The organism is Nocardia salmonicida (assembly GCF_036142455.1).
Classification (GTDB): domain Bacteria; phylum Actinomycetota; class Actinomycetes; order Mycobacteriales; family Mycobacteriaceae; genus Nocardia; species Nocardia salmonicida.
The window spans coordinates 6,887,862-7,003,204 of the sequence record NZ_CP108014.1; the positions used below are offsets into that span (position 1 = coordinate 6,887,862).

87 protein-coding genes and 2 pseudogenes (1 of these 89 only partly in view) are annotated in these 115,343 nt (G+C 66.7%); 60 read left to right on the plus strand and 29 right to left on the minus strand.

The window, feature by feature from the left end; translation table 11 throughout:
* Positions 1-510, plus strand: partial view of an ABC transporter ATP-binding protein gene (locus tag OHS03_RS32210; RefSeq protein WP_328659203.1) — the 3' portion only. It extends 1,227 nt beyond the left edge of the window; the window shows 510 of its 1,737 coding nt (coding positions 1,228-1,737); the start codon falls outside the window, past its left edge; it ends in the stop codon at positions 508-510.
* 118 nt (positions 511-628) lie between these two features.
* Here the strand turns inward: OHS03_RS32210 and OHS03_RS32215 are convergent, their stop codons facing one another.
* The 3 genes from OHS03_RS32215 to OHS03_RS32225 form a co-directional block, all read right to left on the minus strand.
* Entirely contained in the window at positions 629-1,840 is a 1,212-nt protein-coding gene (locus tag OHS03_RS32215; protein ID WP_328659205.1) for a pyridoxal phosphate-dependent aminotransferase, read from the minus strand.
* 74 nt (positions 1,841-1,914) lie between these two features.
* The gene (locus OHS03_RS32220; RefSeq protein WP_328659207.1) at positions 1,915-2,334 is read right to left on the minus strand and encodes a TIGR03667 family PPOX class F420-dependent oxidoreductase; all 420 of its coding nucleotides are present in this window, start codon (positions 2,332-2,334) and stop codon (positions 1,915-1,917) included.
* An 81-nt stretch (positions 2,335-2,415) separates the two neighbouring features.
* Positions 2,416-3,123, minus strand: coding sequence for a siderophore-interacting protein (locus OHS03_RS32225; RefSeq protein WP_328659209.1), 708 nt, complete (start codon positions 3,121-3,123; stop codon positions 2,416-2,418).
* A gap of 104 nt (positions 3,124-3,227) precedes the next feature.
* Here OHS03_RS32225 and OHS03_RS32230 point away from each other — a divergent pair, with 104 nt between their 5' ends.
* The gene (locus OHS03_RS32230) at positions 3,228-4,499 is read left to right on the plus strand and encodes a SidA/IucD/PvdA family monooxygenase (RefSeq protein WP_328664507.1); all 1,272 of its coding nucleotides are present in this window, start codon (positions 3,228-3,230) and stop codon (positions 4,497-4,499) included.
* Positions 4,500-4,560: 61 nt separating this feature from the next.
* Here the strand turns inward: OHS03_RS32230 and OHS03_RS32235 are convergent, their stop codons facing one another.
* On the minus strand, positions 4,561-5,223 hold the full coding sequence (locus OHS03_RS32235) for a GNAT family N-acetyltransferase (protein WP_194825870.1): 663 nt from the start codon (positions 5,221-5,223) through the stop codon (positions 4,561-4,563).
* A gap of 254 nt (positions 5,224-5,477) precedes the next feature.
* Between OHS03_RS32235 and OHS03_RS32240 the strand changes: the two genes are divergently transcribed.
* Genes OHS03_RS32240 through OHS03_RS32260 form a run of 5 tightly spaced genes read left to right on the plus strand, consistent with a single transcriptional unit; the run spans position 5,478 to position 20,620 of the window.
* Positions 5,478-6,230 carry a thioesterase II family protein gene (locus tag OHS03_RS32240; RefSeq protein ID WP_328659211.1) on the plus strand — a complete coding sequence of 251 codons (753 nt, stop codon included), beginning with the start codon at positions 5,478-5,480 and terminating at the stop codon, positions 6,228-6,230.
* Positions 6,227-7,540, plus strand: coding sequence for a beta-ketoacyl [acyl carrier protein] synthase domain-containing protein (locus tag OHS03_RS32245; RefSeq protein ID WP_328659213.1), 1,314 nt, complete (start codon positions 6,227-6,229; stop codon positions 7,538-7,540). The genes OHS03_RS32240 and OHS03_RS32245 overlap by 4 nt, the downstream gene beginning before the upstream one ends.
* A complete protein-coding gene (nbtC, locus tag OHS03_RS32250; protein ID WP_328659215.1) occupies positions 7,533-10,697 on the plus strand; it encodes a nocobactin polyketide synthase NbtC in 3,165 nt (1,054 codons plus the stop codon). The genes OHS03_RS32245 and nbtC overlap by 8 nt, the downstream gene beginning before the upstream one ends.
* Before the next feature lie 13 nt (positions 10,698-10,710).
* Positions 10,711-15,777, plus strand: a complete 5,067-nt coding sequence (locus OHS03_RS32255; RefSeq protein ID WP_328659217.1) for a non-ribosomal peptide synthetase — start codon at positions 10,711-10,713, stop codon at positions 15,775-15,777.
* Positions 15,778-15,820: 43 nt separating this feature from the next.
* Positions 15,821-20,620 (plus strand): non-ribosomal peptide synthetase, encoded by a 4,800-nt coding sequence (locus tag OHS03_RS32260; RefSeq protein ID WP_328659218.1) that lies wholly within the window; start codon positions 15,821-15,823, stop codon positions 20,618-20,620.
* A gap of 43 nt (positions 20,621-20,663) precedes the next feature.
* Here the strand turns inward: OHS03_RS32260 and OHS03_RS32265 are convergent, their stop codons facing one another.
* On the minus strand, positions 20,664-21,173 hold the full coding sequence (locus OHS03_RS32265) for a hypothetical protein (protein WP_328659220.1): 510 nt from the start codon (positions 21,171-21,173) through the stop codon (positions 20,664-20,666).
* Between the two features lie 94 nt (positions 21,174-21,267).
* Here OHS03_RS32265 and OHS03_RS32270 point away from each other — a divergent pair, with 94 nt between their 5' ends.
* A complete protein-coding gene (locus OHS03_RS32270) occupies positions 21,268-21,891 on the plus strand; it encodes a TetR/AcrR family transcriptional regulator (protein WP_328659222.1) in 624 nt (207 codons plus the stop codon).
* Between the two features lie 17 nt (positions 21,892-21,908).
* Here the strand turns inward: OHS03_RS32270 and OHS03_RS32275 are convergent, their stop codons facing one another.
* Positions 21,909-22,787 carry an NAD(P)-dependent oxidoreductase gene (locus tag OHS03_RS32275; protein ID WP_328659224.1) on the minus strand — a complete coding sequence of 293 codons (879 nt, stop codon included), beginning with the start codon at positions 22,785-22,787 and terminating at the stop codon, positions 21,909-21,911.
* Positions 22,788-22,836: 49 nt separating this feature from the next.
* On the opposite strand from OHS03_RS32275, the gene OHS03_RS32280 reads away from it, so the two are divergent.
* Positions 22,837-23,238 (plus strand): MerR family transcriptional regulator, encoded by a 402-nt coding sequence (locus OHS03_RS32280; protein WP_328659226.1) that lies wholly within the window; start codon positions 22,837-22,839, stop codon positions 23,236-23,238.
* A gap of 12 nt (positions 23,239-23,250) precedes the next feature.
* Here the strand turns inward: OHS03_RS32280 and OHS03_RS32285 are convergent, their stop codons facing one another.
* From OHS03_RS32285 to OHS03_RS34760, 8 genes and pseudogenes are all read right to left on the minus strand, one after another.
* Positions 23,251-24,045, minus strand: coding sequence for an ESX secretion-associated protein EspG (locus tag OHS03_RS32285; protein WP_328659228.1), 795 nt, complete (start codon positions 24,043-24,045; stop codon positions 23,251-23,253).
* The gene (locus OHS03_RS32290; protein WP_328659231.1) at positions 24,042-25,370 is read right to left on the minus strand and encodes a hypothetical protein; all 1,329 of its coding nucleotides are present in this window, start codon (positions 25,368-25,370) and stop codon (positions 24,042-24,044) included. The genes OHS03_RS32285 and OHS03_RS32290 overlap by 4 nt, the downstream gene beginning before the upstream one ends.
* 32 nt (positions 25,371-25,402) lie before the next feature.
* On the minus strand, positions 25,403-25,795 hold the full coding sequence (locus OHS03_RS32295) for a hypothetical protein (RefSeq protein WP_328659233.1): 393 nt from the start codon (positions 25,793-25,795) through the stop codon (positions 25,403-25,405).
* 11 nt (positions 25,796-25,806) lie between these two features.
* Positions 25,807-26,355, minus strand: a complete 549-nt coding sequence (locus tag OHS03_RS32300; protein WP_328659235.1) for a DUF3558 domain-containing protein — start codon at positions 26,353-26,355, stop codon at positions 25,807-25,809.
* A gap of 221 nt (positions 26,356-26,576) precedes the next feature.
* Positions 26,577-27,680 (minus strand): IQM protein middle domain-containing protein, encoded by a 1,104-nt coding sequence (locus OHS03_RS32305; RefSeq protein WP_328659237.1) that lies wholly within the window; start codon positions 27,678-27,680, stop codon positions 26,577-26,579.
* Between the two features lie 10 nt (positions 27,681-27,690).
* On the minus strand, positions 27,691-30,246 hold the full coding sequence (locus OHS03_RS32310) for an IQM protein middle domain-containing protein (RefSeq protein WP_328659238.1): 2,556 nt from the start codon (positions 30,244-30,246) through the stop codon (positions 27,691-27,693).
* 281 nt (positions 30,247-30,527) lie between these two features.
* On the minus strand, positions 30,528-31,058 hold the full coding sequence (locus tag OHS03_RS32315; protein ID WP_328659240.1) for a hypothetical protein: 531 nt from the start codon (positions 31,056-31,058) through the stop codon (positions 30,528-30,530).
* Positions 31,059-31,155: 97 nt separating this feature from the next.
* Positions 31,156-32,043 (minus strand): annotated as a pseudogene (locus OHS03_RS34760) (toxin glutamine deamidase domain-containing protein); the annotation flags it as partial.
* Between OHS03_RS34760 and OHS03_RS32320 the strand changes: the two are divergent.
* From OHS03_RS32320 to OHS03_RS32330, 3 genes are all read left to right on the plus strand, one after another.
* Positions 31,975-32,127 (plus strand): hypothetical protein, encoded by a 153-nt coding sequence (locus OHS03_RS32320; RefSeq protein WP_328659242.1) that lies wholly within the window; start codon positions 31,975-31,977, stop codon positions 32,125-32,127. The pseudogene OHS03_RS34760 and the gene OHS03_RS32320 overlap by 69 nt on opposite strands.
* Positions 32,128-32,299: 172 nt before the next feature.
* Positions 32,300-32,713, plus strand: coding sequence for a hypothetical protein (locus tag OHS03_RS32325; protein WP_328659244.1), 414 nt, complete (start codon positions 32,300-32,302; stop codon positions 32,711-32,713).
* 204 nt (positions 32,714-32,917) lie between these two features.
* Positions 32,918-33,262, plus strand: coding sequence for a hypothetical protein (locus OHS03_RS32330; protein WP_328659246.1), 345 nt, complete (start codon positions 32,918-32,920; stop codon positions 33,260-33,262).
* 812 nt (positions 33,263-34,074) lie between these two features.
* On the opposite strand, the pseudogene OHS03_RS34785 reads toward OHS03_RS32330, so the two are convergent.
* From OHS03_RS34785 to OHS03_RS32360, 6 genes and pseudogenes are all read right to left on the minus strand, one after another.
* Positions 34,075-34,476: pseudogene (locus OHS03_RS34785) on the minus strand (WXG100-like domain-containing protein); the annotation flags it as partial.
* On the minus strand, positions 34,477-34,797 hold the full coding sequence (locus tag OHS03_RS32340) for a WXG100 family type VII secretion target (protein WP_328659251.1): 321 nt from the start codon (positions 34,795-34,797) through the stop codon (positions 34,477-34,479). It abuts the pseudogene before it with no gap.
* Positions 34,794-35,300: a YbaB/EbfC family DNA-binding protein gene (locus OHS03_RS32345; RefSeq protein WP_328659254.1), complete on the minus strand. Its 507-nt coding sequence runs from the start codon at positions 35,298-35,300 to the stop codon at positions 34,794-34,796. The genes OHS03_RS32340 and OHS03_RS32345 overlap by 4 nt, the downstream gene beginning before the upstream one ends.
* A 127-nt stretch (positions 35,301-35,427) precedes the next feature.
* Positions 35,428-36,390 (minus strand): hypothetical protein, encoded by a 963-nt coding sequence (locus OHS03_RS32350; RefSeq protein WP_328659255.1) that lies wholly within the window; start codon positions 36,388-36,390, stop codon positions 35,428-35,430.
* 51 nt (positions 36,391-36,441) lie between these two features.
* Complete coding sequence (locus OHS03_RS32355) at positions 36,442-37,791, minus strand: SagB family peptide dehydrogenase (RefSeq protein ID WP_328659257.1); 1,350 nt, start codon at positions 37,789-37,791, stop codon at positions 36,442-36,444.
* 39 nt (positions 37,792-37,830) lie between these two features.
* Entirely contained in the window at positions 37,831-38,808 is a 978-nt protein-coding gene (locus OHS03_RS32360; protein WP_328659258.1) for an ABC transporter substrate-binding protein, read from the minus strand.
* Between the two features lie 190 nt (positions 38,809-38,998).
* Between OHS03_RS32360 and OHS03_RS32365 the strand changes: the two genes are divergently transcribed.
* Positions 38,999-40,846 carry an ABC transporter ATP-binding protein/permease gene (locus OHS03_RS32365; protein ID WP_328659260.1) on the plus strand — a complete coding sequence of 616 codons (1,848 nt, stop codon included), beginning with the start codon at positions 38,999-39,001 and terminating at the stop codon, positions 40,844-40,846.
* A gap of 68 nt (positions 40,847-40,914) precedes the next feature.
* On the opposite strand, the gene OHS03_RS32370 is transcribed toward OHS03_RS32365, so the two are convergent.
* Positions 40,915-41,358, minus strand: coding sequence for a hypothetical protein (locus tag OHS03_RS32370; RefSeq protein ID WP_328659262.1), 444 nt, complete (start codon positions 41,356-41,358; stop codon positions 40,915-40,917).
* Between the two features lie 267 nt (positions 41,359-41,625).
* Here OHS03_RS32370 and rplN point away from each other — a divergent pair, with 267 nt between their 5' ends.
* The 5 genes from rplN (at position 41,626) to OHS03_RS32395 (ending at position 43,466) form a co-directional block, all read left to right on the plus strand.
* Positions 41,626-41,994, plus strand: a complete 369-nt coding sequence (rplN, locus tag OHS03_RS32375; protein WP_056818394.1) for a 50S ribosomal protein L14 — start codon at positions 41,626-41,628, stop codon at positions 41,992-41,994.
* A 2-nt stretch (positions 41,995-41,996) separates the two neighbouring features.
* Positions 41,997-42,314 carry a 50S ribosomal protein L24 gene (rplX, locus tag OHS03_RS32380; protein WP_056818391.1) on the plus strand — a complete coding sequence of 106 codons (318 nt, stop codon included), beginning with the start codon at positions 41,997-41,999 and terminating at the stop codon, positions 42,312-42,314.
* Between the two features lies 1 nt (position 42,315).
* Positions 42,316-42,879 carry a 50S ribosomal protein L5 gene (gene rplE / locus OHS03_RS32385; protein WP_056818389.1) on the plus strand — a complete coding sequence of 188 codons (564 nt, stop codon included), beginning with the start codon at positions 42,316-42,318 and terminating at the stop codon, positions 42,877-42,879.
* A 4-nt stretch (positions 42,880-42,883) separates the two neighbouring features.
* The gene (locus OHS03_RS32390) at positions 42,884-43,069 is read left to right on the plus strand and encodes a type Z 30S ribosomal protein S14 (RefSeq protein ID WP_056818387.1); all 186 of its coding nucleotides are present in this window, start codon (positions 42,884-42,886) and stop codon (positions 43,067-43,069) included.
* 184 nt (positions 43,070-43,253) lie between these two features.
* On the plus strand, positions 43,254-43,466 hold the full coding sequence (locus OHS03_RS32395; protein ID WP_062982405.1) for a hypothetical protein: 213 nt from the start codon (positions 43,254-43,256) through the stop codon (positions 43,464-43,466).
* Here the strand turns inward: OHS03_RS32395 and OHS03_RS32400 are convergent.
* Positions 43,459-45,018: an alpha/beta hydrolase gene (locus OHS03_RS32400; RefSeq protein ID WP_328659264.1), complete on the minus strand. Its 1,560-nt coding sequence runs from the start codon at positions 45,016-45,018 to the stop codon at positions 43,459-43,461. The two genes, OHS03_RS32395 and OHS03_RS32400, sit on opposite strands and share 8 nt — an antisense overlap.
* 442 nt (positions 45,019-45,460) lie before the next feature.
* On the opposite strand from OHS03_RS32400, the gene OHS03_RS32405 reads away from it, so the two are divergent.
* The 10 genes from OHS03_RS32405 (at position 45,461) to map (ending at position 51,905) form a co-directional block, all read left to right on the plus strand.
* On the plus strand, positions 45,461-46,111 hold the full coding sequence (locus tag OHS03_RS32405; protein ID WP_328664508.1) for a YoaK family protein: 651 nt from the start codon (positions 45,461-45,463) through the stop codon (positions 46,109-46,111).
* 269 nt (positions 46,112-46,380) lie between these two features.
* Entirely contained in the window at positions 46,381-46,779 is a 399-nt protein-coding gene (gene rpsH / locus OHS03_RS32410) for a 30S ribosomal protein S8 (protein WP_056818383.1), read from the plus strand.
* 15 nt (positions 46,780-46,794) lie between these two features.
* On the plus strand, positions 46,795-47,334 hold the full coding sequence (gene rplF, locus OHS03_RS32415; protein WP_062982403.1) for a 50S ribosomal protein L6: 540 nt from the start codon (positions 46,795-46,797) through the stop codon (positions 47,332-47,334).
* A gap of 2 nt (positions 47,335-47,336) precedes the next feature.
* The gene (gene rplR / locus OHS03_RS32420) at positions 47,337-47,744 is read left to right on the plus strand and encodes a 50S ribosomal protein L18 (RefSeq protein ID WP_056818379.1); all 408 of its coding nucleotides are present in this window, start codon (positions 47,337-47,339) and stop codon (positions 47,742-47,744) included.
* A 31-nt stretch (positions 47,745-47,775) separates the two neighbouring features.
* Positions 47,776-48,435 (plus strand): 30S ribosomal protein S5, encoded by a 660-nt coding sequence (gene rpsE / locus OHS03_RS32425; RefSeq protein WP_056818377.1) that lies wholly within the window; start codon positions 47,776-47,778, stop codon positions 48,433-48,435.
* 1 nt (position 48,436) lies between these two features.
* Positions 48,437-48,616, plus strand: a complete 180-nt coding sequence (gene rpmD / locus OHS03_RS32430) for a 50S ribosomal protein L30 (RefSeq protein ID WP_056819257.1) — start codon at positions 48,437-48,439, stop codon at positions 48,614-48,616.
* A gap of 2 nt (positions 48,617-48,618) precedes the next feature.
* Positions 48,619-49,062 (plus strand): 50S ribosomal protein L15, encoded by a 444-nt coding sequence (rplO, locus tag OHS03_RS32435; protein ID WP_056818375.1) that lies wholly within the window; start codon positions 48,619-48,621, stop codon positions 49,060-49,062.
* A gap of 154 nt (positions 49,063-49,216) precedes the next feature.
* The gene (gene secY, locus OHS03_RS32440; RefSeq protein ID WP_062982401.1) at positions 49,217-50,539 is read left to right on the plus strand and encodes a preprotein translocase subunit SecY; all 1,323 of its coding nucleotides are present in this window, start codon (positions 49,217-49,219) and stop codon (positions 50,537-50,539) included.
* Complete coding sequence (locus OHS03_RS32445) at positions 50,536-51,081, plus strand: adenylate kinase (RefSeq protein WP_056818371.1); 546 nt, start codon at positions 50,536-50,538, stop codon at positions 51,079-51,081. The genes secY and OHS03_RS32445 overlap by 4 nt, the downstream gene beginning before the upstream one ends.
* 26 nt (positions 51,082-51,107) lie before the next feature.
* The gene (gene map / locus OHS03_RS32450) at positions 51,108-51,905 is read left to right on the plus strand and encodes a type I methionyl aminopeptidase (protein ID WP_328659267.1); all 798 of its coding nucleotides are present in this window, start codon (positions 51,108-51,110) and stop codon (positions 51,903-51,905) included.
* Between the two features lie 12 nt (positions 51,906-51,917).
* Here map and dtd read toward each other — a convergent pair whose 3' ends face one another.
* On the minus strand, positions 51,918-52,361 hold the full coding sequence (gene dtd / locus OHS03_RS32455; protein WP_328664510.1) for a D-aminoacyl-tRNA deacylase: 444 nt from the start codon (positions 52,359-52,361) through the stop codon (positions 51,918-51,920).
* Positions 52,362-52,523: 162 nt separating this feature from the next.
* Positions 52,524-54,023, minus strand: a complete 1,500-nt coding sequence (locus OHS03_RS32460) for a hypothetical protein (protein WP_328659269.1) — start codon at positions 54,021-54,023, stop codon at positions 52,524-52,526.
* A 251-nt stretch (positions 54,024-54,274) separates the two neighbouring features.
* On the opposite strand from OHS03_RS32460, the gene OHS03_RS32465 reads away from it, so the two are divergent.
* From OHS03_RS32465 to OHS03_RS32550, 18 genes are all read left to right on the plus strand, one after another.
* On the plus strand, positions 54,275-54,598 hold the full coding sequence (locus OHS03_RS32465; RefSeq protein ID WP_063004719.1) for a hypothetical protein: 324 nt from the start codon (positions 54,275-54,277) through the stop codon (positions 54,596-54,598).
* 17 nt (positions 54,599-54,615) lie between these two features.
* On the plus strand, positions 54,616-55,116 hold the full coding sequence (locus tag OHS03_RS32470; protein ID WP_063004718.1) for a YbaB/EbfC family nucleoid-associated protein: 501 nt from the start codon (positions 54,616-54,618) through the stop codon (positions 55,114-55,116).
* Between the two features lie 77 nt (positions 55,117-55,193).
* Positions 55,194-80,423: a WXG100-like domain-containing protein gene (locus OHS03_RS32475; RefSeq protein WP_328659271.1), complete on the plus strand. Its 25,230-nt coding sequence runs from the start codon at positions 55,194-55,196 to the stop codon at positions 80,421-80,423.
* Positions 80,424-80,459: 36 nt separating this feature from the next.
* Positions 80,460-80,744 (plus strand): hypothetical protein, encoded by a 285-nt coding sequence (locus OHS03_RS32480; protein ID WP_082844308.1) that lies wholly within the window; start codon positions 80,460-80,462, stop codon positions 80,742-80,744.
* Between the two features lie 45 nt (positions 80,745-80,789).
* A complete protein-coding gene (locus OHS03_RS32485) occupies positions 80,790-81,287 on the plus strand; it encodes a DUF6301 family protein (protein ID WP_063915497.1) in 498 nt (165 codons plus the stop codon).
* On the plus strand, positions 81,284-81,727 hold the full coding sequence (locus OHS03_RS32490) for a TY-Chap domain-containing protein (protein ID WP_063915495.1): 444 nt from the start codon (positions 81,284-81,286) through the stop codon (positions 81,725-81,727). The genes OHS03_RS32485 and OHS03_RS32490 overlap by 4 nt, the downstream gene beginning before the upstream one ends.
* A gap of 43 nt (positions 81,728-81,770) precedes the next feature.
* Entirely contained in the window at positions 81,771-83,342 is a 1,572-nt protein-coding gene (locus OHS03_RS32495; protein ID WP_328659273.1) for an antitoxin YezG family protein, read from the plus strand.
* 131 nt (positions 83,343-83,473) lie between these two features.
* The gene (locus tag OHS03_RS32500) at positions 83,474-85,318 is read left to right on the plus strand and encodes a hypothetical protein (RefSeq protein ID WP_328659275.1); all 1,845 of its coding nucleotides are present in this window, start codon (positions 83,474-83,476) and stop codon (positions 85,316-85,318) included.
* Positions 85,315-86,109: an ESX secretion-associated protein EspG gene (locus OHS03_RS32505; protein ID WP_328659277.1), complete on the plus strand. Its 795-nt coding sequence runs from the start codon at positions 85,315-85,317 to the stop codon at positions 86,107-86,109. Before OHS03_RS32500 ends, OHS03_RS32505 begins: the two co-directional genes overlap by 4 nt.
* 1 nt (position 86,110) lies before the next feature.
* Positions 86,111-86,443, plus strand: a complete 333-nt coding sequence (locus OHS03_RS32510) for a hypothetical protein (protein WP_063005002.1) — start codon at positions 86,111-86,113, stop codon at positions 86,441-86,443.
* Between the two features lie 25 nt (positions 86,444-86,468).
* Positions 86,469-86,762, plus strand: a complete 294-nt coding sequence (locus OHS03_RS32515) for a YbaB/EbfC family nucleoid-associated protein (protein ID WP_063005001.1) — start codon at positions 86,469-86,471, stop codon at positions 86,760-86,762.
* A 5-nt stretch (positions 86,763-86,767) separates the two neighbouring features.
* On the plus strand, positions 86,768-87,085 hold the full coding sequence (locus tag OHS03_RS32520) for a type VII secretion target (protein ID WP_063005000.1): 318 nt from the start codon (positions 86,768-86,770) through the stop codon (positions 87,083-87,085).
* Positions 87,082-88,425, plus strand: coding sequence for a hypothetical protein (locus tag OHS03_RS32525; protein ID WP_328659279.1), 1,344 nt, complete (start codon positions 87,082-87,084; stop codon positions 88,423-88,425). Before OHS03_RS32520 ends, OHS03_RS32525 begins: the two co-directional genes overlap by 4 nt.
* A gap of 32 nt (positions 88,426-88,457) precedes the next feature.
* The gene (locus OHS03_RS32530) at positions 88,458-88,799 is read left to right on the plus strand and encodes a PE family protein (protein ID WP_245661634.1); all 342 of its coding nucleotides are present in this window, start codon (positions 88,458-88,460) and stop codon (positions 88,797-88,799) included.
* A 39-nt stretch (positions 88,800-88,838) separates the two neighbouring features.
* Entirely contained in the window at positions 88,839-89,828 is a 990-nt protein-coding gene (locus OHS03_RS32535) for a PPE domain-containing protein (RefSeq protein WP_328659281.1), read from the plus strand.
* Positions 89,825-90,616: an ESX secretion-associated protein EspG gene (locus OHS03_RS32540; protein WP_328659282.1), complete on the plus strand. Its 792-nt coding sequence runs from the start codon at positions 89,825-89,827 to the stop codon at positions 90,614-90,616. Before OHS03_RS32535 ends, OHS03_RS32540 begins: the two co-directional genes overlap by 4 nt.
* An 89-nt stretch (positions 90,617-90,705) precedes the next feature.
* Positions 90,706-91,011, plus strand: a complete 306-nt coding sequence (locus OHS03_RS32545; RefSeq protein ID WP_063004997.1) for a WXG100 family type VII secretion target — start codon at positions 90,706-90,708, stop codon at positions 91,009-91,011.
* 48 nt (positions 91,012-91,059) lie between these two features.
* Positions 91,060-91,353, plus strand: coding sequence for a WXG100 family type VII secretion target (locus OHS03_RS32550; RefSeq protein ID WP_063004996.1), 294 nt, complete (start codon positions 91,060-91,062; stop codon positions 91,351-91,353).
* A gap of 59 nt (positions 91,354-91,412) precedes the next feature.
* Here OHS03_RS32550 and eccE read toward each other — a convergent pair whose 3' ends face one another.
* Positions 91,413-93,170 (minus strand): type VII secretion protein EccE, encoded by a 1,758-nt coding sequence (gene eccE, locus OHS03_RS32555; RefSeq protein ID WP_328659285.1) that lies wholly within the window; start codon positions 93,168-93,170, stop codon positions 91,413-91,415.
* Positions 93,171-93,288: 118 nt separating this feature from the next.
* Between eccE and eccB the strand changes: the two genes are divergently transcribed.
* Positions 93,289-94,800, plus strand: coding sequence for a type VII secretion protein EccB (eccB, locus tag OHS03_RS32560; protein ID WP_328659287.1), 1,512 nt, complete (start codon positions 93,289-93,291; stop codon positions 94,798-94,800).
* 9 nt (positions 94,801-94,809) lie between these two features.
* Here eccB and eccA read toward each other — a convergent pair whose 3' ends face one another.
* Complete coding sequence (gene eccA / locus OHS03_RS32565) at positions 94,810-96,642, minus strand: type VII secretion AAA-ATPase EccA (RefSeq protein WP_328659289.1); 1,833 nt, start codon at positions 96,640-96,642, stop codon at positions 94,810-94,812.
* A gap of 250 nt (positions 96,643-96,892) precedes the next feature.
* On the opposite strand from eccA, the gene eccD reads away from it, so the two are divergent.
* The 3 genes from eccD to eccCa are packed head-to-tail and all read left to right on the plus strand — an operon-like array spanning position 96,893 to position 103,840.
* Positions 96,893-98,368, plus strand: a complete 1,476-nt coding sequence (eccD, locus tag OHS03_RS32570) for a type VII secretion integral membrane protein EccD (RefSeq protein WP_328659291.1) — start codon at positions 96,893-96,895, stop codon at positions 98,366-98,368.
* Positions 98,365-99,771, plus strand: coding sequence for a type VII secretion-associated serine protease mycosin (gene mycP / locus OHS03_RS32575; protein WP_328659292.1), 1,407 nt, complete (start codon positions 98,365-98,367; stop codon positions 99,769-99,771). Before eccD ends, mycP begins: the two co-directional genes overlap by 4 nt.
* Before the next feature lie 7 nt (positions 99,772-99,778).
* Positions 99,779-103,840, plus strand: coding sequence for a type VII secretion protein EccCa (gene eccCa, locus OHS03_RS32580; RefSeq protein ID WP_328659294.1), 4,062 nt, complete (start codon positions 99,779-99,781; stop codon positions 103,838-103,840).
* A gap of 1 nt (position 103,841) precedes the next feature.
* On the opposite strand, the gene OHS03_RS32585 is transcribed toward eccCa, so the two are convergent.
* A complete protein-coding gene (locus OHS03_RS32585) occupies positions 103,842-104,429 on the minus strand; it encodes a GNAT family N-acetyltransferase (protein WP_328659296.1) in 588 nt (195 codons plus the stop codon).
* Entirely contained in the window at positions 104,426-105,235 is an 810-nt protein-coding gene (locus OHS03_RS32590; protein ID WP_328659298.1) for a GntR family transcriptional regulator, read from the minus strand. The genes OHS03_RS32585 and OHS03_RS32590 overlap by 4 nt, the downstream gene beginning before the upstream one ends.
* Before the next feature lie 281 nt (positions 105,236-105,516).
* On the opposite strand from OHS03_RS32590, the gene OHS03_RS32595 reads away from it, so the two are divergent.
* The gene (locus tag OHS03_RS32595; RefSeq protein WP_084503665.1) at positions 105,517-105,909 is read left to right on the plus strand and encodes a DUF4254 domain-containing protein; all 393 of its coding nucleotides are present in this window, start codon (positions 105,517-105,519) and stop codon (positions 105,907-105,909) included.
* Positions 105,910-105,937: 28 nt separating this feature from the next.
* On the opposite strand, the gene OHS03_RS32600 is transcribed toward OHS03_RS32595, so the two are convergent.
* The gene (locus OHS03_RS32600) at positions 105,938-109,060 is read right to left on the minus strand and encodes a MinD/ParA family ATP-binding protein (protein WP_328659301.1); all 3,123 of its coding nucleotides are present in this window, start codon (positions 109,058-109,060) and stop codon (positions 105,938-105,940) included.
* Positions 109,061-109,380: 320 nt separating this feature from the next.
* Here OHS03_RS32600 and infA point away from each other — a divergent pair, with 320 nt between their 5' ends.
* The 9 genes from infA (at position 109,381) to OHS03_RS32645 (ending at position 115,338) form a co-directional block, all read left to right on the plus strand.
* Positions 109,381-109,602, plus strand: coding sequence for a translation initiation factor IF-1 (infA, locus tag OHS03_RS32605; protein ID WP_003418601.1), 222 nt, complete (start codon positions 109,381-109,383; stop codon positions 109,600-109,602).
* 145 nt (positions 109,603-109,747) lie between these two features.
* On the plus strand, positions 109,748-109,861 hold the full coding sequence (gene rpmJ / locus OHS03_RS32610; protein WP_056818299.1) for a 50S ribosomal protein L36: 114 nt from the start codon (positions 109,748-109,750) through the stop codon (positions 109,859-109,861).
* A 181-nt stretch (positions 109,862-110,042) separates the two neighbouring features.
* Positions 110,043-110,414, plus strand: a complete 372-nt coding sequence (rpsM, locus tag OHS03_RS32615) for a 30S ribosomal protein S13 (RefSeq protein WP_056818296.1) — start codon at positions 110,043-110,045, stop codon at positions 110,412-110,414.
* A 9-nt stretch (positions 110,415-110,423) separates the two neighbouring features.
* The gene (gene rpsK / locus OHS03_RS32620) at positions 110,424-110,837 is read left to right on the plus strand and encodes a 30S ribosomal protein S11 (protein ID WP_019045110.1); all 414 of its coding nucleotides are present in this window, start codon (positions 110,424-110,426) and stop codon (positions 110,835-110,837) included.
* 24 nt (positions 110,838-110,861) lie between these two features.
* Positions 110,862-111,467: a 30S ribosomal protein S4 gene (rpsD, locus tag OHS03_RS32625; RefSeq protein ID WP_056818294.1), complete on the plus strand. Its 606-nt coding sequence runs from the start codon at positions 110,862-110,864 to the stop codon at positions 111,465-111,467.
* A gap of 91 nt (positions 111,468-111,558) precedes the next feature.
* Complete coding sequence (locus tag OHS03_RS32630; protein WP_056818293.1) at positions 111,559-112,617, plus strand: DNA-directed RNA polymerase subunit alpha; 1,059 nt, start codon at positions 111,559-111,561, stop codon at positions 112,615-112,617.
* Positions 112,618-112,638: 21 nt separating this feature from the next.
* Positions 112,639-113,154 (plus strand): 50S ribosomal protein L17, encoded by a 516-nt coding sequence (gene rplQ, locus OHS03_RS32635; RefSeq protein WP_056818291.1) that lies wholly within the window; start codon positions 112,639-112,641, stop codon positions 113,152-113,154.
* 91 nt (positions 113,155-113,245) lie between these two features.
* Entirely contained in the window at positions 113,246-114,058 is an 813-nt protein-coding gene (truA, locus tag OHS03_RS32640) for a tRNA pseudouridine(38-40) synthase TruA (RefSeq protein WP_328664512.1), read from the plus strand.
* 305 nt (positions 114,059-114,363) lie between these two features.
* Entirely contained in the window at positions 114,364-115,338 is a 975-nt protein-coding gene (locus tag OHS03_RS32645) for an AraC-like ligand-binding domain-containing protein (RefSeq protein WP_328659303.1), read from the plus strand.
* The last annotated feature ends 5 nt before the right edge of the window (positions 115,339-115,343 follow it).

Genomic DNA, 115,343 nt, shown 5'->3' on the forward strand with positions numbered 1-115,343 from the left:
TTCCAGAACGTCTACCTGTTCAACCGCTCGGTCGCCGACAACATTCGCATCGGCAAGCCCGACGCCACCGACGACGACCTGCACCGCGCGGCGGTCGCCGCCAGGGTCGACGAGATCGTCGAACGGCTGCCGGACGGCTTCGACACCACCGTCGGCGAAGGCGGCACCTCGCTGTCCGGCGGTGAGCGTCAACGGGTCTCGATCGCCCGCGCCCTGCTCAAGGACGCCCCGATCGTGCTGCTCGACGAGGCCACCAGCGCGCTCGACCCGCACAGCGAGGCCGTCGTGGTCCGTGGCATCCACCAACTCACCAGGGACAAAACGGTTCTCGTCGTCGCGCACCGTCTCTCGACGATCGCCCACGCCGACCAGATCCTGTTCCTGGACAAGGGCCGCATCGCCGAACGCGGTACGCACGCCGAGCTTCTCGCACTGAACGGCCGCTACGCCGCGTTCTGGAACGAGCGCGAGCGGGCAACAGGCTGGCGCCTGGAACCCGTCTCGGCCTGACCAGGTGTTCTCGGCGCGCCTCCGCCGATGGACTGACCGAAGGGTGCGACGAAGGAGTGCCCGTAGGGAGGGAAGAGGTGGAGTCAAGCGCCGAGAACCGCGGCGCCAGCCGCCAATATTACTGCTGGTAGGTGGAGAGGAATTCGCCGATCCGGCCGATGATCTGGTCGAGTTCATCGGCGTGCGGCAGGGTGACGATGCGGAAGTGGTCGGGGGAGGGCCAGTTGAAGCCGGTGCCTTGGACGACGTGAATCTTGGTGGCCAGCAACAGGTCCAGCACGAACTTCTCGTCGTTGTCGATCCGGTAGGTCGCGCGGTCGAGCTTGGGGAAGGCGTACAGCGCGCCCTTGGGCTTCACACAGGACACACCGGGAATAGCGTTGAGGGCGCTCCACGCACGATCGCGCTGCTCGAGTAGTCGCCCGCCGGGCAGGGTGAGTTCATGGATGCTCTGATGCCCGCCCAATGCAGCCTGAACGGCCTGCTGCGCAGGCACATTCGCGCACAGCCGCAACCCGGACAGCATCGTCAGACCCTCGAGGTAACTTTCGGCATGACGCGTCGGCCCGGAGACGGTGAGCCAGCCGGACCGGAACCCGGCGAGCCGATAGGCCTTGGACAAGCCGTTGAACGTCAGACACAGCAGGTCGGGCGCGAGCGAGGCGGTGACGGTGTGGGCCACGTCGTCGTAGAGGATCTTGTCGTAGATCTCGTCGGAACAGACGATCAGATTGTGCTGGCGGGCGAGCTCGAGCATCTGCTCGAGCACCTCGGTCGGATACACCGCGCCGGTCGGGTTGTTCGGGTTGATGATCACGATGGCCCGCGTGCGGTCGGTGATCTTGGCCGCGATATCGGCGATGTCGGGGTACCAGTCGGCGCCCTCATCGCAGAGGTAGTGCACCGCTCTGCCGCCGTTGAGGTGCACCGCGGCGGTCCACAGCGGGAAATCCGGTGCGGGGACGAGGACTTCGTCGCCGTTCTCGATGAGCGCGGTCATCGCCATCATGATGAGTTCGGACGCGCCGTTGCCGAGGAAGACGTTCTCGATATCGAGGTCGTCCACGCCGCGATCCTCGTAGTACTGCACCACCGCGCGCCGGGCGGGCAGCAACCCCTTCGAGGTCGCGTAGCCCGCCGACGCAGGCAGGTTGGCGATGATGTCGCGCAGCAGCTCCGACGGTGCGTCGAACCCGAACTGCATCGGGTTACCGGTATTGAGCTTGACCACCCGGTGTCCCTCGACCTCTAGTCGAGCGGCGTGCTCGGCTATCGGGCCGCGGATTTCATAGGAAACGTTCGCGAGCTTGCTCGACTGTTTGAACTGCATGTCGGCTCCCCACCGTGATACGGACGGAGATCGCCACAGTACTCGCCAGGATCCCGCGCACGCACCGCGGCAGTTCAGAAGCCGCGCAGGCGGTCCGGGGCGATGCGGATCGGCACCGAGTAGGTCTCGAAGAATTCCGATCGGGTCATCTTGATGTCGACGAAACCCCTGGTGTATTTCCGTGCGTAGTGGGCGATTTCGTCCTCGGTGGGCGGTTCGTCGACTCGCGCCGTGCCGGTGAAGACAGCGACCTCGCCGCCGGACTCGGTGGCATTGAAATTCAGCGCGACCCGCGGATTGTGTGCGAGGTGGCGAAGCCTCTTCGCCGCGGGCATGGTGAAGATGAGGAACTCGTCGTTCTCCCAGTGGAACCACACCGGGTTCGGCTGCGGAGTGCTGTCCGCACCGACGGTGGTCAACCAGATCACGTGTTCCTCAGCCAGCCGCTTGCCGACTTCTTCGCCGAAGGGGGTGGCGGCGTCGAGAATGGACACGGTGCTCTCCTCGCAGGCAGGGGACAACTTTCGGCCCACCCTTGCCGAAATCCCGCCGCGTCGCTACCCGCCTCGCGGGGCTTACTTCCAGTAGGCCTGCGCCTTGATCGAGGTCTTGGGCAGGGCATGCTGGGTCTTGAGGGTCTTCACGATCGAGCGGGTGGTGTGCCCGTCGCAGGTGACCCATCCGTAAGTGCCTGGTACGCAAGTGATTTCCTGAGCGGCCTCGCGCAGCAGGCGGCCGTCGTCGATGCGCTGGACCCAGGTGAGGGTGTGGTGGGGCTTGTTGCTCACCGGGATGGTCTGGTCGGACTCGTACTGCCATTCCAGCCAGACTCGCGCCGGGGTGTCGCCGATGGCGTCGAGCAGCGAGTTGATGGCAGGCAGGGAGGCGGTGTCGCCGAAGATGACGTACTCGCTGGGTGTCTGCTCGGGCAGTTGGAAGTCCGAGCCGAGCACGGTGGCGTCGAGCGGGTCGCCCGGCTTCGCGCGGCGCGCCCAGTCGGCTGCCGGGCCGTCGTGCAGGGCGAAGTCGATGCTCATCGTGTCCGCGTCAGGGTTCTGGTCGACCAGGGTGTAGCCGCGGTGGTGCAGCTTGTCGCTGGTCGCGTCGGGAATCCACAGGCGGATCCACTGGGTCGGGTGCACCGGGTGGTCGGCCAGCAGGCCACCGGCGGTGAAGCCGATGCGGACGAACTTGTCGGTGATCTGTTCGTTGGACGTCACCGTCAGCCGGTAGTCGGCACCGCCCCAGGCCTTGGTTATCAGACCGTTCAATCCCTTACCCATGTCGTTAGGTTAGCCTAACGACACTTGTTTGTCCGCTTCGGTGGTTAAATAAGGTAAGCCTATGCAAATATGGGCTGGTGCGTGAGAGAGTGGAGAACGAACCGGTGGAAACCCTCCTGGTAGTCGGCGCAGGGCCGAAAGCCCTTGCGGTGGCGACTAAATCGCACGTTCTGCGCTCGCTCGGAATGCCCGCACCGCGCGTTGTCGTGGTCGAGGCGCACGCCGTCGGCGGTAACTGGCTGCCCACCGGCGGCTGGACCGACGGGCAGCACCGTCTCGGCACCAGTCCCGAGAAGGACATCGGCTTCCCGTACCACTCCACTTGGGCGCGCGGCCGCAACCGCGATATCGACCATGCGATGTCGGCTTTCAGCTGGACCACGTTCCTGATCGAACACGGCACCTACGCCGAGTGGATCGACCGCGGCAGGCCCAGTCCGCAGCACTATATGTGGGCCAAGTACCTGCAGTGGGTCGCGAAGTCCATCGACCTCGAGCTGGTGCTCGGTCGCGTGGAGCGCATCAGTCACGGCGACGGCGAGCAGTGGCAGGTCGACGTGGTCGACGCCGACGGCGCGCGCAGCGAACTGACCGCCGACGGCCTGATGATCACCGGCCCCGGCCGCAGCAGCCGCGCCCTCATCGACCACCCGCGCGTGCTCAGCATCGCCGAATTCTGGGACAGGGCGGGCAAACGCACGCTGCCCGCCGCCTCGCGCGCCGCGGTGATCGGCGGTGGCGAAACCGGCGGCTCGGCGCTGGACGAGCTGGTTCGGCACGAGATGCTCACCATCTCGGTGATCTCCCCGCTGGCCACCCTCTACACCCGTGGCGAGAGCTTCTTCGAGAACTCGCTGTTCAGCGATCCCGTGAAGTGGGCGGCGCTGAGCATTCAGGAACGCCGCGACGTGATCCGGCGCACCGACCGCGGGGTGTTCTCGGTGCGCGTGCAGGAAAGCCTGTTGGGCGACAACCGCGTTCATCACCTGCAGGGCCGGGTCACCAAGATCGCGCCGCAGGGGGAATCGCTGGCCTTGACGCTGAGCAACGAGTTGCGGGCCGATCAGGTGCACAACTTCGATCTGGTGGTGGATGCCACCGGCGGCCAGCCGCTGTGGTTCCTCGAGATGTTCGACCAGCGCACCGCGGACCTGCTCGAACTCGCCGTCGGCGGAGCGTTGACGCAGTCGCGGATCGAATCGTCGATCGGCTACGACTTGGCCGTCACCGGGCTCGGCGGAAAGCTCTATCTCCCCAACATGGCCGCGATGGCGCAGGGGCCGGGTTTCCCGAACCTCAGTTGCCTCGGCGAACTTTCGGACCGCGTGCTGCAGACGGTGCCCGCTCGCGCGCGAGCCGCCGCCATCTCTCGCTGAGCGCAGACAAGAGCCCCTTCTGGTCGAGAAGTCGACGAGAAGGGGCTGGTGGTGTTCGCGCTCAGCGCGGCGCGACTACGTCTTCCGGAGTGCGCGGCACGTACTGCAACGCGATTCGCCGATCGGGGCGGACATCGATTTCGCCGATCATCTGGAACCCGGCCTTGGCCAGGCTGCGGGCGATCGCCACGTTGCGGTGGTCGGGGTCGCCCAGCACGCGGCGGCAATCGGGATCGGCCGCGAAGACGGCGGTGGTCATGGAGGAAATCCAGGCGGACATGATGCCCTTGCCGATCACCGCGGTGTCGGCGGTGGCGATATGGAAGCCGATATCGCTGGGATCGCTGTCGTAGAAGCGGCCGATCTCGTCCTTGGCGGCGCGGTAGAACTCCAGGTAGGCGATATCGCGTACCCCGAGTTCGGGCTCGCCGAGCAGGGCGAAGTCCAGGCTGAGAATGCAAGGGCGGGAATAGGTTCCGGCCAGTTGCGCGCGGAAGTTATCGCGGCGGCGCTCGGCGTCCCAGTCCTGTTCCCACGATTCGAGCAGGTGCGGACGGGCCATCCATTCGGCGAGCAATTCGGGATCGGTGCCGTCGGGATCGGCCAGGCGCAGGCTGAACGGCGCCGCGAAAACGGGCAGCGCGGGCGCGGGCGCGGCGGCCACCTCGGCGGGCAGATCGGTTTGCTCGCGGGGCAGCGCGGTGGGGGTCCCGGCGGGGTTCATCTACTCGGTGCTCCGTTCAATCGTAACCTTGGTCACCTCGATGGGTAAGGCTAGCCTATACTAATGGCCGGGTGTTACTGTTGCCCGACCGATCGCCCGGTAATAGCGGGCCGTCCACGAGTCCGGTCGGATTCGGGTGCAACAGGATTCACCCCGGTCCCGGACGACTGCGCCGGGCGGGCCCGTGCGCGAGCACGGCGTTGGACAGTGCGAAACGGTAGCGCAGCGTTGTGCGGCCGGTGAGGGAGAGCGACATGGCAAGAGAACTCGGCTGGATCAGGCAATTTCAGGCCCCCAGGACCGATTCCCTACCGCCGCTGATCGTCTTCCCGCACGCGGGCGCGGGCGCCTCGGCCTACCGGGTGTTCGCCAAGCGTATGGCCGCCGACTTCGACACCGTAATCGTGCAATACCCCGGCCGTCAGGACCGCGCGCGCGAAGCCGCCGCCGACACGCTGCCCGAGCTGGCCGCCGGTGCCTTCGACGCCTTCCGCGAGTCCGCCCACAACACCGGCGCGCCGCTGACCGTGTTCGGCCACAGCATGGGCTCCATCGTCGCGTTCGAGTTCGTCCGTTCGGCGGAAGCCGCGGGGTTGCCCGTACGTTTGCTGGTGGTCTCCGCGGCCGCCGCGCCGCACCGAATCGCCGAGCTCCCAGGCCATCCCACCGAGGACGACGAATTGCTCGACCACATGGGCGCGCTCAACGGCACCGGCGCCGATGTGATGGCCAGCCGTGAGGTGATGAGGATGGCGCTGCCGGTGTTGAAGGCCGACTACCGTGCCTTCGACGCCTACTCGTGCGGCCCCGAGGTGACTGTCGCGACACCCCTGCTGGTCCTCGGCGGCGACGACGACCCGTTCGTCGGCCCGCGTGACCTCTACGGCTGGGACCAGAGCACCACCGCCGAGATCGAGGTCAACCTGTTCGCGGGCGGCCACTTCTACCTCGACGAGAACATCGACGGCATTGCCGAGGCGCTTGTCGGCAAGGCGCTCACGCGATGAACTCCGATCCCATCGTCATCGTCGGCATGGGCGTCGAAGCCCCCGGCGGCGTCGACACCCTGCCCGATTTCTGGTCCGCACTGGCCGCTGGGCGTGAGCTGATCGGCCCGTTCCCGCGTGACCGTGACTGGCCGCTCGACGAACTGTTCGCCCTCGGCAGGCTCGAGGGCTGGGCGCCGGTCCGCGACGCGGGCGGATTCCTCGACAGCGCCACCGAGTTCGACGCGCAGTTCTTCGGCATCACACCGCGCGAAGCGGTGGCGATGGATCCGCAGCAGCGGGTGGCCATGCGGGTGGCCTGGCGCGCGCTCGAGCACGCGGGCATCAATCCCGGCGCGCTCGACGGTGATTCGGCCGGTGTGTGGATGGGTGTCTCGACGGTCGAGTACGGGCCCCGGGTCGGCTCGGTGAACGAGTACAGCGGTTACCGCGCGACCGGCACCGCGCTCGGTGCGGTGGCCGGGCGGATCTCGCACGGGCTCGGTCTGGTCGGTCCCTCGATCAGCGTGGATACCGCGTGCGCGTCGTCGCTGACCGCCGTGCACCAGGCGGCCTCGGCGATCCGCGCCGGCGAGTGCGACTGGGCGCTGGCGGGCGGGGTGTGCGTGATGGGTTCACCCGGCGCGTTCTACGAGTTCTCCAAGAACAATGCCCTGGCCACGGACGGCCACTGCCGTTCCTACGCCGCCGACCCGACCGGCACCCTGTGGGCCGAAGGCGCGGGAGTCATCGTGCTGGAACGGCAATCGCGGGCGAAGGCGCTGGGCCACCGGATCTACGGGCAGCTGCTCGGTTCGCGGGTCAACCACAACGGTGCGGGCGCCCCGATCGCGGTACCCAGCGCGAGCGCGCAGCAGCGGCTGATCGAGGACACGGTCGCCGCGGCCGGAATCAGTGCCGACGACATCGGCCTGATCGAAGGCCACGGCACCGGCACCGCCGTGGGCGATCCACTGGAATTGACCGCGCTGGCAGCGACTTACGGCAATCCCGATCGCGCCGACGGCCCTTTGCTCGGTTCGGTGAAGTCCAACACCGGCCACGCCCAGGCGGCCTCGGGGATGCTCGGGCTGATCAAGGTGCTGCTGTGCGGTGCGCACGGCGCCATCGCACCGAGCCTGTGGGCCGACGCCCCGACCACCGGCATCGACTGGGACGCGACCAGTCTGCGGCTGGCGGCCGAACTCACCGACTGGGCGCCGCGCGCGGACGGCCTGCGCTACGCCGCGGTGTCCTCGTTCGGTGTCGCGGGAACCAATGCGCACGCCATCGTCGGCCTGCCGGTGCTGGAGGAGACCAACCATGGCTGAGTACCGCTTGCCGGACGGCAGCGTTCCCGTGCTGCTGTCCTCCGACAGCGTCGACGGCCTGCGCGCCGAGGCCGCCGCGCTGCGCGACTACGTCGCCGCGCACCCCGAGGTGACTCCGGAACGGTTGGCGGACATGCTGTTCCGCACCCGTACGGCCCGTCGCCGCCGGGTCCTGATCCTGGCCTCGCCGTCGCTCGCCGACCCGGACGCGGGCGCAGGCCGAGCCGCAGCGCCCTCGGCGGGGGCGACCGACGAGCTGCGATCCGCGCTCGACGCGATCGCGACCGGCTCCGAGCACGCGTTCGTCGTGCACGGCGACGTGCCGGCGAGTGCGCGTCGTGTGGGGTTCGTCTTCCCAGGTCAAGGCAGTCAGCGGCCCGGCATGGGCGCGACGTTCTATGAGCTGTCAGCCGACTACCGCGCGGTGGTCGACGAGTGCGCCGCCATCCACGCAGAACGCTTCGGGCACTCCCAGCCGCTGCACTATCTGCTCGGCCACGAGGGGCAGTACGAGGACACGGTGTGGGAAGTGCAGCCCGCGTTGATGTTCCACATGACGGGCCTGGCCGCGCTGTGGCGAGCGGCGGGTGTGGATCCGCACGCGACCGTCGGCCACAGCCAGGGCGAGCTCGCCGCGGGCGCGGTCTCCGGTGTGATGACGCTGCGTGATTCGGTGCTCGCGGTGACCCATCGCGCCCTGCTCGCGGACCGGCTTTCCCCGCGCGGCTATTCGATGGCGGTCTTCGGGATGGACCGCGAGAGTGTGGAAGCGCTGATGGCGCGGCACTCGGGGTGGGCCGAACTCGCCGTGGTCAACTCACCGCACATCATCGCCATCTCCGGTGAACGCGGCGCCGTGGTCGATCTGGTGGCCGCGGCCACCGCGCGCGGTCAGTTCGCCAGGGAGATCCGGGTCGCCTTCCCGGCGCACACCTCCATCGTGGCCGAGGTGCGGGCCGATTTCGAGGGCTTCCTCGGTGACGAGATGAGCACGCCGAACTTCACCGCCTCCGAGATCGCCTGCTACGGCGCGACCCTCGGCGAGAAGATCACCCCCGACCTCAAGCAGGAGGAGTACTGGTTCTGGAACCTGCGCAACCGGGTCCGGTTCGACCGGGCCGTGGTCAGCGCGGGCAGTGACGGCGTCGACCTGCTGATCGAGGTCGCCGAGCACCCCGTGCTGCAGCTGGCCATCCAGGAGAACCTCGGCCTCGTCCCGAACCGTCCCGGCCTGCCCGCGCGCGACTTCCGTGTCCTCGGTACCTCGCTGCGCACCGCGGACGGCCTGTCGGAGTTCACCCGCAATCTCGCCCAGGTCGCCGTGCTCGACATCGACTACCGCTGGGACGCGCTGCGAGTCGACGACGCCGTGACCCTGCCGCTGCGCGACTTCCCGCACACCGTGACCAACCCCAAGCGTCTCTGGGCGCCCCTCGGCACCAACGAGACTCCCGCCGAACTCGCCGTCACCACTCCGAAACCCCAACGGCTGGTGGAACAGTGGACGCCGCTGCAGCGTCGCGCCCTGACCGCGCCGCGCAGCTTGCTCATCGTCGACCACACGGGCGAATGCGCCGAGCTGGCCGCCGCGTTGGTCACCGCGGCGGACCGCCACGGCGCCGAGGCGCGCGTTGTCGCCGCGGGTGGACCCGCCGACGAACTGTCGACCGATACCGTGATCGTTCTGCTTCCGCCGAGCCCCGACGACGACAGTGCCGGTGCGATCGACGCGCTGGTCGACTTCTATGCCGAACGTGCCTGGGCCCCAGCAGTATCCGCGCTGCGACCCGGCGGCGAGTGCTGGCTGCTCACCACCGGCGGCGAGACCGTGCACGACGGTGACCCGATTCCCGGACTGTTCCAGTCGGGCGTCAGCGCTGGATTCCGCAGTGTCGGAATCGAACACCCCGGCATCCACTTCCGCCATCTCGATCTCGCCGCGAGCGAATCCGCGCCCGCGCAAGCCGCCAAGATCGTCGGCGCGGTGCACTCGAGCGGTGAGGCCGAGCTGGCGCTGCGGGCGGGCAAGCTGTTCGTGAAGCGGCTGGTCGTCGATACGACCGACGAAACCGGCTCGCTGGGCACCGATCTCGATCACGTGGTGATCGTGGGCGGCACCGGTCAGCTGGGTCTGCGGTTCGCCGATCACCTGGCGCGCACGGGTGCGGGCCGGGTCACGCTGCTGAGCCGCAGTGGCGAAACCGACGTGCTGGCACCGGAACTGGCTCGGCTGCGCGGTATCGGCACGACCGAGATCGTGGTGTGGTCCTGCGATGTGAGCGACATCGAGGCCGCGACCGCCTTCGGGGCCGAGATCGCCCACCGCCCCGTGGATCTGGTGATCCATGCCGCGGTGAACTACGTGGACGCCGAGCTCGAGCAGATCACCGACGACGCCGTGCGCACCGCCGCCGCCGCGAAGCTGCGCGGCCTGGACAACCTGATCGACGCGGTCGCGCTGACCGTGGACTGCCGGGTCCTGCTGTGCTCGTCGATGGCGGCGACGCTGGGCGGACGCGGGCAGGTGCTGTACGCGGTGACCAACCGCATGCTCGACGTGGCGGCCCGCCGGCTCCGCGCCCGCGGCATCGCCGCCGCGAGCCTGCAGTGGGGTCTGTGGAGTGTGGCCGGTCCGCTCGACGATGCCGGGTTCGCCCGGGTCGAAGAGGCAGGCGTATTCCCGATGGCGCCCGCCGACGCGATCGAGGCCGGACTGGCCGCGCCGGTTCGCGACGGCATGATCATCGCCGCCGACTGGGACTTCCTGCGCGAGGTCCTCGGGGCGTTCGGCCAGGCCAGCGTGCTCACCGGCCTCGAATCCGAGACGCGGGCACCGCAGGTGACCCAGGCATCCGCCGACGTGGTTCCGGCGGCAGCGCCCGCACCGGCTCCCGTCGCTGCCGCACCCATCGACAGCTTCCCGCTCGACCTGCGCATGCGCACCGAACTGCTCAAGGTGATCGGCGGTGACAGCGCCGAATCCATCGACGCCACCATGCCGTTGGTCGCACTCGGCCTCGACTCCTTGCAGGCCTTGGACTTCCGCAAGCGCGTGAAGGCGGAGCTGGATCGCGATCTGCCGGTCGCGGCGATTCTCGGCGGCGCATCGCTCGACGATGTCGTGCTGCTCATGGCACAGAACACCAACCAGGGCTGAGGGGCCGAAGAACATGTCTGACACCGAAGCCACCCTGTCCGTCGCGGAACGCCGCAAACTGCTGCTGCAGCAGAAGCTGCGCGAACGCGGCATGTCGGTCGTGCACGCCGAACCCGTGGCGGTACCGAGGATCCCGGCGGGGGAGCGGCGCCCCCTCACCCCCGGCCAGCGCCGCATGTGGTTCCTGCAGACCCGCGACGCCGACGACACCGCCCTCAATATCTGCGTCGCCTACCGCCTCACCGGCCCGCTCGACGCCGACCGCCTGCACGCCGCGTTCGACACGGTGGTGGCGCGCCACGACATCCTTCGCACGACCTACGGCGCGGATGTCGACGGCACTCCGTTCCAGGTGTTCACCGCGGATGCCCGCGCCGTCTGGTCGACCCACGACGTCACCGAGCTCGCGGAATCGGGTCGCGACCTGCGGGTGGAGGTGCTGGCCCAGCGTGACTTCGCCCGCCCCTTCGCCCTCGGCACCGAACTCCCGCTGCGTGCCACGCTGATCCGCACCGGGGTCGACGAGCATGTCGTGCTGTTCACCATCCACCACATCTGCTGGGACGACGACTCCTGGGCCATCTTCTTCGCCGAACTCAACGCCGCCTACCGGCTCGGCGCACCCGCTGTCGACGCGTCGAACGCCGACTCACAGCCCGACACGGTGCAGTTCGCCGCGATCGCGCCCACTGCCGAACCCGCCGAAGCCGACGTCGCCTACTGGCGTGAGGCCCTGCGCCCGCTGCCCGAGCCCCTCGAGCTCCCCGGCTCCGCCTCGGCCGACGCGGGCAGGCACGCCCGGCGCCGCACCCACCGGCTGCCCGCCGACCTCGTCACCCGCACCGAACAGTTCGCGCGCGAGCAGGCCGCGACCCCGTTCATGGTGCTGCTCGCCGGTTTCGACGCCCTCGTACACCGCTACACCGCCGCCGACGACTTTCTGGTCTCCATCCCGGTGACCGACCGTCCCGTCGGCACCGAACAGCTCATCGGCTACTTCGGCAACACCCTGCTGCTGCGCGCGGGAATCGGTGGCCGCGACGATTTCGCCACCTTGGTCGCCGGCGTGCGCAACACCTGCACCGGATCGTTCGCGCGCCGTGGGGTCGGCATCGATCGTGTTGTCCGTGAAGCGAATCCGGACCGTGTCGCCGGACGCGACGGCATGGATCAGCTGGTCCGCCTCGGCTTCAGCGTGCGCAAGAGCGCCGACGGCTTCGCCATCGACGGCGTGCGGTCCACCCAGCTCGAACTGGGCGCGGCGAGCGCGCAGGTGCCGCTGGCCTTCGCCGTGGTGCTCGAGGCCGACGGCAGCGCGGTGGTGGAAGCCGAGTACCAGACCGACGTGCTCGCCGATGCCATCGTCGACCAGCTGCTCGTCCATTTCGGTCGTCTCCTCGACAGTGCCCTGCGCGACCCGAAGCGCAGGCTCGCCGATCTCGACATGCTCGGCGACGCCGATCGCGCCGCGTTGCTCGACCGTTCGCACGGCGTGCTCGTCGACGAAGAGGCGACAACCCTTGTCGCCCTGCTGGAGTCGGCCGCGGCCGCCGACCCCGAGGCGCGGGCCCTGGTCTCCGATGATGTGGAGCTCACCTACGCCGCGCTGCACGCTCGCGCGAATCGGTTGGCGCACTGGCTGATCGAGCAGGGCATCGGCACCGAGGACATCGTCGGCCTTCGGCTCGGCACGTCGGTCGAGTTCATCGTCGCCGTGCTCGCGGTGCTGAAGGCCGGTGCCGCGTACCTGCCGATCGACCCGGCCTACCCGGAGGACCGCATCGAGTACCTGGTCGAGGACGCGAATCCTCGATTACTGCTCGGGGCGGTCGAATTGGCCGCCGCCGAGGAGGCTGCGTCCGAGCTGCCCGCGACGGCGCCCACCGATGCCGAGCGACTGCGCCCACTGCGCCCGTCGAACCTCGCCTACGTCATCTACACCTCCGGCTCCACCGGCAAGCCCAAGGGTGTTCCGGTGCCGCACAACGCGATCGCCGAACACATCGTCTGCTTCACCGCCGACTGGAACATGACCCCCGCCGACCGGCTGATGCAGTCGTCGTCGGTGAGCTTCGACGCGTCGCTGGTCGACATCGCGATCACGCTGACCGTCGGTGCGCAGCTGATCGTGCCCAAGCCCAACGCTTTCCGCGACATCCGCTATGTCGCCGACTTGATCAGCCGCCGCCAGGTGACCGTGCTGCACATGGTGCCGTCGATGCTGAGCACCTTCCTGCTGCTGCCCGAGATCAGTGAATGGCAGTCGCTGCGCCAGATCCCCGTCGGTGGCGAGGCATTGCCCGGCGAGGTCGCCGACCGCTTCGCCAACACCCTCGACGCCGAACTGCGCAACCACTACGGCCCCACCGAAGCCGTGGTCTGCTCCACCCACATGCCGGTCTCCGGTCCGCAGGGTACCGGCGTGGTGCCGATCGGCATCCCCAACCGCAACGTCTACACCTACGTCCTCGACGAGGCGCTCCAGTTGGTGCCCGACGGCGTCGTCGGTGAGCTCTACCTGGGCGGTGAGCAGCTCGCCCGCGGCTACCTCGACCGCCCGGCACTGAGCGCCCAGCGTTTCGTCGCCGACCCGTTCACCCCGGGCGCTCGGCTGTACCGCTCCGGCGACCTGGTGCGCCGCAACACCTTCGGTGAGCTGGAGTTCGTCGGTCGCGCCGACGAGCAGGTGAAGGTGCGCGGTTTCCGCATCGAACTCGGCGAGGTGGAAGCCGCGATCGCCGCGCATCCCGCCGTGGCCCACTGTGTTGTCGTGGTGATCGAGGACCCGGCCATCGGCGCGATGCTGGCCGCCTATGTGGTGCCCGCCGAGGGCACCGTCGACCTCGAACAGGTCCACGCCTTCGCGGCGAGCGGACTGCCCGAATACATGGTGCCCAGCGCGTTCGCGGTGATCCCCGAGATCCCGCTCACCGTCAACGGCAAGCTCGACAAGCGCGCCCTGCCCGCCGCGACCCCCGCCGTGGTGCGCACCCACCGCGCCCCGGCCACGGCCACCGAGCGCAAGGTCTGCGCCCTGTTCGGCGCCCTGTTCAGCCTCGACGAGGTCAGCGCGGAGGACTCCTTCTTCGAGCTCGGCGGCCACTCGCTGCTCGCGGCCCGGCTGGTAGCCCAGGTCCGCGCCGAATTCGGCGTGGAACTCGACGTCCGCGTCGTCTTCGACAGCCCGACCCCCGCGGCCCTCGCCGCCAACTTGGTCGCCCGCTTCCTGGCCGAATTCGACATCGACCTCGACGCCGTCGACAACGATTTCGACGACGCCGCGACCGAGAGCGAGACCACCGGCACCGGTCGCCCCGCGATCGGTGGGCGCGCGCGTGGCGAGCGTGTTCCGCTGTCGTACTCGCAGCTGGCGATGTGGTTCCAGTATCGGATGGAGGGTGCGGGTTCGGTCGGCAACCTGCCGCTGGCCATGCGCTTCGACGGCGCACTCGACATCGCGGCGCTGCGTGCCGCACTCGACGACGTGGTCGCTCGGCACGAGTCGCTGCGCACCACGTTCCCCGAACACGACGGCGTGCCCTACCAGGTGGTGCACCCCGCCGCTCCGGTCCCGCTGCCGGTGCGCGAGATCGCGTCCGACCAGCTCACCCAGGCACTCGCCGAGATCGCCGACTACCACTTCACGCTCGACGGTGAGCCGCTGATCCGCGCCGAACTGCTCGTACTCGAGGCCGACACCCACGTGCTCTCGCTGCTCGTGCACCACATCGTCGCCGACCACGCGTCCTTCGGCGTGCTGCTCGACGACCTCACCACCGCCTACCGTGCTCGATGCGAGCTGGGCGTCGCCCCGAACTGGGCGGCATTGCCGGTCCAGTTCGCCGACTACGCGCTGTGGCAGCGTGAACTGTTCGACCAGGCCGCGCCGAGCGCGTTCGCCACCGACCAGATCGACTACTGGCGCGCCGCGCTCGCCGACGTGCCCGAGGAGATCGCGGTCGCTCACGATCGGCAGCGTCCGCCGGTGCTCGGCAAGCGCGGTGAAGTAGTGAACTTCTCGCTGCCCGCCACCGTGCGCTCCGGGCTGGAATCGCTCGCGATCCGCAGCGGCGCCACCGAATTCATGGTGTGCCAGGCCGCGGTCGCCACCCTGTTGCACACCCTCGGCGGCGGCACCGACATCACCCTCGGCACTCCCGTCGCGGCGCGCACCGATCCGGCGACAACGGCCATGATCGGGTTGTTCGCCAACATGGTCGTGCTGCGCAACGACCTGTCGAACGCGCCGACCCTGCACGACACTGTGCTTCGGGCACGCAATGTGGTGCTCGACGCCAATGCACACCAGGAGCTCCCGATCGAGCGACTGGTCGAAGCGCTCAACCCGCGCCGCTCCCGCTCACGGAACCCGCTGTTCCAGAGCATGATCCACTTCCGTGGCGCCGACTGGGCCCCGACCACATTGCCGTTCGCCTCCTCGGGCGAGACCACCGTCACCGTGCTGCCCGCCGACTTCGACGTCTCGTTCCTGGATCTGAACCTGAGCCTGAACGTGACCGCCGACGGCGGCATGGATGTGCGCGTCGTCGTCAACGCCGATCTGTACGACCCGGCCACGGCCGCGCTGATCGCCGACGCGCTCGCCGCCACGCTGCGCGCTTTCGCCGAGACACCCGACCTGCCGGTCGCCGACCTGCGGGTGCTGCCCGCCGAGGATCTCGAGCGCCTGCTCGCCCCGGCTGCCCCGATAGCGGCGAGCGCCGTCGCCACCGGTGCCGCGACCGACTCCGATACCGAGCGCACCCTGATCGCCCTGATCGAGGAACTGCTGGAGATCGACGAGGTCGTCGGCGACGACAACTTCTTCGCCCTCGGTGGCGACAGCGTCATCTCCATCCAGTGGTCGGCCCGCGCCGACGCCCTCGGTCTGCCGCTGTCGCCGCAGATGGTCTTCGAGTGCGCCACGATCACCGAATTGGCCGCCGCCGTCGACGCCGCCGCCGGTGGCGCGACTCAAGCCGATGAGCCCGAACAGGTTTCGCACGCGCCGATGAGCGCGTCGGGCCTGGAATCCGACGCCCTGTCCGCGCTGACGGCCGCCTGGTCCGCACAGGGATGAGCACGAACGTCGGGATGAACGAGCAGTTAGGAAGGGACGCAGCATGAGTGCGCCGCAGATCGAAGACGTACTCGCGCTGAGCCCGCTGCAGGAGGGGCTGTTCTCCCTGTCCCGGCTGACGGGCACCGAGATCGACCTGTACACGATGCAATTCGTGGTCGATATCGACGGCCCGCTCGACACCGACCTGCTGCACCGCAGCGCGCAGGCCATGCTGGACCGTCATCCGAACCTGCGGGCCGCGTTCTGGGACACCGATGTGCCCAAGCCGGTGCAGATCATCCCGTCGCGTGCGGAGCTGCCGTGGGCCGAACGGGCCGCGCTGTCCACAGAATTCGACTCGATCGCCGAATCCGAGCGCCGCGTCCCGTTCGTGCTCAGTCGCGGTCCCGCGCTGCGAGTGCTGCTGCTCGACGTCACCGACGCGCCCGCGCCGCGCAAGCGGATGATCCTCACCGCCCACCACATCCTCATGGACGGCTGGGCGGTGGCGGTGTTCTTCACCGAACTGCTCGCCGTCTACCAGGCGGGCGGCGCTCCGGACGGTCTGCCCGCGCCCCGTCCCTACCGTGACTACATCGGTTGGCTCGGCGCCCAGGACCACGACGCCGCGGCCCGCCGCTGGGCCGAGTACCTGCAGCAGGTCAGCGCGCCGTTGGTGCTGGCCGACGGCACCGGCGAGCGCGGCTCCGCGGTTCCGCAGACCACGCGACTCCGGTTGTCCGCCACCGAAACCGAGCAGTTGCAGCAGTGGGCGCGCGGCAACGGGATGACGCTGAACACCGCGGTCCAGTTCGCCTGGACGCTGCTGCTCGGCCGCGTCACCGACCGTCGCGATGTCGTCTACGGCACCACGATCTCCGGCCGACCCGAGAAGCTCGCGGGCGTCGAAGGCATGGTCGGACTCTTCATCAACACCGTCCCGGTCGTGCACCGACTCGATCCCGCCGAGCCGGTTGTCGCGCAATGCGCACGCCTGCAACGTGATTCGGCCACCATGCGCGACATCGGCTACCTCAGCCTGTCGACCCTGCAGCGCGCGGCGGGCCACGGCGCCCTGTTCGACACCCTGTTCGTCTTCGAGAACGCCCCCATCGACGACGCCATCCAGACGGTCACCGCCCCCGACGGCGCGCAGTTCCGCCCGATTGAGATGGAAAGCCTCGCCCACTACCCGCTCACGGTGGTCTCCCACCTGAGCGACGGCGAACTCCTCGTCCTCGTCGAGGCGATCCCCGCCCTCCTCGGCCACCTCGACCCCGCCGACCTCGGTGCTCGCATGCTCACCGTCCTGCGCACCCTGTCAACCCTCGACGCAGGCGCGACCACCGAGTCGATCGACCTGCTCACCGCTAGTGAGCACGCCGAGCTCCTCAGCGCTGCAACGGATATTACCCCGGCCCCGACCGCCACTCCCTGGGAGCTTTTCGCCCAGCAGGCCGCCGCTACCCCGGATGCGATCGCCCTCACCACCACCGCCGGCGAGGTTTTCACCTACCGCGCACTGCACGACGAGGCCTGCCGGATGGCGGGGGAGTTCGTCACCCACGGCGTCGGCCCGGAAACTGTTGTCGCCCTGATGCTCCCGCGTGGACCTCGCTCGATCATCGCGATCCTGGCGACGTTCGCCGCGGGGGCAGGTTATGTCCCGGTCGACATCACGCTCCCCGTAGCCCGGATCGAATCGATTCTGCGCCAATCGGACCCGATACTCGCTGTCCTCCTCGACGCCGACCGTGCCCTGCTGGACAACACGACCCTCGACACGGTGTCTGTTGACAGTGGCCCCGGCAAGGCGACTTCCAGTGAGACACTCGTAGACATCGCCGTGGCTGCTCGGCACAATGCAGACGTACACGGCGCAATCGCCGCAAACTTCAGTGGTTCGGATACTGCCGGTGGTGTCTCGGCGTCGGCAGACCGGCATTCAGTCCAGGTATTGGCGCTCGACGAGCCTGCCGTCCTGGCGCGGATCGCGTCCCGGCCGGGGCAGGCTCCCGCAGTGCATCGCGAACTCGGCCACAGCGCCTACATCATCTTCACCTCCGGCTCCACCGGGGAACCCAAGGGCGTGGTCGGCACCAACGCGGCACTGGCGGGTTACTTCGCCGATCACCTGGAGCGTTTCTACCGTCCGGCCATGGAGAAGCTCAGCCGACCGCTACGGATCGCCCACGCCTGGTCGCTGGGCTTCGATGCCTCCTGGCAGCCGATGGTCGGCTTCTTCGCCGGGCAGGCGCTGCACCTGTTCGATGCCGAGGAGATGCGCGACGCGCACCGAATCGTCTCCGGCATGGCCGAATTCGACATCGACATGATCGACACGACCCCGTCGATGCTGGCGCAGTTGGCGGCAGCGGGCCTGCTGGACCGCGAACTGTCGGTGCTCGCCCTCGGCGGCGAGGCCATCGACACCGCCCTGTGGGCGCGACTGCGCGCACTCCCCGGGACGGCTGTGTACAACTGCTACGGCCCCACCGAGACGACCGTCGAAGCCGTGGTCGCACCCGTCGCCACCTCGGAGATCCCCACGATCGGCACCGCCAACGGCGGAATGGTCGGCTACGTGCTCGACTCCCGGCTACGACCGGTCCCGCAGGGCATCGTCGGCGAGCTCTACCTGTCGGGCGTGCAGCTGGCCCGCGGCTACCTCGGCAAACCCGCCATCACCTCGGACCGTTTCGTCGCCGACCCCACGCGCCCCGGCGAGCGCATGTACCGCACCGGTGACCTCGTGCGCAGGCTTCCTGGTGGTCGTTTCGGCTACCTCGGGCGCGCCGATGCCCAGGTGAAGGTGCGTGGCTATCGCATCGAGGTCGGCGAGATCGAGACCGCGCTGCGTCGCTCCGCCGATATCGACACCGCCGCGGTGACCGTGGTGCGCCGTGCCGGTGGTGCGTCGCTGGTCGGCTTCGTCGTCGGCAAGGCCGGTCGCGCCGTGATCGTCAGCCGGGTGCGCGCCGACCTGGCGCAACGCCTGCCCACGTACATGATTCCCGCGCGCATCGTTGTCATGGATCAGCTGCCGGTCAATGTCAACGGCAAGCTCGACAGCCACGCGCTGAATGAGCTCGCCGAGCAGTCGCTGGTGGTCGCCGACAGCAACGCGGCCGCCGAGACGGCAACGGAGATCGCGCTCAGCGAGCTCTTCGCCGAACTCTTCGACGGCCGCGCACCCGGCATCGACGCCGACTTCTACGAACTCGGCGTCGACAGCATCGTCGCGATCTCGCTGGTCAACAAGGCCCGCCGTCGCGGCCTCGCCCTCAATCCGCGAATGGTGCTGGCCTGCCGGACCATTCGTGAACTCGCCGCCGCCGTCGACGACGCACCGGCCGCCGCCGCGCAGTCCGGCGCCGACGCCTACGGCGTGGTGCCACCACTGCCGGTGGTCTCCTGGATGTACGAGTACGGCAACTACCGCCGTTTCACCCAGACCGCACTGCTGCGCCTGCCCGCCGGAATCGACCGTGCGGCACTGGAATCCACCCTCCAAGCGTTGCTCGACGCGCACGACACCCTGCGCGCGGTGCTCACCGACACCACCGACGGGCCGCGCTTGGTCACCCGGGCGCCCGGTGCGGTGCACGCGGGCGAGCTGGTGATCGAAGCGCCCCGAGATCTCACCGGCGCCGAACTCGACTCGGCTATCACCGAATTCGCGCGTATCGCGAACGACGCCATCGATCCCCGCACGGGCGACATGGTGCGTGCGGTGTGGTTCCCGGGTGCGGTGTCCGGTGCGGGCAACGCCGTGCACAGCGCGGATTCCAGCACCGCACGCCAGGACACCGACGGTGAATCCGGCGACATACTGCTACTGACAGTCCACCACCTCGCGGTCGACGTCGTGTCCTGGCACGTCATGCTCGACGCACTGGCCGCCGCGTGGCAGCAGATCCAAGCGGGCGTGACGCCGAAGATGTTGCCCGAGTTCACCTCGTACCGACAGTGGTCCGAGGCCATGTGGCAGCGCGCGACCGAGCCGGAAGTCCTCGCTCAGCGCGATTACTGGACCACACAGGTCCGCGAGCCCGATGCCGCACTCGGCTCCCGGCACCCCGCCCCGGCGACCGACACCTGGTCGAGCCTGCGGGTCAGCACGGTGGCGACTCCGGTCGCGGTCACCGAACGCCTGCTCAACCGCATCGGCAAGGACGAGGGCGTCCGCGAATTCCTCCTCACCGCCCTCGCCATGACCATGGCCTCACTCCACGCCGACAACGGAAACGACCCGGCCGCAGGTGCGTTGATCGCCATGGAAGGCCACGGCCGCGCCGACACCACCCTCGGCACCGACACGGCCAACACCCTCGGCTGGTTCACCAGCGTCTTCCCCGTACGCCTCGGCGTCGGCGACAACGCGGTGGATGTCGCACGCGCACAAGCGGACCCCGCCGCCGCTCGCACCCTGCTCGACTCGGTCTCCGCGCACCTGCGCGAAATCCCCAACCAGGGCCTCGATTACGGCCTCCTCCGCTACGTCAACCGTTCCGCGGAACTCCGCACCGCCGCCGAACCTCAGGTCGAGTTCAACTACCTCGGCCGAATCGACTTGAGCGGCAACGAAACCGACCCCTGGTCACTGCTCGTCGGCGAACACGACACCGCACTTCCGCTCGACCCGGAACCGGCTCTACCCCTGCGCTACGCGGTCGATGTCATCGCGGGCATCGGCGCCACGCCGGAAGGCTCCGCGCTGACCACCAACTTCCGCTGGAGCGCATCCCTGTTCACCGACACTGGAGCCGCCCGCTTGGCAGAATTGTGGGCTCAGGCGATCACAACTCTGGCCGACGCACTGGACCTCAGCGCAACCACGCCCGATGAGGTCGCTGGCTGACCTGGCTGTCGAGGTCGTCTCCGGTTGGATGAGCCCGGCGCGATCATGCGGTGGCCTCGCGGTTCGCGGTGGATGTGCGCCCGCCTCGGTCGGGTGGCGGTTGCCGCCACAGGAGTACGACTGCCAGCAGGCCTACCAGGGACGGGGTCATGAGGACCCAGCCGAGCAGCGGCGGGAGCCCGGTATCGCCGGAGGTGTCCCTGGTGAGGAGTTCGGTCAGCCCCACGGTGGCGCCGAGCGCCGCCAGCGCTGTCGCGGTCGGTCGGGCCCAGCGCTTTCCCGCCCGCACTGTCCAGATCGACCCGAGCCAGGCGATCGTTCCGAGCGCGCTGATGGTCGTCAGGATGAGCAGATATGTTCCGACTGCCGAGTCGACCTGGGTCTGGGTATAGCTGGGGTAACCGTCTCGGATGTGTTCGGCCAGTAGTTGTCGAGTGCCGTACGGGACGACCGTAGTGATCACGCTGAGCCCGAGACCCGTATACATCGCGGCGAGAGCCGAACTCCCGGATTCGGGTCGGTTCCCGATGGAACCGCCAGTCGCGTCGTTCATATCGCCTCCGTGTTTCGCTCGCAAACCTACGCCGTAGATTTGCGTTCGACGGTATATCCTACGACGTAGGTTTGACAAGAGAAGGGATGGAAAATTGGCCAGACGTACGCGGGGCACCTCGGCGGGGCTCACCCGCGAACGCATCGCGGCCGCCGCGGTCGCACTCGTCGACCGAGATGGTCTCGAACGCTTCGCTGTTCGGCGCCTTGCTGAGGAACTCGGGGTCGACCCGATGTCGATCTACAGCCACATCAAAGGCAAGGCCGCGCTGCTGGACGCGGTGTCGGAAGCGGTGCTCGCCGAGGTCACCGTCGATGAAGAGATGACCCGCGACTGGACACAGATCGCCCGCGCGACGGCGCACAGCTACCGGGCGACCGCCTATCGACACCCCCACGTCGTCGCGCTGCTGGCCACGCGCCCACAGACTTCGCCGACGGCCCTCGCGGCACTGGAACGACTGCTGACCGCGATGCGCGAAGCCGGTCTCCCCGAGCGAGCTATCGCGGACACGCCACTGCTGCTGTTCAGCTTTCTCAACGGCTATCTGCTGGCCGTCCTCAGTGTGTCGCCCGACCGCGCCGACATGGTGCCCGCCATCGACGCGACCCAGTTCCCGACCATGGCCGAGCTTGCTCCACGGCTGACCGATTTCGGGTCCGTCGCGGAGTTCGATCGGCTGCTGGACGGAGTTCTCAGCTCGATAGGTGGCCGATAGGCGAGTGGGCGGGGATGTCAACCGGTGTGAGGCTTGCTGAACTCCTCGATCAGCACCGGATACTGCTCGGCGCCGTGACCTGCGACGATCGAGCGATCAGCGATCGCCTTGATCAGCTTCGGGAGTTCGGCGTTGACACCGAGCGCCTCGCACTCCTCGATCAGGTGGGCCATCGTTCGCGCGTCGGTCTCCAGGGCCGCCACCTCGGCGGGATAGGAACCGTTGTCGATCTGCTCGGCGTACCCGGGCAGCCAGGTGGCCACCCCGGCCGCCATCATCTGCGCGAACGGGGCGAACGTCGCGGCGTCGACACCGGCCGTTCTGAGCATGGCGGTGCCTTGGAGCCAGGCGTTGAGGATGCTCCACATCATGGTCAGACCCGCCACGTCGTACAGGGAAGCGAGGCCGTGATCGGCGCCGAGGTAGCTGACGGTGCCCAGTGCCTCGAGCGTTGACTGATGAGTGTCGAAGTCGGCCTGTGGACCGCTGTGCAGAATCACCGCGTCGGGTGTTCCGATCGCCTGCGGGATGGCCATGATCGCGCCGTCCAGGTAGTGAGCGCCGCGCTGCGCGAACCAGCGGGCAGTCTCGCGGGCCTGGGCCGAGTCGCCCGAGGTCAGATTGAGCAAGGTGGTGCCGCCGACCTCTGTGGTGTCGAACAGTTCACGGACGGCGGGGTAGTCGGAGACGCAGATGATCGTGATCGAGCCCGCTCGCAGCGCGTCACCGATGGTCGGCGCGAGCCGCGCACCCTCGGCCACCAGCCGGTCGGCCTTGGCGGGCGTCCGATTCCATACGGTGGTGGGATGTCCGGCGGCGAGGAACGCGCCGGCGAGCGCCTGGCCCATGAGCCCGAGTCCGATGACGGTCACGGATGTTTCGGTTGCGTTGTTCATGGCAGCATCATCAACGTTCATACCGGTATGAAGGTCAAGTGAGGATGCCATGCGAATCGGCGAACTGAGTACCCGCACAGGCGTCAACACCCACCAACTGCGCTACTACGAGGCCCAGGGCCTGATGTCCGCGCACCGCAGCCCGAACGGCTACCGCGAATACGACGAAACCGCCCCACTGCGCGTCCAGCAGATTCGCCACCTACTCGGCGCTGGCCTGTCCTCCGAAGACATCGCCTACCTCCTACCCTGCGCAGAAGGCGAAACCCCCACCCTGCCCGCCTGCCCAGACCTACTGTCCGCCATGCGAACCCGTCTCCACCGCCTCGACGACCAAATCAACCGCCTCACCCGATCCCGCGAAGCCCTGGCCGTCTACATCGCCGCCGCCGAACGCACAACCAGCGACACCTACCCACCCTTCGACGGAACCGAACCTATCCCCGCCTGAGCAGTGGTCGCGCTACCCGCGCCGTCGCTCGGTGAATATCGCGGTGTGCCTGGCCAGCCGGTGCTGTAGTTCGGTGGGCGGGCCGGGGATGACGGTGAAGTTGTCGGCGTCGTGATGCTGGATGAGATAGCGGCCGTCGTTCGGATAGTCCAGCCAGAGAAAGGCTTTGCCGTCGGTGGTGGGGCGTGAGTCCACCTGGAATCCGGGGTAGACGGTGATCTCGCCGGTGCTGGTTCGGGGGCGGCGGAAGAACCGTTGCGTCTGTTCGACGGGGGACAGGCGTGTGGGGTGGCGGGCGTAGGTGGCCGCGTCGAGGTCGCTGCGTCGGCCTTCGAAGCGGGATGTCGAACCACCTTGTGCGCGAGGCAGGTTCGTGACGATCGCAGCGGCCAAGTCGGCCAGCGGAACAATGCTCAAGGTGATATCCCCGCCCTGCTCGCGGGTAGGTCCTGATGCTTGGACCGCCAAGGCCGCGTGGTCCTCGATGATTCCGGCGTACACGCGGACGACTTCGGACTGACCAGGGCCGTGTAGACCCTCGATCTCGACGCGCACCTCGGGTTCGAGCAGAGCGCGGAACACTTTGTGTAGGCCATCGTCGTAGACCTGCCGCAGCCTGGCGAAGGCGGCCTCGCGTCGTTCCTGGTGGATCTCGTAGGTTTCGGCGAGCTCGGGTCGGAAGGTCAACGGGTACGGAAGGCGGTCGCGGCCATGGCCTTCCACTCCGACGGCGAACGCGTGCGGGTCGAGCTGCCAGCTCGAGCGCCGATCTGCTGTGTCGTAGGTGGCTGCTTGGGACCAGCTCACGCGCCGATCACCCCGCCGGGCGGAAGGGTCGGCGGAAGCAGCCCGATGAGTTCGTCTTCTCGATCCTGGATGAGGTAGTCGGGAATGGCGTGCTCACTGTCGTCCTCGCCTTTACCGCCGCCGCGGCCGCCACCCATCATGCCGGGCATGCCGCTCATACCCCTGCCGCCTACGCCGCTGGTCGTTCCCGCGCGGTTACCTGAACCCGCGGCCGCAGCCGCACCGCCGGGAGTACCCGGCACGGCGGCACCTTGTGCGCCTCCGCTCGGCGCACCGGACCCGGGGGAACCCGAACCTGGCGAACCCGAACCAGGTGCCCCTCCGCCGCCGGGTGTGGTGGGCGTGCCGGTACCGGCCGGTGTCGTCGCCGCGGGTGTCGTCGCGGATGGGTCGGTGGAGCTCGGCTCGGTGGTGTCGTCGCCGGTTCCGTCGTCGTTCTGATCCTCGTCAGGATCGGTCGACTGCGGCTCCGTCGTCGCCAAATCCTCTTGTGTGCCAGCGGGGTCCGTGGACGAATCGCTGCCGTTGCTGCCGGTGCTGTTGTTGGAGCCGCCGTCGTTGCCGTTGCCTCCGGTGTCGGGAATGCCGCCTGGGTCGCCGATGTTGTTGATGGGGACGGGCAGAATCGGTGTCTGTCTGTCGACAGTGATCGACCCTGGCTGGTAGGTGCCGATCATGAAGAGTCGGGCGTCTTCCTCGGCTTCATTGGCGCGATGCTTCGCCGCTTTGACCACACCGTTGCCGGGGATGTGGCTGATCAACTCGTCGAAAGTTGATACTTTCTCTGGCTCAGGGATCGCGATTTTCGCCTGTCCGAGAACCCCTTCCATGTAGTCGATGCCGTTGGCGACCATCTGGAATGTGGTGTGTAGCTTCGCTGCTTCGGTGGTGTAGCTCTTCACACCGTTGATCGCCTCGGTTCCGGAGGCGCCCGACCACTTCTCGGACAGGACTCGCTCGAAGCTCGTTCGGTAGTTGTTGACCGCGGTCTCGGTTCCCGTTGTCAGGCGCCGCCAACCGTCCGCGGTGGCATTGATCTGCCCGGCGTCGACTCCGGGCTTGCCGTCCTTGCCGCGCAACGCATCCCAGATCTCCTGATGTGTCCACGTACTGAACGGCTCGGCCTTTACCTTCTCGCCCTCCATCGTCACATCACTGCCTGCCCGCAGCCTCGACCATTCGTCGCCGATGATGCTGCGATCGCCCTCCCACGCCTGCTTACCGTCGTTGTCGAGCTTGCTGCGGTCGTCGTCAGCGTTGCTGGACTGGTCGTGATTGTCCATGATCTTGAAGGCGCCGAGCGTTCCCACGTGGAAAACGGTCATGCCGATCGTTTCGAGAGGATCCCAGAACCCCATCAGATGTTCGCCCCCGTCGCGCCGATTTCGCCTGCGGACTGCTGGTCGACGGCCTGTAGTTTTCCGATGGCGGCGAGGAAAGTATCGCGCTGGTCGCGGGCGATGGCGATGTGCTGCTCCAGGCGTTTCACCGCGGAGTCGTTGGCGTCGCCGGCGCCTCCGGCGACTGCTTTTGCCTCGTACTTGGCGCGGATTACTTCGGCGGAAGGGAGACCGCCCCAACCGGTCAGGCGATTGAGAGCCTGGGCGTATGTCTTCTGTCGTTCCAGGTCAGTGATGTATTGGCTGACCACGCCAGCTAGCGCTTGCCCGAGGTCTTCTTCGAGCCTGAACTCACCGTTGACTGCCTGAGTCTTCATATTTTGCCAGTAGCTGGCATGATCCTGCGTCATCTTTCCCCCGGTTACTTCGGCAGGTGCGGTTCGATTGCCGCAGCGTATTTTTCCGTCATTCCGCAGAGGTCCCCGACCCGGGGGCCTTCGGTGCTCAACCACGAGGTACGAACTTCGAACATGCCCTGTTCGGCTTCGAACGACACATAACAGGCGTCCGGATCGGCCTTCTCCCTCGACACCAGGCCTGGTCGGGTGTTAACGGTGGTGTTCCGAATTACCTCGGCGCTCGCCTTTGCACGTGCCTCCTCGAGGGTGTGGCTCGTCGACATCACCATGACACTCCGGGACCCGGATCCGTATCGGTTGTCGAGCGGCATCCAGTCGCAGGCTCGCCACGCCGAGACGCCGGTCGGTGGATCGGTCAGAACACCTTTCGATGTCGGATCGAGCCCCACGCCTCGCAATACCTCATCCGACAACGCCCCCCGGCACGGGTTGAACACCTCGATACTGTCCGGATCCCGCACGGTAGTCGTGGGCCCGGCCGACCCCTCCTCGGTCCCTCCGCACCCCGCGAGGACACTTGCCCCGACCACGCCACAGACCACAGCCCGCATCACCACAACGCTTCGCACAGCACTCCTACTTGGCCGGACACGGCAGCAACCTGCCACTACTCGATTAGACGCACCCCGACCCCATCCGGTTCCACTGACTTGCAGACCGCGCCCTCCCCAACCCTACGCAACTGCCCGCGATCGCCAGGACCATCGGTCCTGCAGCCGAAGCGAGAACTGAGCCGAACGGCCGAACTCTGCGGACATCAACGAATCGTGCGTCACTGAACCGGGTCCGGCGGCTGGTGGTATTCGACTTGAATGTCATCGACACTTGCCCCCTGCCTTGCGAGGCTGTCGACAACCTGCTCGGTGAAGCGCCGTGCTGGGCGGTAATGGGTGCTGTGGTCGCTGATCAAAAGAACACGCCCCGCCCTGACCTCGATCTCACCGGCACCGGCAACCGGTTCTCCCGCGAGGAAACTGGAGTGATGGAACCGGCCGAGGACGTGGTGCGGAGATGAGTAGAGGTCGCCGCGACTGTCCATGGCGAAAATCGCCCGCCCACCATCCGGTGACCACAGGGTACGAGCGTCGCCAGTGTCGTAGAGCTGGCCCTGGGCGTTGTAGAGGAGTCCATCGTGGAGGGTGAGTCGATACGATTCCCGTTCGTCGGTGGTCAGGTATGCGACATACTTGTCGCCCCACACGGAATTTCCAGGAAAATTCTCGCCGCGGAAATTCGGTTGCATGGGGGTTGTCGCATATTCCTCGATGAATTCATCGAGGTCTTCTGCGGTCAGGCGAGTCACCGTGACCGGGTCGATCCTCGTAGCTGACAATAATTCATTGATGACCGAGTCTGGGTCGGCATCGTCGGTGGTATCGACGAGAACGATATCTTCGTTGTCATCCCAGAATGGGGTGAACATGCCGATAATTCTCCCGGAGCGCATTTTCAAAGGGATGTATGTTCCGTATTCGGTTCCCCAATAAAACCCGCGTGACATTCGTGCTTCGATATCGTTGACCCTCGCCGAGATACGGGCGATCGGTTGGGCGTCTCGGAAAGCGGTGATGCTTTCTTCGGGTAATCTCATATACGGCAATTCGGGCCATGGGCGCATCTCCTCCATGCGTGCCACTGTGCGGCTCAAGAAATCCCGCAATTCTGGCGACCCTTGGCGCATCGACACGACCGATGGGAGTGCCAATTCGGCCGCCAAGCCGTCTGATAGTATCTGGTACTCCTCCTGCGGTGTCAGCGTGGAGATCGGCTCGGTCACCAGTGCGTACGCGATCCTGTCGACCGTCTTGTTGTCGAGATCGTGCTCGAACTGAATCGAGTAGAATATCGAATTTACGACACCCTGCCAGTGATTCACATGGTTCCTTTCATTGCGGTGGAGCCTCGAACCGGACTTGTCCCGGAGTGATTACTATTCCCATACTTCTGAGTTGATGGATGGCCTGCATGGTATGTCCACGGGACGGCCGATAGTGTCCGCTAGAGTCGGTGATCATCTGGAGCTCTCCATCGATCGCCGCCATCTCTCCTGCGGCGGCGACATTCTCGCCGGCAAGGAAGCTGGAATGGTGGAACAGGCCCCGCTCATGGTAGTCCGAAGCGTACAGATTTCCGTGCTCGTCCATAACGAAAATCGCTCGGCCCGCACCGCCCCAGGCTGTGGAACTGGAACTGGTGTCGAAAAGCTTCCCGTCCGAAGTGTAAATTTTTCCATCGATGATGTAGAGCCTGAATCGTTGTCGATCAGCCTCGCTGAAATATGCGACGTGCAGCGGATATTCCCACACGGGGTTTCCCAACTCGTGCTCACCACGATAGGTAGGGTTCATTTCCTGTGTCGCATAAGGTGGCCTGTTGCTGTAAGGAAGATCGGAGAAGTCCTGCGGGGGTGCTGATTGCTGCTTACTGTTCGTGTCAGGAGGTCTCGGAGCAACGGACTGCTGCCTCTGTGTCGGCGGGATGGCCGGCTGCGTCGATGTGACGTTTCGACGCGGCTGCATTCCGAAGAGTCTGCGGATGATTCGCCTGACGGCGCCGACCGATCGAGACGATTGGGGTTCGTTCCGGCTACCGGCAGGATGATTCGTGGCAGGCGGACCGGCGGAGTGTGGCGGTGGCGGCAACGACTCTGGTGCACGGAAATTTCGCGGATCGAAGTGCCGATCGCTATCCGACTGCGGCGCGTTGGAACCGAGCCTCGCGGGCAATGTCGACTGTCTCCAGTCGGTTGTGTTCGCCTGCGATGTTGATTCCGGCACGCGACGATCCGGCGTGCGGGGAGGTACTCGGGACTGCTCCTGGTTCGGATTTGGTGTGCCCCAATGCTGATGCTCTCGAGGTATCTGCGAGGGCAGCGTGTTCGGGTTCGTCGATGCCGGCGCTCGAGGCGGGGAGTGCTTTGGAGGAGAATTCGATTCGGGAGCTCGGATGTCAGTCTGTCCGAAGTTGTTCGGCGGCGATGTCGCCGGGGGTGCGCCTTGCGGGTTCGTTGCCGAAACGGCGATTGCGGCAACTGAGTCAGCATGCCATGGCGGCGTTGTGGGGGTGGAGAAGGTGGCATTATCGATCTGGCTGCTGAGCTGCTGAAGGTCGTCTGAGGACAAGGTATTGTCGGTAGTCGGGTTCAGGCCGAGCTGGTCGCGTATCCGGTTGGTCAGGGCCGACAGATCGGTGTTCGGATGTGTGGTGCCGGGTGCCCCAGAGTCGTCTACCCGAACCCGCATGTCAGCCTCTGCCGCGGTGCCGACCGGGACGAGGTCCACCATGACCCATTCGCCGTTGACGAACTGGTGTCCGCCGTTGAACGCGAGGTCGGTTGCCAATTGCGCCAGTTCGCTCAATTCACTGACAGCGTCGGGGTGTACGGATGTACTACCGCTGAAATGAACAGCGATGCGGAGGAGCCTGACAGGTTGTCCGAAGAAGTCGGGTATCCGACGGGCCTGAAATGATGCGCCACTGCGCTGATTTCCGATTCGGGTCGATTCTCCCTGCGCGGTGCCGGTCGAACGCAACTGTTCGCGGGCAATCCTGGATTGTGCGGCGTTCTCGAGTGCCTGGGGCGAGCGTTTACCGGACGAGGGGTGTTTCGATCCGTCGGTCGCTGCGGCTTGTTGTGCGGGGGGTGTCGCCGTCTCTGGGCCATGCTGTGCAGGGGTAGCACCTGTGCTGTCAGTAGCAGGTGGAACCGCGGCTGGACGCTGATGTGGCACCGAATCCGGTGATGGTGCAGGGCCGCTCGACGGGGAATTCGGCGGTAGATTGCTCGCACTGTTGTGACCGCCGGATTGGCGCGGCGGGTTGTTCAGGCTTGGAAGTTGCCCGCCTTGATCCAGACTCCGTCCTGACGGTGACGAGTCATCGCTGTGCCTGCTGTTCTCACGGCCATCGCGTCCTCCTTCCCGTCCGCGACCTTCACCGAGTAATTCGCCTTGTTGATCGTCAGGGACCGATTGAGATTGTGATCCGCCCCGCCGAACCGGTAGGTCACTTCCTGGTCGGTCTCCGACTCCAGCCGGAACACCAGATACATTGCCATAGACTGAACTCCATTCATCGATGTTCTCGCCGGTATGAGAGTGCTGCATCGCTTCCCAGTTGAAGCGCTGATTGGCGAACTGGTGAGCTTCCTGATACGGCGCGCCGGGATGGCTTTCATAGTATTGTGCTTCGGCCAGCTCATGCTCCAGCAGGACGATATCGTCGGGGGTTGCTCGGCCGAGGGTCATCCGCATCCAGGCTTCGGCGATATCGGCGTACGCGTCGTATCGCCGATATTCGATCCCGATGTCATTACCGTTGTCGTCGGTAACGCTCAGCGGATGCTCTTCTCTGAAGAGATGATTTTTGATTCGCTCCAGCTCTGCCCGGTCGAATCCCACGGAGCCATCGTGCCGCGGCACATCGGCGAGTGCTGCGACCATTCCGTCGATGTCAGTGTCAGAACTGCGGATGTGGTCGTAAACGTTGTTGGCCCAGGCATCCTGTGCCTCGGTGTCGTAGGCATTGCGTGGCCGTCTGGCGCCACCTGCCTCGACATAAGGTGATCGCTCTGCGGGTGAAGTGGTATCTGATGCCGGGGTGATGTCGGCGGTCGGCGTCGAGGCAGACGGTGAAGCTGGGTTGTGATCGATCGACGTCGGCGTCGACGTCGACGGTGTGGTGGCCGGAGACGCGGCCGACAGGTTGGTATCCGGGACGCTCGTTACCGTTCGATGGTTTCCTCCATCGGCCAGGTTCCCGTTGTCCGGCTGAGCATCTCGGCCCATGCTGTCGCTTCCGAGAGCGGGCCCCCGCTCGGATGGAAGTACAGGGTTTCCTTGTTGATCGTGATCAGTTCGGTCGTTTCCGGACTGTTCGGTTGAGCCAGGTCGGTCACTTGGACTTGGTACTGAACTGTCTGCGGGTCCTCGAAGGTTTTCCGCAGATGGATTCGACGAAGTGGGGGATATACCTGGCCGCCCTGGATCGGCTGGCCCGTTTCGATCGCCTGGTCGAATTCCTCCCCGATCATGTCCGGCGGCAGACTCCGGTGAGCTGTCACGACTCCCGTTTGTTTGTTCAGTACGTAGTTCCCCAGGCCCAACCCCATGCCCTGATTCAACTCCTCCTGGGAGAGAATCGCTTGGGCTACCCAGCCGTGTCTGGTCTCCATCACCTGGAACTTCTGATTCGGCCCGAACACTTTGATCAGCAGCTGGTTGGCCTGTTCCACCGTGAGAATTGGCTCCGGCATTCTGAATACCTCCGTGTGCGTCGATGGGAATGAAGTCCAGCGCGGCCGACCGAGCGACCATATCTGGAGGTGGGACGTCGGAGGTCGTGCCCGACTGCGGATCCCACCATACGGGCCCGGCTGCACCGGGTGGGTAGACGATCACTGTGGCGTGCGAGGCACGGACTACTGGGGAACCGTCGGCGTTGAATTCAGGGTTTCCGTACTTGTCGTGTGCGTGCCAATAGTTGACAACTAGCGCCGCGGAGCCGGGACCGAGAGCGGCGATATGGTTGTGTAGTTCGCGGAACTGTTCCTGGATCGGCATCCCTGCGAAATTGCTGAATCCCCGCCCGAGCCAATTTGCCGCTCGTGTCGGACCGAGTCGTTCGCCACTGCGGTTGTCGCGGGAGCCATCGGGCAGCAGGTCTGGCCACCGAGGGGCCGAGACCTGGGGAATACCGTAGAACGACGACAAGGCCGACAGCGAACAATCGAGGCAGTTATTTCGGCGCCCGTCCCGCGTCGGGCCGCCGTCGTTGACAGACCGGCCATAGGGGTGTGTTCGCGGGTCAGCTCCGATCGTGAATCCGTTGCCATTGCGGAGTTGGTCTTCAACTCGACGCTGGTGCGCCGCCTGCTCGACGGGCTCCAGACGACCCGGGGCCATGACCCGACTGTCGGAAGGGTTGGCGAATCGAGCGGGCGTGTTGGCTCGGGCGATGTCGTTGCTGATCGTTCGGAGGTCGTCGGGGCTCAGTGGGGTGTCCGGGGTGCTTCGTGGCAAGCCCATGTGCGCGCGGAGGTCGTTGGCCAGATCGAATTGATGTTGCTGGGTGTTCAGTCGTAGATCGGCTACGTTCGGGTCGGTGGTGAGCTCGAGGTCGACCAGGAACTGGTCGCCGGTGGGCTGGGTGCCGCTGAGGAGATCCTGACCGTGATTGAAGGCGGCATCAACCGCGCGCTGGGCGTATTCGATCTCCAGGTTCAGTTCGGCTGGTGTCATCAGATGCGCGTTCGGGATGTGGGCGCGAATGGTGGCTACCGTGACCCAGCGGTCGCCGACCTGGAAGCGGCGAACTCGGTATGAGGGGCGTGGCTGGGCCTGGTTCTGGTTCGTGTCGACGGTGGTTGTGCGTCCGTCGTGCGGCGGTTGGTTACGCAATGCATCGCGCAGGGGACGGGCATCTGGGCTGTAACCGGGATCGGGTAGCTGGTTTGTCGGAGTTGCCGAGGGGGTGGGGGTCGGCGGTGTTGTCTGAGTGGGGTTGGTGATCGGGGTAGAACCCGGTCGGCTGTTGGGGCTGGTTGCTGTGTGCGTTTCTGGCACCGCTGACGGGGTTGTCGGCCTAGACGGGGTCTGGTCGATGGGGGGCGCAGTCTGGGGGGTCGAGGTGGTCGCCGGTGCCGGAGTTGCAGAGGTGGGTGTTGTGGGGGTCGACGTGGGTGCGTTCGATCTGGGCGATGATGGCGCTGACATTGGGATCGGGCTGATCGCGGGTGTCGGTGTGGCAGTGGGCGGTGGGGTTGATGTGGGAGTTGTTGTAGGCGTCGGGTTTGCGGTTTGGCTTGGGGGAGCAGTCGCGGTTGCGGCCGTGGCTGTTGATGTGTCTGAAGTGCTCGGGCGGCTGGTGTCGGACGTGTGGGTGGGGCTGTTCGTCGGGGTTGCTGGTTGAGGGGTGGTGGACGCGGCAGGAGTGGAGATTGGGGATTGCTGTGGGGCCGACTCCGGCGTGGTGGGCTGTGCTGGGGGTGTAGCATTTTCGGCCGCCAGTGGAGCCGGATGCTGCTGTGTTGGAGGTGAATTCGTCGGAGTGCTCTCGGTGGGAGTGTTCGACGAGTTTGGGACATCCTGGGAAGGGAGGTCCAGTGATGATCCGGTGGAGCTCGGGGGATTGGTCGAGGATGTGTCGCTGATGGGTGGGGTAGGGGTTTCGGTGGGCGCGTCGGTGTTCGGGTTCGGCTGGGTTGTCGACGGAGTTTCGGTAGGGCTGTGGCTGTTGCTGTTGCTGTTGCTGTTGGGGCTGGATGGCTCGGTGTCGTTGGGCGAGCTCTCCGGGGCTGTGGGGCTGTCCGGAGTCGAAGGCGGTTCGGAATCGGTGGCCCCACCGCCGTCGGTATTCGACGGTGCGGAGTCGCCAGCGGGTGGAGTTCCGTTCGTGCCGTTGTTGTTCGGCGTCGCGGAAGGATCTCCCGTTGTCGGTGCGTCGGGCGTGCTGTTCTGAGGCGAAGGCGCCTCGTTGCCCGCTGCGCCCTGATCGCCTGTGGACGCCGGTGCGGTCGGGGAGTCGCTGTCGGTTCCGGATGGCGTAGTGGACGCGCCGTTCGTCGGGTTGTCGCTGTCGGTACCGGCTGGAGTGGTGGGGGAGGCATCGTGGGCAGGGCTTGCAGTGTCAGTTCCGGCGGGAGCCTGATCCGCAGGTTCGGTCGGTGTGTCGGTCGCCGCGGCTGTTGTCGCACCGGGGGTTTCGGTACCGAGTTCGGGAACTGTCGGGGCGGTGGCGTTTCCACCGTGCCCGCCCGACTCCAGTGCCGTCTGGACACCCCCTGCTCCCGCACTGGTGAACGTCTCGACACCGATATCGAGCTGGAATTCCCGATTGAGGAACACCGCTCCCGCTCCGGCGGCGGCGACCTGGGCCGACAGGTCGGCACCGAGTTCGGTGACGGTGCCACCGACTACCTTGCCTGCGACTTTGCCCGCCGTCGAAGACGCGACATCGCCGAGCGCGCCGGTCCCCCCGCCCAACACACCACCGACTGCGCCACCGACCGCACCACCGAAAGTCGCCAAAAGGAAATCGGCCACCCCGAACTTCTCGCCCGTGCGGTCACCGTTGGAGACCTGGATCATCCGGGCCGCGAGATCGACACCGCCTTCTTCCAAAGCTTCGAAAGCCGCGCCGCGCAACGCGAGTCTGGCCGCGGCCTTGGCAGCGCCTCGGGTGAGCATGCGGGCGATGAGTTGTTTGATCGCTATCCGAATCGCAACCTGCGCGGCGACCCGGGCCGCGACACCGGCGACCGCACCGACACCGGTCCACGAGGTGGCCAGCGCGACAGCGAGCTCGACCGCGGTCACGATCATCGTGCCGATGATCACGAGTTTGGTGTGCTCGATGTCGTTGGCGCCGTCGTCCAGGAGCTCGGCTTGCTTCTCACACCACGTGCGAACCGCGGCGAAGGTGGCCTGATCACCGGACAAGAGCTTGTCGCGGAAGGTCGCGATCGAGGTGTGGGTTTCACCTTCGGAGATTGCGGCTAGGGCGATGTTGAGGGCTTTGCTGGCATCGTCGTCGACGGTGTTGAGAGTGTTCGCCATAGCGGTCCAGCCGTCGGCGACTCGACGCATCGCTGTTTCATCGCCATCGGGCCAATCACCTGCGCCGAGAACGTACTTCGCGACCCATTGCAGCTCGTCGGGTATCTCGATGCCCATTTACAGCGAGCTCGCTACCTCGCCGATTTCGTCGGCTCTGGTGGTGTCCTGGGTTTGGAAGGCGTTGGCGACGGTGACCATGTTCTCGCCGAGTTGAGTCATCGTGGTCGCCAATCCGGTTACTGCCTTCTGGCCAGGGTCGACACCGGGTGTGTAGTTCTGGGCGAACGCGGCACCGATCTCGTCGCCGCCCCAACATTCGCCCTCGGCCGAGATGACCGCTGCCAACTGCTGGGCGGCGGTGGTGATCGTGGACGCGACCGACGCGAACGCGGGTTGGGTGTTGCGGAGGCCGTCGGGGTCGACTTTCACCGAACTCATCGCAGGTAGCTCCGGTTGCGGAAGTAGTCGCCTTCTTCGTCGTCGGTGTCATCGACGAGGGTGTTAGGCGCCTCGACCACTGGTTCTGGCATCGGTGGCGGAGGTGGGGTGAGCCCGGCGATCAGGTCTTTCATACTCGGGGCGCCGGGGATCAGATCGGACAGGTCCGGCATCGACGCGGAGAGCGGGGCCAACGCTTGTTGCTGCGTTTGCGTGGTTTGCCGCTTCAGTTCCGCGATGGCTTCGGTGATCGAACGGCCAAGCGATTCCGGGGTTGTTCGTTTGAACGCGTCGGCGGCGACATGGACTTCCGATACGCCCGCGATGGTGCCCGATGCCCGAACCAGCCCGTCCTCGGACCACACACTCACCAAAGCCACAGCCTGGGACTGCGTGTCGAGCAGGGTCGACTTCTCGGCGTTGAAGGTATCCAGCATCGAATCGATCTGCGCGCGCAACGCATCGTTGGATGCCCGCGTCGGCGCCGACCAGTCGTCGTTCATGAGACCCTCGATCTGTTAGGAAGCACGTCATAAGTTTGGACGCGCGAGAGTCGTCGGAGGTTGCATGATGTGATGTACGTCTCACGCGAGAAGAGCGATCTTCATAGCGTCGAAGTATTCGACGAAGCTAGTAGTCGAACGTTCCCTTCGCGGGCCACGTGCCGGTTGTGTTGTGGCGCATCTGCGCCCACGAGGTCACGACCCCGGAAGTTCGGTCGGTTGGCTGGTGTCCGATCGGGTTCTTGGTGATCTCGACGTGTTGGGTGGTCGTATCGCTCTGTCTATCCAGTCGGGAGACATCGATGCGGTAGCTGATGGTTCGGGCGTTCTCGGAGGTCCGGTGTAGGTCGATTCGACACAGCGGTGGATAGACCTGGTATCCGGCGACCCGCTCGCCGGACTCGATCGCCGCATCGAACTGCTCGCCGATCAGGTGGGGCGGCAGACTCGCGTGTGCCGTGATCGCACCTGTCCTCTTGTTGAGTACGTAATTTCCGAGACCGAGTCCAGCCCCGCCTGCGACCTCGTCGTCGGTCAGGACTGCCCGGCCGACCCATCCGTGGGTGCACTCGAACACACGGAACTCTCGACCGGTTTCGAACACGTTCTCGAACAGCTCACGCGCTTCCTCTCTCGAGGTCACAGGATCTCGCTGCAGGCGGGGATCCGATGCCGCCGATATCGAAGCGTTCACCTCGGCTAGCCAAGGCGGCGGAGGAGGACCCTGGTGGGCGTCGCGGCCTTCCACGACGCGAGGGCCGTCGGTGTCGGTGTATCCCGTTAACCAGCGCACGGACTCTCGCGGGATTCCGGTCGCCTCCACCAGGATGTCTACCTGGGGTTCCCCGCCTCCGTATCCACGCACCGCCACATAGGCGCAGCTGTGATCGGGCGGCGCGAACAGGCCGAGCGGTACGCCTGTTCGCATCGTGAGCAGTAGAAAGGCACCGCCCGCTGGAGAACGGCTGAACGAGCGTGACAATCGAACTTCCAGGTCACCAACCGGAATATCGATCACCGCGCAGAGCGACACGCACCCGTAATAGGGCAGTTCACTGTCGGGCGACGCCGTGTACGCGAGTTCCCTCATTCGAGGGAACGTACCCGAGGGGGTAAATCAGAACTCGATGCGATGACCGGATCAGTGCGCCGGTGAGCCGACGATGATGCTGCCGACATTGCACTCTTCGAGTTCGTCGAGCCCGGTGGCGGCGGCGAAAGCGGAGGTGTCGCTGAAGCCTTGGGCGACGACGCCGAGGTTCATGGCGGTGGCGGCCAGGTAGACGGTCTGCATGAGGACGCCGACGTGCTTGAGGATGTTGGCGTAGGCGACCTGTTCGTAGCTCCACATGACGCGGCCCGCGCGGGCCGAAACCAGCAGCAGGACTTGGGGTTGCGCGCCGCCTGCCAGGGTGGCCGAGGTGGATTTGAGGAGCTTCTGGACGGCGGGGGCGTCGGCGAGGGCGACCGGGCGCAGGGCGTGGTCGGTCGAGTCGTAGTGGTACATGCCGTTTTCCAGGCCGGCGACATTGCGCACCACGGGATAGATCTCGAGTTCGTAGGCGCCGCCGCCGGAGGGGTAGGGGCGGGAGCCGTCTTCGCGGGTGCGGGCGGTGCGAAACAGCAACTCGCCCAGTTGAACCGAGGTGATGGGGGCGGCGTCGTCGAAGGCGCGGGTGGAGACGCGGTCCTCGATGGCGGCGGCCAGGCTCGGGTCGGAGACGCGCAGCGACACCAGATCCGGCTTCGCAAGAGCGATCGGATCACCGGCGAATGACGCACGGCGCAGCGGCAACTCGGGGAACTGGCCGTCGGCCCAGCGGGTGGGACCGAAGTCGTCCCAGGTCACCGTGCGGGCGCCGAGGGTGCTGCGGCGGTGGAACCACAGGTCGGGGGTGTTCCAGGAGCGGGTGGTGAACTCACGCTCCTCCTCGTCGCCGTCGACCAGGAAACCGCACCATTGCAGGTCCGCCATGAACTGGGTTTTCACGGCGGCGGGCACCGGCGAATCGGCGGCGAGGGGACCGTCGAGCAGGGCGAGCAGGCGCGGGTCGTGGATGCGCAGGTCGCACCACCCCTGCGGGTGTTCGAGCACGAAGCCCTGGTTGTCACGGTGCAGGACAGCGAATTTCGACAGCGTCGCCGACCAGGTGGGCAGGGCCACCGCGAGGCGAGGGGCGGGGTCGGCGAAGGGGCGGATGCTGTAGAGGTCGCGGCCGCCGTCGCGGACTGTCACCGAGAGCCAGCCGCCGTCGGTGAGCTTGCGCATCAGCGCGGTGATGTCGTCGCCCGCCGCGGCGGTCGCCATTTCGGCGGCGGTCGCCGGGCCCTGGTTGAGGGTTTTCAGCGCCTGCAGTGCCCCCGCGCCCAGACCGGTCAGCTTCTCGTTGCGCGGCGGGTTCAGCAGCACCGCGCCTGCGGGTGTCGTGAGGCAGGTGACGCCCGCGCGCAGGGCGAAGCGGGTCTGGGCGGGGTAAGCGGAGGCGAGCACGGTGAAATCCTCGGGGGTAGAACCGGTCTGGGGCAGAACCTATTTCGCGGCGGCGGCGAACGCGGGTTCGAGCTTGTCCAGCATGTACGGCACCGACAGCGCGCTCGGCTGGTTGATCGCGCTGATCTCCTGCGTTGTCAGGAACACGACCGAACCCTTGCGCACCGACGGCAGATCGGCGTAACCCGGCAGCTGCCGGTACTTCTCGTCGAGGCCGGGGGAGTAGCCGGCCAGCAGCAGGTCGGCGGTGAGCTCGTCGACCTTCTCCGGCGACAGCGCCAGGCGGCCCTGGTTGGCCGGCATCGCGGCGAGGTTGGCCGGGATGCCCATGCCGAGTGCGGTGAACACCTTGGCCGAACCGTCATTGGCGTCGGTCAGCACCATCAGCTGCGCGGGGCTCGCGAGCCAGGTGCTGGCGAAGGTCTTGCCCTTCAGGCCGGGGTTGGCGGTCGCGATGGCGGCGACCTTGTCGTCGACCTTCTTGATCACCGCGCTCGCGTCGGACTCCTTGTGCAGCACCTTGCCCAGCGCGGTGACCTGGTCCTGCCACGGGGTGACGGCGTCCTTGGTCAGCGCGGGCAGGGTAGGGGCGACCTTGGACAGGTCGTCGTAGGTCTTCTGGTCGGCGATGAACGGGTCGGCCAGGATCAGGTCCGGCTCCAGCGCCGCGACCTGCTCGGCGAGATTGCCGGTGGTGTTGAGGGCGGTGGCCGACTTCAGCGACTCCGGCGTCCACGGCGGGGTGCTCTTGGAGACGGCGGAGACGTTGTCGATGTAGCCGACGGGGACCACGCCGAGGGCCAGCGAGGTGTCGAGCCACTGGTTGCCCAAGGCGACGATCTTCTTCGGGGTACCGGGGACGCTGGTCTCGCCGCGGGCGTGGGTGATGGTCACCGCTTCACCGCCGGTCGACGACTCATCGGATGAGCTACAGGCCGTGACACCGCCGAAGGCGAGGGTGCCTGCCAGCACGGCCACCGCCGTGCGGCGCCACCCGCGTGAAGTCCGAGCAGTCATCGTTGCGTCCCTTCTATCTCGAGGAGTGCTCCTCGAGCGGCCCTGAAGAGCCTGTTCCAGCATAAGCCAGCTAAGGCTAACCTACGTCGGTTTTGGGTGGTCAATCGATGGGCCGAGCTGCGGCCCGGCGAAGACCGGTTCGGCGGGTTAGACTGCGCCGAATTTCGGCCGTCAGGGATGGGATGCGTGCGTGGAGACGTCTAGAGACTGGAGCGTCGAGTGGTTCGAGAGTCTGAAATGGCTCGGGATCGCCTTCCTCATCACCGCGGTGGCGTTCGTGGTCATCGCCGCACTGCTGCTCAGGGTGACGAAGTGGGGTCGCCAGTTCTGGTCCGTCAGCGGTAACTACTTCCGTGGCGCCGGAGCCTGGCGCGTCTGGCTGTTCGTCGCTGCCCTGCTGCTGATGGCCCTGCTGACGGTGCGATTGAGCGTGCTGCTCAGTTACTGGGGCAACGACATGTTCGCCTCGTTCCAGCTCGCCGCGTCCGCGTTGAAATCTGGCGACGACGCGGCACTCTCGGAAGCTAAAACCGGGTTCTGGGACTCGGCGAAGCTGTTCACCCTGTTGATCACCATCTGGACGGTCAAAGAGCTGGTGTACCTCTACGCCAAACTGGCTTTCGACATCCGCTGGCGGGTGTGGTTGACCGATCATGTCACCACGGACTGGATGGCAGGCAGCGCCTTCTATCGGGCTCGGTTCATCGACAGCACGATCGACAACCCTGACCAGCGAATCCAGGCCGACACCATCACGTTCACCGAGCAGTCCCGCACGCTGGCGCTCGGCGCGGTGACGGCCATTGTCTCTGTCGTGTCGTTCACCAAGGTGCTGTGGGATCTGTCGGGGCCGATGACGGTCCTCGGTGTCACGATTCCGCGGGCGGCGCTGGTCATCGTCATGGCCTATGTCCTGGTGTCGACCGTGATCGCTTTCTGGATCGGTCACCCACTGATCCGGATCAACTTCCTGCGAGAGCGTACGAACGCCGATTTCCGCTACGCGCTCGTCCGAGTGCGTGACGCGGCGGAAAGCGTCGCGTTCTATCGCGGCGAGAACGTCGAACGGGCCGGCTTGCTCAGCCGATTCGCCGAAGTGATCCGGGTGCAGTGGGCCTATGTCTACCGGATGCTCAAGTTCGTCGGCTGGAACTTCGTCGTCACCCAGTCCGCCTACCTGTTCCCCTATCTCATCCAGGCGCCACGCTTCTTCAGCGGCGCGATAACCCTGGGCGGGATGAACCAGACGGCTACGGCATTCAGTCAGATCCAGGACTCCCTGTCCTTCTTCCGTGATTCCTACGACGACTTCGCCGAGTATCGAGCCTCGCTTATCCGTCTCGACGGCCTGCTGGTCGCCAGTGGTGAATCCCGGAACCTCCCCAAGCTGGCCGCCGTGGATCTGGACGACGCCGTGAACCTGGACAAGGTCGATGTCCGCAAGCCCGACGGGGAAGTGCTCATCGACGACCTGACCCTGCGGCTCGTCCCCACTGACGCGTTGGTCATCAAGGGCGCCTCCGGTAGCGGGAAGACCACACTGCTGCGCGCGCTCGCGCAGATGTGGCCGTACAGCGACGGTGAGATCAGCCGTCCGGCGGGCACGGAGACTTTGTTCCTGTCCCAACTTCCCTATCTCCCGCTCGGCGATCTGCGGACCGCGGTCGAATACCCGGCCGAGTCCAACGACTCGACCGACGACACGATTCGCGAGGTTCTCACCAAGGTCCACCTGGGCCATCTCGCCGACCGCCTCGACGAAGAGGCCGACTGGGCGAAGATTCTGTCCCCGGGCGAGCAGCAGCGCCTGGCCTTTGCCCGCATTCTGTTGACCCGCCCCAAGGTGGTCTTCCTCGACGAGGCGACCTCCGCCGTCGACGAGGGTCTGGAGTACTCCCTCTACAGCCTGCTCCGCGCCGAAGTGCCGGACACCATCATCGTTTCGGTGGCCCACCGCAGCACGGTCGACCAGCACCACACCCAAGTCCTCACCCTCGCGGGTGACGGTCCGTGGGAACTGGCGCCAGTAGCGGGCTGACACGACCTCGACCTGGTCGACCAGCGGCCGAGCGAAGCCCTTGATCGGGCCTCGCTCGGCCGCTGTCGTCAGGAGGCGCTGCCCGAGCTACCCGTCGCCAGGTCGCAGGCCAGTCCGCTGCCCGCGTTCAGGATCTTCATGACGGTGGGTACTCGTTTGGTCACCAGCGGTGTGCCGGTGGCGTGCAGCAGCAGCGACAGCTGGACCTCCACCTCGGTCTCGACGTGATAGAACGCCGTGGCCTTGGCGACGGTGACGCCCGCGACGTTCACCTCGAGCTCCACGGTGTCGCTGGCGAAGAACTTGCCGTTGGCGAGGAAGTCGACCTGCGCGCCGACATAGTTGTCGAGACCGACCACATCGATCTTCGACGTGCAGCCGACGGTCAGCGTGTCGGTGAGCATGTCGATGACGGGACCCGCGCTCGCGTGTGGTGCCACCATGGTGACGACGGCGGCGAACGCGGTGGCCGTGGTCGCGAGACGGCGCTTCATCGGCAGGGTGATGTTCATGGCGGGACGTTAGCAACGGGCCGTGTGCGACGAAGCCGGTTTGAAACATATCTACTTCAGATTGGTCGACGCACCCCGGTTCGTTTCGCCCTGGGGGTTCACCTACACTAGAACGGTTGCCTGCGGGAGCTATGCCCTCGCAATCCGGCAGTGAACCCCCAGTGGAAGGTATTTCCGCTGGCAGGCGCGCGTCCGGAGGGTGACTGACCATGTGCGTCGGGTCGGCAATCCGGCGTACGTATACATCCAGGTCCAGGAGGTGCTGAAGTGATTCAGCAGGAGTCGCGACTGCGCGTCGCCGACAACACCGGGGCGAAGGAAATCCTTTGCATCCGCGTGCTCGGTGGCTCGTCGCGTCGCTATGCCGGTATCGGTGACATCATCGTCGCCACCGTGAAGGACGCCATCCCCGGCGCCAACGTGAAGAAGGGCGACGTCGTCAAGGCTGTCGTCGTTCGCACGACCAAGGAGCGTCGTCGTCCGGACGGTTCCTACATCAAGTTCGACGAGAACGCTGCCGTGCTGATCAAGCCGGACAACGATCCTCGTGGCACCCGCATCTTCGGCCCGGTCGGCCGCGAGCTGCGTGACAAGCGCTTCATGAAGATCGTTTCGCTGGCCCCGGAGGTGCTCTGACTATGAAGGTGCACAAGGGTGACACCGTGCTCGTCATTTCGGGCAAGGACAAGGGCGCCAAGGGCAAGGTCATTCAGGCTTTCCCGGCGACCGGCAAGGTTCTCGTCGAAGGCGTGAACCGCATCAAGAAGCACGTCGCGGATTCCGCGAACCAGCGTGGCGCGTCCTCGGGTGGCATCGTCACCCAGGAAGCCCCCATCCAGGTTTCCAACGTGATGGTCGTCGACTCCGACGGTAACCCGACTCGCGTCGGCTACCGCACCGACGAAGAGTCCGGCAAGCGCGTCCGGATCTCCCGTAAAAACGGGAAGGACATCTGACATGACCACCTCTGAGCAGACTCAGCCCCGGCTGAAGGCGCGCTACCGCGCCGAGATCAAGGACGCGCTGAACGGCGAGTTCGAATACGCCAACGTGATGCAGATCCCTGGCGTCGTCAAGGTCGTCGTGAACATGGGTGTCGGCGACGCCGCCCGTGACGCGAAGCTCATCAACGGTGCCGTCAAGGACCTCGAGCTGATCACCGGCCAGAAGCCCGAAATCCGTAAGGCCACCAAGTCGATCGCGCAGTTCAAGCTGCGTGAGGGCATGCCGATCGGCGCGAAGGTCACCCTTCGTGGCGACCGTATGTGGGAGTTCCTGGACCGTCTCGTGTCCATCGCGCTGCCCCGTATCCGCGACTTCCGCGGCCTGTCGCCGAAGCAGTTCGACGGCAACGGCAACTACACGTTCGGCCTCAGCGAGCAGTCGATGTTCCACGAGATCGACGTGGATTCCATCGACCGCCCGCGCGGTATGGACATCACCGTGGTCACCACCGCGACCAACAACGAAGAAGGCCGCGCGCTGCTGAAGCACCTCGGCTTCCCGTTCAAGGAGAACTGAGCACATGGCTAAGAAAGCACTGCGCATCAAGGCGGAGGCCAAGCCTAAGTTCGCCGTCCGCGCCTACACCCGCTGCCAGCGTTGCGGTCGCCCGCACGCGGTCTACCGCAAGTTCGGCCTGTGCCGTATCTGCGTCCGCGAAATGGCGCACCGCGGTGAGCTCCCGGGCGTGCACAAGAGCTCCTGGTGAGCTTGCGCTCCTCGTGAGCGCACCCGCCGCCTAGGCGAAATATCGACGAAGGCACGGACTTCCGACGGGAGTCCGTGCCTTCGTGCGTCTGTCCGGCGCGATTCGGGATTGTGGAGTGTCATCAAATTGGATGAAATGTTTGCATTTCACTCCAAGGGCGGCGGTCGGTGTGTTCTCTGAGCGCATGAAGAAGTTCGCCACAGTCGCTGTTCTTTCCGTCGCGCTCCTCGGGGCGCCTGGTGTTGCCTCCGCCGCCCCCAGCGCCGGTTCCGGGTCCGGGGGTGGATCGGGGTCCTCGGAGACGCAGTTGATCTGCTCACCGATCGCGCAGTTGTTGTTCTCCACGGGCAGCGTGGAGAAGCCGCCGCTCTACGACCTGCTCTGCCTGTTCAGCTGAACGGTGAGCGGTCGATTCCGCAGCTGACGCCGGCGGGCGGGAGTTGGGCGGTGAACAGGTAGTCGCGTTTGAGGTGTTCGGCGCAGGTGCTCTGGACGTACATGGAGCTGTGGCCCGCGCCTTCGATGACGACTACCTGGGCCCGGTTCAATTGGGCCGCACCGGCTTTGGCGCCCTGTAGCGGGGTGGCCGGGTCGTATCGGCTGTTGAGGACGAGGATCGGGGCGGCGGTTTCGCGGTTCCACGGGCCGGTGTAGCGGTCTCGGTCCTCGGCCTGCCAGAAGGCGCAGGGGGTGGCGTTGAAGACGGCGGTTCGGCCGAAGTAGCGCGACTGCAGGTCTTCGGTGGCGGCCACTCTGCTGTAGACGGCGGGATCGGTGGGGACGGTGCTGTCGGAGCATTGGATCGTATAGAAGGCCTCGACGCGGTTGGCGGGGTGGTTCTCGGCGAAGAGGGCGTCGGGGACCCGGGCGGGTAGCACCGTTGCCGCGTCGAACAGGCTTTGGAGGAAAGTCGCCAGGTCGGGGTAGGTGTCGGGGCGGGAGAGGCTGCCCGCGGCGCTCACTATCCGAGAGAAGGTCCACGGGGTGCCGTCGACCGTGATCGGGGCGAGGCGTGCTCGTTCGGCCAGCGCTACCCACTTGAGTTTCGGGTCGCCCTCGGCGAACGCGCAGCGTGGGCCCGCGGCGGAGCAGTCACGCAGGAAGGTGTCGAAGGTTTCGGCGATGCCCGCGGCCACGCCCTGGCGGGTATCGAGGGGCAGGTTCACACCGTCGGTGCCGTGGCCGTTGACATTCCCCTCGAAGTCGAGGGAACCGTCGAGCGCCATCGCGCGGACCCGGCCGGGGAACATGTTGGCGTAGACCGCGCCGACCTGGGTGCCGTAGGAGATGCCGTGGTAGGTCAGGGATTCGTCACCGACCGCCCGGCGTAACAGATCCAGGTCGCGGGCGGTGTTCGCGGTCGAGGCGTGGTGCAGGATCGGACCCGCGTTCTCGGCGCAGCGGGCGGCGATATCGGCGGAGGCGGCGAAGAACGCGGGCTCGTCGCGCGGATCGGTGGGGGTGCCGGGGAAGGAACCCAGGTACGCGTCCTGCTCGGCGGCGTTGGGGAAGCACTGTGTGCCCGCGCTGCGCGAGACCGAGCGTGGATCCCAGGAAACCAGGTCGAACCGGGCGCGCAGTTCGTCGGAGAACAGCCACGGCCAGCGAGCCCGCTCGCGGAGACGGTCGACGCCGGACGGCCCCGGCCCACCGAAGTTGACGAACAGTGTTCCGATGCGCCGAGCGGGATCGGATGCGGGCAACTTGATGACAGCCAGGTCGATCTGGGCGGCCTGCGGGCTGTTGTAGTCCAGCGGCACCTGAGCCAGCGCGCACTCGAATCCGTCCGCGCAACCCTCCCACCCGAGCGTCGGGGTGGCCGCCGCGTCGGCGAGCTGGTCGACGTAGGGATCGGCCGAAGCGCGCACGGGTGTGACGAGCGCGCCGATCCCGAGCAGTACGGCGAGCAGATAGGCCGAGCCCCGGCGGCGCGCACAATGAGAAGACAACGGCAGAGCCTCCTGCGCAGATCCGACGAACCTCGCGAAGCTACCACACTCGTGAGCAGCGCTCACGAACGCAAAGTGGTTGGTATCGAACACAATTCGATCCATGGCGGGAATCGGCCGCCCACCTTGCGGCAGCATCGTCGCAGGTCCCGCGTGCGCGTAGGCGGAATTGATTTCGAATTCTCGGTTACTTCGGTATTGCCGGCACCTCGCAATCCTGTGTCTTTCCCGAGAATGTGATCTCCGAGCTGGTCGGAATTTTATTTCGTGGCTACTGTCGATGGCGTTGCGCGACAATGCAGCGTGCAGATGGGCGTCAGTGTCGATCCCTTGCCGGAGTAAACGCAGAGGATGTGAAATTGTGACTCTGACCACAGAAAACAAGCCTCGTGACGTGGCCCACCGGGCGCCGCTACGCGGGATTCCCGCGGGCGCTATGCCGATGGTGGCATTTCTTTCGATATTGGCCGGATTTATCGGCGCCGCCGCATACACGCATTCCGCCGGATATTTCGTGACATTCATGACCGGTAATACCGAGCGCGCCGTTCTCGGCTGGTTCGACAATGATCAACTGCTGGCCACCGGTGCTATTACGCTGCTTTTCTCGTTCGGACTCGGCGTGTTCGTGGCCTCGATGCTCCGGCGGCGGCTGTGGCGCAGTGGCCACTACGGCGCGTCCGTGGTGACCACCGTGGCGCTTGCCGTGGCCGCGGTCGTCGACTACGCCCTCGACCGCACCGGCGGGCAGGACGTGGGGTTCATCCCGATCGCGTTCGTCGCCTTCGCGGTGGGTGCGCTCAACACCGCGTTCGTCAAGAACGGCGAGACCAGCGTTCCGCTCAGCTACGCCACCGGAACGGTCGTGAAGCTGAGTCAGGGCATCGAAAGCCACGTCAGCGGCGGTAGCTCGCGCGATTGGCTCGGCTACGGCCTGCAGTACGCGGCCTTCGCCGTCGGCGCCCTGCTCGGTGGCTTGATGAGCATGGTGGTGGGCGGTGAGATGATGTTGATCGTCGCCGCCGGTGTCTCGGCCTCGGCGATCCTGATCACCTACAAGACGGGCGCGAAGGCCGATCACACGGCCGCGTGACGGATATCGCCCCGGTTCGTCGGCCCCCGAGTTTGGTCCTGACCACGGCATTGCCTACACTAGAGCGGTTGCCTGGGCAGATCTGTGTCCGCTGCGCGCTCCGGCGCGAGTGGGACCGTGCCAGGCGCCGAGAGCTCGCAAGAGAACTCATCCGGTCGGCAAGTGCCGACCGGACCAGCCGAATTGTTGTAGGCCCACGATCACCTGCGCGCGAGCGTGCGGGAGATGTTGTATGGGAACCGCAGCGAGAAAGGTGTCGAGGTCTAACCATGACCATGACTGATCCGATCGCAGACTTCTTGACGCGTCTGCGCAACGCCAACTCGGCGTACCACGATCAGGTGAAGGCGCCCCACTCGAAGATCAAGGTGAACATCGCCGAGATCCTCAAGCGTGAGGGCTACATCGCCGATTACCGCACCGAAGACGCGACCGTTGGCAAGGCCATCGTCGTCGATCTGAAGTACGGCCCCAGCCGTGAGCGCAGCCTGCAGGGCCTGCGTCGCGTCTCGAAGCCGGGTCTGCGTGTGTACGCGAAGTCCACCAACCTGCCCAAGGTCCTCGGCGGCCTCGGCGTGGCGATCATTTCCACGTCGACCGGTCTGCTCACCGACCGTCAGGCGGCCAAGCAGGGCGTCGGGGGCGAAGTCCTCGCCTACGTCTGGTAAGGGAGGTCAGGACTAATGTCGCGTATTGGTAAGAAGCCCATCGAGATTCCGGCCGGCGTCGACGTCAACATCGACGGCCAGGTTGTCACGGTCAAGGGGCCCAAGGGCACCCTGTCGCACACCGTGGCCGAGCCCATCATCGTCACCAAGGGTGAAGGTAATGAGCTCGAGGTTGCTCGTCCCAACGACGAGCGCGCGAACCGTTCGCTGCACGGCCTTTCCCGCACCCTGATCGCCAACATGATCGAGGGTGTCACCAAGGGCTACGAGAAGAAGATGGAAATCTTCGGCGTCGGTTACCGCGTTCAGGCCAAGGGTTCGAACCTCGAGTTCGCCCTCGGTTACAGCCACCCGGTGCCGATCGAGGCCCCGGCAGGCATCACCTTCGCGGTGGAATCGCCCACCAAATTCTCGGTGTCCGGAATCGACAAGCAGGCGGTCGGTCAGATCTCCGCTGTGATCCACGGACTGCGTAAGCCCGACCCGTACAAGGGCAAGGGCATCCGCTACGCCGGCGAGGTCGTTCGCCGCAAGGTCGGAAAGACGGGTAAGTGATCATGGCGCAAACTGCTAACCAGAAGGCCAAGCGGATTCCGCTCGGCAAGGATGCTTCGACGAAGCGTCGTCTGTCGAAGACTCGCCGTCACTTCCGTCTTCGTAAGAAGGTCGAAGGCACCACCGAGCGTCCGCGCCTGGTGGTCAACCGCTCCGCGCGCCACCTGCACGCTCAGCTGATCGACGACTCGGTGGGCAAGACCATTGCCGCCGCTTCCTCGATCGAGGCCGACGTGCGTGCGTTCGAAGGTGACAAGTCCGCCAAGGGCGCGAAGGTCGGTCAGCTGATCGCCGAGCGTGCCAAGGCTGCCGGTGTCGAGGCGGTCGTGTTCGACCGTGGTGGTCACGACTACCACGGCCGTATCGCGGCGCTGGCCGATGCCGCTCGCGAAGGCGGGCTGAAGTTCTGATGACCATTATTTCCAACGGAAGGAACGTCTGATGCCGGGACGTCAGCGGCGCGACGGCGGCGGCGGACCCGCCGGACCGAACAGCAACAACAACAGCAACGCCGGTGGCCCCGAGGGCAACCGTCGTGGCGGTGGCGATCGTCGCGGTGGTAACGACCGCGGCGGTAACGCGGCCGAGAAGAACCAGCTCGAGCGCGTCGTCGCGATCAACCGTGTCTCCAAGGTCGTGAAGGGTGGTCGTCGCTTCAGCTTCACCGCCCTCGTGATCGTCGGTGACGGCAACGGTCTGGTCGGCGTCGGCTACGGCAAGGCCAAGGAAGTTCCCGCGGCCATCCAGAAGGGTGTCGAGGAGGCTCGTAAGAGCTTCTTCCGCGTCCCGATGATCGGCTCGACCATCGTCCACCCGGTTCAGGGTGAGGCGGCGGCCGGTGTGGTCATGCTGCGTCCGGCTTCGCCCGGTACCGGTGTGATCGCCGGTGGTGCGTGCCGTGCCGTGCTCGAATGTGCCGGTATCCACGACATTCTGTCGAAGTCGCTCGGTAGCGACAATGCGATCAACGTCGTTCACGCGACAGTTGCCGCGCTCAAGATGCTCCAGCGTCCCGAAGAGGTTGCCGCGCGTCGCGGTCTGCCGATCGAGGATGTCGCTCCGGCGGGCATGCTGCGTGCGCGTGCAGGACAGGGAGCCTGACATGGCTGATCTCAAGGTGACTCAGATCAAGAGCACGATCGGTGCCAAGTCGAACCAGCGCGACAGCCTGCGGACGCTTGGTCTGCGGAAGATCCGCCAGTCGGTGGTTCGTGAGGACAACGCTCAGAACCGCGGTCTGATCAACGTCGTGCGCCACCTCGTAACAGTTGAGGAGGTCTAGACATGACCATCAAATTGCACCACCTGCGTCCCGCCCCTGGCTCTAAGACCGAGAAGACCCGTGTGGGTCGCGGTGAAGGTTCCAAGGGTAAGACCGCCGGTCGCGGTACCAAGGGCACCAAGGCACGCAAGAACGTCCCCGCGGCGTTCGAGGGTGGCCAGATGCCGCTGCACATGCGTCTGCCGAAGCTTCGCGGCTTCACCAACCGCTTCCGGGTCGAGTACCAGGTTGTCAACGTTGGCCGCATCGCTGAGCTGTTCCCGCAGGGCGGCACCATCGGTAAGGCCGAGCTTGTCGAGGCCGGCGCCGTTCGCAAGAACGAGCTGGTCAAGGTTCTCGGCGACGGCGAGATCGGTGTCGCCATCCAGGTGACCGCCGACAAGGTGACCGGCTCCGCCAAGGAGAAGATCACCGCAGCCGGTGGCACTGTCACCGAACTGGCCTGACGGTACTCTGAAGAGCAGTCGACACCGGACGAGTGGCAAACTCGTCCGGTGTCACTGTTAGAGTTCAGTCGTTGGCTGCCAACACTTGTCATGGGCTGACGTTTCCGTAAACCGATGTCGCATGGCATGACCATGTCGTTCGCCAGGAGGATTTGTGCTTTCCGCCTTCGTATCGGCCTTCCGGACTCCGGACTTACGGCGGAAGATTCTCTTCACGCTGGGGTTGATCGCGCTGTACCGGTTGGGTGCCGCGCTGCCGTCCCCCGGCGTCGACTACCAGAACGTCCAGGAATGCGTGAAGGTGGTCTCCGGCGGTGAATCCGCCGGCATCTACCAGCTCATCAACCTGTTCTCCGGTGGCGCGCTCCTGCAGCTGTCGGTGTTCGCGATCGGCATCATGCCGTACATCACCGCGAGCATCATCATCCAGCTGCTGACCGTCGTCATCCCGCGGTTCGAGGAACTGCGCAAGGAAGGCCAATCGGGCCAGACCAAGATGACGCAGTACACCAGGTATCTGTCGGTCGCCTTGGCGGTCCTGCAGGCTACCGGCCTGGTCGCGCTCGCCTCTCGTGGTCAGCTACTGCAGGGCTGCAACGAGCCGATCCTCGCCGACACCAGCATCTTCGGCATGATCATCATCGTCCTCGTGATGACCGCAGGCGCCTCGCTGGTCATGTGGTTCGGCGAGCAGATCACCGAGCGCGGTGTCGGTAACGGCATGTCGCTGCTCATCTTCGCCGGTATCGCGGCCCGGCTGCCCCTCGACGGCAAGCGGATTCTCGACTCCGATGGTGGCCTGATCTTCGGCGCGGTGTGCGTCGCCGTGCTGGTGATCCTGGTGGCCGTGATCTTCGTCGAACAGGGTCAGCGCCGGATTCCGGTGCAGTACGCCAAGCGCGTCGTCGGTCGCAAAATGTACGGCGGTTCATCGACGTACCTGCCGTTGAAGGTCAACCAGGCCGGTGTCATCCCGGTGATCTTCGCGTCCTCGCTGCTCTACCTCCCGAACCTGATCGCTCAGCTGACCGGGTCGAGCACGGCCCAGGATCCGAGCTGGTGGCAGGAGATCATCCAGAAGTACCTCGTGAATCCGGGCAACCCGGTCTACATCGCGATCTACTTCGGTCTGATCGTGTTCTTCACCTACTTCTACGTCGCGATCACCTTCAACCCGGAGGAACGCGCGGATGAGATGAAGAAGTTCGGCGGCTTCATTCCCGGTTACCGTCCGGGCAAGCCGACCGCCGACTATCTGAACTACGTACTGAGCCGCATCACCCTGCCTGGCTCGATCTACCTCGGTATGGTCGCCGTTCTCCCGAATCTGTTCCTTGACATGGGTGCCAATGGCGGAGCGGCGAACCTGCCGTTCGGCGGTACCGCGGTGCTCATCATGGTCAGCGTGGGTCTCGACACGGTCAAGCAGATCGAGAGCCAGCTGATGAATCGAAATTACGAAGGGTTCCTCAAGTGAGAGTTGTTCTGCTCGGTCCGCCGGGTGCCGGCAAAGGTACTCAGGCCGTCCTGCTGTCAGAGAAGCTGGGCGTTCCGCACATCTCCACCGGAGACCTCTTCCGCGCGAATATCAGCCAGCAGACCGCCCTCGGGCGTGAGGCACAGAAGTACATGGACGCGGGCGACCTGGTCCCCAGCGACGTCACCAACCGTATGGTCGAGGCCCGCGTCGGCGAGCCCGATGCCGCGAACGGTTTCGTGCTCGACGGTTACCCCCGCACGGTCGACCAGGCCGACGCGTTGAAGAAGATCCTCGAGCACAACGGCACCACGCTCGACGCCGTGCTGTGCTTCGTGGTCGCCGAGGACACCGTGGTCGAGCGCATGCTCGCCCGTGGGCGCGCCGACGACACCGAGGACGTCATCCGCAACCGGCTGCGGGTCTACCGTGAGGAGACCGAGCCGCTGCTCGAGCACTACGACGGTCTGGTCGTGACCGTCGACGGCATCGGCGAAGTCGATGAGGTCAACGGCCGGGCGCTCGCGGCGCTCGGTCAGTAATCAGCGGATCGGAGTACTGAGGCCGGATGGTCTTCACCCGTAAGAAGAAGGTCGTGCCGTTCCGTTCGGCGGGCGAGCTGGATGCCATGCAGGCAGCCGGCGCGATCGTCGGCGCGACGTTGGTCGCCGTTCGCGCGGCGGCCAAGCCCGGCGTTTCGACGCTGGAGCTCGACGAGGTCGCCGAGGCCACTATCCGTGACGCGGGCGCAGTCCCGTCGTTCAAGGGTTATCACGGCTTCCCCGGCTCGATCTGTTCTTCGGTCAACGACCGTGTGGTCCACGGGATCCCCTCGGCGAGTGAGATTCTCACCGAGGGTGATCTAGTGTCCATCGACTGCGGCGCCATCCTCGACGGCTGGCACGGCGACTCGGCGTGGACGTTCGGCATCGGCAACATCATCGAGGCCGATCAGCTGCTGAGCGAGGCCACCAAGCTCTCGATGGAGGCGGGCATCGCGGCGATGCTGCCGGGCAACCGGCTCACCGATGTCTCCCACGCCATCGAGTTGGGTACGCGCGCGGCCGAGCAGACACACGGTCGTCAGTACGGCATCGTCGACGGTTACGGTGGCCACGCCATCGGGCGCGAGATGCACATGGATCCGTTCCTGCCCAACGAAGGCGCGCCCGGTAAGGGCCCGCGCCTGGTGGTCGGTTCGGTGTTGGCGATCGAGCCGATGCTGACTCTGGGCACCACCGACACCAAGACTCTCGATGACGACTGGACCGTGGTCACCACCGACGGTTCGCGCGCCGCGCACTGGGAGCACAGCGTCGCGGTGACCGAGGACGGGCCGCGCATTCTCACCCTGCGTCCGGAGTAGTCGCCGACGAAGTCAGCCTTCGAGCAGAACGGTGATCGGGCCGTCATTGGTGAGCTCGATCTGCATGTGCGCGCCGAATTTTCCGGTGGCCACGGTGGCGCCCAGTTCACGAAGTGTTTCAGCGAAGGTGTCGACGAGGGGTTCGGCGAGCGAGCCGGGGGCGGCGGCGTTCCAGGAGGGGCGCCGGCCCTTGGCGGTGTTGGCGTAGAGGGTGAACTGGCTGACCACCAGGATGGGGGCGTCCAGGTCGGCGGCGGAGCGTTCACCGTCGAGGATTCGCAGGCGATATGTCTTGTCGGCCAAGGCTTTCGCGTTGGCCACCGTGTCGGTGTGGGTAGCGCCGACGAGGGCGAGGAGGCCGTGGGGGACACCCGCCGCCGCCGGGTCGATGCGTCCGACGACCTGATCGTCGACGCTCACCTGGGCGCTGGTCACACGCTGCAGCAGTACTCGCACGACTCCGATCATGCCGGGTGGTCGTCCTCCACGGCGTTCCGGGGCGACATATCCGTTCCAGCGGTGTGAAGTACCGCTGCCAGGATCAAGCGGGACGCGACTCCTGACACGGCGAAGCCGCTGCCTCCAGGTGGGGAGGCAGCGGCTTTTCGCTGCGACGGGTCAGTCCTTGCCGAAGAAGAGAATATTCGGGCCGTAGTCGGTGAGCGGGGCCTTCTCCGCGGCCTGGCGGATGCCTGCGCCGGGGAGCTCGGTGACCTTGGCGAACATTTCGGCATTACCGAAGGCCGCTCTGACCTGGGTTTCTGAGGCGTAGTCGGCGCCGTAGTCGGCCAGGGTCGCGAAATCCAGTGGGGCCAGCGGGGCGTCGAGAGGCGCCTGACCGGAGGGCCTGCCGAGGGCCGCGTACTGGGTGGCGATGCCGTTGTCGTAGAGGCACAGTTCGTAGGAGATCTTCTCGATGGTGGCGACGGTGAGGACCGGCCATTTCTTCGAGAGAGCAACGGCGAGTGGGTGTTTGCCGAGTGCGCCGATCTCCCAGTTGAGGCTCTTCACCGAAATCCAGCTGCCGGAAGACTTCTCGACGAGCACCACATCGGCACCGAGCTCCGTGTCGAGGTTGGTCTTGGGTTCCTTGACGCCCCAATGCTTGTCGTGCACGCCGGCGAATCGCCCGGCGTCGACAGGTTCCGCTTTGTCCTGGGCGTACGCGGCGACGATGGCGGCGCGGACCTGGTCGAGCGCGTCGGGTGCCGAGCACCGCACGGCGATCGCACCGTAGGTCGCCGAGATCTCCACCGGCCGCGAGGGCGGCTCCGGCATCGCCCCTGCCGCGAGGGGCTTGAGGCCCACGAGCGCCAGCCGCCAGTTGATCTCGTCGATCGTGGCCAGGTCGCCGCCCGACTGGTACAGAATCTGCTGCTGGGTCAGCCGCCCCGCGCGTTCCAGGGTCGGCGCGCCCAGCTTGATCAACGCCTGGGTGGTCTTGACCGTGAGATCCAGTTCCTCGACCCGGGTTTCCCGCAATTTCGCGGTACTCGCTGTCGTGGTCACCTCGGAATACAACGCGCGATAGCTCGCGATGGCCTGCTTGCGCGAGCGCCCCACCATCAGCGTGCGCAGCAGCGTGCTCAGGCTCGCCAGATACTTCCCTGGCTGCTCGGACGCGCGCGCGTACATCCCCGCCCGAATCCGCACCGCCGACTCACTCGCCGCCACCGCCGCATCGTGATCGAGTCGCATCAACCACACGCCACACTTGGACAGCCCATCGGCGCACATGGCCGAAACATCGGGATAGTCCTGCGCGACCTGCCGATATGCCGAACAGGCGCTGCGAATGGTGTTGGTCGCGAGCTGCCGATGCCCGACCAACCGCGTCGCCTGCTCGAACAACCGCAACGCGTCCTGCAACGCACCCGCGTATTCGTAGGAGACGTACCCGCCGACCAGCCAGTGCAGCCGGATCGCCACCGCTTCCTGCGCGGGCTCCAGCGCCTCGGCCGTGCGATCGCGCCCCGACGGATCATCGCGGGTGGCGAGCAGGCCCTGGGCGAGTTCGGTGAGTGAACCGGCCAGCTTCAGGTAGTCGTCGGCGTGCTGGCTGCGGGTGTTGGCGCGATTGGCTGCGACGCGCCGTTCGAGGCCGCTCAGGTCGGTCATGAGCAGTTCCATCGCGACGTCAATCCTGGCCTCATCATCATCGTTCGTGCGTGGTCGTTGTCAGTGACCCTGTCGGTGATCCTGCGAGTCTGCCACAGTTGGCGCCAAGGCGCGGTCGGGCTGTGAATGTGGTTGTCCGCGTACGTGAACAGGTGGTGAAGAAGCACCGGGAATGATCCTCCTTGCCCATGCGAACGACTTGCCGTCGTGGCATACTCGGGTCGTACACCCGATGGCGGAGGAGGGTCGCGATGGCTGCGGACAAGGTCGAGTTCGACGAACACCTATTTCGCGGTGCGGCCGCCAAGACTGTCCACGTGCACGACCGGGTCAAGGGGATCATCGACAACCTGCAGGGCTCCATGGCCAGCAATCACGGTGCCTGGGGTAGCGACACGATCGGCACCACCTTCGCGAAAGGCGAGGACGGCAAGGGCGGTTACACCGATTCGAGCAAGGCGCTGACCGAGAACGGGGACGCTGTCGCCGCGTCGTTCTCGAACATGTCCGACTCGCAGACCAAGACCGCCGAGTTCCTCCACAATATGGACCTCGACAACCGCGACGGTATCTGACCAGGGCTTTCGGGTACATGACGAACGAGCGGGCCAGGGCCGATATGGCCGAAATCCTCGAAGGTGTGCAAGAACAGATGCGCACCATCGCGCGGTTGCAGCAGGAACGTGCCGAGATGATGGCCAGCGCCACGGTGCGCAGGCAGGTCACGGTCACCGTGAACGCGGACAACGTGGTGATCGAGACGAAGTTCGGCCCCGATATCTCCGATCTCACCCACGCCGAGATCGCCAAGGCGGTCACCGAGGCGGCGCAGCAGGCCTCGGCGGAGATGGCCCGTAAGACCAGCCAGTTGCTGGAACCGCTGAACGAGCAGCGCGCGCGGATGCCGAAGCTCTCGGATCTAGTGGAGGATATTCCCGATATCCGTGCGCCCGAACCGGTGATGGCGCCGACCTCGGCACCGAATTCTGCGGATCGCCACGGGGATTCGGACGAAGATCAGCCGATGGAGTTTTCCGGGACCGTCGATGTGCAGCCCGACCGAGGCGGTTCGGTAACCGACTCGAGTTGGTGAACTCGAGGGTCTCGGGGTAACCGAATATGGCAATCGATATCCCGGGGTGGCTACAACACCTCGAACTTATCGCTGGCATGGAATGGCCAGAAGGCAATGAAGACAAGATGTGGGACCTCGGTGAGGATTGGCGCACCGCGGCTCGCGAGCTGGAATCCGTCATCAGTGATATCGAGGCCGCGAAAAGTGCTTCGATCAAGGCGTATCCGGCGGGCGAGGGCTTCACCGAGATGGTCAATGCCTTCGACAGCCTGCTGATACCCGGCAAAGAAGACCGGACGCTGAAGACGCTGGCCAAGTATTTCAAGGACACCGGTGACGGCACCTACAAGGTCGGCACCGAGATCGAATACGCCAAGCTCATGTACATTTCGTCGCTGGCACTGCTGGCGGCGGAAATGGCGGCTTCCCTGCTCGCCGGGCCGTTCAAGCTCGGATTGGACGCGGCGGCTATCGCCGCGACGCGTATCGCCTGCCGATTCATCGCATCGCGGCTGATGTCGGCTGTTATTCGTGCGGTCGGCAAGATTGCCGCCAATGCGGTCGTGAAGTTCATTTTCAAGCACATCATGATCGATACCGCTATCGGCACGATGCAGGAATTCGCGATCCAGCAACACCAGGTGAACAAGGGTCACCGCGAGAACGTCGATATGAAGCAGGTCGGGCTGGCCGCGCTCAGCTCCGCGGCCGGTGGTGCCGCGGCAGGCCCGCTCGCCGAGGCGCTCGGCAAGCGGCTGATGAAGGGCTTCGGCCCGGACAACCCGATGGGTTTCGGGCGCCAGTTCTTGAACAACCAGATCACCGGTACCGCAGCTGGTTTGACCGGTGCGCTGGCCGGTTACGCGGTGACGATTCCCTTCGGAGCGGGCCCGTTCGACTACCGGATGTTGACCGCGGGAGCCTCGAACGGCGCCTTGACGGCCGGGTCGAGAACGCTCGGCGGTAAGGCGTGGCAGTCGGCGGCGCCGAGTGTGGCTGGTCGCCCTGATCTGGGGACCCGCCTCAACAACCTCTTCGGTGACGTCGATGGTCCACGGGTCGGTGCGGAGCCCGGTGGCACGCCTGGCTCCGGGGCAGGTTCGGGCGCAGGTGCAGGCGGGTCGAATTCGCCGAGCCGTGCGGGTGCGGCAGGTGACGGCTCCAGCGGCGCCGGTTCGCGGACGCAGCCCGCCGCGGCGGCCGGTGGAAACCAGGGTGGCTCGCAAGCGACCCAGGGCTCGACATCTGAGGCAGGACAAGGGGAGTCGCGCAGTAGCTCCGATGATGGTGGCTCCACCTCGGAAAGCCGCTCCGACCCCACCTCGTCGGCGGAAGGCGACGACGGCGGCACGCATTCGCAGGACGGCGAGCACTCCTCCTCCAGCGACAATTCCGCATCGAACGACAATTCCGCCGCAGGCGACCGTTCCACGGACGAGCAGACCAGCTCCGACCGTGGGGCCGGTTTGGCGGATGGTGCGGGCACTCACACGGACGGGAACGGACCCCACCTGGGTGGAGATCCCAATGTCATTGCCGCACAGAACAATGGCGCGCTCGGTGGAGCGCCGCTCGCCGGTGCGGACGGTGTGCACTCGGCATCGGAGGCACCGCAGACCGCTGCTGCCCAAGCGCCTACCACGGTCGCGGCACCGGCGGCGGCAGGTGCACCGGCGGCTGCGAGTGCGCCGATCGCGGCGGCGGCACCGGCGGCGGGCACCGCGGGTTCGCCGACTCCGGCGCAGTCCGCGCCCACTGCCGGCGAGGCCCGACCGGCAGTCGGGGCAGACCCCCGTGCGCAGGCGCCGAAGCCTGAAGTGGTCGACGGCGCTACGAGTCGCGCCGGCGTCGCGGATCCGGGGACAGCCCCGGTGGGCGGTGAGCCCACGGTGCGTGCCGGTGCTTCGGATTCCGAAGCACCGCAACCGAAGTCGACCGGTGAGTCCGAGGAAACCCGACAGGTGGCAGGCGAGGAGGACGGTGTCGCCGAGGTCGACAACGCACCACGCGCTGGCACGCCGGACGACCCCGCCAACACCCCTCGGCCGGCCACCGATCCACTACTCGTAGTCCCGCTGGCCGGAATCGGCGACGGCGGCGGCGAGCCGCGCCCGTCGCGTCGCGCCGATCTCGCCGGCGACGACTCTGCGCGCCGCGATCCCGACAACGACCCGTCCTCCGATCCCGATCCTGATGCGCCGTTGAATGATTCGGATGACCCACCGCCGAAGAACCCCGCGCAGCAGGGGCTGGAGGAGATCAAGGAAGCAACCGGAAACAGGGGCATCAAGCCGCCGAAGGGGCCGGTCGGCGAAGCCGGAATGTCGCTGCGCGATATCGAGCGTGCCGCGGGCGGCCGGATGCACGAGTTTCCCGCCGGTGACGCGAACCAGCCGAGGCATCAGGGCGTCGCCGACGAGTTGGTGCGCATCGCCGAAGGGATGGCCCCGCGCGACATCGACTCGGGGAAGCTGCCACGCGCGTTGGTCGTCGCCGAGCACTCGGTCAACGGCCGTGGTGTCGGCGCGGACTCCTACGTCCTGACCGCACGCCCGAACGGCGACGGCGGATTCGATGTCGTGGTCACCGGTGGCGACCCCGCTGCCCGACCCGGCCGGTTGCCGGACGGCCAGGGCGAGGTGCGCAACGTCAATGCCGTTCTCTTCGACGGCAGCGGAAAGACGGTGCGACCCAGCGGACCCGATACCCGGGTTCGCCCGTCCCACGAGCGGACGATCTACACCCGTGAGGGCACGATCGAGGGCCGACGCGATGGCGAGACCCCGAAACAACACAAGTGGCGGGTGCGTGCCGAACGCGCCGATCAACTCGCCGCCAGGGAGGCCGCGCGAGGCCAGGCGCTCCGTGATCTCATCGCTGCCGGTGGCGATCAGCTCGACAAGAAGACCAGGGAAGGGCTGATTCGGGACGCGAAGCTCGCCGAATGGCACGCCAAGGAATATCAGAAGAACGCTGATGCTCTGTGGCGGCCCGGCGGTGGTCGCCCCGACGGTGACAACGCACCACCGCGCGTGGTCGGCAGCGACGAAGCGCCCGTGCGCCGTAATGGGGAAGCGCCTGCCGAAACGAACGGCGCTCGGCCCCCGCGGGGCGAAAATGCCCCGACACGCACCGACGATCCCACGGACCGTCGCGACCAAGACGGTTCGATACCGCCGGAAGACGTTCGCGATCTCGCTCGCCGACCGGCATTGGACGAGACTCCCGACTTCCTCGCCGAAACCGACGACATCGAAGAAGGCCTGGAGAACAACACCTACCAGACCTCCGACGGCAAATGGCACCACGTCGGTGACCCGCCGGGGACCTACCGGAATGTCAATTTCCGGCTGTGCGACTCCACCGGCTTCATCAAGGACTGGCTTAACGCCGACTACCGGCATCTGGCGCAGGAAGGCGCCAAACGGCCGTATCCGCAGGTCGACACCGATATCGCCAACGATATCGCCGATGTCGTCGTCGAGCGTATCGATCCCAAGATCGCCGACAAGATCGCCGATGTCGTGGCCCAGCGTAAAGTGGTGCAGACCAAGAGCGATGCCGCCCTCGATGTGGTCAACCAGCACAAGGCGGAATTCGGCGTGGCCAAGCTGGGCGAGATCGCCAGCGCCGACAAGTTGCGTGCGGTGACCAACCAGCAACGCCAGCAGATCAGGGATGCGCTGGCCGATGTGGACGAGCGCTTGCAGAACTCGCCCGATGATCCAGCCCTGCAGCGTCAGATGTCCGATCTGTTCCAGAAAATGCAGCGGCTCAAGGACTTCGAGCTCAACGGAAACAGATTCAACGGCCTCCGCCACGATCTTGTCGAGCACTCGAAGTCACTGGGTGAGCTCGGCGCCAGGGCGTTCGGCCTCGATCCGGCGCGGTTCCCTGGCGCGGTGTTGCTGTCGCCGTTCGACGGCAATATCGACGGCCGCGCCGTGATCGACGGCGCCAACACCCTCGATGTCGTCGTGTACGTTCCCGGCGTCGACGGCGCGCCGCCGACCCTGGTCTCGCACGAGGCGAAAGGTGTGGGATCGCGGCTCGGTGGCTCCAAAATTGCCAGCGCCGAACAAGGTTCGCCGGAATACTATCGGCGGACGCTCAAGATCGACAACAATCTGCAGCGGATCCTCAGCGAGACGCCGGAACAGATGCAGCAGCGCGGTATCGATCCGGAAAGCCCGGAGGGCAAGGCGCTGATCAAGGCCCGCGACGATATTCTGCAGGCCCACCGCGACGGCACGCTGCAATTCGAGTACCACCTCGTCCACGCCGACAAGGCAGGCAAGATAACCGTGAGCCAGTTCGATCTGGTTCGCGACGGCGCACTGGTCCGCATGGACAATATCGGCGGATTCGATTCGCCCGCACTGCAATCGAACCAGGTCGACACGTCGGTACCACAGACCGACGACACCCCGTCCATGCGACCGGACGACCCGGACGACGCCGCGCGTTTCGATGCCGACCAACTCGGCGTCCCTGACACGGACGACTGGTCGGCGCTCACCCCGGAACAGGTCGGCGAACGCCTCCAGCAGCACCTGCGCGATGTGCTCGGCAACCCCGATTTCGAGGTGTTCGGGTTCGATTCGGCCGAGGTCAATCCCGAGGTGGCGCGCGAATACGCCCGTGCCATGGTGGATCTGGTCGATCGCGCGCCGAGCGTGGATCTGCGCCGGATCGGCATCGGCGAATTGCCCACCGGGGTGATCGGTATGTCGCAGCCGCGGATCGACCATGCCACCGGCAGGCTGTACACCGATTCGATCGTGTTGAGCCAGGACCATGCTCGCGACGCCGAGCATTTCCGCAGGCGGATGCAGATCGGCGTCGACAACAACCGGTTCGCGGCCGAGGTGATGAACCGTCCGGTGTTCGCGGTGATCGCCCACGAGTACGGGCACGCGCTCGACTACGCGGGCCAGCAGAGCGCCCGTCACCATGCCGACGATGTCCTCGCGCGCAGCTATGCCGACGACACGACCCGCGACCCCAGCCAGTCCTATGACGACTGGCTGCGCCAGCTCAGCGGGTACAGCTTCGACGGGGACGGCAGGTTGCGACCCGGTGAGGCGCTGCCGGAGGCCTTCGCCGCCGACTTCCTGCGTAGCCTCGGCGGCAGCGACGATCCGGGACCGGTGCCGGTCCGTGCCCTGCGCGACCTGTTGACCGACAATGCGCTGCGGCCACCGGATTCCATCGACTGGACGCTGTCGGAAGACCCCGATCGAGTGGCCGGACCCGACGAAGTCAGGGATTCGGCACCCGACCGCCCGGAGCCCGACATCCTTGTCGATTCGGCCGACGACGAATGGTCGCGACGCTCACCCGCCGAGGTCGGCGAGCACCTGCAGAATCGGATTCGCGAAATCACCGGGTCGACCACTTTCCGCACCTTCGGCTTCGACGAGAGCGTCCATCCGGCGATGGCTCGCGAACTGGCACGCGCGATGGTCGACATGCACAACTTGCATCCGCAGGCGGATGTGCGCAGCATCGGAATCGGCGAGACCCCGGCCGGGCATGTGGCGCTGGCCTCGTCGGACCGCAACCCGGACGGCTCGCTGCACACTCGCTCGATCACCTTCAGTGCGCAGTACTTCGCTGCTCGCCCTGACCTTTTCGAAAACCTGGTTCGCCGCGGGAGCGGGAACGGCTTCTATACGCCGAGCTTGCGGGACCGCGCCGTATACGGATTCGCCGTGCACGAATTCGGGCACGCTCTCGATTACGCGGGAAACTACAAGAAGACCCGACTGCGCGCCGATACCGACCTGTTCAACCACTACTTCCGCAACGATCTCGGAGAACCGAATCGCGACGGCTACCACCGTTGGCTGGCCGGTGAACTCAGCGGCTACAGCTTGAACCGGGAGACCGGCGCGCTCAACGCCCCCGAAGCGCTCGCCGAGGCCTTCCGGGAAATGGAAGCCACCCGAGATGCCGACGGTGTGCTCGATCGGGACGCGGTCAGTCCCGCGGTGCGGATCCTGTACGACACCTTGTTCGCACCGTTGGAGGCGGGCTCGACCTCGCCCACTCGGCGGAACGGCGCCATGGCGGACAATCCCGACAGGTGGCACTCGGAAGCATCGGACGAGGACGGCCGGGCCGATGTGGTCGGCGAGTCGGACGCGACCCGTCTCGGCGCACCGACCGACGAATGGTCGAACCTGACACCGAGGGAGACCGGCGAGCAGCTGCGTGACCGTGTTCGGGAGCTCACCGGCAACGATCGCTTCGAGGTATCGGGCTTCGACCGCGCCGAGGTGAATCCGGAGATGGCCCGTGAATACGCGCGCGGCATCGTGGATATGTTCGAGCGGTTCCCGACGGCCGACGTGCGCCGGGTGTCCATCGGTGATCTGCCCGACGGCATGTACGCACAGACGTTGTCGGAGTTCGGGATTCGTGGCTGGCACGCCAAGGAGATCATCTTCAACGCGACCATGAGCGCGGATCCGGATCTGTTCCAGCGGTTGCACAGTGCGAATGTGCGCATCGGATGGTTCGCCGACGGGGTCGACCGGCCCGCCTACGCGGTGGCGGTGCACGAGTTCGGGCACGTGCTCGACAGCACCGGAAACGGTTATGCCCGACGCAATCTCGACAGTGTGTTGCAGGCGCACTATATGGCGAACGATCTGGGGGAGCGCAACGTCACCGCCTACCGGATGTGGCTGCGCGAGAACCTGAGTGGCTACAGCCTCGATGCCAACGGGCTGCTGAATGTCGGCGAGGCATTGCCCGAGGCTTTCGCCGCGGTGCAGACACTCGGTCGCGACAATGTCACCGAACCGGTGCGGGTGATCTACGACCTGCTCGAACAGGCGGTTGTGCGGCAGGCCAACCGCGGACCGATCGGGCGGTTCATCGATAGCGTCCGCTTCGTCGCCGACAACGCCGTGTCCGATAGCGCCGCGATGGATTCCGGGCACACCCACGATCTGGTTCGGCCCGATGACGGTCAACCCGATGGCTGGATGTACCGGCCCACCGATCCGATTGCGGCTGGGGTGCGGGAAATCTTGTCCCACACCACTTCCGGGCGGGATGTGCTGGCGACATTCCGGGATGCCGGTGCGATTGTGCGGTTCACCGACTCCGGCGACACGGGAGTATCGGCGGACTCGTTCAACGGTCGCACGATGGAGATCGGCATCGACACCCGCGACCGCGATCAGTTGACGCAGGCCTCGGAGCTCGTTCGGGCGGCGGAGTTGGTCCGCGCGGTGCTCGACGGCCGGATCGAGGTCTCCCCGTCCCGGATCAGGGAAGTCGGCCAAGACGAGTACGTCGCCGCGCGTGCACGGGTGGAGGCAGACGCGTTCGGCCGGCGAGCCGAATTCCATCGGGAGGCAGCGGCACTCGGCTACGACCCGCTCGGTGGCGCACTGCATGACCCGGTGGACTCGGTGCAGCGTCGCATGCTGGAAGACACCTACCTGCGCGCAGTCGACGAAGCGCTGCGCGGTGATCCTGCTGATCTCGCGAGCGCGCGCGAGGCGGGTACGCGTGCGCTGCTGGGGGACGCGCGATTCGGTGCCGACGACGCCCTGACCTTCCGGCCCGCCGCAGAAGTGGAATGGGCTGCGGCGCGGGACATCAGGACGCCCGGGGGGATGTCGGAGTACCGGCCGAACTCGCCGGCAGCCGCGCGGGAGGCCGAGCGGTTGATGCGCGAGCAAGCCGCCGTCGCCCGCGAGATGGCGCGGGTGGAAGCCGACTTCGACCGGATCGCCGATCGTCTGATCTCGGGCTTCAATCTGCCTGCCGACGAATTGCCGACGACCCGACCGGAGATGCACGCGCTACTGGCTGAACGCGTCGATCGGATCCAGATCTGGAACGGCGAGAGCAACATTCGGGTACTCGGTGAGCTGGCGGCACAGCACACGAGGGCCGCGGATGAGCGGGCCAGGATCATCACCGAGCTCGAGGTCGTGGTGGCGCGGGACAGCGCCGACGTCCGAGCCGGTGTCGCGGACCCGGGCCGCATTCGGATCCACGGCGACGAATCCGGTGTGCTGCATGTCTTCCCGGGGGCGGATGACGCGCCGGCTGCGCGCCCCGACGCCGATCGACCACCGCCGCGATTCGAGCAGGGCGATAACCCGCTGACGCTCACCGAGCATGCCGAGCTGACCCATCGGCAGACCGTGCGCGCCTTGGGCAACAACGACCACGGCACCTGGGCGGCGCACACGCTGGAGCGGCTCGGCGTGGAGGTGCGCTACAGCACCGAGCCCAGCGTTCGGACCGTGCGCATGTCGGATGGGCGGTATCAGCTCGGGGTAGACGGCGGCTACGACCCGACCACCAATTCCGTTGTCCTGCGCAGCGACAGCGATCCGAGTGTGCGGGCAAGGGAGCTGATCAGAGCGGCGCGTCTGGCCGAACAGTTCGCCGAAGACGGTGCAGTCCTTCGGCTTACGCTGCCGCGCGACGAGTTCGTCGACGTGATGATGAACCGGATGGCCGAGGCGTATGCGCTGATGTACTCGAGCGACGCCGACCACAGCGGGGTTCCCGATCTGTCGGCACCGGACGTCGACGATCTGAAGCGCGCCTATGCGGAGGCTTACGATCATGCGTTGAAGTACGCCGAGAAGACGTACTGGAAGTCGGGGGTCGTCAAGTCCTTCCCGCTTTATCACCGCGCGGCGTTCCGGGCCGGTGTGCGAGCTGTGAGCCTGCACCTCAACGACACCGGACCCTTGATCGACGGGCAGCGCCCGGCCGACCATTTCCGGTCGACCTGGGATCGGGCGAACGGTCTGCGGCCCGAGGCACCGCCCACCGGCGACATCATTGCCGATTCGGCGCATGCGGACTCGCTGCGCAGGCATCTCGACTATGCCGGACTGCTCGCCGACGAGATCGTCGGGTTGCGCACGATGCGCGATCTGGGCGGGTACGTACCCCTGAGCCCCGCGGAAACGGTGTACACCGAGGCGTTCGACAAGGCGCACGCGAAAGCTGAACGTGCACAACGGCGTAACCCGGATGAGCCGCCGCCGGACGAGGTCGCTCATGAGGCAGGTCGTAAGGCGGTACACCGCTACCTCGACCGGATCGGGCTCGAGAACGCCGAAGTCGCCCTGGACGTGGTGCGCGCCGCAGGCAGCGACGATTCCCGCTGGGGCTATCCGAAGGCGCCCAGTGACTCCGTCGCACGGCCCGAGCTGTCGAACGCCGACGATTCGCACCAGAATCGAACCGGCGACGAGGAATTGGCACGTAAGGCTCTCGATACCGAGTTCGACGACCACCCGCACCCGCAGCGGCTCAGTGACCGTGTCGCGCTGTATCCGGCCGATATGGAACCGGATATGCGTCCGCGGCTGGTCATCGTCGCCGAGCCGGGGGAGCACGTGGACGCGCTCCACGAGCTGGCGATGAACCATCCCGAATTCACCGATGTGCTGTGGGATCGTTCCCACACGCTCGACTACCGGGCAGCCGCGCTGGCACCCGGCGGTGTGCCGACTACGAACTACCTCTCCAGAAGTGCGGCCGAGGGTTCGTATCGGCATCCGAACCAGGCCCAGGCCGTCACCGAGATGCTGTCGCAGTACTTGCGCTACCGCGCCGAAGGGCAGACGAGCCTCGGCTTCGAGGAATGGCTGCGCCAGCTCGGCCCCGACGCGTTCTACACGCCGGAGGACGTTCGGAAGGCACGCGGTACCCACACGCAGAATTGGTACGCCGACGGCAGGCTGCGGGAAGGTTTCATCGCCGAAGGACATCATCGGGTGCTCGCGGCCGATGGGCCGTTGGATCCGACGCATCCCGCCGAGGTCGCGCACCGACTGATGACTCGCCAGGTCCCGTTGCCGACCGGAGACCTGCCCGCCCGTCCGAGCCACCACATGCTCGAGGTCTTCGGGCTGGGTGCCGCGGCGCATATCGGCGTGATGCTGGAACCCGATGGCCGCGGAAACTGGCGCGTACCGGCACCCACCGGCTTCGGGGACGATTCCGATGTGCTGGCACGGCATTTCGAAGGACTGTCGGCGCCGACTCGCAAGCAGTTGGTCGACCGGATCGAGAGCATGCTCAACGACGGATCGGCCGACCTCGCCGACCGGAGCAAACCACGCGGCCGCTTCGGCCGGTTCGTCGACCGGATGCCGTTCACCTCGGCGCAGCAGAGCACGCCGGCGCGCGGTGAGACCGATTTCCTGCGTGCGGATGAACCGGCGGTCGATGCGGCTCGGGTGCAGCGCGATGAGATGCGGTTGCGTCCGCCGTCGGAGGACATCACCGCCGATGTCGTGGACGGGCGACTGCTGGGTGCGCCCACTGGTGATGAGTGGTCGCAGCTGACGCCTGCGGAAGTGGGTGCTCGCCTGCAGGATTATCTGCGTGTGGCGATGGACAATCCGGGCTTCGAGGTGTTCGGGTTCGATCTGCCCGGGCTCAATCATGAGATCGTGCGTGATTACGCGCGGTCGATTGTGGAGCTCTATAACGGGTTTCCGCAGGCAGATCTGCGTGGGGTCGGTATCGGTGGTCTGTCGGACGGGGTGCTCGGGCAGACCGAGCGGTTCCATGACGGTGCTACGGATCTGGCGTTCACGACGATCACTCTTGGCTATGACTACGCCACGAGCGCCGAGCGGCTCCACGCCGCGATGCAGCGTGGTGTGGACAGCGGCAGGTTCCATCCCGAGGTGCTGGGCAGGCCGGTTTTCGCTGTGGCCGCGCACGAATACGGGCATGCGCTCGATGCGGCGGGGCGGTTGGCGGCTCGGGCAGACGCCGAGGACGCGCTCGAGGAGGCTTTCCGCAACGACGAGACCGATCTCGACGCGGACGCGTGGCGGCGCCGGCTCAGTGGTTACAGCTTCGATGAGCAGGGCCTGCTGCGGCCGCACGAGGCGGTCGCGGAAGCGTTCGCCGAGGTCAGGTTGGTTGGACGGGATCAGGCCAGTGCGCCTGCTCGTGCGTTGTATGACTTGCTGACCCGGACTGCGGAGAACCCGCCGACGGAATCGGTACGCCCGCACGAGGATACGGGCACCGATCATCTCGATCTGCCGGGCGAGGGCGATCCGGATCGGCGATCCGGGCGCGACGACGGCGCCGAACCCGACCCGCACGCGTCGAACCCGCCACCCGCCGATCCGCCTCGTTCGGGCTCGCTGCCCGACGAACCGGCACCGCGTCGCCGGTGGTGGCGCCCGAACCTGCCCGCCGTCGCGGCCGAACCCGAGGTGCTGATCACTGTCGACATCGATGGTGAGCAGGTGCCGATGCGGCTACGGGCCGACGACGACGGCGACTGGGTGCTCGTGCCCGTCGACGAGACGTTGCCCTCGGCCCAGGCGACGCCCTTCTTGAAACGCGTGCTCGAACAGTTGAGCGGGCACGCGCCGATTCTCGCTCACCCCTCCGGTGCGCCGAACATCGGTGGCAGTGCGGGTGTGGCTGCTGCTCGTGACGGCGTGCTCGGCATCGGCCACATGATCTCGAATCCGGTTCCGCCGGTAGCTCCGCCGCCGATCCCTACACCGCACCATCCGGTGATCGGACCGAGCCCGGAAGCCGCGCCTGCGGATCCGACGTTCCTGGGGATCGCCCAGCAGACAGCGGTCTGGATCCAGAACCGCGAGCACATTCCGATCTTCGGACAGTTCTCCGGTCGGGTGCAGGCGGCGGCCGGCGACCATCTGCCGATGCGTAATCCGGATGGCTCGGAGTACAAGCCGTGGCTCAGTGATGTCGACGCCGATCTGGTCCGCCGCCAGGTACTGAGCGATCTCGAGGTCGGACGTACGACGCCGGAGGACGCACGAGCAGACCTGCTCGATGCCTTCGACGACGCGCTGCGCGGACAGCGTGGTCGGATCATCCGCGATCTTCTCGCGCATGATCTGATCTCCGACACCGAGGCGGCCGAGTTGGGTGATAGACCTGACGCCGATCTGCTGCCCGCGCCGCCCGATGACATCCCCCCACCTCCCGAGGACGGTGAGTCGCTCACCGATATGGCCAAGCGGCTACTCGGGATCGATCTGGTCGATGAGAGCCCGGAGGCGCTGCGCGACCTGGTGAACCAGCAGCAATACATGGCAATGCGGGCGACCACCGGCATCGTCGGCCTTGCGGACGCGTTCCTGCGGGCCCACGCCGAGCAGACCGTGCCGTATACGTTGGCTCCCGATGCCGACCAGTCGCCCGCACGACCAGGGTTGGCGCATCAGGATCCTGATGCGGTCACCGACGGATCGTCGCGCCGGGATGATCCCGATGAACTGGACGGCGAGCCCGACGACGAGGGCAGCAAACGGCCTGCGCGATACGGTCTTCCGGATACCGGCGGTCGTGCGGTGCCGATGGGCGGCCGGGTCAGCATCATCGACCAGAACCCGATGGGCCGATTCCTCACGGAATTCATGGCGGCCTTCGGGCAAGAGCCCGGACTGCTCGACACGACCCCACTGCAGAACGGCGCCGATCCGCTGCCGATGTTCGGCGACGCCGAACTGCTCGGCCGTGATCAAGGCCTACGTGACTTCTTCGTGCACGCGCTACGGCGTGATCAGCTCGCCCACGAATTGGACACCTGGGCGGCGATGTTCGACCTGTCACCGCATCAGCTCACGCCACGCACTATCGACAATTTCGTCCAGCGGCTGTTCGAGATCAACCAGAACCGCGCCGACCGGGTATCCGAATTCGTCGCGGCGGTACAGGATCGGCTCCCGCAGGTAGACGCCGACGGGCCACTGGCCGGTGACTCGGTGCGCGACCAGGTGGCGAGGATCCCGGTCGGCGACGGACGCCCCGATCTGCTGGTCGTCACCGACGGCGCGCGCAACCGTGACGAAGTCCTCGCCGACGTGCTGGCGACCGATCCCGACCTGGTCGCGCAGATCCGCGACGGCCGACTGCGGGTGGACTACCGGGCTGTGCAGACCGATTTCGCAGGTCACACCCACTTGGCTCCGGTCGAAACCCCGCGGGTGCACCACCACACCGAAACCGTGAACGGCCGCGAAGTCCGGATCACGTTGCTGCATGACGGCGAAGGACCGTGGCGGCCGATCATCGGCTCGGCGACGATCCCCGGCGACGGCGCCTCGGTGCCTCGCACCCCGGAACAGATCCTGACCGACATGGTGAAGCTGGCCCGCGAGCTCGATCTCGGCCCCGCGGATCTGCTCCCTGCCGATATCGGTACCAGGATCGCGGAACTGAAGCTCGACAACGTGGTTCGGGCCGGTCAGATCGAGGCGCTCGCCGACTTCCTGCGCACCGGGAACCGCATCGAGGACTTCCACACGATCAACGACGCGCGCACCAAACTGGCCGATGCGCTCGGACTCACCCAGGCGGAGATGACCGGCGACGCCGCCGGCGCGCTGCTGGCCGACAGCTCGCGCGACCGCGCACTACGCCGCCAGAATTTCGACGATCTGGCGGCGTACATGAAGACGCTGCGTGACATCGATGAGGCCGCCGTGGACGCGGCCCGCCAGCGGCTGGCGGATCGGATCGTGCCCGATGATCATGTCCACCCCGACCACCGCCACGACTCGCTGCCCCCGGACGAGCGGCCGACGACCACGGACAAGCCGACTCGCAGACAGCGGCGGCTGGCGAAGTTCGCCGACCTTTCCGAGGTCGACCACCGCGTCGCGGCGCTGCTGCCACCCGGGCGGGTGCAGCGTCCAGGAGGTGAGGAGGGCGACACGGTCTTCGCGCTCGATCCGGGCGAACTCAGCGCGCGCAATCTGAACCGTCTCGTTCGGATGCACGAGAAGCAGGGCAACGCCGATCTGGTGCACGAGGCACTCACCGAGTTCGTCAACGCGCTGCAGGACATCGACCCGTACTCCGAGGTCGCCCGCGGCGCCGACCACAGCGACCCGCGCATCGTCGATGGGATCATGCCGATCGACGGTCCTGACGGAGTCAACGCGATGCGCGGCATCGTCGTCGACGCACTGGGCAGCACCGACGTCGCGAGTTTCGCGCGGGCTGTCGCTGAGGCGGCCGGACATGTTGACCTGACGGCGCCCGACGACGTCGACAACCGGCGGCGCCCGACGGCGAGCCGGGACTGGGCACGGTTGGTCGGCGTGGATCTCGCCGGCGCTGATGATGCCACCTTCGTGAAGATCTACGAGGCGTTCCGGGACGGCAAGCTCGAGAAGGACGAAGGACTGACCGCCGAGGAATTGGCGGCCGAGCTCACCGCGTTGCGCAACGAGATTCGCGCGCGTGCGGACAAGCTCACCGTGCTGGAGCAGCTCGTCCGGGACTACTTCGGTACGGCCAGGGACGAGATCGGCTCGGGCGGCGACGATTCCACGACCGGTCGTGGGACGAAACCCACGCCGCCGCCGAGTGATCCGTCCGGTCCTGCGCACGCGGGCCTTCCCGACAACGGTGGAGCGGGCAAACCGCCTGCTGATCCGCCGATCCTTCCGTCGTCGCCGGATAGTCCGGAAGGTTCAGGGCGCGAACGAGATTCGCGCAACGAGGTGAATCCGTTCGACGAGGCAGCTCGGCGCGAGTCGGCGAAGGTGGAAGCGGCGTTCGACCGTGCCGCCGAGGCCGCCGCCGATGCCCGACTCGACGCGGCCATGGACCGGTTGGCACAGCTCGAGCAGGAGTTGGCGGATTCGCTGCCGCCGCCCGATGAACAGGCTGTGCCCGAGGGCGACGAGTCCGCCACGCCGGGTAAGCCTCTGCCAACGCCGGATGGCCGGATCCGGGAGGTACTGGACGAGGTCCAGCGACTGTGGCAAGAGCTCGCCGATCCGCCCGAGGATGCCGAGATGGCCCGTGAGCAGGTCGTGGCCGATCTGCTGGCCAGGGCCGAGTTGCTGCAGATCGAGCAGCGGCTCGAGGCGAGTCGGCAGGAGATCGCCGCCGAGTTCGATGCACTCGAGAGCCGCGACGACGACCCCGACGAGAACGGACCGACCGGCGCCGATCCCACCTCGGCGCAGCAGAGCACGCCGGCGCGCGGTGAGACCGATTTCCTGCGTGTGGATGAACCGGCGGTCGATGCGGCTCGGGTGCAGCGCGATGAGATGCGGTTGCGTCCGCCGTCGGAGGACATCACCGCCGATGTCGTGGACGGGCGACTGCTGGGTGCGCCCACTGGTGATGAGTGGTCGCAGCTGACGCCTGCGGAAGTGGGTGCTCGCCTTCAGGATTATCTGCGTGTGGCGATGGACAATCCGGGCTTCGAGGTGTTCGGGTTCGATCTGCCCGGGCTCAATCATGAGATCGTGCGGGATTACGCGCGGTCGATTGTGGAGCTCTATAACGGGTTTCCGCAGGCAGATCTGCGTGGGGTCGGTATCGGTGGTCTGTCGGACGGGGTGCTCGGGCAGACCGAGCGGTTCCATGACGGTGCTACGGATCTGGCGTTCACGACGATCACTCTTGGCTATGACTACGCTACGAGCGCCGAGCGGCTCCACGCCGCGATGCAGCGTGGTGTGGACAGCGGTAGGTTCCATCCCGAGGTGCTGGGCAGGCCGGTTTTCGCTGTGGCCGCGCACGAATACGGGCATGCGCTCGATGCGGCGGGGCGGTTGGCGGCTCGGGCAGACGCCGAGGACGCGCTCGAGGAGGCTTTCCGCAACGACGAGACCGATCTCGACGCGGACGCGTGGCGGCGCCGGCTCAGTGGTTACAGCTTCGATGAGCAGGGCCTGCTGCGGCCGCACGAGGCGGTCGCGGAAGCGTTCGCCGAGGTCAGGTTGGTTGGACGGGATCAGGCCAGTGCGCCTGCTCGTGCGTTGTATGACTTGCTGACCCGGACTGCGGAGAACCCGCCAGCGCAATCGGTACGCCCGCACGAGGATACGGGCACCGATCATCTCGATCTGCCGGGCGAGGGCGATCCGGATCGGCGATCCGGGCGCGACGACGGCGCCGAACCCGACCCGCGGGCAGCGAACCCGCCACCCGCCGATCCGCCTCGTTCGGGCTCGCTGCCCGACGAACCGGCGCCGCGTCGCCGGTGGTGGCGCCCGGTCCGGCCGGTCATCGCGGCCGAGCCCGAGGTGCGCATCACCGTCGAGGTCGATGGTGAGCAGGTGCCGGTGCGGCTACGGCCCGATGACGACGGTGTCCTGCGCTTGGTGCCCGAGGACGAGCAGCTGCGTTCTGCCCAGCCGACGCCCTTCTTGAAACGCGTATACGAGCAGCTGCGGGCGCACGCGCCGATTCTCAAGCAACCCTCCGGTGCGCCGAACATCGGCGACAGTGCGGGACAGGCCGCCATTCGTGACGGGGTGACCGGAATCGGCGACATGATCGCGAATCCGGTTCCACCACAACATGGTCCGCCCGCGCCGATCCCGACACCGCAGCATCCGGTGGTCGGCCCAGGACCCGAGGCGTCGGCCGCCGATCCGACGTTCCTGCGGATCGCCCAGCAGACGCCGATCTGGATCCAGAACCGCGAGTACATTCCGATCTTCGGCCAGTTCTCCAGTCGGGTGCAGGCGGCGCCGGGTGAGCATCTGCCGATGCTGAATACCGATGGCTCGGAGTACAAGCCGTGGCTCAGTGATGTCGACGCCGATCTGGTGCGGCGCCAGATTCTGAGCGAACTCGAGGTCGGACGTACCACCCCCGAAGACGCGCGCGCTGACCTACTCGAGACGTTCGACGGCGCACTGCCGGGGCAGCGGGACCGGATCATCCGCGATCTGCTCGCACGTGATCTCATCTCCGACACCGAGGCAGCTGAACTCGCTGATCGACCCGATGCCGATCCGCTGCCGGCCCCGCCCGATGACATCGCCCCACCGCCCGAGGACGGTGAGTCGCTCACGGACATGGCCAAGCGACTGCTCGGGATCGACCTCGTCGACGAGAGCCCGGAGACGCTGCGCCGAGTGGTGAACCGGCAGCAGTACTTCGCGATGCGGGCGACCACCGGTATCGCTGGTCTCGCGGACGCGTTCCTGCGGGCCCACGCCGAGCAGACCATTCCGTACACCTTGGCTCCGGATGCCGAAGGGGCACCGGCCCGACCGGGGCCGGCGCGTCGCGATCCCGACGCTGTCACCGATGGCTCATCGCGTCGGGAAGATCCCGATGAACTCGACGCCGAGTCAGATGGCCCTGTCACCGAACGGCCCGCGCGATTCGGGCCGCCGGATGCCGTCGGGCGCGCGGTGCCGATGGGCGGCCGGGTCAGCTTCATCGACCAGAACCCGATGGTCCGATTCCTCACGGAATTCATGGCGGCCTTCGGGCAAGAGCCAGGGCTGCTCGGGACGACGCCGCTCGAGAACGGCGCGGAGCCGCTGCCGATGTTCGGCGACGCCGAACAGCTCGGCCGTGATCAAGGCCTACGTGACTTCTTCGTGCACGCGCTACGGCGTGATCAGCTCGCCCACGAATTGGACACCTGGGCGGCGATGTTCGACCTGTCACCGCATCAGCTCACGCCACGGACCATCGACAATTTCGTCCAGCGGCTGTTCGAGATCAACCAGAACCGCGCCGACCGGGTATCCGAATTCGTCGCGGCGGTACAGGATCGGCTGCTGACGGTGGCTACCGACGGGCCACTGACCGGCGACTCGGTGCGCGACCAGGTGGCGCGGATTCCGGTCGGCGACGGGCGCCCGGATCTGCTGGTCGTCACCGACGGTGCGCGCAATCGCGATGATGTCCTGGCCGATGTGCTGGCGTCAGATCAGGACTTGGTGACGCAGATCCGCGACGGCCGACTGCGGGTGGACTACCGGGCGGTGCAGACCGATTTCGCGGGCAACACCCACTTGGCGCCGGTCGATACCCCGCAGGTACGCCACCACACTGAAACCGTGAACGGCCGCGAAGTCCGAATCACGCTGCTCAGCGACGGTGAAGGGCTGTGGCGGCCGATCATCGGCTCGGAGACGATTCCCGGCGACGGCGCTACGATGCCGCGCACCCCGGAACAGATCCTGACCGACATGGTGAAGCTGGCCCGCGAGCTCGATCTCGGGCCGGCGGATCTGCTCCCTGCCGATATCGGCACCAGGATCGCGGAACTGAAGCTCGACAACGCGGTTCGGGCCGGTCAGATCGAAGGACTCGCCGACTTCCTGCGCACCGGGAACCGCATCGAGGACTTCCACACGATCAACGACGCGCGCACCAAGCTGGCCGATGCGCTCGGACTCACCCAGGCGGAGATGACCGGCGACGCCGCCGGCGCGCTGCTGGCCGACAGCTCGCGCGACCGCGCGCTGCGCCGCCAGAATTTCGACGATCTGGCGGCGTACATGAAGACGCTGCGTGGCATCGACCCCGCCGCGGTGGACGCGGCCCGCCAGCAGCTGGCGGATCGGATCGTGCCCGATGACCACCTCCACCCCGACCACCGCCACGACTCGTTGCCCCCGGACGAGCGGCCGGCGGCAACGGACAAGCCGACCCGCGGACAGCGACGGCTGGCGAAGTACGCCGACCTGGCCCAGGTCGACCACCGCGTGGCGGCACTGTTGCCACCCGGGCGGGTGCAGCGTCCTGGCGGCGTGAAGGGCGACACAGTCTTCGCGCTCGATCCGGGCGAACTGAGCGCGCGCAAACTGCACCAACTCGTTCGGATGCACGAGAAGCAGGGCAACGCCGATCTGGTGCACGACGCGCTCACCGAATTCGTCAACGCGCTGCAGGACATCGACCCTTACTCAGAGGTGTCCCGGGGCGAGAGCCGCCGCGACCCCCGCGTTGTGCGCGGGTTCATACCGATGGCGGGCCCCGACGGCATCAACGCGATGCGCGGCATCGTCGCCGACGCACTCGGCAGCACCGACGTCGCGAATTTCGCGCGCGCTGTCGGCGAGGCGGCCGGACACCTGGATCTGACGGCGCCCGACGGCATCGACAACCAGCGGCGCCCGACGGCGAGCCGGGACTGGGCGCGATTGGTCGGCGTGGATCTCGCCGGCGCCGATGGTGCCACCTTCGTCAAGATCTACGAGGCGTTCCGGGACGGCAAGCTCGAGAAGCACGAAGGACTGACCGCCGCGAAATTGGCGGCCGAGCTCACCGCGTTGCGCAACGAGATTCGCGCGCGCGCGGACAAACTCACCGCGCTGGAACAGCTCGCCCGGGACTACTTCGGCACGGCTGAGGGCGAGATCAACGCGGGCGGCGACGATTCCACAACCGGTCGTGGGCCGAAACCCACGCCGCCGAGTGATCCGTCCGGTCCTGCGCGCGGGGGCCTGCCCGACAACGGTGGAGCGGGCAAACCACCCGCTGATCCGCCGATCCTTCCGTCGTCGCCGGATGATCCGGAAGGCTCGGGGCGACTCGACGCGGTGATGGACCGGTTGGCGCAGATCGAGCAGGAACTGGCGGATCTGCTGACACCGCCCGATGAACTGCCGGTGCTCGAGGGCGACGAGTCCGCCACGCCGCGTAAGCCGCTGCCCACGCCGGATGGCCGCATCCGGGATGTACTGGACGAGATCGAGCAGCTGCGGCAAGAGCTGGCCGATCCCACCGAGGATGCCGAGATGGCCCGTGAGCAGGTCGTGGCCGATCTGCTGGCCAGGGCCGAGTTGCTGCAGATCGAGCACCGACTCGAGGCGAACCGCCAGGAGATCGCCGCCGAGTTCGACGCACTCGAACGCCGCGACGATGATGACGACGACCCCGACGGGAACGGACCCACTGGCGCCGATCCCACACCGGGACCGTCGAATTCGCCATCGACGCCGGGTACGGCCCACCCGAACAACAGTGCGCCCGTCGCGCCCGTGATTCCGCCGATGCCGCCTGCTCCGCCGATGCCGCCGACACCGCCGCAAGGTCCGTCGAGTCCGGACGGGGGTCAACCCGGTGGTCGTTCAGGGCGTGACGGTGATCCGTTGCGTGATCTCGCGGAATTCTTTCGGGAGCAGCGGGATCAGCCGTCGCAGCGCACCGCCGAACCACTGTCGGGCGACGCTGCCGAGCATGCGCGCGTGCTCGCCGACGCACTCGATCTCGGCGCGCCGTTCACCACGTTGCGGGAGCCACTGGCGGCGCTGACCGAGCTCGCCGAGCTGGCGGGCGCCCGCGGGTTCCTCGACAGTGCGGATGGGCCGCGCATGCGGTTCCCGGATGACTTCGGTCCGCTGTCGGACACCCAGCGCTACGGCGATGAGCAGTACTGGTTGAGCGAAGCCGAGGACTCGACGCTGCGAGAGATCCAGCAGGATCTGCGCCGCGCGGGACTGCCGGTGGACGAACCGGCGCCACCTGCTCCCGCGCTCCCGCGCTCGCCCGATGGTGCGGCGATCCTCGCCTCGTCAACGGATCCCGACGCCGCGCCCTCGTCCACCGATCGAGCACCGGTGCCCGAATCGGTCGAACAGACTCGCGATCGACTGGTCCGGCAGTTCGATCTCACCGACACCGACCTGCGTCAGCTCGGCGATACGGTCGCGAACCTGCGGTACCGAAACCTGTTGCGCGCCGGCATGGTCGAAGCGATGGCGGCGGCGACCGACCGGGCAGCAGGAATCGCCGACCCCGCACTCCGTACCCAAGCGGAGGCGACCCGGGACGACTGGGCGCGTCGGCTCCGGATCGATCCGGGCGCGCTCGCCCTCGACCCGGCTCGAGTGGTTGCCGACGCACGGGCAGCGGTCCGCCGCGAAGCGCTCGACATCCGCGACCTCGCCGACGCGGTCCGCTGCGTCGAGATCCGTCCGGACGGTGCCGTCGACGAAGCAGCAACCCGGCGCTACAACTTCGACATCGACGGCGATCACGTTCCCGCGCGCCTCGTCGCCGACGGTGAATCAGGTTGGCGGGTCGAGGAGGCCGAACGCCTCGATGCGCCTGCGGCCACCCCGCGTCAGACCGCCGCCGATCCGACACCGCGCAAGTCACTGCTGCGTCGCATCGGGGACGCGGTGTTCTTCCAATACGTCGGCCACACGCCCAAGTACCCGTCCGGCTCCAGCCTCGACAGCGCGGGACAGTCGATGCTCGGTCACGGCGCAGGCCTTCCGCTGACCAGTGTGAAAGACCCCAGCCCCGCTCCCGGTGACGAATATGACCTGCTGACAACCAAATTCAACCCGGCCAGGATCATCAAAGAAGCCGTCACCATGTGGCGCAGCCGCGAGCTGGTGCCGTTCTTCAAGCACCTCACCTCGCGGATCGCCGATCGTGCGGCGCCGGACAACCGGCCACCGACGACCCGCGACGGTGACGAATACCGCTACGCGCTCGACGAAGCCGATCCGGATCTGGTGCGCCGCGAGCTCGGCGTCGAACTGGACGACCTGAAACGGCAGGCCGACGAGGAGGCTCGAGCGCACGAACTCGATGCGCGACAAGCGAACCCGGAGCTGGCCGCTGGGCCGCCCGCGGAACCACCGTTGCCCGCAGGTGCCGAGATCGCCCGCACCACCACCGAGATCGTCGGCTGGTCGAACGAACTCGCCGATGCGGTGACGGTCCGCGACGACCTCGCCGACACCCTGATCGACGCGGCCGACGACCTGGAGGTCACCCTCGGTGATCCGACGCCGGAGAACGTCCGCCGTGCGCTGGACCAGATCCGCTATCAGCAGGCCCGGCGGATCGGTGCGCTGACCGGACTTGCCGAGGCGAGCCGTCGATTCAACGCCGAACACCAGCGCATCCCGTTCAGCGGCGAGGTCAACTTCTTCGACGCCGACCCGATGACGCGCTTCCTGAACGAGGTCGTCCGCGCCAATGACGGCAGCACCACCCTCCTGAACTGGCAAGGAGTGAACAACGGTGGCGAGCCCGGCCGCGCGTGGGGCGACATGTACTACACCGATCAGCCCGGGCTCGACCAGGGCATCCGCGAGTACTTCGAGAACGCGTTGCGCCGCGACCAGATTCGCGACGAGCGTGCCGTGTGGGCGCAGCTGCTGCAGGTCGACCTGGATGCTCTCGACTCGGCCCAGTTGCGTGACCTGCTCGTCGACGAGATGGCTCGGATCCGTGAGCACGACCGGCTCGCGTCGGATTTCGCCCGCGACGCCGAGGCCTTCCTGCGCGCGCACGGCGACGGCGAGGAACTCACCGGTCTGATCGGTGACATGGCCTGCCGCGACTGGGTGTTGTCCCGGGGCGGGGCGATGCTCGACGACGGCACCGGAATCGGTCTCATCCCAGGCGAATCCGAGGGCTCCATGCGGTTGGTGGTGCTCGAAGGTGACCTCGGCAACGACCGGGTGATCGCCGATGCGCTCCGTCGCTACCCCGATCTCGCCGAGTCCGTCAACGACGGTCTGGTGGACGTGCAATACGTGGGCGCCGACGTGCGGCCCGGGCGAACCCTGCCGGACGGCCAGGGCCGGCCATCGCGAATCCTCGTGCTCGACGGCGGTAAGCCCCAGGTGCGCCACTACAGCGGCGTGCTCGAAGGCAGATCTGTCGACGTGACCGCGGTGAACGACGGCAGCGGCTGGCGAGTGGTGCCCGACGAGCCCGCGGACGCGGTGCTCGCAGTGGATTCGGCCGATGCGGCTCCGAAACACTTGTCGCGCAGCGAGATCGACACGGCCATCGGTGCACTCGTCGATCGCCTCGGCGTCACCGACGCCGACCGGGCATCGGCGGCGACACTGGCCGACAAACTCGCGACGCTGCGCGCCGAGAACGCGGTGCGCGCCTGCCGGATCGAAGCGATCATCGACTACGCCCGCACCGCGTGGGATATCGATACCTTCCACCAGGTCGAGAGCGCGCGGCACCTGGTAGCGCACCGGCTCGGTGTGGACGCCACGGAGATGACACCGCGACGGCTGGCCGAGGAATTCGCCGACCAGCGGGTTCGTAACCCACGCAGGCAGCAGCAGGCCGAAGCCCTCACCGATTACGTGAAACTGTTGCGTGGCATCGACGCCGAGGCGATCGACGCAGCGAACGATCGACTCGTCCGTCGCCTCGACGCGCTGTGGCGCACACCTGGCTCCGACCTACCCGCGGTGACCGGTATCGGACAGTTGGGTGATGTGGTCGCGGCGCTGGTGCACCGCGAGGGCATCCGGGGTGAGCTCGTCGACGCGCTGACCGACTACGCGGCCGCACTCGCCGAGGTCGATCGCTTCGATCCACGCGCCCACGGTGATCGTGCCGTCGACCCGCGCGTCGCGGATACGGAATTCCCGGTACACGACAAGGCTGTTCGGCATCTGCTCGATCTCGTCGGTGACCTGTCCGAGCTGCTCGACCAGCCCGCGAATCTCGGACTTCTCGACGGCCACACCGATATCGCCCCCGGCCCGGATCGCGGACCGAGTCGCGACTTCGCCCGCACGCTCGGTGTGGATCTGACGGACGCGGACGCGCAGCGGTGGGCCGATGTCTACGAGATCTATCGCGACGGCAAGGTCGATCAGGACGAGCGATTGACCCCGCAGCAGCTCGCCGAGGTGCAGGCAGTACTGCGTGACGAAGTCGTCCAGCGCGCCGCCGACATCACCGAACTCGCCGACCTGTTGCGCCGCGCGGCCGACGCGGATATGACCAGGCTGGCAGAGGAACGAGGCACTGCCACAAGGGAACTCACCGACGCCGAAACCGTGCGCACGCAGGCACGCCACGGCCTGCCGATCAACGAGCCCGATCTCCTCGAGCCGCGTGCACGGGCTGCTGCCATCGAAGAGCTGCGCACCAGGACGATGTCAGTCGACGAACAACAGGCGTGGCAGAACCGAGTGTCGGAACTGGAACGTGCGGCACAGCGGGTCGACGACGCGCGCGCGGAACTGGACCGCATCGACGTCGAGGTAGATCGGCTGAACCAGTTCACGCAGCCATCCGCACTGGAAGCCGGCGGCCTCACCCGATCGACACCCCCGCCCGCCGAACCGCTGTCGAACGAGACCGCCCCCAACGGCGTCGATCTGGGTCGAGACAACGAAGCCGGTCGCCGCACGTCGGATGGTCTGACGCGCAGCCCGAGCCCGGTGCCGCCCGTACACGCATCCGATCCGTCGAATCCGCCGCTGTCGAACGGGACCGACCTCGACGGTGCCGATCCGAGTCGAGACAACGGAAGCGACCGCCGCGCGCCGGATGATTCGACCGGAACCCCAGGTGCGGTGCCGCCCGTGCGCACACCTGATCCGTCGAATCCGCCACCGCTCCCCAGCGGTTCGCAGGTCCGATCCCATATCCCGCATCCCCCCAAGGACTACGAGTTCGACCTCCCGGTCCCCCCGCTCTACCCACCCTTGCCGCCCCTCGACTTCGACGTGCGGCCACCCGCCCCCACCGAGCCCCCGCAACCCCCGACCCCGCCGACGCCTTCGACCCCGCCGACGCCTTCGACCCCGCCGACGCCTTCGACCCCGCCGACGCCTTCGACCACGCCGACGCCTTCGACCACGCCGGAGCAGCCGCCTGCTCCACCCGTGCCGACACCTACGCCGACCCCGCCGGTGCCGCCCGTGCCGACACCGACACCGACGCCGCCGCCCGTGCCGACACCGACACCGACGCCGACCCCGCCAGTGCCGCCCGTGCCGCCCGTGCCGACACCCACGCCGACGCCGACCCCGCCGGTGCCGCCCGCACCCACGGTCCCGACCCCGTCGCTGCCATCGAACTTCCCGGCGCCGTCACTGCCCCCGGGTGCACCGGTGCCGTCCGCGCCGCCGTTCCCTCTACCACCGCAACCCGCGACCCCACCGGAGTTTCCACAGCCACCCGGCCCGCCGAACCAGCTCGCGCAGCATCCCCCTGGCCAGTACCCGACGGGGCAGTATCCGCCGAACTCGTACCCGACGTACCCGAGTCCGGCGGGCCCGTACCCGACGAACGGCAACTACCCGCCGGCGCCTGGCAACTGGCAGGACTCCGGTGCCGCCGGTGTGCCTGCGATGCCGATCCCGCCCGTCCCGCCGGCACCCGCACCTGGTGGTGCCGGGAACGGGTATGCCGGCAGGAACTACGGACGGACGACCGCGCGCGAACCGGGGCTGATCGTGCGCCCCTTCGCGGGCTCGGGGGTACGCACCGAGTTCGATCCGGTCACCGGAGCGCTACAGGCATCGTCTACCACCGGTCAGGACCGCGGCGTCTACGGTGAGCTGAACGGCGTCAGAGTGGTCTTCTATCGGTCCGCCGACGGTCTCGCCGTGCGGATCGGCAGTCGTACGTTCGCCTTGGACGCGGGCACGAGAGTCGACTGGGGATCGGTCGCGTGGCGGACGAATCGGTTCGCACTCGTGATCGGCGATACGGTCGTCTGTGAGCTGGTGTATCGGGCGCTGCCGCCGGAGATGGACCTCGGTGCTTTCATCCGATCGGTGGTGTACGACGACCAGCGACGGGAGACGATTTTCGCCCGATGATCGATAGCCGAAACGAAGTGAGGAGTGTGACATACGGTGCGAGAGAGTGATCCGACCGAAGCAGAGCTTCGGCAGAACTTCGAAGAGATGCTTCGCTCGGTGCTCACCGGTGGTGGCATCCACTCGGAGACCGGGCTGGACATGAAGACCGAGGACGCGCTGTGGAATGTGGCACGTGCGTACCCGAATGTGCCGGACGCGCTGGTCGACGCGGCCCGTGCGGCGTTCGCCGGACAGCTCGACGGTTCCAACGGGCGTGAGCGTGAACAGGAGCTCCAGCGACGGTTCGCCGAGTTCGAGCGGAAGCGACCAGGCCGGTGAGCTACAGGCTGCTGACATCGGGCGAGGTGTTCTAGGGTGGGCGGCGTGGATCGCAAACGTGCCTTGACCGACGACGAGATCACCGATATCGCCACTCGCCTGCGCGCGCTCGACGGTGCGCGGCCGGTGGACACCTTGCCGGAACTGGCAGCGGAATTCGGTTGGCGAGTACACACCGCGGATGCCGATGGTGGCCTGATCGACGTCGGTTTCGGTCTCGGTCCGGCCAGCGGCCGGGTGTTCGCCGACGAGGGTCAGATCGTCGACATCACCATGTCGATCACCAAGGGTGCCACCGACGATGCCGAAGGCTTGGCCTGGTCGCGTGACGTGTTCACCCGGATGGCGGCGGCGCTGAGCACGGCTTTCGGCGATCCGACCGAGCGGATCCCCGGCAAGATCGCCTCGCTGCGCTGGGCAGGTGCGGCGAACACCTTGGTCTTGCGCAATGTGGAGGGTTCGCTCGAACTGTCGTTGATGGACAACACCTGGTTGGCCACCGAAGACAAGGTCGCCGCGCTCGACGCGGAGGATTCGCATTGACCGGGTGGGCAACGCTGGCGGACGCTTTGGCCGCCGAACTGGCCGACCTACCCGCGGGTGCGATTGTCAAGATCATCGAGGCGCGACCCGGCAGGACGGCGCGGTTCGCGCAGTTCCTCCAATTGGATACCGTCCTTTCCGCGGAGTTGGTCGACGACGACATCCTCGAAGCTCCCCTGCGGGCAGGTGACGCGGGCCAGGCGGCGATCCGCGCACTCGGCTGGCACGAACGCGATCGCCTCCATGAGCACTGGTGGGCCGAGTTGCCTTGGCCCGCAACATCTGCCGACTATCACCGGCTCGCCGACATGGTCGTCCGTGGGTTCGGCGATGGATTCGGACTGCCAGGACCTGAGTCGTTCGTCTACGACGCGTGGAATGAGCGTGCGGGCAACAGGCCTATCGAACTCCCATTGCTCGGCCTGCGGCAAAAGGGCTGAGACGAGAAGATGAGAATTACCAGATGAGGGGATTTTCGGCGATATGACCAGCGGAGGCGACCAGCTCCATGAGGAAGCTTCGGCGCCGGAAAATGTTCCCCCGGTAGATTCTGATCTCGAAGCCGCACCTGCGGATTCGGCCGAACCTGTCGAGCCGGAGTCCGAAGAACCCGACGTCGGTTTCACCCTGGCGGCCCAGCCTCAGGAACCGGCCGATCCCGCCGAACGGGCCAGGAAGCTCATGCATCAGGTCGCGCGGGATCTGGCGTCGTTGGCGCCGGAGGGCTGGCAGCGTGTGGATGCCGTTTTCGCCTTGACGGTGCTCGCGCAGAGCTCCATCGCCGTATTCTCCGCAGACCAGCAGCAACCAGTGGAGGTGACGCCGCCGCCGGAGGTCGTCGAACTGGTCTGGGAGCATCGGAATATATCGGCTCAGCTCGGCGACGGACCCTGGTGGCGACTGGTCCTCACTCTGACGCGTGCCGGCGAGATCGACGTCGACTACGACTACGGTGACGAGCCGTTCCCCGATGAGCAGCTGTTCGCGCCCGAGGTATACCGCGCCGACCTGGAAGCTTTCCCCCGGCGATCGGTGCCGGTGTGGTTGTCGGCCTACGTCGCCCACGACGACAAGCAGATCCGCGCCCCGCGCACAGCGGCCGAGCAGGCGCGGGCGGATCGCCGAAACGGGGTGCGCGCCACCACGTCCGAATCCGGTCTGCCCCCGCTGCCGCTGATGACCGCGCGCTGGGCGGTACTGGCCGCGGCGTTCGTCGCTGTCGGGTCGGAGATCGGGCCGCGGTCGCTGCCCGCGTTGAGCTGGTTCGAAGGCACACGCCGCAGCGGCAGTTCGCTGTACTTGCTGCCGGGCGGGCGCGCGGTGCTGTCCGGCGGTGTCTGGGACGCGCCGGAACTCGCTGCCGCGTACGCGAAGGGCGGGCCACCCACGGCCCTGTACTCAGGTGCTCCGTCCTGGGTCGCGGCGCAGGTGCTGAATCACCGCGCGGCAGGTGGCATGCTGTCGTTCTGCTATTGGTGGGCCGAAGGCCGCTGGTATCAGGGTGATTCGCCGACGGCGGACCGGATCGCCGAGGCCGTCCCGGGTATCTGGAGCGCCGATACCGTGGTGGACATCGTGACGAACCTGCTCGGCGAGCAGGCAACCGAACATCAGCGCGCGGGTGTCGAAGTGCTGGTAGCAGCGGCCGAAGAGGGGGTTGTCACCCGGGACAACGTGGTCGAAGTCTTCGCCGACGGTGACGCTTTCGATGCCGATGGCGCCTATTTCCTGCTCACCATGGCCGGAGTGATCGCACGCGCGCCGGACCCGATGCCACGCGAAGAGGCGATCGCCGCGGTCCGCGCGCACCTGATCGACTCGGCAGCCGATATCGCCGAGTACCCACCGGACCGGCTGCACGCCGATCGGATCAGCGTCGGCTGGATGGTCTTCGTCCCGGTGGAACCCGGTGAGCTGGCGATCGGCCGTGCCATCTACTACGTCGCCGATGACGGTGTGCTGCAACGATCTTCGTCGGCGGTGGCGCCGTCGGTCTTCGTCGAGGAGTTCGCCGAGAGCTTCTATGAGCGGCATCGGTCGGTCATCACATCCTGATGCGCGGACGCGCCGGTAACCCTATAATCGTTAGCGGGATTTAAGAAAAACGTTGGCGTGCTGTAAGACCTGGCTGCCATGGTTGCGTGAGCGACCGTCGAAGTACCAGCGATGAGGAGGGGCGTGGCCGCATGGGTACCCCGATGGACGACTGGAAAGGGCTCAAGCAGCCCGGCTCTATGGAGCTCCAGGACGGTGTCGCCACCAAGGCCGCGGAGTACTGCGCGGACGTGCTGGACATCATCGCTGTGGTCGAGCCCAAGGCGGGCGAGGTCAGCTCGATGCCGGGTGCGGGCGAGGGAGCCGAACTCTTCGGTCATCTCGAGTCCGGGCGGGCGCTCGCGCGCGAATTCTTCAAGGTCGGTAGAGAATTCAAGGATGAGATTCTCGAGGACCACAAACAGGTACTCAACGACATGGCGCTGTCGTTCCTGATCGCGGGCAACAAGTACAAGAACACCGACGCTGATTCGAAAGCCGAGTTGTCGACAATTCTCGCCAACCGGAAGCCCGACGACAGTGTCGTGCACGCCGAGCAGTTCTGGGGCGACGTCTCGCGCACTCAGCGCGGGTGGGCGGACAGCACCAGAAAACCCCCGCAGAACCGGTACGACAAAGCGGAGCGGGACAAAGGTGGCAAGTACGCGGGGTTGCCTGCGAATTTGAGCGGCCTGCCCGCGGAAAGGCGTCAGCCGGTTGTCGTCTCGGCTGAACCGGGATCGTCGATGGCCTATCCCGATTTTCACAAGCTTTACCTCTCGTTGGGTCATGCGGAGTGGATTCTGTACCAGTCGTCGGACTGGCATCGCATGGCTGTGCAGTTGGAGCGGGGCTTCAGCGACTTCGACAACCGGATCAAAGGCCTCGTCGACGACAAGAAGCAGTGGACCGGGCAGGGCGCCGACGCGGCACGAGAGGCGGTGTATCGCTACTCGGGTCGTGGGCTGGAGCTGGTGCGGGCCATGTACGCGATGAGCGACAATCTGCTCGACGCCTACAACTGGGCATCGACCACCAAAGCGAATATGCCGACGCAACCGGCGGGCGAAGTCAAAGCCGAGGACCAGAAATCCTGGGAGACCCATTCCAGGGACATCTTCAACAACTGGTATCGCCCCGGTATCGAGGCGTCGGGTAGCGCGATCCCGGTGCTGCCCGGCCCGGCCGGAATCAAGAAGGTCACCGACGACAAGGGCCCTGGCAACAACACCACCACGTCGCCGGGCGGCGGTGGCGGTGGCGGCAACAACAGCAACGGCGGCTCGAAGGCAGCCAGCGATGCCGCGATGGCTTCGCAGCTGAAGGCACAGCAGGACGCGGCGCACAAACAGCAGCTGGCGGCTCTCCAGCAGGCCGAGGAACAGCGCAAGGCACAGGAAGCGGCGCAGAAGCAGGCCGAGCAGAAAGCCTTGCAAACCGCCGCGCAGGAGCAACAGCAGCAGGCGCAGGAGGCCGCCCAGTCCGCGCTCTCTTCGATCGCGGAGCAGGTCGCCTCGCAGGCGTCCTCGATCGGTGAGCAGGTCGCGAGTGCGGTGGAATCGGCCGCGACCCAGGCCGAGCAAGCGGCAAGTCTCGCTGGTCTGAGCGGAATCCCCACTACTGCTTCGTCTTTGGACGAGGCCGCCAAGAAGCTCGGGCTCGCCAGCTCGAAGGGTGGCGGCGCGGGCGGTGGTGGTGCCGGAGCCGGTAGCGCGAAGGTCGATCCCGCCCAGGCGCTGGACAAGGCTTCGAAGCTGTTTCCGCGGGCCTCCGTGGCCGCCGACTTCGCCACCGCGGCGGCCAGCCGGGCCGGACTCGCGGGTGCGGGCAGCGCGGGCTCGCCCATGGGTGGACCGATGGGCGGCGGCGGTGCGGGTGCCGGCGCGGGCGGCGGGCAGAAGGATCACAAGCGCGCCGACTTCCTCGATTCCGTCGAACATCTGGAAGAGGCGATCGGTGAGGCCCAAACAGTGGTGAGGCCGGTAGTCGAGAAATGAACCGCACCTGGAACCTGACCGATCTGGAGTTGTTCGCGCTGTGGGAGTGGGCGACCTCGGACGCTCTGCCGTGGCCGTTCTTCGCCACGACCAGGTCGATGGATTTCGATGAGCTCACGCGGCAGAAGAACGCCGCCATCGACGGTCTGCGCCGCGACAACGCGGAGTTCGTCACCGTGGTACTGGAAGCGTTGCTGCAGCCCGACATCCAGGTCATCGTCCACGGCTACGACGGCGCGGACGAGATGAAAGTCGACGCACTGGTCCGGATCCTGGCGTGCAGGCGCGGCGACCGCGGTTATGTGGTTCGGCAGCTGCCGGGGGAGACCTACTGGCACAGTGGCGGTTACGTGATCACCGAATGCGACGCGGTCGGCCTGGCGAGGGAGGTGGTCGAGCAGATCCCGGAGTGCGAAGCGGGTCGCCACGCGGATTATGTCCTCGGTTCCGAGGACAAAGCGCACGAACTGGACTACTCGTACTCGATTTCGGCGGTCCACGATTCGTTCGACGATCCCGCTCCGCTGCGTGCCCAGCAGTTCGAGGCCGCGACGGTGGACCGCGCGGGCGCCGTGGAGATCATCCAGGGACGTTCGAGGTTCGGTCCTCGCGGTGTCACGCGACACAAGCTCACCTGGCGTGATCTGGCGGACGACGGACGGTACGTGATCGCCGAAGAGGTTCCGCGAGTAGCCACCGGCGCGGATTCGAAGCGTTTCACCGAGATGATCAACCGGCGGATCGCCGCAGTGGTGCGGGCCATCAAAGACGAACGAGTCCAAGGGGTTTGACATGGATGAGTTTCCTACCGAGTTCGTGTCCACGTCGCTGACCGGATCGATCTCGGTGCGCACCACGGAAAACGGTCTGCCGCTCGGCCTTCGGGTCGACGCCGACCAGTTGCGTCGTGACCCGGCGGCACTGGCGGCCGAGGTGCTCCGACTGTGCAAACAGTCCGCGAACCGGGCCGGCCTGGCCCGGCGGGAACAACTGCAGCAGGCGGGTTTCACCTCGGAGATGCTGGCTCTCACCGGTTTGCCCACCGAAGCGCAGGTGGCCAGGCAGGAGATCCTCGACGAGCAGGACTACGACACCGAACCGCAGAGCTGGCTGCGATCGGTCTGAGCGGTAAGCGGATTCGGGAGGCGACATGGTCGAGACAATGGACGAGCTGATCGCTCGCGTGCAGAGCCAGCTCTACCGGCTCACTGATCTCCAGGACGCGACGAACGGCATTCTGGTGACCGAGACCTCGCCCGACGGCGCGGTGACCGCCGAGGTGGACGGAAACGCGGCGTTGGTCGGCCTGAGTTTCACATCGGCGATAGCGAAACTCTCGCCCGCCGAGTTCGAGCGGACAGTGGTCGACACGGCCATGACGGCCGCACATCGGGCATTCGCGCGACGCGGTGAACTGATCACCGCATTCAACGACGAAAGATGATTGACATGAGCCACTTCGAAGTAGTCCCGGAAGCACTTCGCGCGTATGGAAGCGAATCGGCGGCGATGGCCGCCGGGGTCGCCTCGACCGCCGCGGTCGACCAGGCGGTGACGGTTGCCGCGGTCGTGCCGGTATTCGGCCTCATCGGTCAGGAATTTCTCGCGTCCTACGCCTTCGCGCAGGCGAACCACCTGCAGTCGGTAGCGGAATTGGCTGCCGTGCACGCCGGTACCGCGTTGACCGCGGTGCAGGGCGCCGCCACCTATGAAGGTGTCGACGGTGCGTCGGGTGCGGACATCGGAACGGTTCGCGCGCAGTCATGACCATGCCAGGAGCGACGCCGCCGCTCGGCGCGGATCCCTTGGATTCGTCCGTGCTGGAATTGCTGCGCGGCAGTTCGCTGGCCCCCATGCTCGACATGCCGGTGAACGACATTCTGCAATCGATGGGATTGCCGAATCTTCCCGAGGTTCCGGCGTTCATCCAGTTGCCGGAATTGCCGCCGTTGCCGACTATCGACCTCAGCGCGCTGATGAGTCCGTTGACCGATCTCGCGTCCGCGTTCGGCACGGGTCAACTCGGGACCGGCGGCACCTCGATCGATCCGACCGAATTGCTGTCCCAAGTGAGCACGGTCATGCAGACGGTGATGTCGGTCGGCTCGTCGGCGCTGCAGACGGTGATGTCGGTGTGGCAGGGGCTGGCGGCGATGGAGGCCGCGCAGAAGGCAGGGGAGGCTTCCAAGGACGCGAGCGCGCTCGCGGCACAGAGCACCCAGGAGAAGACGGTCCTCGCGGGCGGAGCTACCAGTGTGGCCACCGGCGCCGGACTGATGTCGGGTGTGCTGGCGAAGTTCTCGACCACCATGGCGATGGCGCCGTTGTTGCTCACAACGCCGGTCGGCGCGGGTTTCCTTGTCGCCTCTGCCGTTGAATCGACGACCGAAGCGCTGGCGATCACGACGAAGACCAAGGCCGAATTGCTCGGCCACAGCGGCAGCATGACCACCGCAGGCCAGAAGGTGCCGATCACCAACGCACCCGACGGCGTGCAATCCATGGAGCAGCTCACGCAGCTGATCAGCATGATCACGCCGCTGATCTCGACGGCCTCGACCGTCGCGCAGTCACTCGGCGAATTGGCGTCGTCGAGCTCGTCGTTGCTGGCGCCGAAGGCGATCTCCGACGTCGGTGACTCCGCCGATACCGCAGGTGCCGAAGGTGCCGAGGCCGGCAGCGTGGACGGAGCCGGTGGCGGTGGTGGCGGCGGGATCGGCGGCGGCGCGGTCGGCAGTTTCGGCGCGGCTGCCGCGCCGTTGAGCCCGTTCCCCGGTACCCGTGCGGCCGGCGGCACGCTGGGTTCGTTGAGCGGCATCGGCGGCGCGAGCGGTTCGACCTCCTCCGGCACTTCGGCCGGGGTCGCGACGGGTGCCGCGGCCGCGACCGGTTCGGGCGCCGGAGCCATGCCGATGGGCGGCATGGCAGGCGGTGCGGGCCTGGCTCGCGACGGCGAGTCGTCCACCGACGACGCGGTGCGCGGCCAGATGGTCACCGGTCAGCACGGTGACGAGGTGGTCGGGCGGATCGAAGGCGTATCGCTGCCGGTGGTCGGTGCGGCCGAAGCGGCATCGGAGGCCCCGCCGGACAAGGAACTCACGCTATGAAGCAGGTTTCGGACAGCACACAGGAGGTTCTCATGGGTGAAGCGACAGGCGAGATGTACGACGGCGTGCAATTCGACGCGGCCACGGCCGCGCGGGCGTCGTCCGGTCTCGACTCACTGGCCGAACGGTTGACGGCGGATCTGCACGCGGCCGAGCAGGCGCTGACCATCGCGCCCGCAGGCGCCGACGAAGTGTCGGGACGTTCCGCGCAGACCGCGAACGAGGTGGCGTCGTCGTATCTGGCGAGCGCGCAGGCCGGCGTGGAGGAGATGCGCAAGCTCGCCGCCACCCTGCGGGTGCAGTCGAATCGGTTCGGCGGGATGGAGAGCGACAACGCCGCGGGGTTCGGTGTCGAGGGAGCGCAATCTGCCTGAGTCACCGGATCCCCGTAACCCGAAAGGTATTCCACCGCGATGATCGAGCCACCGCAGCCAGGGTTCACCGGCGTGGTGTGGTCGGCGCGCCCGCCGGAGAAGCTGGCGCACGACCTCACCTCGGGGGCCGGTTCTGTGCCCATGGCAGAGGCGATCGCCGCCTGGACGCGGCTGGCCGCCTCGTACGGCGCGGCGGTGCTGGAATACGAGAAGGTGCTCGTCGACCTGCGCGGCGCATGGCAGTCCGGACGTAGTGATGAAGTCGTGCAACGGGTTACGACGTTGCGCGATTGGCTGCTGGAGAGCTCCACCGTCGCCGCGTCGAACGCGGCGAGGCTGCAAGCGCAGGTCGCCGCGTACGAAGTCGCGCGGTTGTCGATGCCGAATACCGCGGATATCGAAGCGATTCAGCAAGTTCAGCGGATGCTCGAATCGATGACCGGGATGCTCGGCGCACCGATTCGGGCGGTCGCCGCCGACGCCGATGCCGAAGGCGATGTCGCCAAGGCCGTGGCTTCGCGGGTGATGGAGAACTACGAGAAGGCCACCGAACCGCTGGCCACCCCGTGGCAGCACCAGGAGCCGCCGGTCATCGCCCCGGAGAAGGCGTTGTCCGTCGAGCGAGCGACCGTGTCGCCGGAGTCGCCCACGATGGGCGCGGGCGGGCCGACCGGACTCGGATCTTTCCCCGGCATGCCTGTGATGCAGGTGGTTCCGCGGGTGCTCACCGCCTACAACGCGCCCGTGTACGCGCAGTCCGCGACCACAGCGGAGGTCGCCGCGCGGCCGACGCCGGTGGTCGCGCCCGCGGCGGGCGGTCACGCACCGATCGCGCCGGGGATGATGGGCCAGGGCGCGGGCGCGCAGGAGGCGCCGCGATTCCCGCGGGCGAGCCTGCCAGAGGGCAGCGACCAGTTCGGCATGGAAGGCGAGATCCGCGCCGCCCCAGCAGTACTCGGCGACAGCGGCCACGCCGCGCGTGCCGACGCCGCGCAGCGGACCGAAGCGCAGTCGGGTGATGGCGCATGACGACGCTGACCAACGACGCGTTGCTCGCGGTCGCCGATCGGTTGGGCGTACAGACCCTGCCACTGGCACTGGAGGTCGGCCCACAACAGGATTCCTACGACGCGTGGCGCCACGCCCAGGAGCAGGCGGTCGCCGGTCTGGTCGACGACGGTCTCATCGATGCCGACGGCGAAGTCGACCCCGACCTCGCCGGTGCGATGTTCGTACTGGCACAACCGGATTGCGAACTGGCCGCGCGAATCTACACCGAGCAGGGCAGGCGGCGAGTCTGCGTGACCCGGCGCGGTGACGCGCACGCGGTGGCCGTCCGGTCCGGCGACTCCTTCGAGGTGACGGCGATCTGGTGCGACGGGTCCACCGAGGAACTGGTCCGCCCGCTGCTGTCCGCGCTCGGCAGGCGCGAGCCCGCGCAAGTCACCGGATTCAGCGCGCCCGCGGACGAATTGGCCCGGCGACTCGACTCATCGGGTAGCTCATCGGAGTTCGCGGACTCCCTGTACGCGCTGGGCGTGGCCGAACGTGACGCGACCGTGCTCGGCCTGGCCTTCGCGTCCTGCACGGCGTACGCGGAGATCGTCGCCTATACCCACGACGACGGATCCACCACCCGCGCACCGGGTGCCGTAGCCGTCTACGACACGGGCCGCGGCCGTCTCGTCGCCGCCCCCATGGTCTCGCCGGATCGCCGGATCTGGTCGACGGTCACCACGGGTACCGATCACCGGGTGACCCAAGCGGTCGCGACGCTGATCGAGGGACTGCCCGGGGGGAGGTGGATGCCTCCGTAGTTCCGCGTCGCAACATCGGTTGCTTCCACATCTCGGCGAGATCCATCGGATCCTCGCGCGCACACAAGTTCTGACGAAAGGTTCTTCAAATGTCTCTCACGAATCTCGGCGGTGGCTCGGGCAAGACCTACGGCGTCGATGAAGGCGGCGTCGACGGTGTCGTCAGCCGGATGGAGGACTCGATCTCCACGATCAAGACCTCGATCAACCAGATCGACGAGTCCGTGCAGGCCGTTGCCGCAGGCTGGCAGGGTGAAGCGCACGGCCAGTTCAAGACCGCCGCTGCCGAATGGCACGACGAGGTGACCGCGCTCAACGACAAGCTGGACCGGCTGTCGCAGGCCGTCACGTCCGGCAAGCAGACGATCGTCGGGTCCGACCAAGAGGGCCTGTAACCCCCCGATCATCCCGATCCGCCGTTCACGAAAGACAAGGAACAGATCATGGCAATTCAGTACGACTCCCCGAAGATCACCGAGATGGTCGGCGACCTCAACACCTACGGCTCGAACATGAAGTCGCAGATCGATGAGCTCAACAGCGCCGCGGGCGCGTTCCGCGAGAGCCTGCAGGGTGAGCGGGCGATCGAGAGCTTCGACACCGCGCACAAGAGCCTGACGCAGGAGCTCGAGGACACGCTGACCAAGCTGGACAACCTCGGCGCCAAGGTCGAGAACGCGCTCGGTCGCGCGATCGAGGCCGATGGCAAGGTCGGCGACGGCTTCGCCGACTTCTGAGGGCTTGCGAAACCGATAGAACGGCCCGACGACCAGTCGGGCCGTTCGTCGTTCGGTGACTAGCGGGCGGCGAGCGATTCGCCGATGTAGTGCATCTCCTCCGGTGTGGTCACCATGTTCACCGTCGCACTGGTCGCCGCCGTGCGCACCGTGATCCGGTTGGGCGCGTGCGGATCCTGGACGAGCGTGACATCGGCGTCCACCGAACGGCTCTCGTCATGGGGCGATCGCACGTGCACGATCGTGGCACCACCGGCGTGCGAGGTCGGTTCGATGCCGTCGAAGACCAGCACCGTGGTGCTCGGGTAGGGCGCCTTGGGCGCCGGCGGCGGTCCAGGCGGGTGATAGCTGGCGCCCGCCGAGCGCGGCGCGAGCGAAAGTACCTGGGGCATATCCAGATTGACCACCATCGAATGCCAGGCCTCGGGCCGTGAGGTGTGCACGATCGCGTGCGCGCCGAGTGCCGTGGCCCGCAGGATCACCTGCTGGGCGAGGTCGAGGTTGCCGATCACCTCGAGGTGCCGGGTGCCGTCGCCGATCAACGACACCGCGATGCCCTGACCGCGCTCGTCGGCGCCGATCAGCTGGCCGCAGCCCGCCGTCGGTACCGCGATGTCGGTCAGCGCCGCCATGGTGCCGCGATACCCCTCGCCGCCCGCCCACTGGCCGACGGAACCGACCGGCAGGGTGTCGAGCAGCATCCGCATGTGGCCACCGGTGATGTCGCGCAGTCCGCGCAGCGGCACTTCGGTGGGCTCGACGTCGGTGTCGAACCGCACCAACGCGTTGAGTACCACGGTGCCCGCGTGATCGCTGCGCTGATCGTGGCGCTCGGCTCCCGGCCGCAATCGCAGGGTGACCGTGGTCGACAGGCTCGGCACCGCCCAGATGTCGGCGAGACCGCGCGGCGCGACGAGTTCGGCGCCGATCTGGAACTGGGTCAGGCACCGGCCACCGTCGGCGGTGAGCGCGGTCGGCGTTTCCGCCAGGCTGTCGATCTCGAAGCCGTGGGTGAGTTGCCTTACCGCGCTGTTCATTTCGGTCGAGGTGAGCACCGAGGCGGCGATATCGCGGGCGGCGAGCCGGTTGGCCACGCGTTTGGTGGCGATGATGGCGGTGCGCAGCGCGCCTTCGGAACCGCCGCCGCGTTTGTCCACCGCCTCGGCGTTGGTCAACGGATCCATGCGCAGCACCAACCAGAGGGTGCGGTGCGCGATGGCGGGCAGTGGGCCGAGAATGCGGTCGTAGAGGTGGGAGGCGATGCCGGTGCCCGCGGTCCGCGCGCCGGTGGAGAGCACGTCTATCCCCGCGAGGGTGATGTCGAATTGATCCAGGCAGCGCGCGATCTCGGTGAGCGGCAGTAGTTGATCGGTGCTCAGTGATCCGCTGCGCAGCAAGGTCAGTGTGTCCGGCGGCGGGTCGATGCGCAGCATGGTCAGCAGCAGGTCGCCGTCCCATCGCATGCCGCAACTGCCGCCCTCGGGCAGCGGCACATCGAAGGCGGGTGCCTGGGCCAGCCGTTGCGCGGGCGCCGGTCCACGGTTGCGCCCGAACCCGGACGCCATCCGGCCGGCACTTGTGGCGCCCCGGATCGGCACCAGGCCGATGAGGCCGACGCCGGTGCCCGCGCCGACCGCACCCCATACCGAGCCGGACAGCGCGAGCACGATCCACGCCACGACCGCGGCGACCACCGCGACAGTGACCACCACCCGCAGCGGGAAAATCCGGAACAACCAGAATTCCGGATCTCGCAGAGTGTCGTAGGGCGACGGCCCGTTCCGGCTCTCGCTTTCGCCGGTTAGCCGGCCGTTCATCGTGTTGTTCACCATCGTTGTCCCTGCTCGGTGTGCACTCGAAAGTTGGTTCAGGGCAATGCCGGATTTAAGGTACCGTGTCGACAGAGATGGTGATGGATAGCTCGATGGAGGCCGCGTGCCAGCACAGCTGACTACCCGCGCCCAGGTCAACGGCTACCGATTCCTGTTGCGCCGCCTCGATCACGCATTGGTGCGTCGAGATGTTCGGATGTTGCACGATCCGATGCGTTCGCAGGTTCGCTCACTGTGGGTGGGGGCGGTACTCGGTCTGTTGGTTGTCGCGGGGGCCGCGATCCTGGGATTCCTTCGTCCGCAGGGCGCGATCGGCGATTCGCTGATCGTCTCGGGCAAGGATTCAGGCGCACTCTACGTGGTGCGCCAGACACAGGACGGCGGCAAAGTGCTGCACCCGGTGCTGAATCTGGCCTCGGCCCGGCTGATCACCCAGAGCGACGCCGCACCGCACGCGGTGAAGGACAGCAAGCTCAACGATCTGCCGCGCGGACCGATGGTCGGCATTCCCGGTGCGCCGAGCGCACTTCCCGGTTCCGGGCAGGGCGGCAGTTCCACCTGGTCACTGTGCGAGACGATCCAGCTGTCCCAGGGCGGTAGCGCGGCGTCGGCCAGCGGCGGCACCACCGCCGCCGTCGCGGGTGGTCCGACACTGGGCGACCGCATTCGCGAGGCGGGACCAAGTGATGCGCTGCTGGTGCGCCGCGACAACAAGACCTACCTCCTCTACGACGGCATGCGGGCCGAGGTGGATCCGAAGAACTCCGTCATGGCCCGTTCGCTCGGCCTGTCCACGCATCGTGCGCGGCCGATCGGTACCGGCATGCTCGGCGCGACCACCGAGGTACCGCCGCTGACGCCCCCGACTGTCCCCGGCGCGGGCGAACCCGGCCCCGGGCCACTGTCGAAGATTCCGGTGGGCGGTGTCGTCGCGGTGGCGAGCGCGGATCGTACGGCGAAGGCGCAGGCCTACGTCGTGCTCTCCGGCGGCGTGCAACCGGTGGGCCCGTTCACCGCACAGGTGATCAGGAACGCCGATTCCCATGGCATGAACGAGATTCCGACGCTGCCGCCGGATGTGCTCGACGATGTGCCGGTGGTGCGAACGCTACCGGTGGGGGATTTCCCGGTGGAGACGCCCGAGATCGTGGACGCCGAGGACGCGCCGGTGACCTGTGTCTCGTGGTCGAAGACGCCGGGAACCAGTCCCGCGCAACGTAAGTCGGAGGCAGGCGACGGCCCGAATGAGCGCGCCGTGGTGAAACTGCTCGCGGGCACGCGGCTGCCGATTCCGGATTCGGCGAAGGTGGTCGACCTGTCGACCGCCGACGGCACCGGCAACCGGGTGGACGGGGTGTACCTGCCTCCCGGCACAGGCGAGTTGGTGCAGGTGACGGGCATGGAACCGGGCAGCCCGCGGCGAGGCAGCCTGTTCTACGTAGCCGACAACGGCGTCAGGTACGGCGTGCCCGATCAGGCGGTCGCCACGGCGATCGGACTGGGACAGAACCCCCGCCTCGCGCCATGGGCGGTGATCGGCCAGCTCGTTCCCGGGCCGACGCTTTCCCCGACCGACGCGCTGTCGTCCTACGACTCGCTGCCGAGCGGGCGCTGACTCCGCCTCTCAGGCAGGCCAGTTCACGTTCAGCGTGCTGAGCAGGCTGGACAGCGCGGTGCGCATATCGGGCTCCTCGATCCGCATCAGCACCGATTCGTCCACCGCGGACAGATCGAGCGAATCATCGTTGGCGAGCCGGAATTCGCGCTCCTCCTCGGACGCCTCGATGACATTGCGGATGAAGCGGCCGTTGCCCGCGAGGTCGACACCGCGACGCGGCTGACCACTCTGGTCGGTGCTCTCGTGGGCGTACAGGTGCGCGCACGCCTCGACCAGCAGGGCCGACGCGTCGTCGGAGAGCTCCGAGTCCCGCTTGCTCGCGATCACCCGGCCGATCTGCCCGAGCTCGTCGGGCGTGTAGGACGGGAACTGCAGACGTTTCGAGAAGCGCGACGCCAGACCGTCGTTGGCGGTGAGCAGTCGATCGATCTCGCCGTCGTACCCGGCGATGATCACCACCAGCCGATCGCGGTCGTTCTCCATTCTGGCCAGCAAGGTGTCCACCGCTTCACGGCCGAAGGCGTCGCCACCGGAGAGGCCGGTCTGGATCAGCGTGTACGCCTCGTCGATGAACAGCACGCCGTCCATCGCCGTATCGATCAGTTTCTCGGTCTTGATGGCGGTGCCGCCGAGGTTCTGGCTGACGAAGTCGACGCGCTTGGCCTCGACCACCTTGTCGGTCTTCAGCAGTCCGACACCGCAATAGATCTTGGCCACCACCCTGGCGATGGTGGTCTTGCCGGTTCCAGGAGGCCCGGTGAACGCCAGATGCTGACCGCGCGCCGCACTGGCGAGCCCCTTCTCAGCCCGGATCTTGGCCAGCTGTGCCGACGACTGCAGTTTGGCCACCTGGGTCTTCACCGAGCTCAGACCGATCTGACCATCGAGTTCGGCGCGTGCCTCGGCCAGTACCTTCTTCGCCCGGTCCTGGGTCTCGGCCTGTTCGATCTGCTGCAGCGAGGGCGCGGATTCAGGATCCCACTTGTCTGTGCGGGCATCGATCGATTCGCGGCTGGTCACGGTGATGCGATAGGTGCGATCGCGCATGGCGGCGGTGTTGGCGCCGAAATCCGGTGCCTGCGAGTAGACCTTCTCGAACAGCGACTGCGCTTCGTCCTCACTGCCGGTCTCGCGCAGGCACAGACCACGGCAGAACATCGCGGTGGAACGGGCCAGCGGGATCGGCCCGTTCTCGGCGGCCTGCATCCGACGGATGGCCTCACCGAACAGACCGAGCTGCGCGCAGGCGGTACCGACCATCACATGTGCGCCCGCGGCGAGATACGGATCGTCCCACTCCGCGGATCCGGCGAGCACGGTCATCACATCCGACCAGCGCTGGGTGTTGTAGTGCAGCACCCCACGGATATACGCGCTGATCCGGTTGTCGGTCTCCCGGTCGGGATCCGACAGCAACGCGGCGCGGTGGGCGGTGAGTTCGTCGAGCGCGCGTTCGGCCTCGTCGTACTCCTTGTCCGCTATCAGGTGCGCGGCCCAGGCCAGTGCGATCTCGGTGTAGCTGGCCAGCGGGTAGTCGATGTAGAGGCCGGGCAGGAAGCGACCTGCCAAGGCCCGTGCGGGCAGACCGAGCCTGCGCTGCTCGCGGTAGAGGCTGGTGGCGGCGGTCTTGTACAGGTTGAACAAGACGTCCTTGGTCACCTCGCCCGCGACGGCGCGGCCGAGCCACGCGTCGCACATGGTGGGATCCCACTCGGTGGCGCGCTGGAAAGCGAGTTTCGCGTACTCGACATCGCGTGCGGATTCCTGTCCCTCGATGGACAGGCCCAGTGACAGGATTCCGGCGTCGAATGCGCGCTGAGCTTGGCGGTTGCCGGTCATGTCTGTCGAGTCCCCGAAGTCTTGGTGTGTGGTTGTCGCGGTGTTCACCCGTTACCCAGACTACCGATCGCGGGGGCCTGGTCTGTCCGTTACATTAGGTTCAGCTGCCGAGAGGTTGCAACGCAAGTGTCTTCTACGTGTGAGAGTTCTTGGCTGGTGCGAGAGTTGTTCACTCAGGGGGTGTTCCGCCGGGTGCGGTGTTTCGGGTTCGAACGGATGATCGGCACGTCGTTGGCAGGGGGCGAACCCCGTGATTGACGCACCGTCGGCAAGCACACGCAACATCGAGCCCGATCTGTGTCGGGTATCGGTGATCGGCGGGAACACCCAGGTGGACGTCGGTCTGCCCGCCACCGTTCCGATCGCAGGCTTCATCGGTGACCTGGTCGAGTTGATCAACTCGCGCAACCCCGATCCCACCGAGGCCGACGAGGACACGGCTGCCGTGCAGTCCAAGCACTGGACGCTGGCCAGACTGGGTCGCGATGCCATCGCACCGAGTCGTACCCTCACCGAGGCCGAGGTCTACGACGGCGAATTGCTGGTGCTGCGTTCGGTTTCGGCCAAGGAAGCGCCCGCGCTGTTCGACGACGTGATCGACGCGGTCTCGCGGCTGACCACCGAAGAGTTCCACGGATGGACCGGAACGGCCGCCCGCTGGCTGGGCTCGGTCGCCTCCACACTCACGGTGGTGACCGCGCTGGTGCTGCTGGCGATCTCGCGTGGTCACGGCGATCCGCTCGTCCCGGCCTTCGCGCTGAGCGGACTCGGGATTCTCGCCCTCGCGGTCGCGGGCATCTCCTCACGCAAGTATCAGGACTTCGTGACCGCTGACTGGTTGTCGCTGGACGCAGTGCTGTTGTTGTTCGGCGGCGCGGCGCTGTTCGTGCCGGGACCGCTCGGTGGTCCGAGTCTGCTGCTCGGCGCCGCGGTGACGATCGTCGCCGCGATCGTCGGCTATCGGGTGACTGCTAGCGGGGTGACGCTGTTCACCGCCGCGGCGTCGCTCGGCATCGTCGCCTGCGTCGTCGGCGGGGTCTACCTCGTCTGGCATCCCGCCTTGCCCAAGATCTCGGCGGGACTGCTGGTGTCGGGAATCGCGATCCTGTCGATGGTTCCGCGCATCGCCGCGCTGCTCGCCCGGCTGCCGGTCCCGCCGGTACCCACCGCGGGCGCGGCGATCGACCCGGCCGATCACGAGCCGCGTCCGACCATCGAGGGCATCGGCGCGATCGGTGCGACGGCACTGCCATCGGCCAGCGGCCTCGGCGAGCGTGCGCGGGCCGCCAACCAGTACCAGTCGGGGCTGATCATCGCGTGCGCGATCATCGCCGCCTTCGGCGCCTACGGCGCCGCCGATCCGCTCGGTTCGGCCCGCTGGCAGGGCGTTGTGCTCGCCGTCGCGACCGCCATCATCCTGTGCCTGCGCGGTCGCTCCTTCGCCGACCTCACTCAGGCGGCCACGCTGATCGCAGGCGGTTGCGCGGCATTCGTCGCCCTGATCGTCGGAATAGCCATGGGTGACACCGACACCGAGCTCATCGCGATCGGCATCCTGCTCGCCTTCGCCGCGGGCACGGTCGGCTTCGGCGTGATCGGTCCGAAGATCGAAGTCACCCCGGTGACCAGGCGAGCCATCGAGATCTTCGAGTACATCCTCATCATCTCCTTGATTCCGCTCGTGCTGTGGATCATGGGGGTGTACTCCATGGCCCGGAACATATGAGCCGCAGCAATTTCGGTCGACGAGTCCTGCGATTGGCGTGTGCCACCACGGTTCTCGGCGCCGCGCTGAACCTCGGTGGACCGGCAGTCGCCGTCGCGCCGCCGCAGATCGATCCGGGCGCGCTCGGCGCGGCGCTGGCGCTCAGCGGCCGCCCCGCCCCGCTGGAGCCGACCGAGCCGTCGGCGCTGTGCAGTGAACCCTTGCTGACCGGATCGCCGCCATCGGAACCGCCGATCTCTCAACACGTCTTGGACCTGCCCTCGGCATGGAAATTCAGCCGTGGCGCGGGCCAGAAGGTCGCCGTGATCGATACCGGTGTTCAGCGGCACCCGCGATTGCCCGGTCTGGAAGCGGGCGGCGACTACGTCTCCGGGTCCGACGGAACCGAGGACTGTGATGGGCACGGCACGCTGGTCGCGGGCATCATCGGCGCGACGCCGAGCCAAGACGATGCCTTCGTCGGGGTGGCTCCCGAGGCGCAGATCCTGTCCATCCGGCAGCTCAGCCTCACCTTCGAGGCCGTGAACAAACAGGGCGGGCAGGCGCCGGGCGAGATCAGCAACGACGGGTACGGCAGTGTGCTCACCCTCGCCGCCGCCGTCGTGCGGGCCGTCGAGATGGGCGCCACGGTCATCAACATCTCCGAGGTCGCGTGCAGCACAGCAGGTGCGGGCAGTGCCGACGCCTCGCTCGGGGCGGCGGTGAAGTTCGCCTACGAGCGCAATGTCGTGGTCGTCGCGGCAGCGGGCAATGTGCAGACCGACGGAGCGTGCAAGGAGCAGAACAAGATTCCGGGCTGGTCGTCGGTCAGTACGATCGCCAGTCCCGCCTGGTTCACGCCCTATGTGCTCACCGTCGGATCGGTGGACGCCGACGGTAAGGCGTCGGAGTTGTCGCTGCGTGGTCCGTGGGTCAGCGTTGCCGCCATCGGTCGCGACATCGTGTCCTTGGACAGCAAACCGGGTGGCGTCGGTCTGATCGACGGCGTGCAGACCAACGAGGGCGTTCGGCCCATCGAAGGAACAAGTTTCGCCGCACCCTACGTGGCAGGCCTTGCGGCACTGGTGCGTTCGCGCTTCCCCGAGCTCAACGCCCAGCAGGTGATGGACCGGATCACCCGCACCGCGCACGCTCCGGGCAACGGACGCGACGACGGCATCGGGCACGGCCTGATCGATCCGCTCGCCGCGCTGACCGCCCAGCTACCGGATCAGCCGATCGCGCGTGGCGCCGATGTACCGCATCCGGTCGCGGCTCCCGTGCTGCCACCCGGACCCGATCCGCGCGCCCGGCGGATCGCCGTGATCGGCGCTACCGTCGCGCTCGGTGGCCTGGCTATCGGGCTCGGACTCGCCTATCCGTTCCGGCGAAAACGTGCCGCCCTCGACCTCGATCTCGATTGAAGGAACCATGGCTACCGAAGGATTCGTCCGTCGTCCACGGATCGCGCCACCGCGCGCGCCGGGTGGCGAGGTGGCGCTCACCGCGCCGCCCGAGGTGCCACGCGCACTGCCCGCGCCGCTGATGATGAAGATCATGCCGGTGGTCATGATCGTGGCCGTGGTCGGCATGATCGCGATGATGGCGACCATGGGCCGCAATCTGCTGGCCAACCCGATGTCGATGATGTTCCCGATGATGATGATCATGTCGATGGCGGGCATGATGACGGGCATGCGCGGGGGCGGCGGCAAGCGCGCCGTCGAACTCAACGAAGAGCGCAAAGACTACTTCCGCTACCTCGACCAGGTCCGAAAAGACGTGCGCCGCACCGGCGGTAAGCAGTTGGAGACCCTGGGGTGGAGCCATCCGGAGCCCGCCGATCTGCCGTCGTTGATCGGTGGCCGCCGGATGTGGGAACGCAGGCCGAACGACCCCGATTTCGGGCACGTCCGCGTAGGTGTCGGTAGCCATCGACTCGCCACCAAGCTGGCCCGCCCGGAGACCGGTCCGCTCGAGGACCTAGAGCCGGTGTCGACCGTGGCATTGCGTCGTTTCGTACGTACCCACTCCGTGGTGCACGAGCTGCCGACCGCTGTCTCCTTGCGCGCGTTTCCCGCCATCAATATTGCGGGCCCACAAGAGGATGCGCGGATGCTGGTGCGCTCGATGCTCATGGAGCTCGTCACGTTCCACGGTCCCGATCATCTGGCTGTCGCCATCGTCTGCGCCGACCCCGACGGCCCGTGGGCATGGGCGAAATGGCTTCCACACCTGCAACATCCGAACCAGCGTGACGGTATGGGTTCGGCCAGGATGATGTACACCTCGCTCGGTGAGCTGGAGACGGCATTGGGTTCTGAGCTGATGGAACGCGGTCGCTTCATGCGTAATCCACAGCCCACGCAGGGCAGGTTGCATCTGGTCGTGATCATCGACGACGGTTACGTCAGTGGCAGCGAACGACTGATCAGCGAATCCGGCCTCGATTCGGTGACCGTCCTCGATCTCACCGCACCGGAGAACGGACTGGCCGCCCGGCGCGGTCTGCAACTGGTCGCTGCGGCGGGCGAGGTCTCGGCACGCAGCGCGTCCGGTGTCGAGAAGTTCGCCACCGCCGACACCGTGAGCGTCGCCGAATCCGAATCCCTGGCCCGTTCGCTGGCTCGATACCGGCTGGCCACCGCTGCGCAGATCGTCAGCCTGGGGGAGGGCAGCACCGCGGACCCCGGTCTGATGGCGTTGCTCAAGATTCCCGATGCGGCGCAGATCGATCCGTCGAGGGTGTGGCGTCCGCGCACCGCTCGCGAGCGTTTGCGGGTGCCGATCGGTATCACCCCCGACGGTAATCCGGTCGAGATCGACATCAAGGAATCGGCCGAGAACGGGATGGGCCCGCACGGCCTGTGCATCGGGGCGACCGGTTCGGGTAAGTCGGAATTCCTTCGCACCCTGGTGCTTTCGATGGTGACCACGCACTCGCCGGACGCGCTGAACCTAGTGCTCGTCGACTTCAAGGGTGGCGCCACCTTCCTCGGCCTCGATTCGCTACCGCACGTCGCGGCGGTCATCACCAACCTCGAGGACGAGCTGTCGCTGGTCGACAGGATGAAGGACGCGCTGGCAGGTGAGATGAACCGCCGCCAGGAACTGCTGCGTTCGGCGGGCAACTACGCCAACGTCACCGACTACGAGAAGGCGCGCGCCGCAGGCGTTCCGCTCGATCCACTACCGGCGATGTTCGTCGTGGTCGACGAGTTCTCCGAACTGCTCTCGCAGAAACCGGATTTCGCCGAACTGTTCGTGATGATCGGTCGACTGGGGCGATCGCTGCACGTGCATCTGCTGCTGGCCTCGCAGCGGTTGGAAGAGAACAAGCTGCGTGGCCTCGAATCGCATCTGTCCTATCGGATCGGTCTGCGTACCTTCTCGGCCAACGAATCCCGCGCCGTACTCGGTATCACCGACGCATACCATCTACCGAGCGTGCCCGGTGCCGGCTACCTGAAAAGCGATGCTTCCGAGCCGCTTCGGTTCACTGCGAGCTATGTCTCCGGATCGTACGAGGCGCCGAAGGGCGGCGTGGTCGCCGAGGACGGAAGTCCGGTGTTCGGCCAGCGTCCCGCCGTGTTCACCGCGGGACCGGTGGAGGCACCGGCGCGACCGGAAATCGAGCCGGATGAGGACGACGCACCGGTCGGACTCGATCCTCGGCTCGAACTGCCGCCACCGCCTTCGGCCGCGGGTACCCCACCGAGCGGCGAGGAGGGCATCCCCGACAGTCTGCTCGACGTAGTCGTGAAGCGTCTCACCGGACACGGACGGCCGGCCCACGAAGTGTGGCTGCCGCCGCTGGAGGAATCGCCCACTGTCGACATGCTGTTGCCCGATCCGGACTGGCGTTCGCCGGTGAACCGCCATGGCCAGCTGTGGATGCCTATCGGTGTCATCGACAAGCCCTACGAGCAGCGTCGTGACGTGCTGACCACAAATCTGGCGGGCGCACAGGGCAATATCGCGGTCGTCGGCGGCCCGCAGTCGGGCAAGTCGACGACACTGCGCACGATTGTCATGGCCGCCGCGGCTACCCACACCCCTGAACAGGTGCAGTTCTACTGCCTCGACTTCGGTGGCGGCAGCATGGCGGGTCTTTCCGGTGTGCCGCACGTCGGTTCGGTGGCCGGACGACTCGACGGCGATCGGGTACGCCGAACCATCGCCGAGCTCACCACTCTCATGCGTCAACGTGAAGAGCGCTTCGCCGAACTCGGTATCGAATCGATGGCCGAGTTCCGGCGCCGCAAGTTCGGCGGACACGGATACGACGGTGGTGACCCGCGGCTGGCCGAGGATCGCTTCGGCGATGTCTTCCTCGTGATCGACGGCTGGACGGTGATCCGCGAGGAATTCGACATGCTCGAAGGTTCGATCAACGCGATCGCGGCCCAGGGCCTGTCCTTCGGCATCCACCTCATCATCGGCGCGTCACGGTGGGCCGAGATCCGTCCGGTGGTCAAGGACCAGATCGGTACCCGCCTCGAATTGCGCCTCGGCGATCCCTCGGATTCGGAGATGGGCAGGCGCACCGCACATCAGGTGCCGGTGGGCAGGCCCGGTCGCGGTATGACACCGGATCAGCTGCACATGCTGATCGCGTTGCCCCGATTGGACTCCGACTCGGATCCGCAGACCCTGGCCGACGGCGCCATCGCGGCCAGAACGGAGCTCGAGCAGCTCTACCCGGGCCGCCGCGCGCCCGAGGTGCGCATGCTGCCGCTGCGGTTCCCCCGCGAGCAGGTGATGACGGCCGCGCGCGAGGCGGGTATCGCCCTGGATCGCCACCGGGTCGTCGTCGGTTTGGGCGAGTCCGAATTGCAGCCGCTGGTACTGGATTTCGGTACCGAGGCGCACTTCATGGCGTTCGCCGATGTCGAATGCGGTAAGACCACGCTGCTGCGCAATATCGTGATGGGCATCGCCGAGCAGTCGACCGCGGACGAGGCGCGGGTCATCCTCATCGACTACCGGCGAACGATGCTCGGCGTTCTCGACGGCGACCAACTCGCCGGCTACTCCACCTCGTCACAGACCTGTGGGCCGATGATCTCCGAAGTCGCAGGCTACCTGTCCAAGCGCATCCCCGGCGCCGATATCACCCAGCAGCAGTTGCGCGAACGCAGTTGGTGGACCGGCCCCGAGATCTATGTCGTCGTAGACGATTACGACATGGTCGTGACGGGCTCGATGAACCCCTTCGCGCCACTGCTGGAGTACCTGCCGCAGGCTCGTGACATCGGTCTACACCTCGTCGTCGCCCGGCGGATCGGTGGCGCCTCCCGCGCCCTCTACGACCCGATCCTCGGTGGCATGAAGAACATGTCGGTGCAGACGCTGATCATGAGTGGTTCACGCGACGAAGGAAAGCTCATCGGTGAGGTCCGCCCGAGCAAGATGCCGCCGGGGCGCGGCACGCTGATCTCGCGCAGTCAGGGTATCGAGATGGTGCATATCGCCGACCTCCCGGAACTGTGATTCAGTCCCGGACCGAAGCCGCCGAGAATCTCCGCTGCGCGGTGAACCTCGGCGGCAGAAGGGCCGGCCAGGTGCAGGTCTGTCGTTCGAACAGCGCCTTGGACGGGCCGGCGGCAACCGGACCCGCGATTCTGGCCAGCGCGAACCCCGCACGGCGGTAGTAGTCGTGGAGCCCGGTGTTGGTGGTCCAGGCGTCGAGACGAACCCACGGCCGCTGCGCCTCATCGGCCAGCGTGGCGGCCTGCGCGAGCAGGTGATCACCGACCCGCAGACCCGCGAACCGCAGATCGACGATCATGAAATGCACGATCACCGACTCGGCCAGCTCCCACGCCGACCACAAACCCGGATCGGCCCGATGATTGACCGTGATCGTCCCCGCCGGCTCACCGTCCACCTCCGCGATCCACGTCTCCCCCCGATCCAGCGCCCGCCCGACCGCCCCGGCGAAGATCTCGATCGGCCGCCCGCGTCCCGCGACCGTCCACTGATCCGACCCGCGTGCGGTCAGCCACGACGTGCGCTGCACGCGCAGGCGGCAGATCAGCGGCAGGTCGCCCAGGGTGGCCGGGCGCAGGCGCACCGTCATGGCAGCGCGACGGCCAACCGGGGTGCGATGCCGAGGGTGCGGGCGATGATGTCGGTGCCCGTGGTGTCGCCGAGCTGGTAGGCCAGCTGGTTGCGGCCTGCCAGAGAGCGGTGCCGGGTGGCGCGGGTGACGCGTTCGTGGTTGGCGCCGATGCGCAGGTGGTCGAGCAGGACGGTGCCGGTGGCGACGCCGAGGACCGCAGCTTCCTCGGCGGTGGCGGCGCGGGCCAGCACGGTGTCGCGGTGGGCGGTCTCGCCGTAGCCGCGGTCGGCCAGGCGGCGGGTGGTGCCCTCGGGGATGTCGTGGGGGGAGTCGATGCCCGCGGCTTCGGCGAGGTCGCGGGGATAGAAGCTCACCTCCCACGACCACGGTTCGTTGTCGAGGTACTGCACCACTGTGCGGGCCAGTACCCAGGAGTCGGCGGCAACGCCCAGCCAGCGCGCGACTTCGGTGTTCGCCGGTTCGATCCTGGTGCTGAACTGCTTGGACGGTTCGCGGTTGGCCGCGCGCGCGATCTCCTCGAAGATGTCGTGTGAGGACTGGGGCCGATCGCGACGGATGTGGTCGGTGACCACCGATTCCAGTACTTCCTGGTTTCGCACGATGGTGCCGCGGGAAGTCGCTGTGTAGACCAGATTTTCAGCGACCAGCACCTGAATCGCATTGCGTGATGTGGTGATCGAGACCTGCATCTGATCGGCGAGCTCGGAGTGGCTGGGTAACCGGTCGCCCGGTTTCCATGTGCCCGCGCGGATCTCCTCGCGGAGGAGGTTCGCGATCCGGAGATAGGTCGGACCGTCCGCCATCATGCTCCTCGGTAGGTCGTGCAGGTAACGAAGTGTACTCGTATCGGTTACCTACGGCCGAGTAATGCTTGACAGAAAGCTTGCGAGGTTTATTGTAATGAACGTCCTGATCCGGTGCTCTGCGGCGATGACGGCGAGGCAACGTGGCTGGTTCGGAGAGTTCGACAGTTGTAATGGCTTTCCCCGACACAGTGCGGAGTGTCGATACCGCCGGGCTCCCGGTAGCTACCGGTCTGTTACCCCTCTCCGACATTCTCGTTCGGGCGTGTCGCGGACATCGGGTGGTCGGTGGACCGCTGTTGTGGTTCGCGCGTGATCTGGCCGTGCTGCACGAGAAACGTGTCGTCGGGCGCGGTGGACGGGTCGACACCGATCCGGTGGTCCTCCGCGAAATAGACTGTCGCCGTAGCGAACTGGTGCTGGCGATCGACGACTGGGTGCTGCGAGGAGTACCGCAGCATCGCCTCGGCGCGTCGCTGCACACCGAGACCGTCGGTTCGGTCATCGACCGCATGGCCGAGGCTTCTGTGCGAGCCCATCATGCCCTCATGACGCTGGCCGCCAACGACGAGATGCTGCACAGCGCATGGCACCACCTGGCCGAACTGGCCGATGCCTACGACGATCTGGTGCGCGACGTGCTGGCCGGGCGCAGGCGGTTGCCGGAGTGGTGACCTGACGGTGCGTGGTTCGTCGTGCGTGTCAGCCGAGGCGGTGGTGGTGCACGCTGAACTCGTCGGCCACCGTCGCCGCCAATTCGACGTAGGCGCGCTTGGTGGTCTTGTGCAGGCGGTGCAGGTCGATTTCGGCGCCCTCGGAGAGGTGCTCGTCGAAGGGGATGATGTGGACGGCGCGGCAGCGGGAGAGGAAGTACTGGCGTAGCTGTTGGACGCCGACGTTGGGTGAGCCCTCACGCGGCAGGTTGATGACGACGACGGCGTTGCGAACCAGGTGGTCGTGGCCGTGCAGCGACAGCCAGTCCAGGGTCGCGGCGGCGCTGCGGGCGCCGTCGATGGCGGCCGAGGAGATCAGCACGAGCGAGTGGGCGAGGTCGAGGACGCCGCTCATCGCCGAGTGCATCAAGCCGGTGCCGCAGTCGGTGAGGATGATGTTGTAGAAGCGCTGCAGGATGCGGGCTACGGCCCGGTATTCCTCATCGTTGAACGCTTCCGACGCGGCCGGATCACGCTCGCTGGCAAGGACTTCCAGGCGGCTCGAGCCCTGGGAGGTGTGCCTGCGGACGTCGGAGTAGCGCTGGATCGCCGGGTCGAGGAGCAGGTCGCGCACCGTCGAGCGGGTCTGGATGGCCACGCGCTGCGACAGGGTGCCGAAGTCGGGGTTGGCGTCGACGGCGATGACTCGATCGCCGCGGATCGAGGCGAAGATCGAGCCGAGGCCGGTAGTGGTGGTCGTCTTGCCGACACCACCCTTCAGCGAGAGCACCGCGATGCGGTAGTCGCCGCGCACAGGTTGGCGAATGCGCGCAACGAGTTCCTGCAGACGCAGTTCCTCCGCGGACATACCGGGGTTGATCGCACCGCCGGACACATGGTGCACGGCCTTGCGCCAACCGCTGCCAGGTGCCTTCTTCGCGCGCTTGACCGGGACGTCGTCGAGCGAGGGCTGGTAGCCCTGTGGCTGTGCGCCCCAACCTGGTTGGCCATAGGGCGGTTGCTGGCCCTGCTGGTAGTTGCCCGGCTGCTGGTACTGCTGCGGGGCCGCGTTGGGCTGTTGGTACTGCTGCGCCGGGGTGCCGTCGGGCTGGTACTGGGGGCCGTTGGGCTGGTTGTACTGCTGGGCAGGCGTGCCGTCGGGGTGGAACTGCTGGGCTGGGCCATTGGGCTGCTGCTGGTACGGCGCGGGAGGGCCATCGGGCAGGTACGGCGGTGCCGGGAACTGTTGCGGCGCACCCTGATTCGGCTGTTGATACTGCTGGGCGGGAGCCGCTTCGGGTCGATACTGCGGTGTCGCGCCGTCGGGTCGCTGGGCGACGCCGTCGGGTCCGTACGTGGGCAGACCATCGGGCTGCTGGTGCTGGGCCGGGGTGCCGTCGGGACGGGGATACGGCGACGCGGCGTCGGCCGCTTGCACGAATTCACCCGAGCGATAACCGGTTTGCGCACCACTCTGCCGGTTCGGCTGCCCGTGCTCGGCACTCGGCACACGATTCTGCAGCCGGGGATCATCGGACCGGATGACCTCGGTCCGCCCATCCGGCGCATGCGCCGGCACGGCAGGCGTGGGATCGCCGGGCACGGAGTTGTATTGCGTCGGAGGATAAGTCGTGGGTCGCGCGTTCTCGCCCGTCGCGTACGGCGACCGCTGCTCGGTTCCCGTCGGCCGTTGCGGAGCCACGGACTCGCCGGAGCTGTAAGGCGACCCGTGCTGTGGTGCGGATTCGCCTGCGGGGTACGGGGATCGGGCATCCGAATGCCCGGCGTCCGAGGAGGCTTCGGGCGGCGAGATCGGCGGTGTCTGCGCTGCGTGTTGCTGCGGTGCGGTTTCCGGCTGTGGTTCGACCACGCTCGGTTGCGCGGCGCTGTCGGCGGCGACAGTGGTGTTCGCGGGTGCTTGCTCGTCGGACATCGACCATCCGGCCGTGTGACGCGCACCGGTCGTCTGCGATTCAGCCGACTCCGCGGGGGAAGCCGGTGTTGTCGCCGTCGATGATTCGGGCACTTCTGTGGCCGGGCGAGGCGGTGTGGCCTGCTCGGCCTCGCTGCGCGCGGAGGTCGACTGGGTGGTGGGTTGCCCGCCTTCTTCACCAGGCGTCGCCGGTGCGGAGGTGGCGGGGCCTGCCTGCGCGACTTCGCGGTCCGCGGTGACCGGCCGCGATTCGGCGGCGGTCGGCGGGACGGTCAGGCGTGGTGGGGCCTGGGTCGGCCGTGCGGGCGGGTCGGGCAGGGGAGGGGGCGGTGGGAGATCGGGCCGCTGGTTCGGCCCCAGCGGGGTGAAGCCGGTCGACGGTGGCGCCGGCGTACGCGTCGGGAGTGCGTTCGCGGCGTGATCCGCTGCCTCGGTGGTCGGTGCGGCTGTTGCCGGGCCTGCGTGAGCAGGCCCGCTGGTGGGCGACGGCGCGGGCGGGATCGGCGGGGGCGCGGCGGCGGAAGACGGTGCGGGATCCGCCGTCGGCTGACCCGTCTGCCATGGGGCCGGACTGGGCGTCGACGCCTGGCCGGCGGCCCACGGCGCCGGATCCGCTGCCGACGGACCAGGGGCGGACGACGGACCATGGGCGTCCGGCCGCGGTGCTGGATCGATCGATGACGGCGGTGCGCTGGTCGGCGCCGTCAGGCGGTCCGGTGTGGGCTGCCTGCCGACATTCGGCTGCTCGGGCACAGCCTGCTGGTCGGGCTGCTGGTATCGCCCCGCCTGCTGATACGGGATCGGCTGCTGGAACGGGGCCTGCCCCTGGGGCGGCTGTTGCTCGCCGGGATAGCCGGACTGCTGGTGTGGCGGCTGGTCGTAGGTGGGCTGCTGGTGCGACGGGCCTGGGATCAGTGGGTTCGCGGGCGGCTGAGCGGACCAGCTGGACTGATGGGTCGGCTCGGCTGGGCGTCGCTGGTCGACAGGCTCGGTTGGGCGCGCGGAGTGCTGCTGGGCGGGGGCTTCTTCCTCGGACTCGCGGTCCTTACGGCGGCGCCTGCCCTTGTCCTTCCGCGGAGCATCGTCACCGCGGCTCATGAAGCGGCGGCGTTTGGGTGCCTCGTCGATCTCGTCGTCCTGGGGCAGGTTCTCGACCGGAGCCTCGTACCCGACCTGCGTGACGTCGCTCTCCGACAGCCACGGCGGCAGCATGGGGAGGCTGTCGTTGTTGCGGCTCACCGGCACGCCTCGCTCACCAGGGTCCCCCGATCTGATCGACCCACTTCTCCGACGTCGGAGAGTTTACGCGACAACCCCAACGCGGTGGTGGCCGCCTCGTAGCTCCGGATCGGCCCGTTGATAGCTCAGCGCGAGGCCCGGTCGAGGTGTACGGTTCGGGGCACTTTTGCCTCTGGCCGCCCGGCCCGGTAAGCTTGAGCGGCGGTGCACCTATGCGCCGACTGTTCGCATGCATGCCGACCGTTCGTTGTCGGCCCTTGCGAGTGAACAGCACGAGGTAATCCAAACTCAGGTTGAGCGTAACCGGGATCGCGGAGGATATGGCGAAGAAAGACGGGGCCATCGAGGTCGAGGGTCGAGTTGTCGAGCCGCTGCCCAATGCGATGTTCCGGATCGAGCTCGAGAACGGTCACAAGGTTCTCGCGCACATCAGCGGAAAGATGCGGCAGCACTACATTCGTATCCTTCCGGAAGACCGCGTGGTCGTCGAGCTGTCGCCGTACGACCTCTCACGCGGCCGGATTGTCTACCGCTACAAGTGATGCCTGACGGCGTCGCGAGCCCTACCGGCGCGCGGCGTCGCACAGTGTCCCGGCAACGGGACGCACACCAGACTTCCCCAGTCTTCTGGCTGGGGAAAAACTGTGTTCACACCACCTGTGTGGACCAATAGAAGATTGGACTGACGTGAAGGTTAATCCGAGCGTCAAGAAGATCTGCGAGAAGTGCAAGGTGATCCGCCGTCACGGTCGGGTCATGGTGATCTGCGACAACCTGCGCCACAAGCAGCGTCAGGGCTGATTCAGCCTCACCACCGGGCACCGATCGTCTGATCGGACTGACCGAAAGAAGCACTCCCAGTTCCAGCGCGTACGTACGTGTGCGCGCCATCCACCGGCACGGAGGCCGGTGCCCCCACCACTGTGGAAGACGGGGGGACGGACGGGGAGCAGACCTCCGCAACCATTAAGGAACCTGCCACATGGCACGTCTGATGGGCGTTGATCTCCCGCGCGAAAAGCGCATGGAGATCGCGCTGACCTACATTTTCGGAATCGGGCGCACCCGCGCCGCCCAGATCCTGGCCGAGACGGGCGTCAGCCCGGACCTGCGCTCCAAGGATCTCAGCGACGACGACCTGTCGAAGCTCCGCGACTTCATCGAAGGCACGGACTACAAGGTCGAAGGTGACCTGCGCCGCGAGGTTCAGGCCGATATTCGTCGCAAGATCGAGATCGGCTGCTACCAGGGCATCCGCCACCGTCGTGGCCTGCCCGTTCGTGGTCAGCGCACCAAGACCAACGCGCGTACGCGCAAGGGTCCGAAGAAGACCGTCGCCGGCAAGAAGAAGTAGGGATAGCGTATGCCTCCGAAGAGCCGGGCCGCTGGCCCGAAGAAGACTCAGAAGTCGCGTCGCCGGGATAAGAAGAACATCCCGCACGGCCACGCGCACATCAAGAGCACGTTCAACAACACCATCGTCTCGATCACCGACCCCGAGGGCAATGTCATCTCGTGGGCGTCGTCGGGTCACGTCGGTTTCAAGGGTTCGCGTAAGAGCACCCCGTTCGCCGCGCAGCTCGCTGCCGAGAACGCTGCCCGCAAGGCGCAGGAGAACGGCGTCAAGAAGGTCGACGTGTTCGTGAAGGGCCCGGGTTCGGGCCGCGAGACCGCGATCCGTTCGCTGCAGGCCGCAGGCCTGGAAGTGGGCTCGATCTCCGATGTCACTCCGCAGCCGCACAACGGCTGCCGTCCGCCCAAGCGGCGTCGCGTCTAATAGCGGGAAAGGAAAAAGCTCAAAATGGCACGTTATACAGGCCCCATCACCCGCAAGTCGCGTCGTCTGCGCGTCGACCTCGTCGGAGGCGACCAGGCGTTCGAGCGTCGTCCTTACCCGCCCGGCCAGCACGGCCGCGCGCGGATCAAGGAATCCGAGTACCTCATGCAGCTGCAGGAGAAGCAGAAGGCTCGCTTCTCGTACGGCGTCATGGAGAAGCAGTTCCGTCGTTACTACGAAGAGGCCAACCGCCTCAAGGGTAAGACCGGCGACAACCTGCTCCGTCTGCTCGAGGCTCGTCTGGACAACGTCGTGTACCGCGCCGGTCTGGCTCGTACCCGTCGTCAGGCCCGTCAGCTGGTCAGCCACGGTCACTTCATCGTCAACGGCGTGAACGTGAACGTCCCCAGCTTCCAGGTCTCCCAGTACGACATCATCGATGTCAAGGAGAAGTCGCTCCCGACGCTGCCGTTCCAGGTGGCTCGCGAGACCGTCGGCGACCGTCCGGTCCCCGGTTGGCTGCAGGTCGTCCCCGGCCGCCTGCGCATCCTGGTGCACCAGCTGCCCGAGCGCGCGCAGATCGATGTGCCGCTGCAGGAACAGCTCATCGTCGAGTACTACTCGAAGTAAGCGCTTTTGGTGGGGGCTGCTCACACAGCGGCCCCCGCAATCACTGACGAGGCATCAAATAGCGGATGCCCTGAACAGGAAGTAGATCCTCATGCTGATTTCCCAGCGTCCGACACTGACCGAAGAGGTTGTGGCGGAGAACCGCTCGAAGTTCACCATCGAACCCCTCGAGCCGGGCTTCGGTTACACCCTCGGCAACTCGCTGCGTCGTACCCTGCTGTCCTCCATCCCGGGGGCCGCGGTCACGAGCATCCGCATCGACGGCGTCCTGCACGAGTTCACCACCGTTCCCGGCGTGAAGGAAGATGTCACCGACATCATCCTGAACCTCAAGGGCCTGGTCGTGTCCTCCGAAGAGGACGAGCCGGTCACCATGTACGTGCGTAAGCAGGGCCCGGGCACCGTCACCGCCGGTGACATCGTCCCGCCCGCCGGCGTCATCGTGCACAACCCGGACATGCACATCGCCACCCTGAACGACAAGGGCAAGCTCGAGATCGAGCTCGTCGTCGAGCGGGGTCGCGGTTACGTGCCCGCCGTGCAGAACAAGGCGACCGGCGCGGAAATCGGCCGGATCCCGGTGGATTCGATCTACTCCCCGGTGCTCAAGGTGACCTACAAGGTCGAGGCCACCCGTGTCGAGCAGCGCACCGACTTCGACCGTCTCATCCTCGACGTGGAGACCAAGAACTCCATCACGGCCCGGGACGCGCTCGCTTCGGCGGGTAAGACCCTGGTCGAGCTCTTCGGCCTGGCCCGTGAGCTCAACGTCGAAGCCGAGGGCATCGAGATCGGCCCCAGCCCGGCCGAGGCAGATCACATCGCCTCGTTCGGTCTGCCGATCGAGGATCTGGACCTCACCGTCCGGTCCTACAACTGCCTCAAGCGCGAGGGTGTGCACACGGTGGGCGAGCTCGTTGCCCGCACCGAGTCGGACCTGCTCGACATCCGTAACTTCGGCCAGAAGTCCATCGACGAGGTGAAGGTCAAGCTGCACACGCTCGGCCTCTCGCTCAAGGACAGCCCGGCGTCGTTCGACCCGTCCTCCGTGGTGGGTTACGACGCGAGCACCGGAACGTGGAGCGACAGCGGCACGTTCAGTGATACCGACGGCGGCGAGCAGGACTACGCCGAAACCGAACAGCTTTAATACGCCCAGGAGAAACCCACAATGCCCAAGCCCAAGAAGGGCCGCCGGTTCGGCGGCTCGGCGTCGCACCAGAAGGCGATTTTCGCCAACCTGGCCACGGCGCTTTTCGAGCACGGTCGGATCACGACCACCGAGGCCAAGGCCAAGGCGGTGCGTCCCTACGCCGAGAAGATCATCACCAAGGCGAAGGCCGGCAGCCTTGCCGACCGTCGTGAGGTCATGAAGGACATCCGCAACAAGGACGTCGTCCACGTCCTGTTCGCCGACATCGGCCCCTCGTTCGAGGGTCGCGAGGGTGGCTACACGCGTATCACCAAGGCGCTGCCGCGCAAGGGTGACAACGCGCCGATGGCCATCATCGAGCTCGTCCGCGAGAAGACCGTGACCAACGAGGCCGATCGGGCCCGTCGTGTCGCCGCTTCGCAGAAGACCGAAGAGGCTCCGGCCGCTGAGGTCGTCGACGAGACCGTCGCCGACGAGACCGTGGCTGATGCCCCGGCCGCCGACGAGGCCACCGAGGACAAGAAGGACGCCTGATTCCCAGGAGTTCTGCCGAGCCCGTCACCCTTCGTGGGTGGCGGGCTCGGTTCTTTTCCGTGCGCGAAATCAGGAGGATGGCATGACTCGGGTGCGGCTCGGGATCAGTTACGACGGCACCGATTTCACCGGCTGGGCACGCCAGCCGGGGTTGCGCACGGTGCAGGGTGTGCTCGAGGAGTCGCTGTCGAAGGTGCTGCGTGAGCCGCTGCAGCTGACGGTCGCCGGGCGCACCGACGCGGGCGTGCACGCCGAGGGGCAGGTCGCGCACTTCGACACGGAGTCCGAATTCGACGCCGACAAGTTGCTGTACCGCATGGCCAAGTTCCTGCCCAAGGACGTGCGGATCACCGAAATCCGCATCGCTCCCGCCGAATTCGACGCCCGCTTCTCCGCGATGCGCCGCCACTACGCCTACCGGCTCACCACCGCCCCCTACGGCGCGCAGCCGTTGCGGGCACGCGGTGTGGTGCCGTGCAAGCCAGGCGTCGACCTCGATGCCATGCGCGCGGCTTCACAAAACCTGTTGGGCCTGCACAACTTCGCCGCGTTCTGCCGCCGACGCGAGGGCGCCACCACCATCCGCGAACTCCAGCGCTTCGACTGGGAACGCGACGGCGACCTGCTCACCGCCTACGTGAGCGCCGACGCCTTCTGCTGGTCGATGGTCCGCAGCCTCGTCGGCGCCGTCCTCGCGGTCGGTGAAGGCCGCCGCACCCCTGAATGGACCAAAACCCTTCTCGCCGAAACCGAACGATCCAGCTCGGTCACGGTCGCCCCCGCCCACGGCCTGAGCCTCATCGCCGTCGACTACCCCGCCGACGCCGAGCTCGCCGCGCGCAACATCCAAACCCGGGAAACCAGAACGGTGCCGGTACCCGATGAAGGTTGCTGTGGCGACTGACCCCTGTGTCGGTTCACTAAATTTGTGACACTCGACAATTCGAATGGTGATTCTATATCACTTCGACATGATGTCGACAGCCTGATAATTGCGCAACTCCCTTGTGGCACTACCCGATTGCGGGGGGCCCGCGCACGTTGGCGGTGTGTTTTTCGGTGACGGTGCTAGGTTTCTCTCGAGTGTTGGTACGGCGATAGAAATAGGTGCGGACTATGGAAGCCTCCCCGGCCTCATTCGATGAACGGGAAGCGGTCGTATCAGATGCTTGCGTCTCGATAGTCGCGGTGGAATAGCGGAATCCGACGATGACAGCATTCGAGGGTTTTCCCGAGATCTGCTCGACCGCGCAGATCGCGGCGTCGGATGCGTTCGAGCACTGGGAACAGTTGGTCACCCGCGCGCTCACCGAAGTGTCGATCTCACCCACCGTGGCGCGCCCGTTCGAGGGTCGAATCAGATCGGCCGACTTCGGAGATATCGCCGTTGGCACTGTGGTTGCCGACGGCCACGAATTGCGCCGGACGCGACGGCATATTGCCAGAGCCGACGATTTTCATGTCATCGGTAGCGTCGTACTCGCCGGGCGCGCCCAGGTAGAGCACGCGGGAAATCGTGTCGAGCTGACGCCGGGCGCGATGATCTTCTACGACACCGCACAGCCGATTCGTTGGCGCTCCGAGGGCATGATCGAGGACCTCACCATCCGCGTGCCCCGTCAGCAGGTCGTCGACTATCTGGGGGTTCGTGCTGACGTACTGCCTGCTGGGCTGGTCATCGGAGACGGCGGCGTCGGGCCGATGCTGGCCAGGTTCTTCCGACAGGTCGCCGAGTTGCACCGCGTCGATCCGGAATCCGCGGCAGTGCTCGCGAGTAGCGGGATCGACCTTCTCGGTGCCGCGGCCACGATCGCGTCGGGTGGGCAACCTGGCAGGGCCCAGATCGAGGCCGTGAACGGGCAGCAGGTGCTGGACTATCTGCGCGCCAACTTCACCGACCCCGGCTTGACAATCGAGCGGATCGCGGACGCGTGCGGGGTATCGCGGCGCACGCTCTACCGGGTGGTCGCGGAATTCGAGGGCGGGCTCGGGGGAGTACTGCGCGGAATGCGCTTGGAGCGTGCGCAGGTGTTGCTGGCGGCGCCCGATTTCCATTCGATAGCGGCAGTGGCGACGGCGTCGGGATTCGCCACTGAGCGACAGTTCTACCGTGCGTTCCGGACGGCGACGGGCATGACACCGGGCGAATACCGAGTAGTAGCTCGTTCCAGCACCCATTTCTGAGGTTC

What these genes read in the sequence shown, in the direction of transcription:
- eccA (WP_328659289.1), bottom strand. Translation starts at nt 96,642, where the DNA reads ATGACCGGCAACCGCCAAGCTCAGCGCGCATTCGACGCCGGAATCCTG.
- nbtC (WP_328659215.1), top strand. Translation starts at nt 7,533, where the DNA reads ATGGCTGAGTACCGCTTGCCGGACGGCAGCGTTCCCGTGCTGCTGTCC.
- OHS03_RS32515 (WP_063005001.1), top strand. Translation starts at nt 86,469, where the DNA reads ATGGTCGAGACAATGGACGAGCTGATCGCTCGCGTGCAGAGCCAGCTC.
- rpmD (WP_056819257.1), top strand. Translation starts at nt 48,437, where the DNA reads ATGGCTGATCTCAAGGTGACTCAGATCAAGAGCACGATCGGTGCCAAG.
- eccCa (WP_328659294.1), top strand. Translation starts at nt 99,779, where the DNA reads ATGGCTACCGAAGGATTCGTCCGTCGTCCACGGATCGCGCCACCGCGC.
- OHS03_RS32530 (WP_245661634.1), top strand. Translation starts at nt 88,458, where the DNA reads ATGGGTGAAGCGACAGGCGAGATGTACGACGGCGTGCAATTCGACGCG.
- OHS03_RS32500 (WP_328659275.1), top strand. Translation starts at nt 83,474, where the DNA reads ATGGGTACCCCGATGGACGACTGGAAAGGGCTCAAGCAGCCCGGCTCT.
- infA (WP_003418601.1), top strand. Translation starts at nt 109,381, where the DNA reads ATGGCGAAGAAAGACGGGGCCATCGAGGTCGAGGGTCGAGTTGTCGAG.
- OHS03_RS32390 (WP_056818387.1), top strand. Translation starts at nt 42,884, where the DNA reads ATGGCTAAGAAAGCACTGCGCATCAAGGCGGAGGCCAAGCCTAAGTTC.
- OHS03_RS32290 (WP_328659231.1), bottom strand. Translation starts at nt 25,370, where the DNA reads ATGACCGTTTTCCACGTGGGAACGCTCGGCGCCTTCAAGATCATGGAC.
- rpsD (WP_056818294.1), top strand. Translation starts at nt 110,862, where the DNA reads ATGGCACGTTATACAGGCCCCATCACCCGCAAGTCGCGTCGTCTGCGC.
- OHS03_RS32225 (WP_328659209.1), bottom strand. Translation starts at nt 3,123, where the DNA reads ATGGGTAAGGGATTGAACGGTCTGATAACCAAGGCCTGGGGCGGTGCC.
- rplF (WP_062982403.1), top strand. Translation starts at nt 46,795, where the DNA reads ATGTCGCGTATTGGTAAGAAGCCCATCGAGATTCCGGCCGGCGTCGAC.
- rplO (WP_056818375.1), top strand. Translation starts at nt 48,619, where the DNA reads ATGACCATCAAATTGCACCACCTGCGTCCCGCCCCTGGCTCTAAGACC.
- OHS03_RS32310 (WP_328659238.1), bottom strand. Translation starts at nt 30,246, where the DNA reads ATGGTCGCAGCACTCGCCGATGTGCCGCGGCACGATGGCTCCGTGGGA.
- eccE (WP_328659285.1), bottom strand. Translation starts at nt 93,170, where the DNA reads ATGAACGGCCGGCTAACCGGCGAAAGCGAGAGCCGGAACGGGCCGTCG.
- OHS03_RS32360 (WP_328659258.1), bottom strand. Translation starts at nt 38,808, where the DNA reads ATGACTGCTCGGACTTCACGCGGGTGGCGCCGCACGGCGGTGGCCGTG.
- OHS03_RS32295 (WP_328659233.1), bottom strand. Translation starts at nt 25,795, where the DNA reads ATGACGCAGGATCATGCCAGCTACTGGCAAAATATGAAGACTCAGGCA.
- OHS03_RS32540 (WP_328659282.1), top strand. Translation starts at nt 89,825, where the DNA reads ATGACGACGCTGACCAACGACGCGTTGCTCGCGGTCGCCGATCGGTTG.
- OHS03_RS32215 (WP_328659205.1), bottom strand. Translation starts at nt 1,840, where the DNA reads ATGCAGTTCAAACAGTCGAGCAAGCTCGCGAACGTTTCCTATGAAATC.
- OHS03_RS32475 (WP_328659271.1), top strand. Translation starts at nt 55,194, where the DNA reads ATGGAATGGCCAGAAGGCAATGAAGACAAGATGTGGGACCTCGGTGAG.
- rpsH (WP_056818383.1), top strand. Translation starts at nt 46,381, where the DNA reads ATGACCATGACTGATCCGATCGCAGACTTCTTGACGCGTCTGCGCAAC.
- OHS03_RS32460 (WP_328659269.1), bottom strand. Translation starts at nt 54,023, where the DNA reads ATGACCGACCTGAGCGGCCTCGAACGGCGCGTCGCAGCCAATCGCGCC.
- OHS03_RS32300 (WP_328659235.1), bottom strand. Translation starts at nt 26,355, where the DNA reads ATGCGGGCTGTGGTCTGTGGCGTGGTCGGGGCAAGTGTCCTCGCGGGG.
- OHS03_RS32465 (WP_063004719.1), top strand. Translation starts at nt 54,275, where the DNA reads ATGGCTGCGGACAAGGTCGAGTTCGACGAACACCTATTTCGCGGTGCG.
- rplQ (WP_056818291.1), top strand. Translation starts at nt 112,639, where the DNA reads ATGCCCAAGCCCAAGAAGGGCCGCCGGTTCGGCGGCTCGGCGTCGCAC.
- OHS03_RS32495 (WP_328659273.1), top strand. Translation starts at nt 81,771, where the DNA reads ATGACCAGCGGAGGCGACCAGCTCCATGAGGAAGCTTCGGCGCCGGAA.
- rplE (WP_056818389.1), top strand. Translation starts at nt 42,316, where the DNA reads ATGACCACCTCTGAGCAGACTCAGCCCCGGCTGAAGGCGCGCTACCGC.
- OHS03_RS32265 (WP_328659220.1), bottom strand. Translation starts at nt 21,173, where the DNA reads ATGAACGACGCGACTGGCGGTTCCATCGGGAACCGACCCGAATCCGGG.
- OHS03_RS32585 (WP_328659296.1), bottom strand. Translation starts at nt 104,429, where the DNA reads ATGACGGTGCGCCTGCGCCCGGCCACCCTGGGCGACCTGCCGCTGATC.
- OHS03_RS32630 (WP_056818293.1), top strand. Translation starts at nt 111,559, where the DNA reads ATGCTGATTTCCCAGCGTCCGACACTGACCGAAGAGGTTGTGGCGGAG.
- rplR (WP_056818379.1), top strand. Translation starts at nt 47,337, where the DNA reads ATGGCGCAAACTGCTAACCAGAAGGCCAAGCGGATTCCGCTCGGCAAG.
- OHS03_RS32255 (WP_328659217.1), top strand. Translation starts at nt 10,711, where the DNA reads ATGTCTGACACCGAAGCCACCCTGTCCGTCGCGGAACGCCGCAAACTG.
- OHS03_RS32345 (WP_328659254.1), bottom strand. Translation starts at nt 35,300, where the DNA reads ATGAACGACGACTGGTCGGCGCCGACGCGGGCATCCAACGATGCGTTG.
- OHS03_RS32395 (WP_062982405.1), top strand. Translation starts at nt 43,254, where the DNA reads ATGAAGAAGTTCGCCACAGTCGCTGTTCTTTCCGTCGCGCTCCTCGGG.
- OHS03_RS32350 (WP_328659255.1), bottom strand. Translation starts at nt 36,390, where the DNA reads ATGAGGGAACTCGCGTACACGGCGTCGCCCGACAGTGAACTGCCCTAT.
- OHS03_RS32525 (WP_328659279.1), top strand. Translation starts at nt 87,082, where the DNA reads ATGACCATGCCAGGAGCGACGCCGCCGCTCGGCGCGGATCCCTTGGAT.
- map (WP_328659267.1), top strand. Translation starts at nt 51,108, where the DNA reads ATGGTCTTCACCCGTAAGAAGAAGGTCGTGCCGTTCCGTTCGGCGGGC.
- OHS03_RS32510 (WP_063005002.1), top strand. Translation starts at nt 86,111, where the DNA reads ATGGATGAGTTTCCTACCGAGTTCGTGTCCACGTCGCTGACCGGATCG.
- mycP (WP_328659292.1), top strand. Translation starts at nt 98,365, where the DNA reads ATGAGCCGCAGCAATTTCGGTCGACGAGTCCTGCGATTGGCGTGTGCC.
- OHS03_RS32520 (WP_063005000.1), top strand. Translation starts at nt 86,768, where the DNA reads ATGAGCCACTTCGAAGTAGTCCCGGAAGCACTTCGCGCGTATGGAAGC.
- OHS03_RS32645 (WP_328659303.1), top strand. Translation starts at nt 114,364, where the DNA reads ATGACAGCATTCGAGGGTTTTCCCGAGATCTGCTCGACCGCGCAGATC.
- OHS03_RS32470 (WP_063004718.1), top strand. Translation starts at nt 54,616, where the DNA reads ATGACGAACGAGCGGGCCAGGGCCGATATGGCCGAAATCCTCGAAGGT.
- OHS03_RS32340 (WP_328659251.1), bottom strand. Translation starts at nt 34,797, where the DNA reads ATGAGTTCGGTGAAAGTCGACCCCGACGGCCTCCGCAACACCCAACCC.
- rpsE (WP_056818377.1), top strand. Translation starts at nt 47,776, where the DNA reads ATGCCGGGACGTCAGCGGCGCGACGGCGGCGGCGGACCCGCCGGACCG.
- OHS03_RS32505 (WP_328659277.1), top strand. Translation starts at nt 85,315, where the DNA reads ATGAACCGCACCTGGAACCTGACCGATCTGGAGTTGTTCGCGCTGTGG.
- rpsM (WP_056818296.1), top strand. Translation starts at nt 110,043, where the DNA reads ATGGCACGTCTGATGGGCGTTGATCTCCCGCGCGAAAAGCGCATGGAG.
- OHS03_RS32535 (WP_328659281.1), top strand. Translation starts at nt 88,839, where the DNA reads ATGATCGAGCCACCGCAGCCAGGGTTCACCGGCGTGGTGTGGTCGGCG.
- OHS03_RS32275 (WP_328659224.1), bottom strand. Translation starts at nt 22,787, where the DNA reads ATGAACAACGCAACCGAAACATCCGTGACCGTCATCGGACTCGGGCTC.
- OHS03_RS32280 (WP_328659226.1), top strand. Translation starts at nt 22,837, where the DNA reads ATGCGAATCGGCGAACTGAGTACCCGCACAGGCGTCAACACCCACCAA.
- OHS03_RS32260 (WP_328659218.1), top strand. Translation starts at nt 15,821, where the DNA reads ATGAGTGCGCCGCAGATCGAAGACGTACTCGCGCTGAGCCCGCTGCAG.
- OHS03_RS32405 (WP_328664508.1), top strand. Translation starts at nt 45,461, where the DNA reads ATGGTGGCATTTCTTTCGATATTGGCCGGATTTATCGGCGCCGCCGCA.
- OHS03_RS32245 (WP_328659213.1), top strand. Translation starts at nt 6,227, where the DNA reads ATGAACTCCGATCCCATCGTCATCGTCGGCATGGGCGTCGAAGCCCCC.
- rpsK (WP_019045110.1), top strand. Translation starts at nt 110,424, where the DNA reads ATGCCTCCGAAGAGCCGGGCCGCTGGCCCGAAGAAGACTCAGAAGTCG.
- OHS03_RS32550 (WP_063004996.1), top strand. Translation starts at nt 91,060, where the DNA reads ATGGCAATTCAGTACGACTCCCCGAAGATCACCGAGATGGTCGGCGAC.
- OHS03_RS32240 (WP_328659211.1), top strand. Translation starts at nt 5,478, where the DNA reads ATGGCAAGAGAACTCGGCTGGATCAGGCAATTTCAGGCCCCCAGGACC.
- OHS03_RS32370 (WP_328659262.1), bottom strand. Translation starts at nt 41,358, where the DNA reads ATGAACATCACCCTGCCGATGAAGCGCCGTCTCGCGACCACGGCCACC.
- OHS03_RS32545 (WP_063004997.1), top strand. Translation starts at nt 90,706, where the DNA reads ATGTCTCTCACGAATCTCGGCGGTGGCTCGGGCAAGACCTACGGCGTC.
- OHS03_RS32235 (WP_194825870.1), bottom strand. Translation starts at nt 5,223, where the DNA reads ATGAACCCCGCCGGGACCCCCACCGCGCTGCCCCGCGAGCAAACCGAT.
- OHS03_RS32315 (WP_328659240.1), bottom strand. Translation starts at nt 31,058, where the DNA reads ATGCCGGAGCCAATTCTCACGGTGGAACAGGCCAACCAGCTGCTGATC.
- rplX (WP_056818391.1), top strand. Translation starts at nt 41,997, where the DNA reads ATGAAGGTGCACAAGGGTGACACCGTGCTCGTCATTTCGGGCAAGGAC.
- OHS03_RS32590 (WP_328659298.1), bottom strand. Translation starts at nt 105,235, where the DNA reads ATGGCGGACGGTCCGACCTATCTCCGGATCGCGAACCTCCTCCGCGAG.